The sequence below is a fragment of the Microbispora triticiradicis genome (genome assembly GCF_005864065.1).
GTDB classification, from domain to species: domain Bacteria; phylum Actinomycetota; class Actinomycetes; order Streptosporangiales; family Streptosporangiaceae; genus Microbispora; species Microbispora triticiradicis.
The window spans coordinates 1-113,615 of sequence record NZ_VANP01000013.1 but is presented as its reverse complement, the minus strand read 5'-3'; the positions used below and the strand labels follow the sequence as shown (position 1 = coordinate 113,615).

Annotated in this window: 100 protein-coding genes, 1 tRNA gene and 2 pseudogenes (1 of these 103 running past the window's edge); 44 read left to right on the top strand and 59 right to left on the bottom strand. The window is 71.0% G+C overall.

All coding sequences use genetic code 11. The features are described 5' to 3' along the window. A protein-coding gene (locus FED44_RS27855) for a GH1 family beta-glucosidase (protein WP_138462577.1) crosses the window boundary here: on the top strand, window positions 1–890 show its 3' portion. It extends 394 nt beyond the left edge of the window; only the last 890 of its 1,284 coding nucleotides appear in the window; the start codon falls outside the window, past its left edge; the stop codon is at window positions 888–890. 14 nt (window positions 891–904) lie between these two features. Here the strand turns inward: FED44_RS27855 and FED44_RS27850 are convergent, their stop codons facing one another. Beyond that, window positions 905–1,531, bottom strand: a complete 627-nt coding sequence (locus FED44_RS27850; protein WP_117410066.1) for an FMN-dependent NADH-azoreductase — start codon at window positions 1,529–1,531, stop codon at window positions 905–907. Window positions 1,532–1,617: 86 nt separating this feature from the next. Here FED44_RS27850 and FED44_RS38230 point away from each other — a divergent pair, with 86 nt between their 5' ends. Next, complete coding sequence (locus FED44_RS38230) at window positions 1,618–2,145, top strand: MarR family winged helix-turn-helix transcriptional regulator (protein ID WP_279633916.1); 528 nt, start codon at window positions 1,618–1,620, stop codon at window positions 2,143–2,145. 52 nt (window positions 2,146–2,197) lie between these two features. Here FED44_RS38230 and FED44_RS27840 read toward each other — a convergent pair whose 3' ends face one another. Then, window positions 2,198–3,232: an isopenicillin N synthase family dioxygenase gene (locus FED44_RS27840; protein ID WP_138462576.1), complete on the bottom strand. Its 1,035-nt coding sequence runs from the start codon at window positions 3,230–3,232 to the stop codon at window positions 2,198–2,200. A 153-nt stretch (window positions 3,233–3,385) separates the two neighbouring features. Between FED44_RS27840 and FED44_RS38565 the strand changes: the two genes are divergently transcribed. Beyond that, a complete protein-coding gene (locus tag FED44_RS38565) occupies window positions 3,386–4,813 on the top strand; it encodes a sensor histidine kinase (protein WP_138462575.1) in 1,428 nt (475 codons plus the stop codon). A 20-nt stretch (window positions 4,814–4,833) separates the two neighbouring features. Here FED44_RS38565 and FED44_RS27830 read toward each other — a convergent pair whose 3' ends face one another. Beyond that, on the bottom strand, window positions 4,834–5,703 hold the full coding sequence (locus FED44_RS27830; protein WP_138462574.1) for a DoxX family protein: 870 nt from the start codon (window positions 5,701–5,703) through the stop codon (window positions 4,834–4,836). Window positions 5,704–5,784: 81 nt separating this feature from the next. After that, a complete protein-coding gene (locus tag FED44_RS27825; RefSeq protein WP_138462573.1) occupies window positions 5,785–7,377 on the bottom strand; it encodes an MFS transporter in 1,593 nt (530 codons plus the stop codon). Between the two features lie 222 nt (window positions 7,378–7,599). Here FED44_RS27825 and FED44_RS27820 point away from each other — a divergent pair, with 222 nt between their 5' ends. Continuing rightward, the gene (locus tag FED44_RS27820; RefSeq protein ID WP_138462572.1) at window positions 7,600–9,948 is read left to right on the top strand and encodes an AAA family ATPase; all 2,349 of its coding nucleotides are present in this window, start codon (window positions 7,600–7,602) and stop codon (window positions 9,946–9,948) included. Window positions 9,949–10,069: 121 nt separating this feature from the next. Further along, a complete protein-coding gene (locus tag FED44_RS27815; RefSeq protein ID WP_138462571.1) occupies window positions 10,070–11,770 on the top strand; it encodes an ABC transporter family substrate-binding protein in 1,701 nt (566 codons plus the stop codon). Here the strand turns inward: FED44_RS27815 and FED44_RS27810 are convergent. From FED44_RS27810 to FED44_RS27790, 5 genes are all read right to left on the bottom strand, one after another. Then, on the bottom strand, window positions 11,758–12,696 hold the full coding sequence (locus FED44_RS27810; protein ID WP_138462570.1) for a 5-oxoprolinase subunit C family protein: 939 nt from the start codon (window positions 12,694–12,696) through the stop codon (window positions 11,758–11,760). The genes FED44_RS27815 and FED44_RS27810 overlap by 13 nt on opposite strands. Further along, window positions 12,693–13,316 carry a 5-oxoprolinase subunit B family protein gene (locus tag FED44_RS27805; protein ID WP_117410075.1) on the bottom strand — a complete coding sequence of 208 codons (624 nt, stop codon included), beginning with the start codon at window positions 13,314–13,316 and terminating at the stop codon, window positions 12,693–12,695. Before FED44_RS27805 ends, FED44_RS27810 begins: the two co-directional genes overlap by 4 nt. Then, window positions 13,313–14,071 carry a LamB/YcsF family protein gene (locus FED44_RS27800; protein WP_117410076.1) on the bottom strand — a complete coding sequence of 253 codons (759 nt, stop codon included), beginning with the start codon at window positions 14,069–14,071 and terminating at the stop codon, window positions 13,313–13,315. The genes FED44_RS27805 and FED44_RS27800 overlap by 4 nt, the downstream gene beginning before the upstream one ends. Before the next feature lie 95 nt (window positions 14,072–14,166). Next, entirely contained in the window at window positions 14,167–15,669 is a 1,503-nt protein-coding gene (locus FED44_RS27795; RefSeq protein WP_138462629.1) for a hypothetical protein, read from the bottom strand. A gap of 211 nt (window positions 15,670–15,880) precedes the next feature. Then, complete coding sequence (locus tag FED44_RS27790; RefSeq protein ID WP_182876530.1) at window positions 15,881–16,135, bottom strand: hypothetical protein; 255 nt, start codon at window positions 16,133–16,135, stop codon at window positions 15,881–15,883. 435 nt (window positions 16,136–16,570) lie between these two features. Here FED44_RS27790 and FED44_RS27785 point away from each other — a divergent pair, with 435 nt between their 5' ends. From FED44_RS27785 to FED44_RS27775, 3 genes are all read left to right on the top strand, one after another. Then, window positions 16,571–18,652, top strand: coding sequence for a SpoIIE family protein phosphatase (locus FED44_RS27785; RefSeq protein WP_117410077.1), 2,082 nt, complete (start codon window positions 16,571–16,573; stop codon window positions 18,650–18,652). Between the two features lie 218 nt (window positions 18,653–18,870). Then, window positions 18,871–20,568 (top strand): RNA polymerase sigma factor, encoded by a 1,698-nt coding sequence (locus FED44_RS27780; RefSeq protein ID WP_117410104.1) that lies wholly within the window; start codon window positions 18,871–18,873, stop codon window positions 20,566–20,568. Window positions 20,569–20,724: 156 nt separating this feature from the next. Continuing rightward, complete coding sequence (locus tag FED44_RS27775; RefSeq protein WP_244302312.1) at window positions 20,725–21,645, top strand: hypothetical protein; 921 nt, start codon at window positions 20,725–20,727, stop codon at window positions 21,643–21,645. 1 nt (window position 21,646) lies between these two features. Here FED44_RS27775 and FED44_RS27770 read toward each other — a convergent pair whose 3' ends face one another. Both FED44_RS27770 and aceE (FED44_RS27765) read right to left on the bottom strand, forming a co-directional pair. Then, window positions 21,647–22,396, bottom strand: a complete 750-nt coding sequence (locus tag FED44_RS27770; protein WP_138462569.1) for a YaaA family protein — start codon at window positions 22,394–22,396, stop codon at window positions 21,647–21,649. A 72-nt stretch (window positions 22,397–22,468) separates the two neighbouring features. Beyond that, complete coding sequence (gene aceE / locus FED44_RS27765) at window positions 22,469–24,925, bottom strand: pyruvate dehydrogenase (acetyl-transferring), homodimeric type (protein WP_138462568.1); 2,457 nt, start codon at window positions 24,923–24,925, stop codon at window positions 22,469–22,471. A 65-nt stretch (window positions 24,926–24,990) separates the two neighbouring features. Between aceE (FED44_RS27765) and FED44_RS27760 the strand changes: the two genes are divergently transcribed. Further along, window positions 24,991–25,617 carry a GntR family transcriptional regulator gene (locus FED44_RS27760; RefSeq protein WP_244302311.1) on the top strand — a complete coding sequence of 209 codons (627 nt, stop codon included), beginning with the start codon at window positions 24,991–24,993 and terminating at the stop codon, window positions 25,615–25,617. Here the strand turns inward: FED44_RS27760 and FED44_RS27755 are convergent. The 3 genes from FED44_RS27755 to FED44_RS27745 are packed head-to-tail and all read right to left on the bottom strand — an operon-like array spanning window position 25,614 to window position 28,829. Beyond that, window positions 25,614–26,534, bottom strand: coding sequence for a carbohydrate ABC transporter permease (locus FED44_RS27755; protein ID WP_187406053.1), 921 nt, complete (start codon window positions 26,532–26,534; stop codon window positions 25,614–25,616). The genes FED44_RS27760 and FED44_RS27755 overlap by 4 nt on opposite strands. Then, on the bottom strand, window positions 26,531–27,463 hold the full coding sequence (locus tag FED44_RS27750; RefSeq protein WP_138462566.1) for a carbohydrate ABC transporter permease: 933 nt from the start codon (window positions 27,461–27,463) through the stop codon (window positions 26,531–26,533). The genes FED44_RS27755 and FED44_RS27750 overlap by 4 nt, the downstream gene beginning before the upstream one ends. Window positions 27,464–27,467: 4 nt before the next feature. Continuing rightward, entirely contained in the window at window positions 27,468–28,829 is a 1,362-nt protein-coding gene (locus FED44_RS27745) for an extracellular solute-binding protein (protein ID WP_208759214.1), read from the bottom strand. Between the two features lie 180 nt (window positions 28,830–29,009). Here FED44_RS27745 and FED44_RS27740 point away from each other — a divergent pair, with 180 nt between their 5' ends. Next, on the top strand, window positions 29,010–29,768 hold the full coding sequence (locus FED44_RS27740; protein ID WP_138462565.1) for a GNAT family N-acetyltransferase: 759 nt from the start codon (window positions 29,010–29,012) through the stop codon (window positions 29,766–29,768). Between the two features lie 119 nt (window positions 29,769–29,887). Here FED44_RS27740 and FED44_RS37730 read toward each other — a convergent pair whose 3' ends face one another. Next, entirely contained in the window at window positions 29,888–30,118 is a 231-nt protein-coding gene (locus tag FED44_RS37730; RefSeq protein ID WP_117410085.1) for a DUF7455 domain-containing protein, read from the bottom strand. Between the two features lie 246 nt (window positions 30,119–30,364). Here FED44_RS37730 and FED44_RS27730 point away from each other — a divergent pair, with 246 nt between their 5' ends. Next, window positions 30,365–32,437 (top strand): DNA gyrase/topoisomerase IV subunit B, encoded by a 2,073-nt coding sequence (locus FED44_RS27730; protein WP_182876525.1) that lies wholly within the window; start codon window positions 30,365–30,367, stop codon window positions 32,435–32,437. A gap of 23 nt (window positions 32,438–32,460) precedes the next feature. On the opposite strand, the gene FED44_RS27725 is transcribed toward FED44_RS27730, so the two are convergent. From FED44_RS27725 to FED44_RS27705, 5 genes are all read right to left on the bottom strand, one after another. Continuing rightward, complete coding sequence (locus FED44_RS27725; RefSeq protein ID WP_117410087.1) at window positions 32,461–32,748, bottom strand: hypothetical protein; 288 nt, start codon at window positions 32,746–32,748, stop codon at window positions 32,461–32,463. A 131-nt stretch (window positions 32,749–32,879) separates the two neighbouring features. Then, window positions 32,880–33,374, bottom strand: a complete 495-nt coding sequence (locus FED44_RS27720; RefSeq protein WP_117410088.1) for a beta-class carbonic anhydrase — start codon at window positions 33,372–33,374, stop codon at window positions 32,880–32,882. A gap of 150 nt (window positions 33,375–33,524) precedes the next feature. Then, complete coding sequence (locus FED44_RS27715) at window positions 33,525–33,848, bottom strand: hypothetical protein (RefSeq protein ID WP_117410089.1); 324 nt, start codon at window positions 33,846–33,848, stop codon at window positions 33,525–33,527. 31 nt (window positions 33,849–33,879) lie between these two features. Beyond that, window positions 33,880–34,890 (bottom strand): SPFH domain-containing protein, encoded by a 1,011-nt coding sequence (locus FED44_RS27710; RefSeq protein ID WP_117410090.1) that lies wholly within the window; start codon window positions 34,888–34,890, stop codon window positions 33,880–33,882. Window positions 34,891–35,009: 119 nt separating this feature from the next. Next, entirely contained in the window at window positions 35,010–35,510 is a 501-nt protein-coding gene (locus FED44_RS27705) for a beta-class carbonic anhydrase (protein ID WP_117410091.1), read from the bottom strand. 135 nt (window positions 35,511–35,645) lie between these two features. On the opposite strand from FED44_RS27705, the gene FED44_RS27700 reads away from it, so the two are divergent. Further along, window positions 35,646–36,023 (top strand): VOC family protein, encoded by a 378-nt coding sequence (locus tag FED44_RS27700; protein WP_117410092.1) that lies wholly within the window; start codon window positions 35,646–35,648, stop codon window positions 36,021–36,023. A 4-nt stretch (window positions 36,024–36,027) separates the two neighbouring features. Here the strand turns inward: FED44_RS27700 and FED44_RS27695 are convergent, their stop codons facing one another. Both FED44_RS27695 and FED44_RS27690 read right to left on the bottom strand, forming a co-directional pair. Next, window positions 36,028–36,315 carry a DUF3817 domain-containing protein gene (locus tag FED44_RS27695; protein WP_117410093.1) on the bottom strand — a complete coding sequence of 96 codons (288 nt, stop codon included), beginning with the start codon at window positions 36,313–36,315 and terminating at the stop codon, window positions 36,028–36,030. A 2-nt stretch (window positions 36,316–36,317) separates the two neighbouring features. Continuing rightward, the gene (locus FED44_RS27690; RefSeq protein WP_138462564.1) at window positions 36,318–36,800 is read right to left on the bottom strand and encodes a hypothetical protein; all 483 of its coding nucleotides are present in this window, start codon (window positions 36,798–36,800) and stop codon (window positions 36,318–36,320) included. Window positions 36,801–37,053: 253 nt separating this feature from the next. Here FED44_RS27690 and FED44_RS27685 point away from each other — a divergent pair, with 253 nt between their 5' ends. Beyond that, on the top strand, window positions 37,054–38,010 hold the full coding sequence (locus tag FED44_RS27685; RefSeq protein WP_208759213.1) for a GlxA family transcriptional regulator: 957 nt from the start codon (window positions 37,054–37,056) through the stop codon (window positions 38,008–38,010). Window positions 38,011–38,108: 98 nt separating this feature from the next. Here FED44_RS27685 and FED44_RS27680 read toward each other — a convergent pair whose 3' ends face one another. After that, entirely contained in the window at window positions 38,109–40,637 is a 2,529-nt protein-coding gene (locus tag FED44_RS27680) for a DNA gyrase/topoisomerase IV subunit A (protein ID WP_138462562.1), read from the bottom strand. A 270-nt stretch (window positions 40,638–40,907) separates the two neighbouring features. After that, on the bottom strand, window positions 40,908–41,483 hold the full coding sequence (locus FED44_RS27675) for a GNAT family N-acetyltransferase (protein ID WP_138462561.1): 576 nt from the start codon (window positions 41,481–41,483) through the stop codon (window positions 40,908–40,910). 173 nt (window positions 41,484–41,656) lie between these two features. Here FED44_RS27675 and FED44_RS27670 point away from each other — a divergent pair, with 173 nt between their 5' ends. Together FED44_RS27670 and FED44_RS27665 are read left to right on the top strand one after the other, a co-directional pair. After that, window positions 41,657–42,133: an ester cyclase gene (locus tag FED44_RS27670; RefSeq protein WP_138462560.1), complete on the top strand. Its 477-nt coding sequence runs from the start codon at window positions 41,657–41,659 to the stop codon at window positions 42,131–42,133. A 64-nt stretch (window positions 42,134–42,197) separates the two neighbouring features. Continuing rightward, window positions 42,198–44,309 carry a RecQ family ATP-dependent DNA helicase gene (locus tag FED44_RS27665; RefSeq protein ID WP_138462559.1) on the top strand — a complete coding sequence of 704 codons (2,112 nt, stop codon included), beginning with the start codon at window positions 42,198–42,200 and terminating at the stop codon, window positions 44,307–44,309. Between the two features lie 136 nt (window positions 44,310–44,445). On the opposite strand, the gene FED44_RS27660 is transcribed toward FED44_RS27665, so the two are convergent. Further along, a complete protein-coding gene (locus tag FED44_RS27660) occupies window positions 44,446–45,339 on the bottom strand; it encodes a carbohydrate kinase family protein (protein ID WP_117410100.1) in 894 nt (297 codons plus the stop codon). 279 nt (window positions 45,340–45,618) lie between these two features. On the opposite strand from FED44_RS27660, the gene FED44_RS27655 reads away from it, so the two are divergent. The 3 genes from FED44_RS27655 (at window position 45,619) to FED44_RS27645 (ending at window position 50,437) form a co-directional block, all read left to right on the top strand. Further along, window positions 45,619–48,297 carry a bifunctional acetate--CoA ligase family protein/GNAT family N-acetyltransferase gene (locus tag FED44_RS27655; RefSeq protein WP_138462558.1) on the top strand — a complete coding sequence of 893 codons (2,679 nt, stop codon included), beginning with the start codon at window positions 45,619–45,621 and terminating at the stop codon, window positions 48,295–48,297. 191 nt (window positions 48,298–48,488) lie between these two features. Further along, window positions 48,489–49,067 carry a DUF5998 family protein gene (locus FED44_RS27650; protein WP_117410227.1) on the top strand — a complete coding sequence of 193 codons (579 nt, stop codon included), beginning with the start codon at window positions 48,489–48,491 and terminating at the stop codon, window positions 49,065–49,067. Window positions 49,068–49,180: 113 nt separating this feature from the next. Continuing rightward, window positions 49,181–50,437, top strand: coding sequence for an alkaline phosphatase family protein (locus FED44_RS27645; protein ID WP_316246874.1), 1,257 nt, complete (start codon window positions 49,181–49,183; stop codon window positions 50,435–50,437). 31 nt (window positions 50,438–50,468) lie between these two features. Here FED44_RS27645 and FED44_RS27640 read toward each other — a convergent pair whose 3' ends face one another. Then, window positions 50,469–51,149, bottom strand: coding sequence for a bactofilin family protein (locus FED44_RS27640; protein ID WP_138462557.1), 681 nt, complete (start codon window positions 51,147–51,149; stop codon window positions 50,469–50,471). A gap of 97 nt (window positions 51,150–51,246) precedes the next feature. Here FED44_RS27640 and FED44_RS27635 point away from each other — a divergent pair, with 97 nt between their 5' ends. After that, on the top strand, window positions 51,247–52,110 hold the full coding sequence (locus tag FED44_RS27635) for a sulfurtransferase (RefSeq protein WP_138462556.1): 864 nt from the start codon (window positions 51,247–51,249) through the stop codon (window positions 52,108–52,110). A 2-nt stretch (window positions 52,111–52,112) separates the two neighbouring features. Here the strand turns inward: FED44_RS27635 and FED44_RS27630 are convergent, their stop codons facing one another. The 4 genes from FED44_RS27630 to FED44_RS27615 all read right to left on the bottom strand — a co-directional run bounded on the left by FED44_RS27630 (window position 52,113) and on the right by FED44_RS27615 (window position 57,078). Next, window positions 52,113–54,794, bottom strand: coding sequence for a CHAT domain-containing protein (locus FED44_RS27630; protein WP_244302330.1), 2,682 nt, complete (start codon window positions 54,792–54,794; stop codon window positions 52,113–52,115). After that, window positions 54,794–55,411, bottom strand: coding sequence for a hypothetical protein (locus FED44_RS27625; protein ID WP_138462554.1), 618 nt, complete (start codon window positions 55,409–55,411; stop codon window positions 54,794–54,796). Before FED44_RS27625 ends, FED44_RS27630 begins: the two co-directional genes overlap by 1 nt. A 67-nt stretch (window positions 55,412–55,478) precedes the next feature. Then, entirely contained in the window at window positions 55,479–56,000 is a 522-nt protein-coding gene (locus FED44_RS27620) for an RNA polymerase sigma factor (RefSeq protein ID WP_117410429.1), read from the bottom strand. A gap of 46 nt (window positions 56,001–56,046) precedes the next feature. After that, on the bottom strand, window positions 56,047–57,078 hold the full coding sequence (locus tag FED44_RS27615) for a S8 family peptidase (protein WP_138462553.1): 1,032 nt from the start codon (window positions 57,076–57,078) through the stop codon (window positions 56,047–56,049). 226 nt (window positions 57,079–57,304) lie between these two features. On the opposite strand from FED44_RS27615, the gene FED44_RS27610 reads away from it, so the two are divergent. After that, the gene (locus FED44_RS27610) at window positions 57,305–57,781 is read left to right on the top strand and encodes a DUF3145 domain-containing protein (protein WP_030505681.1); all 477 of its coding nucleotides are present in this window, start codon (window positions 57,305–57,307) and stop codon (window positions 57,779–57,781) included. A 235-nt stretch (window positions 57,782–58,016) separates the two neighbouring features. Here FED44_RS27610 and FED44_RS27605 read toward each other — a convergent pair whose 3' ends face one another. The 9 genes from FED44_RS27605 to FED44_RS27565 form a co-directional block, all read right to left on the bottom strand. Then, the gene (locus FED44_RS27605; RefSeq protein ID WP_138462552.1) at window positions 58,017–59,453 is read right to left on the bottom strand and encodes an acyl-CoA carboxylase subunit beta; all 1,437 of its coding nucleotides are present in this window, start codon (window positions 59,451–59,453) and stop codon (window positions 58,017–58,019) included. Window positions 59,454–59,467: 14 nt separating this feature from the next. Beyond that, window positions 59,468–60,700 (bottom strand): beta-ketoacyl-ACP synthase II, encoded by a 1,233-nt coding sequence (gene fabF / locus FED44_RS27600; protein ID WP_117410426.1) that lies wholly within the window; start codon window positions 60,698–60,700, stop codon window positions 59,468–59,470. An 89-nt stretch (window positions 60,701–60,789) separates the two neighbouring features. Further along, window positions 60,790–61,029: an acyl carrier protein gene (locus FED44_RS27595; RefSeq protein WP_117410425.1), complete on the bottom strand. Its 240-nt coding sequence runs from the start codon at window positions 61,027–61,029 to the stop codon at window positions 60,790–60,792. 79 nt (window positions 61,030–61,108) lie between these two features. Beyond that, window positions 61,109–62,065, bottom strand: coding sequence for a beta-ketoacyl-ACP synthase III (locus FED44_RS27590; protein WP_117410424.1), 957 nt, complete (start codon window positions 62,063–62,065; stop codon window positions 61,109–61,111). Beyond that, window positions 62,062–62,958 carry an ACP S-malonyltransferase gene (locus FED44_RS27585; protein ID WP_138462551.1) on the bottom strand — a complete coding sequence of 299 codons (897 nt, stop codon included), beginning with the start codon at window positions 62,956–62,958 and terminating at the stop codon, window positions 62,062–62,064. Before FED44_RS27585 ends, FED44_RS27590 begins: the two co-directional genes overlap by 4 nt. Before the next feature lie 117 nt (window positions 62,959–63,075). Beyond that, the gene (locus FED44_RS27580) at window positions 63,076–64,224 is read right to left on the bottom strand and encodes a PucR family transcriptional regulator (RefSeq protein WP_117410432.1); all 1,149 of its coding nucleotides are present in this window, start codon (window positions 64,222–64,224) and stop codon (window positions 63,076–63,078) included. A gap of 167 nt (window positions 64,225–64,391) precedes the next feature. Next, a complete protein-coding gene (locus FED44_RS27575; protein ID WP_117410422.1) occupies window positions 64,392–64,835 on the bottom strand; it encodes a DUF350 domain-containing protein in 444 nt (147 codons plus the stop codon). A gap of 15 nt (window positions 64,836–64,850) precedes the next feature. Continuing rightward, window positions 64,851–66,014 carry a glutathionylspermidine synthase family protein gene (locus tag FED44_RS27570; RefSeq protein ID WP_138462550.1) on the bottom strand — a complete coding sequence of 388 codons (1,164 nt, stop codon included), beginning with the start codon at window positions 66,012–66,014 and terminating at the stop codon, window positions 64,851–64,853. A 3-nt stretch (window positions 66,015–66,017) separates the two neighbouring features. Continuing rightward, on the bottom strand, window positions 66,018–66,434 hold the full coding sequence (locus FED44_RS27565) for a hypothetical protein (protein WP_138462549.1): 417 nt from the start codon (window positions 66,432–66,434) through the stop codon (window positions 66,018–66,020). Between the two features lie 188 nt (window positions 66,435–66,622). Here FED44_RS27565 and FED44_RS27560 point away from each other — a divergent pair, with 188 nt between their 5' ends. The 4 genes from FED44_RS27560 to FED44_RS27545 all read left to right on the top strand — a co-directional run bounded on the left by FED44_RS27560 (window position 66,623) and on the right by FED44_RS27545 (window position 69,685). Further along, window positions 66,623–67,651, top strand: coding sequence for a PHP domain-containing protein (locus FED44_RS27560; RefSeq protein ID WP_208759212.1), 1,029 nt, complete (start codon window positions 66,623–66,625; stop codon window positions 67,649–67,651). 47 nt (window positions 67,652–67,698) lie between these two features. Next, window positions 67,699–68,157 carry a helix-turn-helix transcriptional regulator gene (locus FED44_RS27555; RefSeq protein ID WP_138462548.1) on the top strand — a complete coding sequence of 153 codons (459 nt, stop codon included), beginning with the start codon at window positions 67,699–67,701 and terminating at the stop codon, window positions 68,155–68,157. Between the two features lie 130 nt (window positions 68,158–68,287). Beyond that, window positions 68,288–69,001 carry a helix-turn-helix transcriptional regulator gene (locus tag FED44_RS27550; protein ID WP_117410430.1) on the top strand — a complete coding sequence of 238 codons (714 nt, stop codon included), beginning with the start codon at window positions 68,288–68,290 and terminating at the stop codon, window positions 68,999–69,001. Between the two features lie 288 nt (window positions 69,002–69,289). Beyond that, entirely contained in the window at window positions 69,290–69,685 is a 396-nt protein-coding gene (locus FED44_RS27545) for a VOC family protein (RefSeq protein WP_117410418.1), read from the top strand. A 426-nt stretch (window positions 69,686–70,111) separates the two neighbouring features. On the opposite strand, the gene FED44_RS27540 is transcribed toward FED44_RS27545, so the two are convergent. Next, window positions 70,112–71,986 (bottom strand): S1 family peptidase, encoded by a 1,875-nt coding sequence (locus FED44_RS27540; RefSeq protein ID WP_244302310.1) that lies wholly within the window; start codon window positions 71,984–71,986, stop codon window positions 70,112–70,114. A gap of 189 nt (window positions 71,987–72,175) precedes the next feature. Further along, a complete protein-coding gene (gene aceE / locus FED44_RS27535; RefSeq protein WP_138462547.1) occupies window positions 72,176–74,929 on the bottom strand; it encodes a pyruvate dehydrogenase (acetyl-transferring), homodimeric type in 2,754 nt (917 codons plus the stop codon). A gap of 532 nt (window positions 74,930–75,461) precedes the next feature. Here aceE (FED44_RS27535) and FED44_RS27530 point away from each other — a divergent pair. The 7 genes from FED44_RS27530 to FED44_RS27500 all read left to right on the top strand — a co-directional run bounded on the left by FED44_RS27530 (window position 75,462) and on the right by FED44_RS27500 (window position 78,655). Continuing rightward, window positions 75,462–75,656: a DUF1918 domain-containing protein gene (locus FED44_RS27530; RefSeq protein WP_111701638.1), complete on the top strand. Its 195-nt coding sequence runs from the start codon at window positions 75,462–75,464 to the stop codon at window positions 75,654–75,656. 9 nt (window positions 75,657–75,665) lie between these two features. Beyond that, a complete protein-coding gene (locus tag FED44_RS27525) occupies window positions 75,666–76,073 on the top strand; it encodes a secondary thiamine-phosphate synthase enzyme YjbQ (protein WP_138462546.1) in 408 nt (135 codons plus the stop codon). Window positions 76,074–76,214: 141 nt separating this feature from the next. Next, window positions 76,215–76,643 (top strand): DUF3052 domain-containing protein, encoded by a 429-nt coding sequence (locus tag FED44_RS27520; protein ID WP_111701676.1) that lies wholly within the window; start codon window positions 76,215–76,217, stop codon window positions 76,641–76,643. 72 nt (window positions 76,644–76,715) lie between these two features. Next, window positions 76,716–77,171 (top strand): peroxiredoxin, encoded by a 456-nt coding sequence (locus FED44_RS27515; RefSeq protein ID WP_111701640.1) that lies wholly within the window; start codon window positions 76,716–76,718, stop codon window positions 77,169–77,171. A gap of 75 nt (window positions 77,172–77,246) precedes the next feature. Then, window positions 77,247–77,600, top strand: a complete 354-nt coding sequence (locus FED44_RS27510; RefSeq protein ID WP_111701641.1) for a hypothetical protein — start codon at window positions 77,247–77,249, stop codon at window positions 77,598–77,600. Window positions 77,601–77,611: 11 nt separating this feature from the next. Then, entirely contained in the window at window positions 77,612–78,568 is a 957-nt protein-coding gene (locus FED44_RS27505; RefSeq protein WP_138462545.1) for an ROK family protein, read from the top strand. Window positions 78,569–78,583: 15 nt separating this feature from the next. Then, window positions 78,584–78,655, top strand: a tRNA-Val gene (locus tag FED44_RS27500). 83 nt (window positions 78,656–78,738) lie between these two features. On the opposite strand, the gene FED44_RS37725 is transcribed toward FED44_RS27500, so the two are convergent. The 3 genes from FED44_RS37725 to FED44_RS27490 are packed head-to-tail and all read right to left on the bottom strand — an operon-like array spanning window position 78,739 to window position 80,674. Then, window positions 78,739–79,344, bottom strand: coding sequence for a tyrosine-type recombinase/integrase (locus tag FED44_RS37725; RefSeq protein ID WP_244302309.1), 606 nt, complete (start codon window positions 79,342–79,344; stop codon window positions 78,739–78,741). Beyond that, the gene (locus FED44_RS37720; protein WP_244302308.1) at window positions 79,290–79,874 is read right to left on the bottom strand and encodes an N-terminal phage integrase SAM-like domain-containing protein; all 585 of its coding nucleotides are present in this window, start codon (window positions 79,872–79,874) and stop codon (window positions 79,290–79,292) included. The genes FED44_RS37725 and FED44_RS37720 overlap by 55 nt, the downstream gene beginning before the upstream one ends. After that, window positions 79,874–80,674 carry a replication initiator gene (locus FED44_RS27490; RefSeq protein WP_244302307.1) on the bottom strand — a complete coding sequence of 267 codons (801 nt, stop codon included), beginning with the start codon at window positions 80,672–80,674 and terminating at the stop codon, window positions 79,874–79,876. The genes FED44_RS37720 and FED44_RS27490 overlap by 1 nt, the downstream gene beginning before the upstream one ends. A 5-nt stretch (window positions 80,675–80,679) precedes the next feature. Between FED44_RS27490 and FED44_RS27485 the strand changes: the two genes are divergently transcribed. Then, entirely contained in the window at window positions 80,680–81,069 is a 390-nt protein-coding gene (locus FED44_RS27485) for a hypothetical protein (protein ID WP_138462544.1), read from the top strand. A 744-nt stretch (window positions 81,070–81,813) separates the two neighbouring features. Here the strand turns inward: FED44_RS27485 and FED44_RS27480 are convergent. From FED44_RS27480 to FED44_RS38630, 6 genes and pseudogenes are all read right to left on the bottom strand, one after another. Then, entirely contained in the window at window positions 81,814–82,989 is a 1,176-nt protein-coding gene (locus FED44_RS27480) for a tyrosine-type recombinase/integrase (protein ID WP_138462543.1), read from the bottom strand. A 389-nt stretch (window positions 82,990–83,378) separates the two neighbouring features. After that, window positions 83,379–84,959, bottom strand: a complete 1,581-nt coding sequence (locus FED44_RS27475) for an ATP-binding protein (RefSeq protein ID WP_208759211.1) — start codon at window positions 84,957–84,959, stop codon at window positions 83,379–83,381. 174 nt (window positions 84,960–85,133) lie between these two features. Next, on the bottom strand, window positions 85,134–87,215 hold the full coding sequence (locus tag FED44_RS27470) for a PQQ-dependent sugar dehydrogenase (protein WP_111701654.1): 2,082 nt from the start codon (window positions 87,213–87,215) through the stop codon (window positions 85,134–85,136). A 713-nt stretch (window positions 87,216–87,928) separates the two neighbouring features. Further along, on the bottom strand, window positions 87,929–88,504 hold the full coding sequence (locus FED44_RS36675; RefSeq protein WP_208759210.1) for a tyrosine-type recombinase/integrase: 576 nt from the start codon (window positions 88,502–88,504) through the stop codon (window positions 87,929–87,931). Beyond that, complete coding sequence (locus tag FED44_RS36670) at window positions 88,450–88,869, bottom strand: N-terminal phage integrase SAM-like domain-containing protein (protein ID WP_208759209.1); 420 nt, start codon at window positions 88,867–88,869, stop codon at window positions 88,450–88,452. Before FED44_RS36670 ends, FED44_RS36675 begins: the two co-directional genes overlap by 55 nt. A gap of 74 nt (window positions 88,870–88,943) precedes the next feature. Continuing rightward, window positions 88,944–89,027, bottom strand: a pseudogene (locus FED44_RS38630) (hypothetical protein); the annotation flags it as partial. A 41-nt stretch (window positions 89,028–89,068) separates the two neighbouring features. On the opposite strand from FED44_RS38630, the gene FED44_RS27460 reads away from it, so the two are divergent. The 3 genes from FED44_RS27460 to FED44_RS27450 are packed head-to-tail and all read left to right on the top strand — an operon-like array spanning window position 89,069 to window position 90,589. Further along, window positions 89,069–89,365 carry a helix-turn-helix domain-containing protein gene (locus FED44_RS27460; RefSeq protein WP_138462542.1) on the top strand — a complete coding sequence of 99 codons (297 nt, stop codon included), beginning with the start codon at window positions 89,069–89,071 and terminating at the stop codon, window positions 89,363–89,365. Between the two features lie 31 nt (window positions 89,366–89,396). Beyond that, window positions 89,397–90,437 carry an XRE family transcriptional regulator gene (locus tag FED44_RS27455; RefSeq protein WP_138462541.1) on the top strand — a complete coding sequence of 347 codons (1,041 nt, stop codon included), beginning with the start codon at window positions 89,397–89,399 and terminating at the stop codon, window positions 90,435–90,437. Continuing rightward, window positions 90,434–90,589 (top strand): hypothetical protein, encoded by a 156-nt coding sequence (locus FED44_RS27450; protein ID WP_208759208.1) that lies wholly within the window; start codon window positions 90,434–90,436, stop codon window positions 90,587–90,589. Before FED44_RS27455 ends, FED44_RS27450 begins: the two co-directional genes overlap by 4 nt. 501 nt (window positions 90,590–91,090) lie before the next feature. Here the strand turns inward: FED44_RS27450 and FED44_RS27445 are convergent. Both FED44_RS27445 and FED44_RS27440 read right to left on the bottom strand, forming a co-directional pair. Further along, window positions 91,091–91,591 carry a hypothetical protein gene (locus FED44_RS27445; protein WP_133306048.1) on the bottom strand — a complete coding sequence of 167 codons (501 nt, stop codon included), beginning with the start codon at window positions 91,589–91,591 and terminating at the stop codon, window positions 91,091–91,093. Between the two features lie 299 nt (window positions 91,592–91,890). Next, on the bottom strand, window positions 91,891–92,304 hold the full coding sequence (locus FED44_RS27440) for a tyrosine-type recombinase/integrase (RefSeq protein ID WP_244302306.1): 414 nt from the start codon (window positions 92,302–92,304) through the stop codon (window positions 91,891–91,893). A 135-nt stretch (window positions 92,305–92,439) separates the two neighbouring features. On the opposite strand from FED44_RS27440, the pseudogene FED44_RS27435 reads away from it, so the two are divergent. Together FED44_RS27435 and FED44_RS27430 are read left to right on the top strand one after the other, a co-directional pair. Continuing rightward, window positions 92,440–92,769, top strand: a pseudogene (locus tag FED44_RS27435) (transposase); the annotation flags it as partial. Between the two features lie 674 nt (window positions 92,770–93,443). Next, window positions 93,444–94,103: a DUF7737 domain-containing protein gene (locus FED44_RS27430; RefSeq protein WP_138462539.1), complete on the top strand. Its 660-nt coding sequence runs from the start codon at window positions 93,444–93,446 to the stop codon at window positions 94,101–94,103. Between the two features lie 261 nt (window positions 94,104–94,364). Here the strand turns inward: FED44_RS27430 and FED44_RS27425 are convergent, their stop codons facing one another. The 4 genes from FED44_RS27425 to FED44_RS27405 all read right to left on the bottom strand — a co-directional run bounded on the left by FED44_RS27425 (window position 94,365) and on the right by FED44_RS27405 (window position 102,495). Beyond that, window positions 94,365–95,096 (bottom strand): PxKF domain-containing protein, encoded by a 732-nt coding sequence (locus FED44_RS27425; RefSeq protein ID WP_138462538.1) that lies wholly within the window; start codon window positions 95,094–95,096, stop codon window positions 94,365–94,367. Beyond that, entirely contained in the window at window positions 95,093–99,004 is a 3,912-nt protein-coding gene (locus tag FED44_RS27420; RefSeq protein ID WP_138462537.1) for an RCC1 domain-containing protein, read from the bottom strand. The genes FED44_RS27425 and FED44_RS27420 overlap by 4 nt, the downstream gene beginning before the upstream one ends. A gap of 466 nt (window positions 99,005–99,470) precedes the next feature. Beyond that, window positions 99,471–100,310: an IS5 family transposase gene (locus tag FED44_RS27415; RefSeq protein WP_111701659.1), complete on the bottom strand. Its 840-nt coding sequence runs from the start codon at window positions 100,308–100,310 to the stop codon at window positions 99,471–99,473. 1,015 nt (window positions 100,311–101,325) lie between these two features. Further along, a complete protein-coding gene (locus tag FED44_RS27405) occupies window positions 101,326–102,495 on the bottom strand; it encodes a TolB-like translocation protein (protein WP_138462535.1) in 1,170 nt (389 codons plus the stop codon). A gap of 326 nt (window positions 102,496–102,821) precedes the next feature. Between FED44_RS27405 and FED44_RS27400 the strand changes: the two genes are divergently transcribed. From FED44_RS27400 to FED44_RS27390, 3 genes are all read left to right on the top strand, one after another. Next, entirely contained in the window at window positions 102,822–103,025 is a 204-nt protein-coding gene (locus FED44_RS27400) for a hypothetical protein (RefSeq protein ID WP_111701663.1), read from the top strand. Window positions 103,026–103,100: 75 nt separating this feature from the next. Then, window positions 103,101–103,283, top strand: a complete 183-nt coding sequence (locus tag FED44_RS27395) for a PIN domain-containing protein (RefSeq protein WP_133306051.1) — start codon at window positions 103,101–103,103, stop codon at window positions 103,281–103,283. Window positions 103,284–103,545: 262 nt separating this feature from the next. Next, entirely contained in the window at window positions 103,546–104,094 is a 549-nt protein-coding gene (locus FED44_RS27390) for a hypothetical protein (protein ID WP_138462534.1), read from the top strand. Between the two features lie 215 nt (window positions 104,095–104,309). On the opposite strand, the gene FED44_RS27385 is transcribed toward FED44_RS27390, so the two are convergent. Next, the gene (locus FED44_RS27385) at window positions 104,310–106,046 is read right to left on the bottom strand and encodes a WD40 repeat domain-containing protein (protein WP_138462533.1); all 1,737 of its coding nucleotides are present in this window, start codon (window positions 106,044–106,046) and stop codon (window positions 104,310–104,312) included. Window positions 106,047–106,547: 501 nt separating this feature from the next. Between FED44_RS27385 and FED44_RS27380 the strand changes: the two genes are divergently transcribed. Next, complete coding sequence (locus FED44_RS27380; RefSeq protein ID WP_138462532.1) at window positions 106,548–106,940, top strand: AQJ64_40280 family protein; 393 nt, start codon at window positions 106,548–106,550, stop codon at window positions 106,938–106,940. 45 nt (window positions 106,941–106,985) lie between these two features. Here FED44_RS27380 and FED44_RS27375 read toward each other — a convergent pair whose 3' ends face one another. Next, on the bottom strand, window positions 106,986–107,711 hold the full coding sequence (locus FED44_RS27375; protein WP_244302305.1) for a LysR family substrate-binding domain-containing protein: 726 nt from the start codon (window positions 107,709–107,711) through the stop codon (window positions 106,986–106,988). A 55-nt stretch (window positions 107,712–107,766) separates the two neighbouring features. On the opposite strand from FED44_RS27375, the gene FED44_RS27370 reads away from it, so the two are divergent. Further along, window positions 107,767–108,144, top strand: a complete 378-nt coding sequence (locus FED44_RS27370) for a DUF5997 family protein (RefSeq protein WP_111701668.1) — start codon at window positions 107,767–107,769, stop codon at window positions 108,142–108,144. Between the two features lie 53 nt (window positions 108,145–108,197). On the opposite strand, the gene rph is transcribed toward FED44_RS27370, so the two are convergent. Beyond that, entirely contained in the window at window positions 108,198–110,804 is a 2,607-nt protein-coding gene (gene rph, locus FED44_RS27365; protein WP_138462531.1) for a rifamycin-inactivating phosphotransferase, read from the bottom strand. 271 nt (window positions 110,805–111,075) lie between these two features. Between rph and FED44_RS27360 the strand changes: the two genes are divergently transcribed. Next, the gene (locus FED44_RS27360) at window positions 111,076–111,744 is read left to right on the top strand and encodes a HEAT repeat domain-containing protein (RefSeq protein ID WP_138462530.1); all 669 of its coding nucleotides are present in this window, start codon (window positions 111,076–111,078) and stop codon (window positions 111,742–111,744) included. A gap of 6 nt (window positions 111,745–111,750) precedes the next feature. After that, window positions 111,751–112,767, top strand: a complete 1,017-nt coding sequence (locus tag FED44_RS27355) for a HEAT repeat domain-containing protein (RefSeq protein WP_138462529.1) — start codon at window positions 111,751–111,753, stop codon at window positions 112,765–112,767. The last annotated feature ends 848 nt before the right edge of the window (window positions 112,768–113,615 follow it).

Genomic DNA, 113,615 nt, shown 5'->3' with positions numbered 1-113,615 from the left:
CCGACTACGCCGCGGCCGTCCACGCGCGTCTCGGCGACCGCGTCGCCACCTGGACGACGCTCAACGAGCCCTGGGTGTCGGCCTTCGTCGGGCACGGCTCGGGGCGGCACGCGCCCGGCGTGACCGACCCGGCCGCCGCGTTCACCGCGGCCCACAACCTGATGCTCGCGCACGGCCTGGGCACCCAGGCCCTGCGGGCGGGGGGCGCCGAGTCGGTCTCGCTGACGCTGAACCTCACCCCGATCCTCGGCGACCCCGAGCCCGCCCGCCTGATCGACGGCCTGGCGAACCGGCTGTTCCTCGATCCGGTGCTGCGCGGCGAGTACCCCGCCGACGTCCTCGCTCATCTGGAACGATTCACCAAGGTGAACCTGGACGACCTGCCGACGATCGCGCAGCCGATCGACGTGCTGGGCGTCAACTACTACACCGTCAACCGGGTCGTCGCCGACGCCTCGGCGGAGGGGCACCCCGAGTATCCGGGCAGCGAGGGCATCGCCTGGGAGGACCCGCACGGGCCGGTCACCGAGATGGACTGGGAAATCAACCCGTCCGGCCTGGAAGACCTGCTCGTACGGCTGTGCCGGGAGTATCCCGGCACCCCGCTGATGATCACCGAGAACGGGGCCGCGTTCCCCGACGGGGTGTCCGACCCCGGGCGGATCACCTATCTCGACACCCATTTCCGGGCCGCGCGGTCGGCCCTGGACCGAGGCGCCGACCTGCGCGGATACTTCGTGTGGTCGCTGCTGGACAACTTCGAGTGGGCCCGCGGCTACCACAAGAGGTTCGGCATCGTCCGCGTCGACTACGACACGCTGGAGCGCACCCCCCGCGACAGCGCCCGCTGGTACCGCGACGTCATCGCCCGCGGCGGCCTCCCGGACTGACGGGGCCCTCCTCCCTACGCCGCCGCCAGGGACCGGACCCGGGCGCCGGCCGCCGCGTGCGCGGCGGCGAGCGACTCGGCGGCCAGGCCGCGCAGGTCCGCCATGGCCGGCGTGGTGTCGGCGAGCGTGAGCTCGGCCGCGATCACGTGCAGATCGAGGCCGAGCACCTCGCCGAGTATCCGGCGCAGGTACGGCTCGGCGTAGTCCCAGCCCTCTCGCGGTGTGCCGGGGCGGTACCCGCCGCCCTTGCTGAGCACGAGCGTGGCGGGGCGTCCGGCGACCGGGGTCTCCGCGACGCCGACGGTGCGCCCGACGATCAGGACGTGGTCGAGCCACGCCTTGAAAGTCGACGGGACGCCGTAGTTGTACATGGGCACGGCGAACAGATAGGCGTCGGCCGCCAGCAGCTCGTCCACGAGGGCGTCCTGCAGCGCGGCGGCCGCGCGCTCCTCCGCGGTGTGCTGGTCCGCCGGGCTCCATCGCGAGGTGATGGCGGAGCCGGTCAGGTGCGGCAGCGGCTCGGCGCCCAGGTCGCGGTGGCTGACCGTTCCCGTCCAGCCGTCCCGGAACGTCGCGGCGATCTCACGCGAGACCGACCCCTTGGCGCGTGCGGACGCGTCGATGTGCAGCAGATGAGACATGGCAATCGCCTTCCGTTCAGATCGTCTGTAAGTCAGACTGTCTGCATGGAAGAGTATCTGTCAAGTCGCCGGATATCATGGGAGGCGTGAGTGAACTGGCATGTGAGCTGCCCGCGGGCCTGGAGATCGACTTCGGATGGCTGCTGGGACAGGCGCTGCATGCCCACATCACCGTGACCAAGCGCGCCGCCGAGGCGCTGCCGTCCGGGCACCGCGGCTACCAGGTGCTGTCGGCGGCGGTGCACGAGAGCGCGCGCAACCAGATCGAGATGGCCCGCCAGCTGGGGCTGGACCGGACCGTGATGGTCTACCTGGTCGACGACCTGGTGAAGGCCGGGCTCGTCGAGCGGCGTCCCGATCCGTGTGACCGGCGCAACCGCCTCATCGTGGCGACCGATCTCGGCCGTGCGCGCCTGGCGGACGTCTCCGAGGCGATGGAACGCGCCGAGGCGCACCTGCTGGCCCCGCTGGAGGAGCCGGAGCGGGAGACGCTCAGGCAGTTGCTGCGGCGCGTGGTGGCGGGGCACATCGCGCACGGCGGCGAACTGCCCAGCCTGTGCGAGGTCGCGGGGAACCTGCAGGACGCGCTCCAGCCGGAGCGCCGCGACCGGTAGCCGACCGGCCGGGGCCCCGGCCGGCTCGTGCCGGCCCGGGCCGTGCCGCGGGTCACACGGTTTCGCGCCCGGCTGACGGGCGCGGCAGCACCCGGCCGCCGAGGTGGGGGAAGACCTTCGCGACCTTGGCGGTCAGATAGTCGCCGTACGTCCCGGTGAAGGCGCGCAGGTCCAGGCCGTCCCAGCGGGGACGGCCACCGTCCCGGGCGGGCCGGGAGGGAAGCGGCGGCACCTCGCAGTCCCAGCCCGGGTCGAAGAAGAAGGGGAAGGACAGCCTGCCCCGCCCCGTGTGGTTGCGCACCCGGTGCGGAGTGGACCGGTAGAGGCCGCCGGTCAGCCGGTCGAGCATGTCGCCGATGTTGCAGACCAGCGTCCCGGGGATCGGCGGCGCCTCGATCCAGCCGCGGGCCGTGTGCACCTGCAGGCCGGGATTGTCGTCCTGCAGCAGCAGCGTCAGCAGGCCGTAGTCGGTGTGCTCGCCGACCCCCCATTCGTCCGGCCCCCACTCGCCCCGTCCGGACTCGGCCGGCGGCGGGTAGTGGAAGATCCGGAACAGGACCGTGGGCGTCGCGGTGTAGCCGGAGGCGAAGTAGTCCTCCTCCAGCCCCAGGCTCAGCGCCACGCCCCGCATGACGGCCTGTCCCACGCCGGTGAGCGCGTCGATGTACGCCCGTACGGCGGCGCGCAGTTCCGGCACCTCCTCGGGATAGAGATTGGGCCCGTGCAGCGGCCGGGGATCCTCATGGCCGAGATCGGCGCCGAAGTAGAGGCCCTCCTTGAGATCGGGGCGGCCTGAGGTGAGTTCGCCCCCCACCGGGAAGTATCCGCGCCAGGCCCGTCCGCCCCGGTCCATCGAGACCCGCATCTTGTGCTCGGGCGGCAGCAGGAAGAAACGCGCGGCCGCCTCCCGGAGCAGCGCGATCAGGTCGTCCGGCACCCCGTGACCGCTGACGTAGAAGAAGCCGCTGTCGAGACAGGCCGCCTCGATCCGGCGCGCGACGGCGGCGCGCTCCCGGCCGCCGTCAGAGGTGGAAGGGCCGGTGAAAGGGCTCACGTCGATGACCGGCAACGGTCCCGCACTGTTCATACCCCCAGGTTCCACCATTCGGCCCGCCGCCCGGAAGGCGGCTTTACGCGCTTGCCGTTCGCGTTGCGCAGGGAAGGATTTACGGCAATTAGGGGTGAATCTTCAAGTTTGTACTATTGCATCCTAATTAAGGTGTTTGGCGTAGATTTCGGGATGCGGCCATGGAAGGCCGTTCCCGGAGTAGGCGGTCGCGTGGGTTTTGGGGATCAATGGTCGATCAGGAGTCGTGTCGCGCTGTTCACCGGCACGGCTGTCGCCCTGTTGTGCGTGGCGTTCTCGGTCGTTCTGGTGTGGGCGCTGCACCAGGCGGCCGGCCGGCATCTCGTCAGTGAGGTGACGGCGGCGGGTGAGCGGGCGGCCTACCAGGTGGAACGCGCGCGGGATGGAGCCGTGCTGCCGCCCGAGTCCCCGGCCCTGAAAGGGTCCGTGCAGGTGGTGGGCCCGGGGGGCCAGGTGCGTGCCGCGACGCCCGACATGCGGGGCAAGCCGCCCATGGCGCGGTTCCGTCCGGAGGCGCCGCAGCTCAGGACCGTCCAGGAGGTCTGCGGGGGCGTGTTCGGCGCGGGCCGGTGCCGCGTCGTGGTCGCGCAGCGGGTCTACCACGACGGCCAGGACTGGACCGTCTACAGCGCCGCGCCGGTGCGGACCTTCGACGTCGCGCCCGGGCTGGTGGCCGGGCTGGCGGCGGGGTCCGCGCTCGTCACCGCCGCCGTCGCGTACGGCGCCCGGCGCAGCGTCAGGCGGGCGCTCACGCCGGTGAAGGCCATCAGCGCGGAGCTCGACGAGATCAACACGTCCGAGCTCGGCCGGCGGGTGCCGGTCCCGGCGGGCAGGGGAGAGATCTACGACCTCGCCCAGAGCGTCAACTATACGCTCGACCGGCTGGAGGAGACCTTCGAGCAGCAGCGCCGCTTCACCTCCGACGCCTCCCACGAGCTGCGCAGCCCGATCACCGCGATCCGCGCGCAGGTGGAGGACGCGCTGCTGGCTCCCGAGGAGACCGACGTACGGGAGATCGGTGAGGCCGTGCTGAGGAGCATCGACCGCCTTCAGGCGATCGCCGCCGACCTGCTGACGCTGACCCGCCTCGACGCCGGCGCGCCGTGCGAACGCGAGCCGCTGGACCTCGGCCGGCTCGTGGCCGACGAACTGGGCCACCGCCGGGCCGTGCACACGATGGTCCCGCGGCTGCCCCCCGGGGTGACCGTCCGGGGCGACCGCATCCGGCTGGGCCGCCTGATCACCAACCTGCTCGACAACGCCGACAGGCACGCCGCGTCCTCGGTGAGCCTGGAGGTGCGGCGGGACGAGTCGCCCGACGGCGACCCCCGTTTCCTGTCCGGCACCGCGGTGCTGGAGGTGCTCGACGACGGTACGGGGATCCCCGGCGACCAGCGCGAGCGGGTCTTCCAGCGGTTCACCCGCCTGGACACCGCCCGGAGCAGGGGCGCCGGAGGGGCCGGGCTGGGCCTGCCGATCGCCCGGCAGATCGCCGAGAGCCACGGGGGCACGCTGACGATCATCGACAGCCCGCAGGGCGCCCGCTTCCTGCTGCGCCTGCCGCTGTCACGGGAACCCTGACCGCCCTCGCGGCGACCCCCTCAGCGAGCGGGCGGCGCCTCGGCGCGGCTCTCCGTCGTCGTGTCGTCATCGCGCCGGGTACGGCGTGGACGGGGCGCGGCGGCCCGGCGGGTCGTCGTGGAAGCCTGCCCGCCCGTGGGCGTTCCGGGGGCATCGCCGGCGGGGTCCGTCCGGCCCTCCGGTGCGGCCGCGGAGGGAGCGGGACCGGCCGGTGTCTCCGGGGCCGCCGGGGTGTCCGTACCGGCGCGGGGGCCGGTTCGCGGGCCGGGCCGTGAACCGGAGGGCCGCGCCGCCGGGTCCGGCGTGCCCGCCCCCGCGTCCTGGTCCTCCCGGGACTCGCGGGGCTGCCGGGCCTCGCCGCGTGACTCACCGGCGTCGCGGGTGCCGCGGGTCTCCCGGTCCTCGCCGGGCCACTGCGGGCGCAGTGCGGCGATCACCGCGTCGGCCTCGGCGTCGGCGGCGAACTCGCCGGCCGCCTCCGCCTCGCGGCGCTTGATGACCACCATGTGGTCCACCGAGACACGGCCGCCGCCGGTGACGGCGAGCAGCACGGACGCGGCCCCGAGCGCCACGATCAGCTCGATGGCGCCGCCCGTGAGGGGTAGGCCGGTGTCACCGGCGGTGACCACGAACACGGCGAGGGCCTCGGCGAACAGCAGCAGCCCGACGGCCGGCACGGCGAGACCCGCGATCAGCAGCGTGCCGCCCACCAGTTCGACCAGCATGGTGACGGCCGCCCAGAGGTAGGGGACGGGCGCGTGGAGTTCGGTGAACTGCGCCTGGGTGGCGTTGAGGCCGGCTTCGAGCTTCTGCCAGCCGTTGGCGAAGAAGATCCCGCCGACGCCCATGCGGGCGGCCAGCGAGGCCAGGTCGTGCAAGGTTTTCTTCACGGCTTCTCATCCTGGGGGCTGGGGGGCGGCGGCTTGCCCGGATACTCTCCCCGGCCCGGTCGCCGTCATGCGCGGACCAGGTCAGGCGTCCGCGCGCTCGGGCGCCGGGGTCTCGGTGCCGGGATCGCCGGCCGGGTGACGGGGGAGCAGCAGGGCCACGGCCAGCGCGGTGAGCGCGAGCAGCGCCACGCTGACGACGACGGTGCTGTGCAGGGCGGTGACGAAGGCCGCGCGGGCGGCGGCCAGGAGCGCGTCCCCGGTGACGCCGCCGGCCTTCCCGGCCACGTGCGCGGCCGCGGCCAGCGACTCCCGCGCCTGCGTCATTAGGCCGGACGGGACTCCGGGGACGGTTCCGAGGGACGGGGCGTACACGATCGTGGTGATCGTCCCGAGTACGGCGATGCCGAGGCCGGCTCCGAGCTCGTAGGCGGTCTCCTCGATCGCGGCCGCGCCGCCGGCCCGCGACTCCGGCGCCGAGGCCATGATCGTGTCCGACGCCGCGAGCAGGGCGACCTCGACGCCGAAGCCGATCCCCGCGAAACACGCGATGAGCATCACGGGGTGCTGCTCGGTCCCCCAGGTCAGCACCGGGGCGAGGGACAGCGCGGTGAGCGCGAGGCCGCCGCCGACCGTCGCGCGCAGCCCGATCCGCCCCAGCACGTGCGCGGCGGCGAGGCCCCCGGCGACGGCCGCGACCATCAGCGGCAGCATCCGCACTGCGGCCTCCAGCGGGGACAGCCCCAGCACGAGCTGCAGATACTGCGCCAGCATCAGCTCCAGGCCGACCAGCGCGAAGACGGCCAGCACCACGCAGCCGACGCCGGTCGCGAAGCCGCGCTGCCCGAACAGCCCGATGTCGAGCAGGGGGAAGGCCAGCCGCCGCTGGCGCAGGACGAACCAGGCGAGCATCGCGGCGCCGGCCACGAGGACGACGAGCGCCGGACCCCGGCCCAGCGTGTGCCCCGATCCCGCCTCCTTGAGCCCGAACGCGACCGACAGGATGCCGAGGGTCGACAGCGCGGCGCTGAGCGCGTCCCACGGGTGGTCGGCCCGCCTCGGCGAGACGGGCAGGATCCGTACGGCGAACGGCAGGGCCACCAGCAGCAGCGGCACGTTGATCAGGAAGACCGCGCCCCACCACAGGTGCTCGACGAGCACCCCGCCGATCAGCGGCCCGACGGCCGCGCCCGCGGCGGCCACGGCGCTCCAGACGCCGAGCGCGACGGCCCGCTCCCGCCGGTCGGTGAACACCTGCCGGATGATCGACAGCGTCGCCGGCATGATCATCGCGCCGCCGACGCCGAGGAAGGCCCGCGCCACGATCAGCGCGAGCGGCGTCGCGGCGAACGCCGCCGCCAGCGAGGCAAGGCCGAACACCACGTAGCCGCCGAGCACGAACGGCCGCCTGCCGTACCGGTCGCCCAGCGTGCCGAACGTCACCAGCAGCGGCGCGACCACCAGCGAGTAGACGTCGATGATCCACAGGAGCTGGACGGACGACGGCTCCAGGGCGGCGGTGAGCGCGGGGACCGCGATGTGCAGCACGGTCGCGTCGACCGCGATCAGGAGCAGGCTGAAACACAGCAGCACGAGGACCGACCACCGGCTGACCCGGGGCTCGCGCAGGGCGCCCGCCGCGCGGACGGTGACGGACCCGACCGAAACCATGATCATAAACCGCTCAGTGCTCGCGGCCCCGCTGGAACATGCGTGGCAGCTTAAGCCATGGGAAGGGGATCTCTCAGCCCTTCCGGTGATGTCGGGAACACAGCGCCGGTTCCGTATCGTTCCAGGTGATCACAGGGACCGGCGGGTGCCTCGTCCACCGTGCCGCGCGAGGTCCACCCATTCCCTTCCCCCGTGCGGTATAACCGGGGTCGAAGCGGGGAGGCGTCGATGCGGGACTCCGACAGAGCACGGGCGGCGAGCCTCTTAAGTCGGACTGCGGCACGTGATCTGTTCGAACAGGTGCGTTTCCGCTATTTCCACCTTCCGCCGTTCGCGCGGCGCGTGCTGTTCGTGGTGCTGCTCGTCGCCGTCATGGGCCTGGCCGCCGCCCTCAACTGGTCGCTGATGCCCACCTTCATCGGCACCGTGACCGCGCTGGCCTTCGTCGCGCTGGCGCTCAGCTATCCCCGCGCCGCCGCGACCGTGCTGGTGCTCGCAGCGTGGGGCCTGCTGCTGCCGCTGTTCATGGTGGTGTACGGCGGGCAGTCGCCCGTGCCCGGCCTGCTGATGCTGCTCGGCGTGCTGGTCGCGATCTCGGCTCACCTGATCCGGTGGGTGCCGCCCTGGCTGACGACGCTCATGTCCCTGGCGGCCGCCGGGCTGGTCGCGCTGTCGCTGTCGCCGCTGTCCTCCTCCGCCGCCCTGTGGGGCGCGTACGGCGCGGCCGCCGCGGTGCTCCTCTACCGGCTGATCCTGGCCCGCAGGGTGCGCGCCGCCGCGGAGCGCGAGCCGATCGGCGGAGAGGCCCACGAGAGGCAGCAGGTCAGGGCGGGCGGTCACCGGCCGGCCGCGGCCGAGACCGGCGACCCGCCGCCGATCACCGTCGAGCAGGCTCTCGCCGAACTGGAGTCCATGATCGGCCTCGAACCGGTCAAGGAGCAGGTGCGGGCCATCGCCGCGTCCATCGAGGCGGCCAGGCTGCGCAGGGAGGCGGGCTACGCCAACGAGCGGCCCATGCGCCACTTCGTGTTCGTCGGCCCGCCGGGGACGGGCAAGACCAGCGTGGCCCGCACCCTCGCCAAGATCTTCTACGCCTTCGGCCTGCTGGAGACGCCCTTCGTGGTCGAGGCGCAGCGGGCCGACCTCGTGGGGGAGTATCTCGGCGCCACCGCCATCAAGACCAACGAGCTCATCGACCGGGCGCTCGGCGGGGTCCTGTTCGTCGACGAGGCGTACGGCCTGATCAACTCGGGCGACGGCCAGCCCGACCGGTTCGGCGCGGAGGCCGTGCAGACGCTGCTCAAGCGGGCCGAGGACGACCGTGACCGGCTCATCGTCATCCTCGCCGGATACGAGCGCGAGACGAACGACTTCCTGTCGTCCAACCCCGGGCTGTCCAGCCGGTTCGCCACCCGGGTCCGCTTCCCCAGCTACGACCCCGGCGAGCTGCTGGAGATCACCGAGGCGTTGCAGGAGCGCCGGGGCGACCGGCTCGCCCCCGAGGCCCGTCCCGTGCTGCGCCGCTTTTTCGAGGACGTCCACCGCCGGGGGCTCGTCGACGACCTCGGCAACGCCCGCTTCGCCCGCAGCCTCGCCGAGGCCGCCGCGCAGGCGCGCGACGTGCGGGTGGTGAGCGCGGGCGGGGCGCCGCGCGGCGAGGACCTGGTGACGATCACGGCCGGCGACGTGACCAAGGCGTTCGACGAGATCACCGCGCGCTTCCGCGGCTACCAGGCCACGCCGACGCTGGACGAGGCGCTCGCGGACCTCGACCGGATGGCCGGGCTGGAGCCGGTCAAGCGGCAGGTCCACGCGATCACGGCCCAGCTCAAGGTGGCCAGGATGCGGCAGGAGCAGGGCCTGCCGGTCCAGTCGCAGATGCGGCACTTCGTGTTCGCCGGCCCGCCCGGCACCGGCAAGACGACCGTCGCGAGGATCCTCGGCCGGATCTTCTCGGCGCTCGGCCTGCTCGCCAGGCCCGACGTCGTCGAGGCGTCCAGGGCCGACCTCGTCGGCCAGCACCTGGGCGCCACCGCGATCAAGACCAACGAGCTGGTCGACCGGGCGCTCGGCGGCGTGCTGTTCGTCGACGAGGCGTACGGCCTGGTCAACGCCGGCTATTCGGGGGGAGACGCCTTCGGAGCCGAGGCCGTGCAGACCCTGCTGAAGCGGGCCGAGGACGACCGCGACCGCCTGGTGATCATCCTGGCCGGTTACGAGCGCGAGATGGACGCCTTCCTCGCCACCAATCCCGGCCTGGCCTCGCGGTTCAACCAGCGGGTGGCGTTCCCCTCCTACTCGCCGTCCGAGCTGGCCGAGATCGCCAACCTGCAGGCCGCCGCGGCCGGCGACAGGTTCGACGCCTCCGCCGGGCGCGACCTGGCCGACGTCTTCGACTGGGTCTGCCGTGAAGGACTGATCGACGGGCTGGGCAACGGCCGCTTCGCCCGCTCGTTGTACGAGCGCGCGGCGCTGCGGCGCGACGTGCGCCTGGCCGCCCAGGGCACGGCGAACGCCGCCGAGCTGACCACGATAACCAGCGAGGACGTCCGCAGCGCGGTGGACGAGCTGTCCTGATCCGCGAGTCGCCCTGATCCGGAGGAGAGCCGCGTCGCGGCGATGCGTGTCCCGCTGACGGCGATCGTCACTTCCTGCTACTAATCTACTTCGTAGGGTAGCCGGAGGAGCGGAGAGACACGTGAGACCACGATGGCCGGTCGCCCTGGCCCTGCTCGCGGCCGTGTGGGCCGCGAGCGCGTGTGGTGCGCAGCGGGGGACCGGCGAACAGGACGGCGCGCTCGCCCCCTCCCCGGTCAAGGCGTACGACATCAACCCCCTGCCCCGGGACAAGGTCAAGGACGGCGGCACCCTGCGGTGGGGGCTCGTCGACTTCCCCGCCCAGTGGAACCGCAACCACGTCGACGGCGACGGCAACGCGGTCGAGGCCGTGACCGACGCGCTCATGCCGCGCACGTTCCGGTCCGACGAGCGGGGACGGCCGTCCCTCGACACCGACTACGTGACCAACGCCCGCATCACCGCCACCTCTCCCCGGCAGGTCGTCACCTACTCGATCAACCCCAAGGCGCGATGGTCGGACGGCAAGCCGATCACCTGGAACGACTTCGCCGCCCAGTGGAAGGCGATGAGCGGGCGCGACCACGACTACCGGGTCGACGCGGCCATCGCCTACGAGAACATCCAGAGCGTGGCCCGGGGGTCGAGCGACCGGGAGGTGGTGGTGACCCTCGCCCAGCCGTTCAACGAGTGGCAGTCGCTGTTCACGCCGCTGTACCCCAGCGTGACCAACGCGACGCCGGCCGCGTTCAACTCCGACTGGATCAACCGGATCCCGGTGACCGCCGGGCCGTTCCGGGTGGAGCGGCTCGACGCCAAGGGCAGGACGGTCACCCTCGCCCGCGACCCCGGCTGGTGGGGGAACCGGCCCAAGCTCGACCGCATTGAGTTCCGGACGGTGCGGCCCGACCAGATGGTGCGCGCGTTCACCAAGGGAGACGTCGACGTGTTCGAGGTGGGCCCGTCCCCCGACGACTACGCGCGGGTCAGGGAGGCGTGGGACGCGGTGGTCCGGCAGGCCGCCGGCACGCAGTACCGCCAGTTCACCATGAACGGCGAGAGCCCGGTCCTGTCCGACGTCCGGGTGCGCCAGGCCGTCGCCGCGGCGCTCGACCGCCGCGCCCTCATGCAGGCCGACCTCAAGGGCCTCGGCTGGCCGACGGTGACCCTGGACAACCACTTCCTCATGAACAGCCAGTACGGCTACCACGCCAACGCGGCGGAGACCGGCGGCTACGACCCGGCCCTGGCCGGCCGGCTGCTCGACCAGGCGGGCTGGAAGATGTCCGGCAAGGCACGGACGAAGAACGGCAAGCCGCTCACGCTGCGCTTCGTCGTCCCCGACGGGATCCCGCCGAGCCTCGCCGAGGCCCAGGCCGCCGGGCGGATGCTGCAGCGCGTCGGCGTGCGGACCGAGGTGCGCAAGGTGTCCTTCAACGACTTCTTCGGCAAGTACCTCATCCCCGGCGACTTCGACCTCACCGCCTTCGCCTACCCGAGCACGCCCTACCCGGTGTCCGGCGCCTTCGACGTCTACGCCGACGGCGAGCGCGGCAAGGGCGACGACGTCGAGTGGTACTCCAACCTGGGGCGCAGCGGCAGCAGGCAGATCGACCAGGCCATGTACCGCGCCGGCAGCGTGCTCGACCCCGCCAAGGTGCCCGGCCTGCTCAACGACGCCGACCGGCTGGTCTGGAAGGAGGTCAACGTGCTGCCGCTCTACCAGTGCCCGCAGGGCGTGGTGGTGCGCTCCGCGCTGGCCAACATCGGAGCCGGCGGCTTCTACGACCTCAGGTACGAGGACATCGGCTACGCCTCCTGACGGGCGCCGCCGGGACGGTCCGCCGTCTCCCGGTGGTGTGCCGTCTCCCGGTGGCGGGCGGCCCGCCGTACCAGCCGGAACCGCAGCAGGTCGCCCGGCCGCGCCTGGGCGACCAGCGGCACGTCGGCGGCGGCGACGACGCCGACGACGGGATAACCCCCGGTCGGCGGGTGATCCGCCAGGAACACGATCGGCTGCCCGCCCGGCGGCACCTGGACGGCGCCGAGCGGCATGCCCTCACTGGCCAGCTCACCGGACCTGGCCCGCTCCAGCGGGGCGCCGCGCAGCCGCGCCCCGACCCGGTTGCTGTCCGCCGTGACCTCGTACGCCGCCGCGCACAGGGCCGCGAGCGCCTCCGGGACGAACCAGTCGTCGCGCGGCCCCGGCAGCACCCGGACGACCGGGTGGCGGGGCAGCGGCGGCGGGGCGGCGAAGTCCGCGATGATCGCGGCGGCCACGGCCCCGGCGCCGACCGGCAGCGTCGCGCCCGCCCGCAGCGGAGGCGGCCCGATCCCCGACAGCGAGTCGGTCGAGCGGCTGCCCAGCACCCGCTCCACGCCGATCCCGTCGCGCACCGCCACGTAGGTCCGCAGGCCCCGGCGAGGCACGCCCAACCGCAGCACGCCGCCGGGCGGCACCCACACCGGCGCGTCCGTCCCGGCCGGCCGCCCGGCCGCCTCCACCGGGCACGGCGCCCCGGTGACCGCGACCCACGTCCCGGCGGTGAAGCGCAGCGCCGCCCCGCCGAGGGTCAGCTCGATGCCCGCCGCGGTCTCCGCGTTGCCGACCAGCCGGTTCGCCAGCCGCAGGCTCGGCCGGTCGGCCGCCCCCGACCTCGGCACCCCCAGATGGGCGTAGCCGGGCCGCCCCAGGTCCTGCACGGTCGCGTACGGCCCCGGCGCCAGGACCTCGACGACGGCGGTCACCGCCCCGCCTCCGGCCGGAACCGCACCCGCGTGCCGGGCGGCAGCATCGCCGGCGGCTCGGCAGCCGCGTCCCACACCCGCACGTCCGTACGCCCGAGCAGCCGCCAGCCGCCGGGAGAGGCCGCAGGGTAGACGGCGGAGTACGACCCGGCGATCGCCACCGAGCCGGGCGGCACGCTGGTGCGGGGCACCGCCAGCCGGGGCACGTGCAGCGCCGGATCCAGGCCGATCAGGTAGGCGAAGCCGGGGGCGAACCCGAGCCAGCCCACCGTGAACTCCGAGGCGGCGTGCCTGGCGGCCACCTCCTCGGCCGGCAGGCCGCTGAGCGCCGCGACCTCCGCCAGGTCCGCCCCGTCGTAGACCACCGGGATCTCCACGAGCCGCCCCGGCCCGCCCGCGCCCGCCGGGGCGAGCGCCGTACGCAGGAGCGAGGCGAGCAGCGCCTCCAGGCGCGGCAGATCGGCGGCGGGGGCCACGACGAGCACGGTCCGCGAGCCGGGCACGACGTCCTCCACCCCCGGCGGGGGATCGGCCCGCAGCAGCGCGTCCAGCCGGTGGGCCGCCTCCAGCGAGCCGGTCTCCACCAGCAGCGCGTGCTCGCCCGCCGCCCGGATGGTCATGCGAACGGCCCCACCACGACACCCGCGTCCAACAGGGCCTGCCGGACGGCCCTGGCGATCCGCACCGAGCCGGGAGTGTCCCCGTGCACGCAGACGGACCGGGCGCCGACCCGCACCTCGCCGCCCTCGATCGTCGTCACCACGCCCTCGACGGCCATCCGCACGGCACGGGCCGCGACCTCGTCCGGGTCGTGCAGCACCGCGCCCGGCCGCCGCCGCGGCACCAGCGTCCCCTCCGGCGTGTAGGCGCGGTCGGCGAAGCACTCGGCCACCGTGGGCACGCCGTGCCGGCCGGCCACCCGCGCCAGGGCCGACCCCGGCAGCGTGAGGATCGGCAGCGCCGAGGCGGCGGGGGTGAAGGCGGTGACGGCCGCCACCACGGCCTCCGCCTGCTCCTCGTCACGGCAGGCGCGGTTGTACAAGGCGCCGTGCGGCTTCACGTACGACACCCGCCCGCCCATCGACCTCGCCATCCCGTCGAGCGCGGCGAGCTGGTAGAGCACGTCGGAGCACAGCTCCTCCGGGTCCACCTCCATCTCCCGACGGCCGAAGCCCGCCAGGTCGCGATAGGAGACCTGGGCGCCGATCGCCACGCCGCGGTCCACCGCCGCCGCGCAGGTCCGGCGGATGATCAGCGGGTCGCCCGCATGGAAGCCGCACGCCACGTTCGCGCTCGTCACCAGGTCGAGCAGGGCCAGGTCGTCGCCCAGCCGCCAGATCCCGTAGCCCTCCCCGAGATCGGCGTTCAAATCCATCACTACCACTGTGTTTCCCGCTTCGCTCATCGGGGCGCTCACACCCGGCTCGCTCGGTGGTCTCCCTGTCGGCCATGTCCATCCTGCCGCAGGGGTCAGAGGGGAGGTTCGTCGGGGATGTCGGCGATGTCGTCGAGGGCGGCGGCGAGTTCGTCCGGGTGGTCGCCGATGCGCTCGGCGATCTCGATCAGGACGTGCAGCACGTCGTGCCGGTCGTGCCCGAGGTCGAGCAGGCGCTGGGCGGCCTCCCACAGCTGGGGCGGGTCGCCGACCCACAGGCGGCTCGCGATCTCCTCGTGCCAGGCCAGGTGCTCCTCCAGGTCGGCGCGGCCCAGCTCGCCGGTGTGGTCGATCTCCAGCAGGATCCGCCGGTCCGCCTCGTCCGCCGGGTTGAGCAGGTCGAGGTTGGTCGCGCCGCGCATGCCCTGGAGGAGGGGGAACGCGAAGGCCCGCCGGGCCAGCGCCGACAGGTCGCCGTCGGGCAGGAGCCGTTCCACGAGGGAGCGGTCCAGCCCGAAGGTGGCCGGGTCCCGGTAGGCCTCGGTGAACCGGCCCATGGCCTCCCAGACCGCGTCGAGCGTCGCCCGCACGCCCTGCTCCGGCAGCCCGATCCGGGGCCCCGCGAAGCGGACCCACGCCGACAGCACGTGCGGCATCGCGTCCTGCTCGGCCGGGGTGAGCAGGACCTTGCGCGGCAGCCAGTCCAGCAGGAACGTCTCGCACTTGGTGGGGCTGACCCGCGTCGGCCGGCCGAAGTCCTGGTCGCAGCCGTACTCGATGATGTGGTCGGCGCACCGCGAGGCGGCCGACGGGTCCGACAGGTTCTCCGCCGCGTCGGAGGCGAGGAACTCGGCGGCCAGCATCGCGCGGCGGTCGCGGCTGTAGGGGGCCTCGGTGTGCGCCGGGGCGGGCCGCAGGCGCCCGGGCGGCAGCGCCTTGATCCTGGCCCGCGCGAAGGCGTGGTAGGCGCTGTAGCTGTCGCTGACCAGCTTCGGTCCCTTGCGGTTGTGCGCGGCGGCCCTGGCGGCCTTCATCGCGAACTCCAGCAGCGCCCGCGCCTGCTGCGGCTCCAGTTCCTCGAACCGGAGCAGCTCGTTGCCGGACGCCTCCTGCCTGGCCTGGTCGAGCAGCTTGTCGACCTGGGAGGACACCCAGGCGTCCCGGGCCATGCCGCCCATGTTGTAGTCGACGACCACGACCAGCGCGTGCCTGTCCTCGCCGTTGTAGGCGAAGGTGCAGACCACGGTGTCCTGGTCGCCGTACACGTCCCTGGAGACGTAGCAGCCGGCTGGCTTGACCGCGCCGACGCGGTCCGCCCAGCGGGGCCGGGCGACGCCGGACTCCATCAGCGCGAGCGCCGCGCCCTCCGCCTTGGCCGCCTGCCGGGCGGTGCCGAGGTAGGCGACGGAGACGAGCAGGGACAGGGCCGCGGGCGTGCCCGCCTTGGCCGCGTAGTCGACCAGGCCCTCGCCGAGGATCTGCTCGACGTCGCCGCCGCGCAGCCGCCTGCCCCACCAGGCGCCGAGCATGTCGGAGACCATGAGCTCCGCGTCGAGCGGGCTGCGCACGGCCAGCAGCTCCCTGGCCGCCAGCAGCATCTCCGCGAACACGTCGTCCGGCGGCCGGGTCCCCCGGGGGTCACGTCGGCGCCGGTGACTCACGAGATCTCGCTCCGCTCGCTCACGGTCACCACCCTCTCGCATTCGCGCCGGGAAGGGCACCATGAACGCGGCCCGGTGACTTCCCCGTTATCTGCCGCTCCCGCCCCTGCCGTGCCGTACGGCCGCCGCCGGCGCGCCGTACGGCGCCTCAGCGCCGGGAAGGCGGCGCCGAGTTCACCAGTCCCAGGAGGCGCTCACGGGCCACCCTTCCGGCGATCTCCGGTGTGACCGCCACCCCCAGGTGCTCACCGCAGGCCCAGGCGTCGGCGACGCAGCGGGCGACGGTGGACAGGGGAACGGTCAGGAACTCCGCGGCGAGCCGGTTGACCACCGGTTCCACCAGCTCCCGGAGCCTCGGCTCCGGCGATGGGCCGCCATCGATTCGTGCTGCGAGTACGGGCATCGACTGCATTCCTCGCTGAATGGGGACCTGCCGCCCCCAATTCCACCTCTTTCCGCGGCTGTGTCAACCCTCCGTTCGTCATGCTCCCTGCCAGTTCGCCGCCCTGCTCGCCGTCCACCGGTGTCCAGGGGCGACGGCGGCCCGCGTCCGGGCACTCGCGGCCCACCTCTCCGAGCACTACGATGGCCCGGCCGACGCCGTGAGCCTGCGACCGGTCCCCGCGACCAAGCAGGAGGCGAAGCGGGCGGCCAAGAAGTAGGCCGGATCTTCCTGCGCGAGGTGCCGGTCTTTTGACAGGATGCGTTGACCGCATGGCTGGCGGGGCTTCCGTCCGCGCATGCCGATCGCCGATGATGTAGGGCAGATCGCGCTACCAAACACAGTTATGGAGATGTGCCTCGTGGGAGACGCTGGCACGCGACGGAGGTGCCGACCATGAGCGCCGAAACCTCCGTGCCCCGGCCCCGGGAGTCCGGTTTGGACATCTCAGACTCCGACCTCTTCAGAGGCCTGATGTCGGAGGCGCCTTTCGCCTTCGCGTTTTTCGACCCTTCAGGGCGGTTCGTCCGAGTCAACTCGACCTTCACCGAGCTGACCGGTCATCCTGTCGAGCTGCATCTCGACCGCCTCCCGGCCGAGCTGCTGCCGGCCGATCTGACCGCGCTGATCGAGTCGGCGCTGCGCCGGATCGCCGACGAGGGCCTGCCGGTCACCGACCAGCCGTACCCGACCAGGGCGGAGAACGGCGACGCGCGGCACTGGACCGTGTCGTTCTTCCCGCTCCGCGGTGACGACGGCGTCCTCGGGACCGCCCTGTTCGGGGTGGACCTGACCGAACGGCAGATGAACAAGGAAGTGCTGGAGCGCAGCGAGGAACGCTACCGCTCTCTCGTGGAGTCGCAGCAGCAGCTCGTCTGGATCACCTCGCCGAACGGCGGGGTGATCGAGGACGCGCCCCAGTGGCGGGCCGTCACCGGCCAGGGCCTGGAGGAGTACCTCGCGCACGGCTGGCTGGAGGCGGTGCACCCGGACGACCGCCCCGGCACCGACGAGGCGTGGCGCGAGGCGCTGCGCGGCCGGACGATGTTCGAGTGGAGCTACCGGGTGCGCACCCGGGCCAGCGGCTACCGGCACTTCGAGGTGCGGGCCGTCCCGATCATGCGGCTCGGCCGCGTGGTGGAGTGGGTCGGCGCGAACACCGACGTCACGCCGCAGCGCGAGGCCGAGGACATGCGGGGACGCCTGACCGACCAGCTCGGCGCGGCCGCTCTGCGCACGGCCCGGCTCCAGGGCGCGACGGCGCAGCTCGCCGAGGCGCTGACGGTCGAGCAGGTGGTGCAGGTGATCATCGACGTCGGGCGGACGGCGCTGGCCGCCGACCACTCGGCCGTGGCCCTGCTCGACGACAACAGGGCCACCCTGAAGGTGATCAACAGCGGTGGCACCCCCGACGCGCCGGGCGAGGACATCGACCTCGCCCACCCCAGCGTCATGACGATGGCGGTGAACAGCCGCAGGCCCGTCTTCGCCGAGTCCCTGGACAGCCTGCGCATCCAGCTGGTCGACGCCGGCGCCGACGAGACGCAGATCGCCAAGTTCCTGGAGCAGACCGAGGAACGGGCCTGGGTGGGCCTGCCGCTGCTCGCGGCCGGTCGTGCGCTCGGCGCGCTGCGGTTCTCGTTCAACCGGTCGCAGAAGATCTCGCAGGAGGACGGCGTCTTCCTGGAGGCGCTCGCCGGTCAGTGCGCGCTCGCGGTCGAGCGGGCCACGCTGTTCGAGCGTGAGCACCGGACCGCTGAAACGTTGCAGCGGAGCCTGCTGCCCGACCGGCTGCCCGTGGTGAGCGGCCTGAAACTGGCTCAGCGCTTCCGCTCCGGCTCCCGCCACGTGCAGGTCGGCGGTGACTGGTACGACGCGTTCGTCCTTCAGGACGGGCGGGTCGCGGCCGTCGTCGGCGACGTCATGGGCAAGGGCGTCAAGGCCGCCGCGGGAATGGGCCGGATCCGCAACGCCATGCGCGCCCTCGCCCTGACCAACCCGCCGCCCGCGGCGGTGCTCACCGGGCTGGACCGGGTCTTCGAGGCCACCGAGGAGGAAGAGCAGGTCACGACGCTGGCGTACATGGTCGTCGAGCCTGGAACCGGGGAGGGCACGCTGGCCCTGGCCGGTCACCCGCCACCGCTGCTGGTCTCGCCGCAGGGCGTCGGCCTGCTGCACGAGACCGAGCCGGGCACGCCGCTCGGCTGGGCCACCAGCCGCAAGCAGTACCGGTTCTGCGTCCCTCCGGGGCACACGGCCGTGCTGTACTCGGACGGGCTCGTGGAGAACCGCAAGCGCGGTCTGGACGCCGGGCTCAGGGAACTCTCAAGCGTCGTGGCCGAAGCGCCGCCGGAAGTCGTAGCCAGTCCACATATGCTGCTCGATTTCCTGGTGGAGCGCATGCTGTCCGGGTATGAACAGGATGACGACGTAACGGTACTCGCGGTCCACGTCCCACCGGCCACGAAGAGTGACTGAATGAAACAGTCATAACGGTTGCTTTCGGGTATCAGTGACCTCCGTCCGTACGCAGTAGTCTCTCGGTCGGCCTAGGGTGGAGGAGCAACCGGCGGGACGCGGCCGTATCACGGACCTTGGCGTGCCACAATGGCATGTCGCGGTTCGCGCGACCACACCACCGGAAAAGAAGAAGAACCTGGGTCCATTCTCGCCATGCGTTCGTTCGAGAGGTGTTCGTGTCGCCTGCAAGTTCGACTCGCTCGAAGCCGTCGGAGCTGAACGAGCCAGTGATTCAGCAGCTCCTCGAGCGTGGGCGCTCGCAGGGTTTCCTCGAGTCCGAGGATGTCCGCAAGGCCTTCGAGGAAGCGGACATCCCGATGTCGCAAGCCGCTGGATTCCTGCGAAGCCTCAGCAAGGAGGGCGTGACCGTCGTGGTGACGGCCGCCGACTCCGCGGCTCCCAAGCGTTCTCGAGGTCAAGCCAAGCGCCGCACCACCGCGCCCGTCAAGAAGACCACCAAGTCCGCGGCGGCCAAGGAGTCGCAGCCGGAGACCGTCACCGCCGTGGTGACCGACTCCGCGCCGGCCGCCAAGCCCGCCCCCGCCAAGCCGGCGGCGAAGAAGGCCGCCCCGGCCAAGCCCGCCGCGGCGGCGGCCAAGCCGGCCCCGGCCAAGCCCGCCCCGCCCAAGAAGGCCGCGCCCGCGGCCACCCCGGCGGCCCCCGCCGCCGGTCCCGAGGGCAAGGCGCCCAAGGCCGATTCCAAGCCCAAGTCCGCCGACGTCGCCGAGGACGAGGAGGACATCGACCTCGAAGGTGACGTCGACATCGAGGACTTCGAGCTGGACGTCGAGGACGTCGAGATCGAGTCCGAGGCGGAGACCGAGGAGACCGAGGCCGAGACCGAGGCCGAGACCGAGGGCGAGGAGCCCAAGGCCGAGGCGCTCGTGCAGTCCGAGGACGAGGTGCTGATCCTCACCGACGACGATGACGACGCGCCCGTCGCGCAGGTCGCGGCGGCCGGCGCCACCGCCGACCCGGTGAAGGACTACCTCAAGCAGATCGGCAAGGTGCCCCTGCTCAACGCCGAGCAGGAGGTCGAGCTCGCCAAGCGGATCGAGGCCGGCCTGTTCGCGGAGGAGCAGCTCGCCCAGGAGGCCGACAACCTCCCGGTCGACGTCCGCGCCGAGCTGGAGTGGATCGCCGAGGACGGCCACCGCGCCAAGAACCACCTGCTGGAGGCCAACCTCCGGCTGGTCGTGTCGCTGGCCAAGCGGTACACCGGGCGCGGCATGCTGTTCCTGGACCTGATCCAGGAGGGCAACCTGGGCCTGATCCGCGCGGTCGAGAAGTTCGACTACACCAAGGGCTACAAGTTCTCCACGTACGCCACGTGGTGGATCCGGCAGGCGATCACCAGGGCCATGGCCGACCAGGCGCGGACCATCCGCATCCCGGTCCACATGGTCGAGGTGATCAACAAGCTGGCCCGGGTCCAGCGGCAGATGCTGCAGGACCTCGGCCGCGAGCCCACGCCCGAGGAGCTGGCCCGCGAGCTCGACATGACCCCTGAGAAGGTCATCGAGGTGCAGAAGTACGGCCGCGAGCCGATCTCCCTGCACACGCCGCTGGGCGAGGAGGGCGACAGCGAGTTCGGCGACCTCATCGAGGACTCCGAGGCCATCGTCCCGGCCGACGCGGTCAGCTTCACGCTGCTGCAGGAGCAGCTGCACTCCGTTCTCGACACGCTGTCGGAGCGGGAGGCGGGCGTGGTGTCGATGCGGTTCGGTCTTACCGACGGGCAGCCGAAAACCCTCGACGAGATCGGGAAGGTCTACGGCGTGACCCGCGAGCGGATCCGCCAGATCGAGTCGAAGACGATGTCCAAGCTGCGCCACCCGTCCCGGTCCCAGGTGCTGCGCGACTACCTCGACTGAGACACGAGTCGATCGTCCTTCGGCCCCGCGGGGAAGGCCGGGGGACGATTAACTTTTCCGTAACATCGTGGTAGCACCACGGGCACGCTGTCGCTCCTAGGCTCGCGCCTCATGGGAGTGATCGAAGTGGATCGGGCGCGTGCTCGGGGGCCACGAATGATCCCGGACCGCCCGTGGGCGGACACCATCCTCGACGAGGCGGTCGAATCCGCCCGGCGGGGAGACATCGGACCGGCGATCGCCGCTCTCGCCACGAGCAGAGGCGACCCGGAGGTACGGTCACTTCGGGTGGAGGCGCTGTCACGCGCCCTCGTCGGCGCGAGCCGGTCCATCGAGGCGCCGCTCGCCTACGACCAGGGCAACCCCGACCTGTGGCTGTGGCTGGGGCGGACCCGGCTGGAGGAGGCCTGGGAACTGCGGCCCGACGTGCGGGCCAGAGCCGTGCAGGCGGACCGGCTGCACGCCTACCAGTCGGCGATGGAGGGCGCGAGACAGCCGCTGCTGGCCGCGGCGGCCCTCGCTCCCGGCGACCCGGTGCCGTGGGAGTGCCTGATGTGGCTGGCCGTCGGGCTGGACCGGCCGCGGACCGACAAGGACGCGGTCTGGCACGAGTGCTCCAGGCGGTGGCCGTCGCTCTACTCCGCGGCGGTGGCCCGCCTGATCACCCTGTCGCCGGGCTGGGGCGGCTCCGCCCAGGAGACGCTCGCCTTCGCCCGCTCGGCAGCCGCGCACGCCCCCGAGGGCAGCCCGCTCCCGGCTCTGGTGCCGCTGGCCCACTTCGAGATCATCGCCGCGGGCCGGACGCCGATGTCCCGGGGAGGATGGTTCCCCTTCGAGGCGCAGCGCGAGATCGTCTCGGCCGCCGGGCACTGGTCGGAGCGGCGGCTCGGCGGCGCGCATCCCCGGTCGATCGAGGCGCACAACGCCTTCGGCGCCGCCTTCTTCCTGGCGGACCTGCGCCGCCCGGCACGCGCGCACCTCAGCAGGACCGGCGGCCGCTTCAGCCGCCTGCCCTGGTCACATCTCGGCGACCCCGGTCAGCAGTACCGCCGGGCCTGCGCCCGGCTCAACCTCTGACTCACTCGTCCACGATCACGTCGAGGGTCCGCGGCCGGTTCCCTCCCGCGGGCGCGGCCAGCTCGACCCGGTGCCCCAGCCCCGCCAGCAGGTCGGCGAGGTCGCCGGCCGTACGCGGCCGGTCCGGGGTCTCCACCAGCGAGCGGGCGACCACGCCGCGCGTGGCCTTCGCCATGTGGCTGACGACCGTCCGCTTCCCGGCCGCCTCCCTGAGCACCCGTACGGCCACGCCGCGCTCGCCGGGCTGCCAGGCGGCGGCGTACGTCGCCGACCGCATGTCCACCACCAGGCCCTTCGTCGCGTCGAGCACCGCACTGATCGACGGCCGCCAGAACGCGGCCAGACCGCCCATCGGCGGCAGCCGTACGCCCATGGACAGCCGGTACGGCGGCACCCGGTCGGAGGGGCGCAGCAGGCCCCACAGGCCGGAGAAGACGACGATCCTCCGGTCGGCCCGCCGCCGCGCATCGGGGGAGAGGGTGCCGAGACCGAGGTTGTCGTACAGCACGCCCGTGTAGAGGTCGGCGACGGGCAGCGTGCGCGCCGCGGGCAGCCCCCGGTTGCGCTCGATCTCACCGGCCTGCCCGTCCGACAGGCCCAGCACGTCGCGCGCCTCGGGCGTGTGGCAGAGCGACACGAGGGCGTCGAGGACCTTCTCGCGCGGGCCGGCGAGTTCGGGGAAGCTCAGCCGGCGGACGCGGGAGGTCCCCCGCTCGGCCTTCCCCTCCGACGGAGGCAGCAGGATGAGCACGATTCCGCAGCTTACTGCGCCCCCACCGGAGAGGTTCCCGCTCGGGGCACTGTCTCGCAGGGATGGGTTCCCTCACTCGTGCCCGGTCTCCACCGCCTTGAGCACGGCCTCCGCGATCGAGCGCGGATCCACCCCGAAATGCCTGCGGACCGCCTCGCGGGTGCCCGACAGCCCGAACCCGTCGGTGCCGAGCGAGGTCCACGGCCGGTCGATCCAGGGGCTGATCTGGTCCGGCACCGCGCGCATCCAGTCGCTGACCGCGATCACCGGCCCCGAGGTCCCGGCCAGGGCCTGCCGGATGTAGGGCACGCCCGTCGTGGTCATGGCGTCGCGGCGAAGCTCGCTCCAGGAGGTGACGGACCACACGTCCACGCCCACGCCGTACTCCTCCCGGAGCAGGCGCTGTGCGTCCATCGCCCAGTGGACCGCGGTGCCGCTGGCCAGCAGGTGGGCGTCACCGCCGCCGGCGGCGTACCGGTAGATGCCCCGGAGGATGCCCTCCTCGACGCCCTCGGGCATCGCGGGCTGGGGCATCGGCTCGTTGTAGACGGTCAGGTAGTAGAAGACGTTCTCGCCGTCGGGGCCGTACATGCGCCGGAGCCCCTCACGCACGATCGTCCCCACCTCGTACGCGAAGGCGGGATCGTAGGCCAGGCACGCGGGGTTGGCGGAGGCGAGGAGCTGCGAGTGACCGTCGGCGTGCTGCAGGCCCTCCCCGGTCATCGTGGTCCGGCCGGCGGTCGCGCCGACGAGGAACCCGCGGCCGAGCTGGTCGGCCAGCGCCCACATCTGGTCGCCGGTGCGCTGCCAGCCGAACATCGAGTAGAAGATGTAGAAGGGGATCATGATCTCGCCGTGGGTGGCGTAGCTGGAGGCCGCGGCCGTGAACGACGCCATCGACCCGGCCTCGGTGATGCCTTCCAGCAGGATCTGCCCGTCGGCCGCCTCCTTGTACGACAGCAGCAGGTCCCGGTCGACGGACTCGTAGCGCTGGCCCAGAGGCGAGTAGATCTTGGCCGTGGGGAACAGCGACTCCATGCCGAACGTCCTGGCCTCGTCCGGCACGATCGGCACCCAGCGGCGTCCCGTCTCCGGCTCCTTCATCAGGTCCTTGACGAGGCGGACGAAGGCCATCGTCGTCGCCACCAGCTGCTTCGAGCCCTTCTCCAGGGCCCGGAACGCCGTCTCGCCCGGGGCCGGCAGCGGGGCGTGGGAGACCGTGCGGCGTGGGACGGGCCCGCCCAGGTCGCGGCGCCGCTCGGCGGCGTACCTCGCCTCCGGCGAGTCCGGCCCGGGATGCAGGTACGGCGGCAGGTCGCCGTCGAGGGCCTCGTCCGGCACCGGCAGGCCGAGCCGGTCGCGCAGGGCGCGGAACTCGTCCTGGGTCAGCTTCTTCATCTGGTGGTTGGCGTTGCGCGCCTCGATCCCCGTGCCGAGGGTCCAGCCCTTCACCGTCTGCACGAGGATCACCGTGGGCGCGCCCCGGTTGTCCAGGGCCCTGCGGTAGGCCGCGTACACCTTCCGAGGCTCGTGGCCCGCCCGCGACCCGCCGACGACGCGCCGCAGGTCCTCGTCCGAGCACGGCACGTCCAGTCCCTGGAACAGCCGCTCCCTGATGTAGGAGCCCGTCGAGGCGGCGAACGTCTGGAACTGCCCGTCCGGCACCTCGCCCAGCCGGGCCACCAGCTCGTCCGAGCCCAGCAGCCCGTCCCATTCCCGGCCCCACAGAGCCTTGACGACGTGCCAGCCCGCGCCCCTGAAGACGCTCTCCAGCTCCTGCACTATGCGCGTGTTGCCCCGCACCGGGCCGTCGAGCCGCTGGAGGTTGCAGTTGATCACGAACGTGAGGTTGTCGAGCCCCTCGCGGGCGGCCAGGGTGAGGGCGGCCGTGGACTCCGGCTCGTCCATCTCGCCGTCGCCCAGGAAGGCCCACACGTGGCTGCGCGAGGTGTCTTTGACGCCGCGGTTGTGCAGATAGCGGTTGAACCTGGCCTGGTAGATCGCGTTGAGCGGCCCGAGCCCCATGGAGACGGTGGGGAACTGCCAGAAGTCCGGCATGGACCGCGGATGCGGGTACGACGGCAGCCCGCCCTCGGGCTCGCGCCTGAACAGGTCGAGCTGGGACTCGCTCAGCCTGCCCTCCAGGAAGGCCCGGGCGTAGACGCCCGGGGAGGCGTGGCCCTGGAAGTAGACCTGGTCGTGGCCGGCGTGGAAGAAGTGGTTGAAGCCCACCTCGTACAGCCAGGCGGCCGAGGCGTAGGTCGCCAGGTGGCCGCCGAGCCCCAGCCGGCTTCCCCTGGTGATCATCGCTGCGGCGTTCCACCGGTCGTACGCGGCGATGCGTGCCTCCAGCTCCAGGTCACCCGGGTAGACGGGCTCCTCGGAGGTCGGCACGGTGTTGAGGTAGCGGGTGGTCGTGGCCAGCCGCCTCAGCAGGTAGTCGGCCCGTTCGGGACCGGCCACACGGCGCACCGCCTCAAGGGATTCGAGCCATTCGGCGGTCTCCTGGGGATTCAGGTCTGCGTCCATGAATCCATTAAAACACCCTATGATCGATCATAGGATGTATCCCCCCGCCGCCTATCATCGGTCTCGTGGAACCCGTCGTGCGGTCGCCGCTTCGCGACCAGATCCGGCAAGCCGTGCTCGACGGCCTGATCAACGGCCGATGGAAGCCCGGCGACCGCCTCGTCGAGCGGCGCATGGCCGCCGAGCTGAGCGTCAGCCAGGCGCCGGTGCGCGAGGCGTTGCGCGAACTGGAGGCCCTCAGGCTCATCGAGTCGGCGCCCAACAAGGGCGCGCGGGTCCGCAGGCTCACCCGGAGCGATCTGCGCGAGGTGTACCAGGTGCGGGCGGGCCTGGAGGAGACCGCCGTCCGGCTGGGCATGCCCCGCGTGGAGTCGCTGCGTACGCATCTGCGCCGCCTGCACGACGCGGCGGACGCCGGTTCCCTGCACGACCAGGTGCGGCACGGCGTCGCCTTCCACCGGGAGATCGTGAAAGCCTCGGGCAACGCGGTGCTGCTGTCGGTGTGGGAGTCGCTCGGCATCGAGGTGTGGACCCACCTGTCGATCCGCCTGTTCCGGATGCGCCCGCACGAGAACGCCGCCGACCACGAACCTCTCGTGGAGGCGTTCGAGCGGGGCGACCCCGAGGTGGGCGTCCTGCTCCGCGAGCACGTGCTCGGCTACGCCCCGCCCGAGCCCGGGGAGACGACCTAGCCTTTCTGGCCGGTCGTGGCGATGCCCTGCACGAAGTACCGCTGACCGGCGAAGAAGATGACGACCAGCGGCAGAGTGGTGATCACACTGGCGGCCAGGACGATCTCCCACTTGGGGTCGCCGCCCTGGTAGAACTGGTCGACCACGGCCTTGAGCCCGCGTGGCAGCGTGAACAGTGCCGGGTCCTGGAGGTAGATCAGCGGCTTCATCAGATCGAACCAGCTCGCCTTGAGCTCGAAGATGAACGCGATGATCAGGGCCGGACGGCCGAGGGGCAGCGCGATCCGCCGGAACAGGTCGAGGTAGGACGCGCCGTCCACCCTGGCCGCCTCGAACACGTAGCGCGGGATGCCGAGGAAGAACTGGCGCAGCAGGAAGATGTAGAACGCCGAGCCGAACAGGTTGCCCGCCCACAGTGGCACCTGCGTGCCGGTCAGGCCGAAGGTGTTCCAGATCAGGTACGTCGGCACGAGCGTGACGGCACCCGGGAGCATCATCGTGGCGAGCACGCTGCCGAACAGCACGCCCCTCCCGGGGAAGCGGAAGTAGGCGAAGCCGAAGGCGACGAACGCACTGGAGACCGTCACGGCGAGGGCCGCCGCGACTCCCACGAACACGGTGTTGAACAGCCAGGCCAGCATGGGCGCGGCGTCCCACACGTTCGCGTAGTTCTCCGGGGCGAAGGGGTTCGGCCAGGGGACGAACGGGTCGGAGAACGTGCGGTCGCGCGGCTTCAGCGATGCCACGACCAGCCACACGAACGGGTAGAGGAACACCGCCGCGGCGGCCGAGAGCATGACGAGGAAGAACGCCCCGCGGGTGCCGGCGGTGCCCGGGCGGTCGTCGCGGGCCGTCTCCCGTGCCCGTTCCGCTATCCCGGCGCGTCCCGCCCGCGTACGGCCCGCCGTCGTGGTCATCGCGTCCCTCCCGGGGGTTCGGCCTCGTAGTAGACGAGCCGGTTGCCGACCTTCACCTGCACGACCGTGATGACCGCGATGATCGCGAACAGCAGCCAGGCGAGCGCCGAGGCGTAGCCCATGTGCAGGAACTGGAACCCCTGCTGGAACAGGTAGACGACGTAGAACAGGGCCGCGTCGCCGTAGGAGTTCTGAGCGGTCTGGTTGCCGAAGAACATCGTGTAGACCTGGTCGAACATCTGCAGTGCCGCGATGGTGTTGATGATCACCACGAAGAACAGCGCGGAGCTGATCATCGGGAGGGTGACCGAGCGGAACCGCTGCCAGGGGCCCGCGCCGTCGATCATCGCGGCCTCGTACAGGTCGCGCGGCACGTTGCGCAGGGCGGCGAACAGGATGATCGTCGTCGAGCCGAGGTTCCACAGCGACATCAGCACGACGCCGGGCTTGACCCACGCGGGATCGGTCGTCCACTGCGGCCCGTCCACGCCGAACAGCCCGAGGAACTGGTTGACCAGTCCCGCCTGGCCGTTCAGCAGGAACAGGAACAGCACGCCCACCGCGACGTACGGCGTCATCGACGGCAGGTAGAAGGCGGTGCGGAAGAACCCGGCGGCCCGGCCGGTGACGCGGTTGAGCATCAGCGCGAGCGCGAGAGAGACCACCAGGGCCAGCGGCACGTGCAGGACGGTGTAGAAGGCCGTGTTGCCGATGGCCGTGGCGACCTTCGGGTCCTCCAGCATCTCGGCGTAGTTGCCGAGGCCGACGAAACGCGGGCTGGAGATCAGGTCGTAGTCGGTCAGGGACAGCACCAGACTGGCGACCATGGGTCCGGCCTGGAAGATCACCAGGCCGAGCAGCCACGGCAGCAGGAACACATAGGCCCAGCGCGCCTCCCGGCGCGCCAGTCCGGACAGCGGGCGTGCCATGCGCTCAGCCCGCCGCGGCCTGGAGGGCCTTGACGGCCTCCTGATGCGCCTGGGAGAGGGCGGCCTTCGCGTCCTGGCGGCCCTGCATCACCCGGGTCGCCGCGTCGATCCAGGCGGTGCGGAACTCCGCCGCGGCGGGTGACTGCGGGACGACGAACCCCTTTTCCTGCACGCCCAGGATCGTCTTGGTCGCGTCGTCGTACGGCTTGTGCCCGCTGGGCTTCACGATCTGCGAGAAGATCGCCTGGTCGGCCTTGGCGTTGGCGGTGAAGGTGCCCGGGTAGGGCCTGCCCTCCTGTGCCCGCTTCGCCGCCCGCGCCTTCGCCGCCGCGATCCAGGTGTCGGCCGAGGTCATCGTCTTGATCCACTGGCAGGCGACGTCCGGGTGCTTGGCCCCCTTGGGGACGGCCCAGCCGTTGCCGCCGACCATGGTGACCGGATTGCCCTGCCTGTCCTTGAACGGCAGTACGGTGATCTTCGCGTTGGGGGAGGTGCTCGCCAGGGAGGTGACCAGGAACTGCTCGGTGAGCATCATCCCGATCTGGTCCTCGGCGATCGGGTTCTTCTCGCCGAAGTAGTCGAAGGTGTCGGTGAACGCCTTGAGCCTGGTCCAGCCGCCCTGGTCCTTCAGCAGCCCCTGCGCGTAGCCGAGCGCCTCGGCGACCTTCGGGTCGTCCAGCCGGGAGGTCCTCCCGTCCGCCGACAGCAGGTCGGCGCCGTTGGCCTTGGCCCACAGGGGGAGGAACTCCGGAAGCTTCGGGTAGAAGCCGAAGCGCCGGATCTTGCCGCCGGAGACCTTGTTCATCCTCTTCGCCAGCGCGGCCAGGGCGTCCCAGTCGGAGGTGTCGATGCTCTTCGGGTCGGCCCCCGCCTCCTTGGCGGCCTTGTCGTTCACCAGCAGGATGATCGAGGTGTAGAACTCCGGCACGGCGTACCACTTGCCGTTCAGCTTCACCTGCTGCTGCGCGGCGGGATAGAAGTCGGACATCGGAATGCCCTCCTTGGCCACACAGTCGTCCAAGGGCTGGATCGCGCCCCTGGCGGCGTACGTGCCGATGAGCTGGCGGTCGAGGTAGACGACGTCCGGCGGGTTGCCGCTCGCCACCGCCGACAGGAACGCCTGCTCGTCGAACTGGCCCTGGTTGACGGTGAGCTTCACCTCGGGGTGCGCCTTCTTGAAGGCGTCGGCCCTGGTTGTGGCGATCTCGTCGGGGAAGCCGAAGCCCATGGTCGTCAGAGCGGCTCCGCCGCCAGGCGGCGCGCCGCTCCCGGAGCCCACGCCGCCGCACGCGGCCACGGCCAGCACCGCGGCCAGGGCGCCTGGCAGGACGACCATGCCGGTACGGCTCCTGCGTGAAGGGGACACTGCCGCTCCTTTGGGGGGCCGAAGGACAGAGGCCGGCTCCCTCTGCCCGCCAGGTCTGACCTAAACGCGAGCAGCGCAGGTCAGGGGTGCCCCTTCCGCTGATATCCGTTCCGTCGCCGGCGTCTCGCCGCGTCGCCCTGTATGGGTGGAGATCGGCTGGAGGCCGCTAGGCTGCGGCGGGTGAGTCGGGATTTGGCGCAGTTCGACCTGCTGGTGGACGAGGCGTGGCCGGCGCCGGGACGGGCCGCGGAGGGAAGCTGGGTCTACCGCCACGCCGGCGGGGTGACGAAGCGGGCCAACTCGGTGCTGCCGCTGGGGGAGCGGGCGGACCTGCCGGAGGCGGTGGACCGGGCCGAGCGCTTCTACGCGGGAGTCGGCCTGCCGTGCGTGTTCTCCGTGGGCATGGGCGCGACGCCGGGACTCGACGAGGAACTCGACCGCCGGGGATACCGGCTGGTGGACCCCACCCTGGTGATGACCGGGCCGCTGTCCGCCGATACGCCGGACGAGGGCGTGGTGGAGGTGGCGGGCGCGCCGTCCGAGCGGTGGCTGCGCACCTGGTGGAGCGTGGACGGCGGGCGGCACAACGCCGCCGGGGACGTCCCGGCGCGGGTGTGGGCCGAGCGGATCGTCACCGGGGTGCCCGCCGGCTACGTCCTCCTCGGCGGCCACCCGGACGGGGACGCAGACGGGAACGCGGTGGGCCGGGGCGTGCCGCAGGGCCGCTGGCTGGGGATCTACTGCATGGCGGTCCAGCCGCGCGCCAGGCGGCGCGGGCTGGGCGGAGCCGTGCTGCGCGCCCTCGCCGCCTGGGGACGGCGGCAAGGCGCGGACAGCGCCTACCTGGTGGTCACGGAGGCCAACGCCGCGGCCCGCGCGCTCTACGAGCGGGAGGGCTTCGGCGTGGCCGGCCGCTACCACTACCGCGTGCGGCCCTGACGGGCACCGCGGTCAGGTCAGGTACGGCATGGAGACGGACGGGGAATCTGGGAATCTATGGTGACGGCGCACCGAGCCGACGTCGTCGTCGTACTGCTCCGGCACGCCGTCTATGGGGGTCAGCGCTCGCCGTCAGGGGCGGTCGCGGGGGATGCGGAGAGTCGGGCCGACTCGTCCTGGATCTCAGCACCTTTGCCGCGCAGTACAGCCACGTGCTGACGCCCGTGGTGGGCGCAGAACAGCAGCTCCCCGCCCACGGGCAGGGTAGCGCGGATGTAGGCCTGAGCACCGCACCGGTCACACCGGTCCAGGGCCGTCAGCGGCTTGGCGGGGGCGAGAGCTCCAGTCACGTATCGCCTTTCGGGTCGCCCCACGGATGCGGGGTCGTTGGCGTCAGTCACTTGGGACAACATCTAACCGGATGCGGGCGTTCCCAATCATGGCGCGGCTACGCCCAGAGCAGAATGCCCCTGGAAGTGACGGGGATCACAGCCGAAGTGCCGGTCAACCCGCTGTGCCTGGCAAGCTTGTACGCGTACAAACAGAAGTGGCGTTAAGCTGCGTACGCGTGTTCGATTGATAAGTGGGAGTTGGGTGTGACTGCGGTTCGCGCGGAGACGGGGTACACCGCCCGTCATCTCTCTGTGCTCGAAGGCCTCGAGGCCGTCCGCAAGCGCCCGGGGATGTACATCGGCTCCACCGACACACGCGGCCTCATGCACTGCCTATGGGAGATCGTGGACAACGCGGTCGACGAGGCGCTGGGCGGCTTCTGCACCCGGATCGAGGTCGAACTGCACCGCGACGGGTCGATCGAGGTGCGCGACGACGGGCGCGGCATCCCCGTCGACGTCGAGCCCAAGACCGGCCTGGCCGGAGTCGAGCTGGTCTACACCAAGCTCCACGCGGGCGGCAAGTTCGGCGGCGGCTCCTACGGCGCCTCGGGCGGCCTGCACGGCGTGGGCGCCTCGGTGGTCAACGCGCTGTCCTCGCGCCTCGACGTCGAGGTCGACCGCGACGGCCGGATCCACCAGATCAGCTTCCGGCGGGGAGTGCCCGGCCTGTTCGACGGCGACGGCCCCACGGCGAAGTTCCGTAAGAAGTCCGGCCTGCGCGACGGCGGCGCCGCCCCCCGCGCGCTCACCGGCACCCGCGTGCGCTTCTGGGCCGACCGCCAGATCTTCCTGCCCGAGGCCGAGGTCTCGCTCGACGAGATCCACGTGCGGCTGCGCCAGACGGCGTTCCTGGTGCCGGGGCTCACCCTCGTCGTCCGGGACAGCCGGGGCGAGGAGCCGGCCGAGGAGACCTTCCGCTTCGACGGCGGCATCAGCGAGTTCACCGAGTTCCTCGCCCGGGACGAGGCGGTGTGCGAGGTGATGCGGCTGCAGGGCGTGGGCCACTTCCACGAGACCGTCCCCGTGCTCGACGACCAGGGCCACATGACGTCGACGGAGGTCGAGCGGGAGCTCACGGCCGACGTCGCGATCCGCTGGGGCAAGGGCTACGACACGACCGTCCGCTCCTTCGTGAACGTGATCGCCACGCCGAAGGGCGGCACCCACGTCGCCGGGTTCGAGCGGGCGCTGGTGCGCACGGTCAACGAGCAGCTCCGGGAGACCCGGCTGCTGAAGAACGGCGACGAGCCGGTCACCAAGGAGGACATCCTCGAAGGCCTGACCGCGGTCGTCACCGTGCGGGTGCCCGAGCCGCAGTTCGAGGGCCAGACCAAGGAGGTGCTCGGCACCTCGGCGGCCAGCCGGATCGTCGCCCACGTCGTCTCCCGTGAGCTCAAGGCGCTGTTCGCCAGCCCCAAGCGGGGGCAGAAGCAGCAGCTGCGCGCGGTCCTGGAGAAGGTCGTCGCGGCCGCCAAGGCCCGCATCGCGGCCCGGGAGCACCGGGACAACCAGCGGCGCAAGTCGGCCCTGGAGAACTCGGCGCTGCCCGCCAAGCTGGTCGACTGCCGCAGTGACGACGTGGACCGCAGCGAGCTGTTCATCGTGGAGGGCGACTCCGCGCTGGGCACCGCGAAGCTGGCCCGCGACTCGGAGTTCCAGGCGCTGCTGCCGATCCGCGGCAAGATCCTCAACGTGCAGAAGGCGTCGGTCGCCGACATGCTCAAGAACGCCGAGTGCGCCGCGATCATCCAGGTGGTGGGCGCGGGCTCCGGGCGTTCGTTCGACATCGCGTCGGCCCGGTACGGCAAGATCATCCTGATGGCCGACGCGGACGTGGACGGCGCGCACATCCGGTGCCTGCTGCTGACGCTCTTCCACCGGTACATGAAGCCGATGGTCGAGGCCGGGCGGGTGTTCGCCGCGGTGCCGCCGCTGCACCGCATCGAGGTCACCAACCCGGGGCGCGGCCAGGACAAGTACGTCTACACCTACAGCGACGCGGAGCTGCACAAGGTCCTGCGCGACCTGGAGCGGCGCGGCAAGCGCTGGAAGGACCCGGTGCAGCGCTACAAGGGCCTCGGCGAGATGGACGCCGACCAGCTCGCCGAGACGACGATGGACCCCCGCCACCGCGTCCTGCGCCGGGTGCGGATCGAGGACGTGGAGGAGGCCGAGCGCATCTTCAGCCTCCTCATGGGCAGCGACGTGGGCCCGCGGCGCGAGTTCATCATCGGCAGCGCCGCCGAGGTGGACCGCGACGCCATCGACGCCTGACCGACGCCCCGCCGGGCACCGACTCAGTTGCAGTCACGGCCGGCGATGTAGCCGTTCTCGGGGATGTAGTACACGAAGCGGCAGAAGTAGGGCCCGGAGGGGGTGGTGATACTCCCCGCGGTGCCGGTGCCCGACCCCGTGCAGTCGCGGCCGAGGACGTTGTAGGCGTCCGGGGTGATCGCGGGGAGCACGGCGGCCCACGCGCAGGTGTAGTCGGCGATGTCCAGGGCCGCGACCGGGGCGGCGGTGACGCCGGTCACCAGCACGGCGGCGGCGCAGATCGTGAGCGCGCGTCTGAGCGGAGCGTTCATGGGGGGCGTCCTTTACCGGGGGAGGAGGTGCGGACCCCTGCATCCCTACCCGGCCGGCTCCGGGCCGATCCGCCACGCGGTGTCCGGAAGTGGTCACTCCCCGGACGCGGCCATGACCGCCGGCGACCGCGTCAGGGCTTGACCTCGCGCAGGCGCCCGGTCTCGACCTCGTAGACGAATCCCCGCACCGAGTCCTTGTGCGGGATGAACGGGTCGGCCGTGATCCTGTTGATCGACTGGATGACGTCCGCGTCCAGGTCGGGGAACGCCTCGGCCGCCCAGTCGGGCTTGATCCCGACCTCCGCCTCGATGTCCCGCCGGAAGCCGTCGTCGGTGAAGGTCAGCATGCCGCAGTCGGTGTGGTGGATGAGGATGATCTCCCGGGTGCCGAGCAGGCGCTGGCTGATCGCCAGGCTGCGCCGCTCGTCGGCCGTCACCACGCCGCCGGCGTTGCGGATCACGTGCGCGTCGCCTTCGCTCAGCCCGAGCAGCCCGTACGGGTTGAGCCGGGCGTCCATGCAGGCGAGGACCGCCACGCCCCGGGCGGGCGGCAGCGGCAGGTGCCCCTTGTCGAACCCGGCGGCGTACCGCTCGGCGTTGGCGAGGAGTTCGTCGGTGACGCTCATCTGGGTGCCCTTCTCGATCGCTGTCGTCGTCGACCCCTACCTTTGCCTATGATTCCTACCAAGTCAATAGGTAATATGACGGAGGGTGAGGCTCCAGCGCCTCAAGGTGACGCGCGGGAGCCTCGGGCCGTCTAGCGGGAGGCGGGGGCCTCAGCCGGACTCGATCTCCAGGGTGCTGACGCGGTTGCGGGCCTCCAGCATGCCCTCCCGGTAGCGCTCGTCCCAGTCGGGATCATCGTCGGCGATGGCGCGGACCGTCTGCCTGGTCAGTTCCACCGGGCCGTTCCTGCCGGGCGCGACCTTGCGCACCACGATCAGGGTCCACCCGTTCTCCATGACCGTGTCGGCCTCCCAGCGGGGAGGGCCGCCCACGCTCCGCCGGGACGCCGGCCCCGACCGGCGTACGACCGCGAAGAGCAGGTAGAGGAGCACGGCGAGCACGATGAGCGTCACCGGAAGGGTCAGCAGGCGCATCGGATCACGACCCTGTCACTTGGTGGGCAGACTACTTGGTGGGCAGAGCGACGCCACCAGTATTGCCCGGCGCGTAGACCGTGATGCCCTGGGGCAGGGCCTTGAGCTTCTCGATCTCCGCGCAGGTGGGGCACTTGTTGTAGCCGTCCTGCCGGGCCTTGTTGGCGTCCGCCTCGGCGCGGGCCTGGGCGACCTTCGCCTGCGCCTCGGTGACCTTCGCGAACGCCGCCTGCGCCTGGTTCACCGCCTCCTGGACCTCCGTGGGCAGGGTCACCCGGGAGAGGTTGAAGTGGATGCCGGTGAGGTAGTCGGCGCCGAGCGTCGCCTTGAGGTCCTCGGCCAGGCTCGTGTTGACCGCGTTCTGGATCTTGGCGATGTTCGCGTTGTTGCCCTGCTGCGGTGTGCCCCCGCCCTGCTGGCTGCTGTTGTTCTGCACGAGGGCGCAGGAGGAGACGAGTTCGGCGCAGCGGAAGTTGTTGATCTGTGTGCGCAGGTCGTTGTCGATCACCGGCCGGATGATCTGGTCGAGGAACGCGGACCAGCCCTCGTCATCCTGCCAGGGGTAGTAGGTCCCGCCGTTGGTGCTGCGGAACTTCCGGGTGCCGAACTTGTCGTCGAACGACTTCAGCGTCTCGTGGTCGAGGTTGAGGCCGAAGTAGAGCGTGCCCTCGATGCCCATGTTGACGCCGTCGCCGCTCGGCACGTTCACCACGTCGACGCCGGACCTCTCGCCGTGGCCCTTGTCGGACGTGATCGTGTAGAACCGCTGCTGGGCGGGGTAGCGGTGCATCTGCGACCACCAGCCGATCCAGGCGACCCCCGAGCCGGGGTCGATGATCTGACGGACCTTGTTGTCGTCCAGCGGGCCGCCGTCGCGGACGACCGCCACCTCGCCGCCGCTGGTGCGCTCGAACCCCTGGAAGGCGCCGTACAGGGCCGGCACTCCGATCACGATGAGCGCGAGGATCAGGACGGCGGCGAGCCCGCGGTACGACCGACGGGAGGCGCCGCCGGACGGGGCGGAGGGGGTGCGGCTGGGCATATGGGCTCCTGGGGGTGGAGTGGCGGAGACGTCACATTCTCGTTCGTCGCCAGGAGAACGTCGTAACCGCCATCCCGGGTTCCGTTCTCGCGCCGGCCGCGCCCCCTCCGTCGGGCGGGTCAGATCTCGATGGGCTGGAGCCTCCCCGTGTGCACGTCGTACAGCGCGCCGCCGACGACGAGATCGGCGGGCAGGTACGGGCTGGACTTGATGCGGGTGATGTCGTGCCGCAGTGCCGCCGGCTGGTCGGGAACGGTCTGGAACTCCAGGCTGCGGGTGTCGACGCCGTGCTTGTCGGCGATGAGGTTGTGGACGTCCTCGTCGGTCGACTTGGACATCCGGCAGTCGGTGTGGGGCATCACCAGGACCCGGTCCACGCCGAGCAGGTAGACGGCGAGGACGAGGGTCCGCAGGACGTCGTCGGTCACCCGGGCGCCCGCGTTGCGCAGGATCTTCGCGTCGCCGGCCGTCAGGCCGAGCAGTCCGAGCGGATCGATGCGGGAGTCCATGCACGTGACGACGGCGAGGCCGCGTGCGGCCCGGCCCGTGAGGCCGGAGTGCGAGAACGTGCTCGCGTACTTCTCGTTGGCGGCCAGAAGATCATCGAAAGCACCGGTCATGTGACAGATGTTGCCCGATCCCCTTTTAGCGGTTGGCGCGGGGGTAGCAGATTCCCTCTCCATATCGGCTGGTCTTTGCTCACAACACCGGTATAAGGTTTTCGCTGGTGTTGAACGGAAGGAGAAACATCCCTCATGAGCGGTGTCGCGCGAATGCGCACGGTCGTGCTCGACTGTCCGGAGCCGAAGACCCTGGCCGCCTTCTACGCGGAGGTGCTGGGCTGGAAGGTGGCCTACGAGGAGGGGGAGGAATGGGTCACGCTCGCCGGTGACGACCAGGTCCGCGTCGCCTTCCAGCGCGTCCCGGACTACCGGCCCCCGCAGTGGCCCGGCTCCGAGCACCCCCAGCAGTTCCACCTGGATCTGACCGTGGACGACATGGCCGAGGCGGAGAAGCGCGTGCTCGCCCTCGGAGCGGTCAGGCACGAGCACCAGCCGGGCGAGGAGGAGAACTGGACGGTCTACCTCGACCCGGCCGGGCACCCGTTCTGCCTGATCCCCTCGTCGGACTGACGCCTCAGCCCGGAGCGCCGGAGGCGGCCTCCTCCCGCGGCGCACGCGCGAGGCGCCGCAGGACGAGCAGGCCGCCGACGGCCGGCAGCCAGGCCAGGACCCTGCCGGTCGGGTCGCAACCGGCGTCGCGGGCGGCGGCCACGATCACGAACAGGTACGCGCAGCCGTGCAGGGGGCCGACGAGCGAGGAGACGGGCGGCAGGTGCACGGTGGCCAGGTTGGCCAGGAGGACGGCCAGAGATCCCAGCTCGACGGCCGCGGCGGCTCGCAGGGCGGAACGAGGGCGCGACATGGTCAGACTCCCGTGGTCGAGCCGGGACGGACGATCATCAGAACCGTCACGGCCGCCCACAGCAGGTTGAAGACGCCGGTCAGCATGGCGAGCCTCGCCACCTGGCGGCCGATGCCCGCGGCCGTGGGATCCCCGGCGGTGAGCAGGGCGAGGACGGCGTCCTGACGCGGCAGGACCCACAGGGCGAGGATCGCGGCCGCCGCGCCGGTGAGCAGGATGGACGCGATCACCCACGCGTCACGCAGCACGCCGAGGCCGCTCGCGGTGGCGAACCCGAAAACCGGGACGGCCAGGCCCGCGAGGGCGTAGACGCGGCAGACGCGGTGCAGCACGCGGAGCGCGGCCAGGCCGTCGGCCTGCCCACCCCGCACCGATGCGTCCGTCACGCGCCGCGCGGCGGCGGGGAACATGCTCGCGGCCACGGCGACCGGGCCGATCGCGAGGATCGCGGCGAGGACGTGGACGGCCAGGAAGAACGCGGTCATCGTGCCCGGCCCTCAGCGGCGGACGGCGCGGGGACGTCCGGGGAATCGAACCCGTCGGACAGCACGAACTGGGCCGGCATCGGCATCGCTCCTTGTCGTCGGCGTGCGGTCACCAACCGTAGGAGCACGGGCGCCTCCGCCCCAGAGGCGAGAACGACAAAGACCAACGGATTCTCGCCAACCGCTGTCACCTGATCATGAACGGCCGATCGCTGACCACGTCGCTGGCGGGAATCCGGCTATGGTGGCGATCGTGCACACCGTGGCGATCCTGGCGCTGGACCGCGTCGTGCCGTTCGACCTGGCGACCCCCATCGAGGTGTTCGGGCGCACCCGTCTGCCGGACGGCCGGCGGCCCTACCGCGTGCGGGTGTGCGGGCCCGCCCGGGAAGTGGAGACAGAGGCGTTCGCCCTGCGCGTGCCGTACGGGCTGGACGCGCTGGCCGGGGCCGACACCGTGATCGTCCCCGGCTGCTCGGAGCGGGCCGGTCCGCCCCCGCCCGAGGCGCTGGACGCGCTGCGCGACGCGGCCGCCCGCGGCACCCGCCTCGCCTCGATCTGCGTGGGCGCGTTCACGCTCGCGGCGGCCGGGCTGCTGGACGGCCTGCGGGCGACCACCCACTGGGCCGCGGCGCCCGAACTCGCCCGGCGGTTCCCCCTGGTGGACGTGCGGCCGGACGTCCTGTACGTCGACAACGGGCTGGTGCTCACCTCCGCCGGCGCGGCGGCCGGACTCGACCTGTGCCTGCACATGATCCGGCGCGACCACGGGTCGGCCGTCGCCGCCGACGCCGCCCGCCTGTCGGTGATGCCGCTGGAGCGGGAGGGCGGTCAGGCCCAGTTCATCGTCCACGAGTATCCGCCGGTGCCCGGCGGTTCGCTGCTGGAGCCCGTGCTGGCGTGGATCGAGGACAACCTCGGCCGCGACCTCACCCTCCGGGAGATGGCGGTCCGCTGCGGGATGAGCGAGCGGACGTTCAGCAGACGCTTCCGGCAGCAGACCGGCACCACCCCGCTGCAGTGGCTGCTGCGAGCCCGGGTCCGGCGGGCGCAGTACCTGCTGGAGAACAGCGGCCACAGCATCGAGCGCATCGCCGCGCAGGCCGGGTTCGGGTCGCCCACCGCGTTCCGGGAGCGGTTCAAGCGGGTCGTGGGAACCACGCCGCAGGCGTACCGCTCCGCCTTCCACGGCGGCCCCGCCGTCACCTGAACGGCGGAGGCCCCGGCGGCGGCTCTTCGCCGCCCGCATCCGTGGAGCCGGCTCTTCGCCGGCTCGTGTTCCCGCGAGCGGCTCTTCGCCGCCCGTGCCTATGCGAGTGGCTCTTCGCCGCCCGTGTCGCCGGTCGTGGCCATACCGCCGTCGGTGGCGGCCTCCTCGCCGTCGCCGTCCGCGCCGAGCGCGCCGCCGATCGCCGCGATGGCGTGCACGAGCCGCACGCCCGAGCCGTCGCGGCGGCCGAGTTCGTCCGGCAGCGGCACCGGCTTGCCGGTTGAGGAAACCGCCTTGACCGGCATAGGACCGGCGTACGCGAGCAGCAGCACGTCCTCGCCCTTGAGGAAGCGCTGGGCACGGACCCCGCCGGTCGCCCGGCCCTTCGGGGGGAAGTCGGCATAGTCGGAGACCTTGCCCGCGCCCATCTGGGTGCCGGGCAGGGCGGTCGAGGAGCCGGCGATCGTCACGACGCGGGCCTCCAGGGCGGGATCGACGGCGCCGAAGAAGACCACCCGGGCGTCGCCCTCCAGGCGCACACCGGCCATGCCGCCGGCCGGACGGCCCTGGGGCCGTACGACGGAGGCGGGGAAGCGCAGCAGCTGCGCGTCCGAGGTGATGAAGACCAGGTCGTGATCGGCCGAGGTGAGCTCCACCGCGCCCACCACCACGTCGCCGTCCCGCAGCCCGATGACCTCGAACTCGTCGCGGTTGACCGGGTATTCGGGCACCACCCGCTTGACCACGCCCTGGCTGGTGCCGAGCGCGAGGCCCGGCCCGTCGGGGTCGAGCGAGCCGAGCCCGACGACCTTCTCGTCCGGTTCCAGGGAGACGTACTCCGACACCGGATGCCCCCCGGCCAGGGACGGCGGGTTCGCCGAGGGCGGCAGGGCGGGCAGGTCGAGCACCGAGACACGGATGACGCGGCCCTTGGAGGTGACCACGCCCACCTCGCCGCGCACGGTCGAGCGGACCACCGACACCAGCACGTCGTGCGCCGCCCGCTCGCCCTCGCCGGAGATCGGCGACGCGTCGGTCGTACGGGCGAGCAGGCCGGTGGACGACAGCATGACCAGGCAGGGGTCGTCGGGCACCTCCAGCGGCACGACGGCGGCCCTGGCGGCGTCCGACGACTCCAGCAGGACGGTGCGGCGCGGCGTGCCGTACGTCTTGGCGACCTCGGCCAGCTCGGCCGACACCACCCGGCGCAGCCGCTCCTCCGAGCCGAGGATCTCGTTCAGCTCGGCGATGTCGGCCTGGAGCTGCTCCTTCTCCCGGTCCAGCTCCAGCTTGTCGTAGCGGGTGAGGCGGCGCAGCGGGGTGTCGAGGATGTAGTTGGCCTGGATCTCGCTCAGCGCGAAGGTCTCCATGAGCCGGGCGCGGGCCTGCGCGGAGTCGTCCGACCCGCGGATCACCTGGATGACCTGGTCGATGTTGAGCAGCGCGACGATGAGGCCGTCGACCAGGTGGAGCCGCTCCTCGCGCCTGCGCAGCCGGTACGCCGAGCGCCTGCGCACCACGTCGAGCCGGTGGTCCACGTAGACCGAGAGCAGCTCGCGCAGGCCCAGTGTGCGGGGCTGTCCGTCGACCAGCGCGACGTTGTTGATGCCGAAGGTCTCCTCCATCGGCGTGAGCCGGTAGAGCTCCTCCAGCACGGCCTCGGGGTTGAAGCCGTTCTTGACCTCGATGACCAGGCGCAGGCCCTTGTGCCGGTCGGTCAGGTCCTTGAGATCGGAGATGCCGGTGAGCCTCTTGGAGGTCACCAGCTCCTTGATCTTCGTCACCACCCGCTCGGGGCCGACGTTGAACGGCAGTTCGGTGACGACGATGCCCTTGCGCCTCGGGGTGACCTGCTCGACCGCCGCCTTCGCCCGCATCTTGAACGTGCCGCGCCCGGTCTCGTACGCGTCCCTGACGCCGTTCAGGCCGATGATCATACCGCCGGTCGGCAGGTCGGGGCCGGGCACGAAGCGCATGAGCTCGTCGAGCGTCGCGGCCGGCTTCCTGATGAGATGCCGGGCCGCCGCGACGACCTCCCCGAGGTTGTGCGGGGCCATGTTGGTGGCCATGCCGACCGCGATGCCGGAGGCGCCGTTCACGAGCAGGTTGGGGAACGCCGACGGCACGACCGACGGCTCGGTCTCCTGCCCGTCGTAGTTGGGCTTGAAGTCGACCGTCTCCTCGTCGATCGACTGCACCATCAGCATCGCCGCAGGGGCGAGCCGCGCCTCCGTGTACCGCATCGCCGCGGGGGCGTCGTCGGGGGAGCCGAAGTTGCCGTGCCCGTCCACCAGGCCCAGCCGCATCGAGAACGGCTGCGCCAGCCGTACGAGCGCGTCGTAGATGGCGCCGTCGCCGTGCGGGTGGAGCTTGCCCATCACCTCGCCCACGACCCGGGAGGACTTGACGTGCCCGCGGTCGGGGCGCAGGCCCATCTCGCTCATCGAGTAGAGGATGCGCCGCTGGACGGGCTTGAGTCCGTCGCGCGCGTCGGGCAGCGCGCGCTGGTAGATCACCGAGTAGGCGTACTCAAGGAAGCTCGTCCGCATCTCGGCGGAGACGTCGATGTCGACGATCCGCTCCTCGAAGTCCTCGTCCGGCGGAGGTGTCGTCGTGCGTCGGGCCATGTGGATTCCTGCGTGTCGAGGAGCCGGGCCCCGGCCGTCGGGACCGGGGAGGGGCGAATGTCGGTCGTGAACATCGAACATTCTGCCGAGAGTTCGCCCTGTTCGCGACTCACCACCCTACTGCCGGGCCCGTGCCCTCCGTTCCGGCTTCGCCGGTGAGCCCGCGCTCGCGGCCGCCGTAGCGTGCCGGTTTCCCTGATCACGGCGGTGAGAAGGGCGCCCACGGGATCAGGGACTCGGTGTCGGAGAGGCGGTGTCAGGAACGCGGGATCAGGTGCGGGGGCCGGCGCCGGGCCAGGGGCCGGGCGTCTCGCCCTCGTCCTCGTCGCCCGGCTCGTTCAGCTTCTCGTCGTAGACGCGGAAGCCCCGGGCCCGGTAGTTGGCCAGCGCCGCCGGGCCGTCCAGCGAGCAGGTGTGCAGCCAGACCCGCCGCGTGGGCTCCAGGCCGGGCCACCGGCTCGCGATGTCCCAGGCGCGCGCCGCCGCCTCGCCGAGCAGCCATCCGCCGAGCCCCTGCCCCATCGCGTACGGCAGCAGCCCGAAGCTGGCGATCTCGACGGCGCCGCCGTCCCGCGCGACGAGTTCGGCGTATCCGGCGGGCGTGCCGCGCGTCCAGGCCACCCAGTTCTCGACTCCCGGCCGGTCGAGCCAGTCCTTCCACTGCTTCCAGGTCCACGGCAGCCGGTTGGTCCACTGCCAGTCGCCGCCGACCGCCGTGTAGAGGAACCGGCCGAACTCGGGGCTGGGCACCTCCGCCCGGACGATCTCGGCGGGGAGCGCGGGGGTCCGGCCGGGGCGCAGGTCGGAGGGGCTGGTCTGTTCGAGATACCAGGTGGTCACGTCCATAACAGACTCATCCAACCACGTCCGGCCACGCGGCCCGCCCCTGCGCCGGCCGGCACCGTCCCGCGGGGCCTCCGTCGGCGCCGAGGGTGAGGCGAATCTTCTTGTATGCACTGTTTGTCCGGTTATAACCGCTCTTTCGGTACTCTCCCCCAGGAGAGGGAGGTGCTCCCGCCATGCACGACGTCGTGGACCGGATGCTTGACGCGATGAACGCGCACGACCTGCACGCCGTGTTGCGGTGCTACGCGCCGGGCGCGGTGGTGGTCGGACCGGAGATGGAGGCGGGGGAGCCCGGAGAGATCGGCTCCTACATGATGCAGATGTGGAGGGGCTTCCCCGATCTGCGATTCACAGTCTGGGAGACGATCCGCTTCGCGGACGTGGTCGCGACAGAGATGACGGCGGTGGGGACGCACACCGGGCCCTACCTGGTCGCCGGGGGTGACCTCCTCGCCCCGACCGGCCGGGGCATCAACGTGCGCGTCTCCTGGTTCTGGCATCTGAAGGACGGCCGCATCCTGAGCCAGCGCTTCTACTACGACCAGCTCCAGATCTACTCGCAGCTCGGCCTGCTGTTGCCCCTGTCCTTCCGAGACGCCGACGCGGGAAGCGGCGCGTCCGGAGACCGCGGCCGGGGACACGACCTCTAGTTCCCCGCCCCGCCTCCCGCCGTCCCGGCGGAAACGGTCGGCGGGACCTGATACGAATGACGGGATGAGCGAGGAAGAGGAGTCCCTGCGGGAAGAGGCCGAGGCCCGGCTGCGGACGCTTGCCGGCGAGCACGCGCGGCTGCGCGACGACCAGTGGGCCGCCATCAAGGCCCTGGTCATGGACCGCAGGCGCGCGCTGGTCGTGCAGCGCACCGGCTGGGGCAAGTCGGCCGTCTACTTCATCGCGACCGCGCTGCTGCGCGAGCTGGGCGAGGGTCCCACGGTCATCGTCTCCCCGCTGCTCGCGCTGATGCGCAACCAGATCGCCGCCGCAGAGCGGGCCGGCATCCACGCGGAGACGATCAACTCGGCCAACCCCGAGGACTGGGAGAAGGTCTACGGCCAGGTCGCCGAGGGCATGGTCGACGTGCTGCTGGTCAGCCCCGAGAGGCTGAACAACCCCGACTTCCGCGACCAGGTGCTGCCCGAGCTGGCCGCGAGCGCCGGGCTCCTGGTGATCGACGAGGCCCACTGCATCTCCGACTGGGGGCACGACTTCCGGCCCGACTACCGCAGGCTCCGCACCCTGCTGGCCGAGCTGCCGCCGGGCATCCCCGTGCTCGCCACGACCGCCACCGCGAACGCCCGGGTCACCCGCGACGTCGCCGAGCAGCTCGCCGTCACCCAGGAGTGGGACGAGCTGCCCGGCGGCGAGGTGTTCGTCCTGCGCGGCCCGCTGGAGCGCGAGAGCCTCCACCTGAGCGTCGTACGGCTGGGCGGGGCAGGCCAGCGGCTCGCCTGGCTGGCCAAGACCCTCCACGAGCTGCCGGGCTCCGGCATCGTCTACACGCTGACCGTCGCCGCGGCCCAGGAGATCGCCGCGTACCTGCGCGAGCAGGGCCACCCGGTCACCGCGTACACCGGGCAGACCGAGGCGGCGGACCGGCTGGCGGCCGAGGCCGACCTGCTCGGCAACCGGGTCAAGGCGCTGGTGGCGACCTCGGCGCTGGGGATGGGCTTCGACAAGCCCGATCTCGGCTTCGTCGTCCACGTGGGCGCTCCGGCCTCACCCGTGGCGTACTACCAGCAGGTGGGCCGCGCCGGTCGCGGCGTCGAGCGGGCCGAGGTCATCCTGCTGCCCGGCCCGGAGGACAGGGAGATCTGGGCCTACTTCGCCTCGCTGGCCTTCCCCCCGGAGGGGGTGGTCAAGGCGACGCTGGAGGCGCTGTCGCAGGAGGGCGTGCTGTCCACCCCCGCCCTGGAGACGAGGGTCGACCTCAGCCGGAGCCGGCTGGAGATGATGCTCAAGGTGCTCGACGTCGACGGGGCCGTCCGCCGGGTCAAGGGCGGCTGGGAGGCCACCGGCGAGCCGTGGAGCTACGACACCGAGCGCTACGCCAGGGTGGCCGCCGAACGCCGGGCCGAGCAGGAGGCGATGCTCGGCTACATCACGACCACCGAGTGCCGGGAGCGGTACCTGCGCCGCCATCTCGACGACGAGACGGCCGCGCCGTGCGGCCGGTGTGACAACTGCACCGGCGCCCGCCGGTCCGCCGAGGTGCCGGAGGAGGCCGTGCAGGTCGCCCGGCAGCGGCTGGCCCGGCCCGGTGTGGAGATCGAGCCGCGCCGCCAGTGGCCCACCGGCCTGCCCGATCTGAAGGGGCGGATCAAGCCGGAGTTGTGCGCGGAGCCGGGCCGCGCGCTCGGCCGCCTCACCGACATCGGCTGGGGCACCCGGCTGCGGGAACTGTTCTCCGCGGGCGACGGGCCGGTCCCCGACGACGTGTTCGCCGCGGTCGTCGAGGTGCTGAAGTTGTGGGAGTGGGCGCGGCGCCCGGCCGGCGTGGTCGCGATGCCCTCGGGTTCGCGGCCGGTGCTGGTCGGGACGCTCGCCGAACGATTGGCCCAGGTGGGCCGCCTGGAGCACCTCGGCACGCTCGGCTACCGCGACGGATCACCGGCGGCCAGGCACAACAGCGCCCAGCGGGTGGCGGCCATCCGGGGGACGCTCGCGATGCCGCGTGAGCTCGCCGCGCGGATCGCCGCCCTGGACGGACCGGTGCTGGTGGTGGACGACCGCGTCGACACGGGCTGGACGATGGCGCTCGCCGCCGCCCAGATCCGCCACGCGGGAGCCCCCGCCGTGCTTCCCCTCGCCCTCGCCGTCACGAACTAGTTCCGGGACGGCCGTCGTCGGCCGGGGCGCGGCCGCCGGGGCGCGTCCAGGGGCAGCACAGGGCGAACCCGCGGCAAGCGCGTGGGTAGGCATGTGGGTAGGCACAGGGCGCGCGGGAGGGCGCGGCCCGTTCGGGCTAGAGGCGGGGGCGGGCGCCGAGGTTGGAGATGCACCGGGCCGCGAGGGCGTTGCCCGCGGCCAGGGCCTCCGCGGGCGGCTTGCCGTCCAGCCAGACCGGCAGGAATCCGGCGGCGAACGCGTCCCCGGCGCCGGTTCCGTCCACCACCCGGTCGACGACCTCGGCGGGCGCCCTGACCGGTTCGGGGCGGCTGTTGGAGTACCAGAGCGAGCCCTCGGCGTTGATCTTGATCACGACCTGGGGGAACCAGGCGGTCAGCACCTTCGCCGCCGAGGCGGGGTCGTCCCTGCCGGTGAGCACCTTGGCCTGGTCGGCGTTGGCGAACAGCAGCTTCGCGCCGTCGGTCCACTCCAGGAACGGCTCGGCGCCGGTGCGCTCCAGCGGGGCGGAGGAGGCGCAGTCGATCGAGATCGACATGCCCGCCCGGCGGGCCATGTCGAGAGCGGCGAGGCCGGCGTCGCGCGATCCCTCGTTGATCAGCGTGTAACCGGACACGTGCAGGTGGCCGCCGGCGGAGAAGAGGTCGCGCGGCAGGTCCTCGGGAGACAGCGCGGCGTTGGCACCGGGGTCGGAGAGCATGGTCCGCTCGCCCTTGTGCGTGACGAGGACGACGCAGGTGCCGGTCGGCCGTTCGGGATCCATGACGAGGCGGGCGTCCACGCCGTACCCCATGAGCTCCATGTCCCGGTTGCGGCCGGTGATGTCGGCGCCGCGGCGGCCGATGAAGGCCACCTCGGAGCCCTCCACGGCCAGCCAGGAGGCGATGTTGGCGCCGGATCCGCCGCCGTGCATGGTCACGACGGCCGGGGTGTCGCTCGCCCTCGCGAGAGGGAACTTCGCGCGCGCGACCGCGTCCGTCATGAGATCGCCCACCACGACGACCCGCGTCATGCTGTCACCACCTTGCCAACTGGCTAATGGAGGCGAGCCAGGCCCAAGGAGGGGCGGCGTCCGCTCCGTGCTGTAGAGGCTGACGCCCAGAAACCTAACAGCTTCCAGGGGCGCCGTGGGTGGAGAGCGGACAGACGGGAACAGTCGATGCACAAGCGTTGTCCAACTCGTCCCTCCTCGGTTCGTAGATCCCTTATAAGCGCTCTCGCGAGACTATCTCCATAAGTAAGTAGAAATCCCCCAATTACCACCAAGCCGGGCACGGATAATCTCGGTTGCGTGCACCCTCAGTACCCCGCCCACTGGGAGGCGGACGTCGTGCTGTCCGACGGCGGCACCGCCCATGTCCGCCCGATCAGGCCGGACGACGCCGGCATGCTGCGCTCCTTCTACTCACGCCTGTCCGCGGAGTCCATCTACTTCCGGTACTTCGGCCCGCGCCCCCGGCTGACCGACAAGGACGTCGCGTTCTTCACGAATGTCGACTACGACAACCGGGTCGCCCTGATCGCCACGATCGGCACGGAGATGGTGGCGGTCGTGCGGTATGACCGCGTGCAGCCGCGCGACCACGCCGAGGTGGCCTTCCTGGTGGAGGACGCCCACCAGGGCAGGGGCGTGGCCTCGGTGCTGATGGAGCACCTGCGGGCCGCCGCCCGCGAGCGCGGGATCAAGACGTTCATCGCCGACGTGCTGCCCGGCAACCACCGGATGATGGGCCTGTTCCGCCAGGCGGGATACACGGCGCAGAGCCAGTTCGAGGACGGCGTCGTACGGATGACGCTCGACCTGTCGAGCACCGAGACGGCCCTGGAGGTGCGGCTCGCCCGCGAGCACCGCGCCGAGGCGCGCTCGATCGCCCGCCTGCTCACGCCGGAGTCGGTCGCGGTGATCGGCGCGAGCCGCGAACCCGGCGGCATCGGCCAGGCGGTGCTGCGCAACCTGCTCGCCGCCGACTTCACCGGGCCCGTCTACCCCGTCCACCGGCAGGTGCGGGCCGTGGCCGGCGTACCGGCGCACCGCAGCGTGTCGGCGATCGACGGCGAGGTGGACCTCGCCGTGCTGGCGGTGCCCGCCGAGGGCGTGCTCGAACTGGTCGAGGAGTGCGCGCGGAAGGGCGTGAAGGGGCTGGTCGTCGTCTCCTCCGGGTTCGGCGAGACCGGCCCGGAGGGCCTGGCCCGCCAGGAGGAGCTCGTCCGCATCGCCCGCGCGTACGGCATGCGGGTGGTGGGGCCCAACTGCCTGGGCATCGCCAACACCGACCCCGCCGTACGGCTCAACGCGACGCTCGCGGCGACCCTGCCGGGCCGGGGGAGGGTCGGCTTCTTCAGCCAGTCGGGCGCGCTCGGCACCGCGCTGCTGCAGCGGGTGGCGCAGCGCGGCATGGGCATCTCGACGTTCGTCTCGGCCGGCAACCGGGCCGACGTGTCCGGCAACGACCTCCTGCAGTACTGGGAGGAGGACCCGGCGACCGACGTGATCCTCCTCTACCTGGAGTCCATCGGGAACCCGCGCAAGTTCACCCGGCTGGCCCGGCGGATCTCCCGGTCCAAGCCGATCGTGGTGGTCAGGTCCCGAGGAGTGCCGGGAGGTCACGCCGCGCCGGTGCTCGCCATGCCCGACACCGCGCTGAGCTCGCTGTTCGCGCAGGCCGGGGTCATCCGGGTGGACGACCTCGTCCAGCTCTTCGACGTCGCCCAGCTGCTGGCGCACCAGCCGCTGCCCGCCGGGCCGCGGGTGGGCGTCGTCGGCAACTCCGACGCGCTCACACTGCTGGCCGAGGAGGCGTGCGCGGGCGCGGGCCTGGAGCCCCGCCCGCCGGTGAACCTCGGCGCCCGGGCCGGCGCCGCGGAGTTCGCCGAGGCGCTGAGGAGCGTGCTGCCCGAGGTGGACGCCGCCGTCGCGATCTACATGCCGCCGATCCCGGGCGACTGCCGGGAGGTCGCCGGAGCGTTGCTCGACGCCGCCCGGGAGTCCGGCAAACCGGTGCTCGCCACCTTCCAGGGCCGGTTGGGCATGCCGGACGAGCTGCGCGTCCCGGGCGCTCCCGGCGGCGAGTCCCCCGGGCGGGGGTCGATCCCGTCGTACCAGGCCCCGGAGGAGGCGGTCCGCGCGCTGGCGCACGTGGTGCGGTACGCCCGCTGGCGCCGGGAGCCCCTGGGCCTGGTGCCGCAGGTGGACGGGATCGACCCGGCCGCGGCGCGGAGGATCGTCGTCGCCGCGCTGGCCGGGGACGGCACCGGGCACACGGCCGGAGACGCCGCAGTGGATTGGGCCGGGGACGCCGGGGCCGAGCGGGAGATCGACGCGACCGCGCTGCTGGCCTGTTACGGCGTCGAGGTGTGGCCGGCGCACGTGGCGGCCGACGCGGAGGAGGCCGTCGCCCTCGCCGAGCGCGTCGGCCCGCCCGTGGTGGTCAGGTCGGCCGACCCGGAGCACGTCCGCCGCGCGGGCACGGTCCGCGTCGGCCTCACCGACGCCGCCGGGGTCCGGCAGGCGTACGCCGGTCTGGCCGCGCTGCTCGGGCCCGGCACACCGCTCGCGGTGCAGCGCATGGCGCCGCAGCCCTCGGTGCCGACCGTCGTCGGGGTGACGCAGGACCGGTACTTCGGCGCGGTCGTCACGTTCGGCCTCGGCGAGGTCACCGCCCGGCTGCTCGGCGACCAGGCGCACCGCCTCGCCCCCCTCTCCGCCGAGGACGCGGCGGCGCTGGTGCGGTCGGTGCGCGCCGCGCCGCTGCTGTTCGGCGAGTACGGCTACCAGCCGGTGGCGGTGGAGGCGCTGGAGGATCTGCTGGTGCGGGTGGGGCTGCTCGCCGACGCTCTGCCGGAGGTCGTGCGGATGGACCTCGACCCGGTTCTGGCGGGCGCGAACGGCGCGGTGGTGCTGGGCGCCCGCGCCGTCCTGCGGCCCGTCACCACGCTGCGCCCCGACGCCGGCCCCCGCCGCCTGCGCTGACCCGGCGGGCGTTCAGGGGTACGGCGGGCCGCCGACGTGCGCGCCGGGCGCTCCCGTACGCGGCGGGTGCGGGGGCGCGGAGCCCGGAGGGCGTGAGGCGCGGGGCCCGGAGGGCGCGCGGCGCGGCGCGGGCGGAAAACCCGTCCCGCCGGGGTGTGAAACAGGTGTCCCTTACAGGGCAGGATGGACCCATGAGGGAAACCCGAGTCTCCGCCGCGGGCTTGCGCGAGGCCATAGATCGCAGCGGCTACTACCCGGATCTGGTGGCCGACGCCGTCGACTCCGCACTCGGCAGCGAGCAGGTGACGGCGTACGTCGTGCATCACGAGGCGACGTTCGACCCGGCGATGGAGGTGCGCAGGCACGTCACGGTGCTGGTCCTGTCGCCCACCCGGCTGCTGGTCTGCCACACCGACGAGCACCCGCCCGCCGAGGGCATGCCCGCCTCGCACGCCTCCACCACCACGGAGGCGGTGCGGCTCAGCCGCATCCAGTCGGTCGCCGTGACCAGAGTCGTGCCCGACCCCGCGTCGTACGCGCCGGGCACCTCCCCCACGGAGGTCACGCTGACGATCGGATGGGGGGCGATCTCCCACGTCGACCTCGAACCGGCGACCTGCGGCGACGAGAACTGCGAGGCCGACCACGGCTACACCGGCGCGATCACCGCCGACGACCTGTCGCTGCGGGTCAGCGAGGCCGCCGACGGGCCGGAGGCCGTCACCCATGTGCTGGCCTTCGCGAAGGCGCTGTCCGAGGCCACCGTCTGAGGCCACCGTCTGGTGAGAGCACCGTCTGGAGAGCACCGACTGAGGAGCGTCCCGTCAGGGAGGCGGCGGGCGTTCCCTGACACCGTCCCCTCTTCGTCCCGCCGGGAGGCAACGTGATCGACCCCCAGCTCCCAGCGGCGTCTCGCGGGACGTCCGCGGCGGCGTCCGGCGGGGCGTCCCCGGCGGCCCGGACGGCCCCCGCGTCTCCGGCCGCCCCTGCCGCTCCCGAGGCTCTCGGGGCCGCGGCCGGGGGGCCGCCGGCCGTGCCGTACGTGCCCGCGTACGGCACGGCCTCGCTCGCCGACCTGCCGGGGTCGATGCTCGCCGCTCTCGGCCTGTCCGCGGACAACACGCTGGCGCTGGAGCCGGCCGCGCGGGTGTGCCTGTTCCTCGTGGACGGGCTCGGGGCCGAGATGCTGGCCGCCCACCCCGGCACGGCGCCGTTCCTCTCGGCCCACCTGCGCGGCACGCTCACGGCGGGCTTCCCGTCCTCCACCCCGACGAGCCTGGCCACGCTCGGCACCGGCGCGCCCCCCGGGGAGCACGGCATGGTGGGGGTCCAGATGGCGGTGCCGGGGGAGGGCAGGCTGTTCAACTGCCTGCGCTGGACCGCGCCCGGCCTGCCCGTCGACCCCGACGTCTGGCAGCCCGCCGAGACGGTCTACCAGCGCATGGCCGCGGCGGGGGTGGAGCCCGTCTACGTCGCGCCCGCCTCCTTCGACGGCACCGGGCTCACCCGCGCGGTCTACCGGGGCATGCGTCACCGGGCGGCGGAGACCGCCGACGAGCGCGTGGACGCGGTGCGGCACGCGCTGCGGGAGACCTCCTATGTCACCGTGTACTACGGCGACGTCGACCGGGCGGGCCACTTCGGCGGCTGGGGCAGCGGCACGTGGCTCGAACAGCTCGCCGTCGTCGACCGCATGGCCGAGCGCATCGCGGAGTCCCTGCCGCCGGGCGCCGTCCTGTACGTCACGGCCGACCACGGCATGATCAACGCCACTGACAAGGTCGACGTGGACCACCGCCCCGACCTGCGGGAGGGCGTGCTCATGCTCGGCGGCGAGGCCCGTGCCCGCCACGTCTACACGAGGCCGGGCGCGGCGGCGGGGGTCCTGGAGACCTGGCGCGAGGCGCTGCGCGGGCGGGCCTGGGTGGTGACCCGCGAGGAGGCCGCCGACACCGGCTGGTTCGGCCACCGCGTCCGCCGCGAGTGGCTCGGCCGCATCGGCGACGTGCTGGCCGTGCCGTACGGCGAGTGCGTGATCGTGGCGTCGGCCGCCGAGCCGGTGGAGTCGTCACTGACGGGCTACCACGGATCACTGACCCCGGCCGAGCAGAACGTCCCGCTCCTGGAGATCCGCCGCTGACCGGTCAGCGATCGGTGAACCGCGCCGGGGGTCAGCGGGTCGTGGTGAGGGGGAGGCCGGCCAGCAGGCGGTCACGCAGGGCGTCGCCGCGGACGCCGATCTCGGGGAGGTCGTCGGGGCCGGGGGCGCCGGTGACCAGCAGTTCGGGCACGAGGAGGCGGCTGAGCGGGGCCTCGGGCGCCGGGTCGGCCAGACCGCCGATGGGGGCGGTGGAAAGGTCGAGGTAGGCAGGGGCGAGGGTCCTGCCGTGGAGGGTGCCGGCGACCAGGTCGGGGCAGAACTCGTTCCAGAAGATCGAGACGGTGGCGCGCAGGTCCCCGTGGATCATCACCAGCTTCTCGGTCATGTCGCCGACGAAGGTCTCGGCCGTCACGTGGCCGTGCACGACCAGTTTCGCGTCACCGGCCAGGTAGACGTTCCTCGCCCGCAGGTTCCCGAGGACGATCAGCGCGGCGGCCCCGTCGTCCACGTCGGTGATGTTCCCGTCGACGACCAGGTCGCCGTCCACGACGTACCCGGTGGCCGCTTCGGGCGTGTGCTCCCGCCACGGCGTCCGCTCGTGCTCGTCGAGGGGGAGTTCGCCGGTCACCGCGGCGGGACCCGGCACCAGGATGTACTCCTCCTCGTACAGGTTCTCGTACGTTCCCTTCGGCAGCCCGCGCCGCTCGAACAGGTCCACCGCGTCGTCCCAGGCGAGGTAACTCGATCGCATTCGCGCGACCATAGCAGTGAACGGTGTCCGGCCCGGCCGGGCGGCGGCGACGGCTTGGCACAATGGCTGTGGCACCGTACCGGCCAGGAGGGGTCTCATGAGCGAGCGAGTCGGGGAGCATCGTGATGGGAAGCACCGTGATGGAGAGCACAGCCCGCTGATCACTCCCGAGGAACTCGCCGCGCTCGCCGGCGTCACGATCCTCGACGTCCGCTGGCGGCTCGGCGGGCCGCCCGGCATCGAGTCGTACCGCGAGGGCCACGTGCCCGGCGCGGTCTTCTGCGACCTGAACGCCGATCTCGCCGCCCCGCCCGGCCCGGCCGGGCGGCATCCGCTGCCCGCTCCGGAGGACTTCGGCGCGGCCATGCGCCGCCTCGGGGTGTCGGGCGCGCGCCCGGTGGTCGTGTACGACGACGCCGACTCGACGTCGGCCGCGCGGGCGTGGTGGACCCTGCGGTACTTCGGCCACGGCGACGTCCGCGTGCTGGACGGCGGCCTGCGGGCCTGGACCCGGGCCGGGCTCCCGGTGTCCAAGGAGGAGGGGCCGGTGCCGCCGGGAGACTTCGCCGCCCGGCCCGGCGGGATGCCGGTGCTCGACGCCGGGCAGGCGGCCGCGCTCGCCGCCGACGGCGTGCTGCTGGACGCGCGGGCGGCCGAGCGGTACCGGGGAGAGGTGGAGCCCGTCGACCCGGTCGCCGGTCACATCCCCGGCGCGGTCAGCGCCCCCACCTCCGAGAACGTCGAGCCCGGCGGGCGCTTCCACAGCGGGTCGTTCCTCCGGGAGCGGTTCAACACGCTGGGGGCCGTCGAGGGTGTGCCGGTCGGGGCGTACTGCGGGTCGGGGGTGACGGCCGCGCACGAGGTGCTGGCGCTGGAGATCGCCGGGCTGCCCGCCGCCCTGTACGCCGGCTCGTGGTCCAACTGGGTGGCCGACCCCGGCAGGCCCGTCGCGACCGGCTGACCTCATCCCGGTGCGAGGCGGCCGTCACCGAAGCAGACGAAGCCCGGTACGGCCGACTTCGCGGACGCCGCGGCCAGCGCCTCGGCGGGGGAGCGGCCCTCGGCCAGCAGCCGGTGGAAGAGCGTCATGACCGCCGGGGCCTCGTCGTCGCGGACCGGCACGACGCCCGCGACCACGCACGCCGCGCCCCGATCGAGGAAGGTCCCGGCGAGTCCCAGGGCCGCGCCGTCCACCGGCGCGTGCGCCATCCCCGCGTCGCAGGCCGACAGGACGACAAGCCGGGGCATCCGGCGCGCGGTCAGCAGGTCGTACGCCATGAGCGGCCCGTCGTCCAGCGTGATGTGCGACAGCATGGGCCCGCGCGGGCTGAAGAGCCCGTGGGCGGCGACATGGAGCACGTCGGCCCGCTCCAGCGCGCGCAGCACCTCGGCCCTGGTGGCGCCGACCCGCCGCGCGCTTGGGTGCGCGGCGACGACCATCGCGGCCTCGGCGGCGGCGTGGTCGAGCCCAGGGCCCGCCACCGACAGCACCAGCGGATCGCCGCCGGGCGGACCGGGAGCCGGGGTGAACCATCGGGCGGCGTCCGCCGCGACCGACACCGGCCGTCCGCGCAATGAGGGGAGCATCGGCCAGGGCAGCGTGCCCAGCGCCCCGGTGGGCACGATCGTCACCGGCCCGGCCGCACCCCATCCCGGAGAGCTGCGTCCCGGAGAGCCGGGGGAGGCGAGCGTGCCGGGACCGCTCAGGAGCCGCCGGTCGAGAGCGGACAGTTCGAGGGCCACCGCCTCGTCGTCGGCGCCCGCCGGGTGACCGGCGTCTCGGAGGACACGGCGGCGCAGGCCGTACCGGACGCGCGTGGTCGCCTCCACCGCGGCCTGATAGGAACCCAGGGCGCGCAGCGCGCATCCGCCGGCGTCTGCGGTGACGGCGAACAACTCGTCGCCACGCCGCACCAGCTCCACGAGCAGCCCGGCCCCCGCGCGTCCCGGCGACGGGAACGGCGGCGGGAACGGCGGCGCGCCGCGCACGACCGCCCGCCAACGCTCGGACCACTCCAGGACGGTCCAGGCGTCGCCCGTCCGGCGGGCCCGGTCGATGGCGATCCGCAGGCCGAACGCGGCGAGGTCCTCGGCGGGCCGGGCGGCGTGGGCCCGCAGCTCCGCGTCCCGCACAGGCGCGCGGATGTCCTCCGCGGCCGCACCGCCCGCCGGCCGGCCGGTCCCCGCCTGCGGAGCCGCGTCGCCGCCGCTCCCGGCGTCCGCGCCGCTCCCGGGACGGGCGGCTTCGATGCCTCGGGCGGCGGCGGCCAGGGCCCGGGCGAGGTCCCCGTCCAGGTGGTGCCGCAGGGCCACGGCGTGCCATCGGACGAGCGGGCGGGTCGCGGTGGCGGCGGTGATCCGCAACTGCTCGCGGGCGCGGCCGAGCGCGCCCAGCCGTACGGCCGAGGCGGCGGCGGTGAGCCGCAACGCCGAGGACGCCGCACGCCACCCGCACGCCGCCAGCGCGTCCGCGCAGGACACCAGCTCGGCGATCAGGCCGTCGCCTGGCGCCTCCTTGGAGCCCGGCTCTTCCTGGGTGCCGAGCCCGTCCTGTGGCCGGCCGGTCGTTTCGGCCAGGCGGGCCCGCAGGACGACCTCCGTGGCCAGGGGCAGCCAGGCGGTTCTGCCCTGCGCGGCGAGCTCCGCGTGCGCTGTGCGCGCGGTCGCGCCGGCGAGCCGGGCGTCCCCGGAGAGGAGGGCGGTCTGGGCGAGCAGCAGCCGCGCTCCGGGGATCGCCGCGTGCGCCTGGGCGGCCACCAGTTCGGGCACGGCCTGTTCGAGCAGCGTGCGCGCCTCGCCGGGCAGCCGGGCGGCCACCAGCGCCTCGGCGAAGTCGGTCCGCATCGCGGCGAGCCGCTCGGGGAAGCCGAACAACGTCTCCTCCGCCGCGCGGTACCGCGTGAAGGCGGCGGCGATGTCGCCCCGGCGGGCCGCCACGAACGGCAGGTTGCCCTCCGCCAGCATCACGAGATGGTCGAGGCCCGCGTGCCTGGCGATGCGGGCGCATCGGGCCAGGTCGGCCTCGGCCGTACCGTACCGCTCCAGATAGACGTGGGCGAGGCCGCGGTTCAGCAGCGCGCCCGCCTGGAAGAACGGATCTTCGTCCAGCCGGCTGATCGCCCGGTCGCAGTGCCGTGCGGCCTCCGCGTGCCGCCCGAGCAGCATCAGCGCGACCGACCGCTGCACGTCCAGCCTGGCCAGGTCGGTTCCCGTGAGATCCCGCTCGGCGAGATCGGCCAGGCGCAGCCCGCCTTCGGGATCGCCGAGCTGGGCCCGGACCGTGACGAGCGACATCCGCGCCTGCGCCACCCGCAGCGGATGCCCCCGCGCCGCGCCGGCCGCCTCCCGCAGCCGCTCCTCGGCCAGTTCAAGGTCGCCCAGTTCGCGGGCCGCCAGCGCCGACGCGCGCAGCGCCACCGAGGCCGCCTCGCCGTACGGCCCGGCAGGCTCGGCCCGCGGGGCCAGCTCCAGTACGGCCCTCGCCTCCGACAGGGCCAGCCGGGGATCGGTGCCCGAGAGCCGTACGGCCGCCTCGGCCCGGCCGACCAGCCGGTCCTGGCCCTGGTCCTGGTCCCGCTTCTGGGAGGGGCTCGTGCTGTGGCACGGTCCCGCGGGTTCCGGCCGGTGGGCGTGCTGCCGTGACATCACGGGCGTACGCGGAGCCAGCGGGTGAAGACGGGTGCCTGGCCGGGCCGATGGCAGACCACGCTGACCCATCCGGGCGGCAGGCCGGTGACCGCGAAGTGGCCCGTCTCGGAGAGGACGCGGACCTTGCCGACCTGGGGCGTGCGCACCTCGATCCTGGCGTCCGGCCCGGGGGCGGGGGACACCTGCCCGGCCACCTCCATCCGCCCGCCCACGATGGTCGTCTCCAGGTCGATGACCAGGCCCGCCGCGGTGAACCTGCGGACGTGCGTCCCGTCCCGGCCGTCCGCGGTGACCGGCCGCCACGACGCGCCGCCCGCTCCGGCCGCGCCCGGCTCACCGGCCGCGGCATCCGTGCCGGACGCGGTGCCGGGTGCGGTGCCAGGTGCGGTGCCAGGTGCGGTGCCGGGCGTCGTGCCGGGCGTCGTGCCGGGCGTGGTGCCGGACGCCGGGGAGGAGCGCGCTCCGCCCGGCGCGGCCAGGTCCACCGGCCCGGCGGGCACCCCTCCGGGCACGCGCAGGCGGAACACCGCCCGGGCCGCGGCCGAGACCCCCTCGGGCACGGGGTCGGCGCCCGCGCCCATCCGCAGGGCCGCGATCAGGTACTCCTCCCTCATCGGCGCTCCTTATGTCTCGTCGTTCCGCTTCCACGTGGCCGCCCTGAGGGGCGGGCCCGGTTCCCGCTCAATCCGGTTCCTCCATCAGCGCGCGCAGGCGGGACATGCATCGGGCCCGGGTGGGCCCGATGCTGCCGACCGGCAGGTCGAGCCGGACCGCTATCTGGGCGTACCTCGCCTCGGGATGCAGCACGTAGAGGCGGATGAGCGAGCGGCAGGGCTCCCCGAGCAGGTCGAGCCGCCGCCACGCCTGCCTGCCCAGGTCGGCGTCGACCACGGCCGCCGTCGGGTCGGGCTGCGCCGGGTCCGGCACGTCCAGGTCGGAGACCACCTCGCCACGGGCCCTGCGGCTGAGCCTGGCGGCCTCGTGCCGGGTGGTGGTGACGAGCCAGGCGCCGACCCTGGCGGGGTCGCGGATGGCGCCCGCGTTCTCCACGAGCCGGAGCCAGGCGCACTGCACCGCGTCGGCGGCGTCGGCGGCGCTGAGCCCGAACGCCCGCGCGACGGCCCACATCCTGCCGTCGAACCGGGCGACCAGGTCCTCCCAGCCGGCCTGGTCGATGGTGGCGAACGAGTCGTCTGTCGGCATGTGGTCACTCTTCGCGCTCGGGGGAATGCGCATGGTGACAGGAACCCTATCGATCCCCGGTCGTCACGACCACCCCGAGATCCCCGGTCCGCCGGCCGTCCCGCAGCAGGCGTCGTACGGCCTGATCGGGCGGAACCTCCCGGCAGAGGCGGGCGACCACGCCGGAGACCACCGCGGCGGCGAAGGACGTGCCGCTCCATGAGGCGTAGCCGTGGAAGTCGCGGTGTTCCAGGAAGCTGCTGACGAGCCCGACGCCGGGCGCCCACACGTCCACCCAGGGCCCGTACGCCGAGAAGGGCGCGCGGGCGTCCCCGTCGAGCGCGCCGACCGCGAGGACGCCCGGCAGGGCGGCGGGCCAGAAGGGGCGGGCGGAGGCCGTGTTGCCTGCGCAGGCCACGACGGCGGGGAAGACGGCGAGCGCCTCGGCCAGTCCCAGCGGCGGACCGTCGTCGAAGGTGTGCCCTCCGAAGGAGAGGTTGAGCACGTCGGCCGGCCCGCCGCGCAGCAGGGAGAGGGCGCCGAGCAGCGCCGCCTCGTCGCCGATGCCGTCGCTGTCGAGGAGGCGTAGGGCGCGCAGGCGCGCGCCGGGAGCCTGCCGCAGGATGAGCCCGGCCACGAACGTGCCGTGCCCGGCCTGCCGGTCGAGCACGCCGTCGCCGTCGGCGTCGGGCGTCTCGGCGATGTCGTCGCGGTACCACCGCGCCAGCCAGGGATGCGGGGCGAGGCCGGTGTCGAGCACCGCGACGGTGACCTCGCAGGGCTCCCCCGGCTCGTACGGCGGTGGCGGCGCGGGGGAGGGGGGCCCGCCGGGCCCGCCGAAGAACAACGGCTGGCCCGACAGGACGTGGTTGGGGGAGGCGGCGTGCCCGCGGTCGCGAAGGGTGGCCGTCAGGTCGACCACGTCCGCGCCCGGCGCGAGCCGTACGCGGTGGACGCGGCCCGCCTCGGAGATCGGCCCGGGGAGCGGTTCGGCGGCGAGCGCCCACCGGGCCACGGCGGCGGGGGCGGAGGTCAGCAGTTCGCCGGGACGGATGAGGGCCGGACGCCCGGGGACGGGCTCGATGAGCCGGGTGCGCATGCGCGGGGCCTTTCCACGACCTTGCCTGGTTGATCGCGGAAGGTGTCATGCCCAATGCAAAGAGTTGCCAAGCACCATTCGGTATGACCCCCCTCTGGTGCCAGGCTGCGACGGACGGTAGTCTCTCCTACAGTCATCCAACCGTGATCATCTCAAACCGTGAGGCCGTTGGGGAAGGCGCACCTCATGCGAATTGGGAGGTCCGGTGGCTGCTGCTCGTGGCGTCCTGTACGTCCACTCGGCTCAGCCTGCGCTGTGCCCGCATATTGAGTGGGCCGTCGCAGGCGTTCTTGGCGTGCCCGTCGACCTGACGTGGACCGCCCAGCCCGCCGCGCCCGGGACCCTGCGGGCCCAGGCGGAGTGGGAGGGCCGTCCCGGCACCGCCGCGGCGATCACGTCATCGCTCATGGGCTGGCAGCGCATCCGCTTCGAGATCACCGAAGACGCCTCGCCGGGCGTCGACGGCTCCCGGCACGCCTACACGCCGACGCTGGGGGCCTTCACGGCCGTCGTCGGCGCGAACGGCGACATCCTGGTCCCCGAGGACCGGCTACGCAACGTCATGCTGATGGCGGCGCAGGGCCGGGTGGTCCTGGAGGACGAACTCGACCGCCTGCTCGGCAAGCAGTGGGACGAGGAGCTCGAGTCGTTCCGCTACGCGGGTGAGGGAGCCCCGGTCCGCTGGCTGCACGCCGCCGTCTGACCCTTCCGCCCGGTGCCACGCCGGTGCCACGTCGATGCCACGGGCGGCCCGGGCGGCCCGGGCGGCCCGGGCGGCCGGGCACCGCCCGCCTCGCGGAGCGGGCCCTGCTCACGATCGGATCACCCGGTGGCCGGGGCCGCGTCGCGTGGCGGTTCGCTCATGGAATCGGCGGCCGGGCGCGGAGACGCGGAAGCGCCGGTCCCCGTGACCGGGGGCCGGCGCTTCCGGAAAGCGATCAGAGCGGGATGTTGCCGTGCGCGCCGCGGGCCGGGGTGGCCTGGGCGAGCACCCGGGCGATCGCGCCGCGGGTCTTGGCCGGCTCGATGACCTCGTCGACCACACCGAGGTCGATGGCGCGCTGAAGGCCGCCCGCGGCCTTCTCGTGCTCCTCGGCCAGCCGGGCCTCCAGCGCGGCCCGCTCCTCCTCCGGCACGGCGGCGATCTCGCGCCGCTTGATGATCCGCACCGCCGCGACCGCGCCCATGACCGCCACCTCCATGGTCGGCCAGGCGAACACGCGGGTCGCGCCGAGCGAGCGGGAGTTCATCGCGATGTACGCCCCGCCGTACGCCTTACGGGTGATCAGCGTGACGCGGGGCACGGACGCCTCGGCGAAGGCGTGCAGCAGCTTCGCGCCGCGCCGGACGACGCCGTCGTGCTCCTGGCCGACGCCGGGGAGGTAGCCCGGCACGTCCACCAGCACGACCAGAGGCACCCCGAAGGCATCACACATCCGGACGAACCGGGCGGCCTTCTCCGCCGAGGCGGAGTCGAGGCAGCCGCCGAGCCGCATGGGGTTGTTGGCGATGACGCCGACGGTGCGGCCGCCGAGGCGGCCCAGGGTGGTCACGATGTTCGGCGCCCACTTGGGCTGAAGCTCCACGCCGGGGTCGTCGAGCAGGCCCTTGACCAGGGGATGCACGTCGTACGCGCGGCGGGGGTTCTCGGGGAGCACGTCGCCGAGGTCGACCTCGTCCACCTCGCGCATCCGGCCCTGGTGGCCGAGGAGACCGGCGAGCTGGCGGGCCTTCAGCAGGGCCTCGGGCTCGTCCTTCGTCACGACGTGGACGACGCCGCTGCGCTTGCTGTGCGGCTCCGGGCCGCCCAGGGCGGCCATGTCGATCTGCTCGCCGGTGACGCTGCGCACGACGTCGGGGCCGGTGACGAAGATGCGGCCGTTGTCGGCCAGGATCACGATGTCGGTCAGGGCCGGGCCGTACGCGGCGCCGCCGGCCGCGGGGCCGACGACGACGGAGATCTGGGGGACGACACCGGAGGCCTTGGTCATGGCGGCGAACACCCGGCCCACGGCGTGCAGCGACTCCACGCCCTCGGCGAGGCGGGCGCCGCCGCAGTGCCAGACGCCGATGACCGGCACCCGCTCGCGGACGGCCACGTCGTAGGCGTGGACGATGTGCTCGCAGCCCTCCGCGCCCATCGCGCCGCCCTGGATGCGGGCGTCGCTGCAGAACGCCACGACCGGCACGCCGTCCACCCGGCCGGTCACGGCCAGCACGCCGCTCCTGTCCTCGGGGGTGATCGGCCGGATCGAGCCCTCGTCCAGCAGGTGCCCGAGTCGCACCAGGGGGTCGCGGGAGTCGACGGCCGCCGCTTCGGCGGTCTCGGCCGCTGTCCCCCTGCCGGCCGCCGTCCCGCTGTCGAGCACAGTCATTCGAGACTCCCTTGTCAAACGGTCGTGAAGGCCACGGCGACGTTGTGTCCGCCGAACCCGAAGGAGTTGTTCACGGCCGCGATCTGCCCCCCAGGCAGGTCGCGCGGCTTGTCGCACACGATCTCGACGTCGACGCCGTCGTCCAGGTCCTCCAGGTTGATCGTGGGGGGGACGACCCGCTCGGACAGCGTTTTGATCGTGAAGACCGACTCGATGCCGCCGGCGCCGCCGAGCAGGTGCCCGGTCATCGACTTGGTCGAGGTGACGAGGACGTGCGAGCCGAACGACTTCTCGACCGCCTGGGCCTCGATCACGTCGCCCGCGGGGGTGGAGGTGGCGTGCGCGTTGACGTGCAGGATGTCGCGTCCGGTCAGCCCCGCGTCGGTCATGGCCTGGGTCATCGCCATGACGACCCCCCGGCCCTCGGGCTCCGGCTGGGTGATGTGGTGGGAGTCGGCGGACATGCCGAGGCCCGCCACCTCGGCGTAGATCCGGGCGCCGCGGGCCACCGCGTGCTCGTACGACTCCAGCACGATCAGGCCCGCGCCCTCGCCGAGGACGAAGCCGTCACGGCCGCGGTCCCAGGGGCGGGAGGCCCGCTCGGGCTCGTCGTTACGGGTCGACATGGCCCGGGCCGCCGCGAAGGCCGCCACGTTCAGCGGGTGGATCGCCGCCTCCGTGCCGCCCGCCATGACGACGTCCGCCCGGCCGGCGCGGATCATCTCCAGCGCGTACCCGATGGCCTCGGCGCCGGAGGCGCAGGCGGAGACGGTGGCGTGCACGCCGGCCCTGGCGCCCAGTTCGAGGCCCACCCAGGCCGCCGGGCCGTTGGGCATCAGCATGGGCACGGTGAACGGCGACAGCCGCTGCCAGCCCCGCTCCTTGAAGGTGTCGTAGGCCGACAGCGTCGTGCCGATGCCGCCGATGCCGCTGGAGACGCAGACCCCGAGCCGCTCGGCGGGAACCTCGGGGGCACCCGCGTCCTGCCATGCCTGGCGGGCGGCGATCAGCGCGAACTGCTCGCTGCGGTCGAGCCTGCGGGCCTCCGGCCGCGGCAGGACCTCGGCCGGATCGACGGCCGCCACGCCGGCGAACTTCACCGGCACGGAGTCGACCCAGTCCTCGGTGAGCGGGCGGATGCCCGACCGCCCCTCGAGGAGCGCCGACCAGGTCGATGCGACGTCTCCACCGAGGGGCGTCGTCGCGCCGAGCCCGGTGACCACGACACGTACCCGGTCCTTACTCACTTCGTCTGCACTCCTCTTGCTTTTCGGGGCGTGAAGGGACCAGACGCGCCCGGCCGCTCCCGGTGCGGGAGCGGGGCACGTCCGGCGGTTCAGCTCTGGATGAAGTTGATGACGTCCTTGACGGTCTTCAGGTGCTTGAGCTGGTCGTCGGGGATCTCGACGCCGAACTCGTCCTGGGCCGCGACGGCGATCTCGACCATGGAGAGCGAGTCGATGTCGAGGTCGTCCACGAAGCTCTTCTCCGGCGTGACCTCCGCGGCCGGGATGCCGGTGATCTCGTTCACGATCTTGCCGAGGCCCGCGAGGATCTCCTGCTCGGTCAGTGCCATGTCGCGACTTCTCCTTGTTGTGTTTTCCTGGTTCGTCTGGGTCGCCCCAGATCCGTACGGCGGGCCGTACGGGGGTCTCTCAGGGGATCTCGATCACCTGAGAGGCGTAGGTGAGGCCGGCGCCGAAGCCCAGCAGCAGGGCCAGCCCGCCCGACGCGACCTCGCCGCGCTCGATCATGCGGGAGAGCGCGAGCGGGATGGATGCGGCCGAGGTGTTGCCGGCGAGCACGATGTCCTTGGCGACGACGGCCTTGTCGGCGCCGATCTTACGGGCGATGGCCTCGACGATCCGCAGGTTCGCCTGGTGGGGGACGAAGGCGGCCAGGTCGGCGGGGTCCACACCGGCACGCTCGCAGGCGAGCCTGGCCACCGGGTGAAGGCTGGTCGTGGCCCAGCGGAACACCGCCTGGCCCTCCTGGTGGAGGAAGGAACTCCGGTCCTTGATCATGATCGCGTCGGCCTTGTCGCCGGCGCTGCCCCAGGCCACCGGGCCGATGCCCGGCCGGTCGGAGGGGCCCACGACGGCGGCGCCCGCGCCGTCCGCGAAGATCACGGCGGTCGACCGGTCGTCGCCGTCGACCCACTGGCTGAGCTTCTCGCTGCCCACCACCAGCACGTTGGTCGCCGAGCCCGTCCGTACGGCGTCCGACGCGGCGGCCAGGGCGTAGCAGAACCCGGCGCAGGCGGCGTTCAGGTCGTAGGCGCCGGGAGCGGTGACGCCCAGCCGGTGGGCGACGCGGCCGGCGGTGTTGGGGATGGGCGCCTCGGGTGTGCAGGTCGCCACGATCACCAGGTCGATGTCGTCGCTCGACAGGCCGCTGGCGGCCAGCGCCTTGCCGCCCGCCTGGACCGCGAGGTCGATCTCCGACTCCTCCGGCCCGGCGATGCGGCGTTCCCTGATCCCGACGCGGCTCTGGATCCACTCGTCGCTGGTGTCGATCCGCGCGGCGAGGTCGTCGTTGGTGACGACCCGCGCGGGCTGGTAGCCGCCGAACGCGAGGATCCGCGCGGCGGGGGCGCCCTGGCCGAGCCTCATCCGAGCACCTCCTTGGCCGTGTCGAGGTCGGCGGGGGTCTTGAGCGCGACCGTCCTGACGCCGGGCATGGCGCGCTTGGCCAGGCCCGTCAGCGTGCCGCCGGGCAGCAGTTCGATCATGGTGGTGACCCCCCGCTCGGCCATCGTCGCCATGCAGGCGTCCCACCGGACCGGGTTGGCGACCTGGGTCACCAGCCGCTGCAGGAACTCGCCCCCGGCGTCGACCGCCGCGCCGTCCGCGTTGGACAGCAGCGTGATCGACGGCTCGGCGGGGGTGACGGTCGCGGCCTCGGCGCGCAGGTGGTCCACGGCGGGGGCCATGTGGACGGTGTGGAAGGCTCCGGCGACCGCCAGGGAGCGCACCCGCGCCCTGGCCGGCGGGTCGGCCGCGAACGCCTCCAGGCGCTCCAGCGTGCCGCCCGCGACGATCTGGCCCGCGCCGTTGATGTTCGCGGGGGTGAGGCCGTGCCTGTCGAGCGCGGCCAGCACCTCGTCCTCGGCCCCGCCGAGCACCGCGCTCATGCCGGTCGCGGTGACGGAGGCGGCCTTGGCCATCGCCAGCCCGCGCTCCCGCACCAGGGAGAGGGCCTGCTCGGCGGTCAGCACCCCGGCGATCGCGGCGGCGGCGAACTCGCCCACGCTGTGCCCGGCGACCAGGTCCGGCCGTACGCCCAGCGTCTCGAAGGACGCCAGGGCCGCCGCCACCAGCAGGGGCTGGGCGACCGCGGTGTCGCGGATCTCGTCGGCCCCGGCGGCCGTCCCGTACGACGCGAGATCGAGGCCCACGATGTCGGACCACGCGGAGATCCGGTCCCGGAACGCGGGGATCTCAAGCCACGGACTGAGGAATCCTGGGGTTTGGGCGCCTTGGCCCGGAGCGACGATGACGAGCACGTACTCAACCCTGCCCTGTAGAGGTTCACCACACTGATGGAGATCCGAACGAACTTTGTGGAGGTCGCGTTGTGGGGTACCTACAGTTTCGGTGTCGGGAAGGTTAAGACACGCGGCTCAGGTTACGGACAGGCGACCGAGTATGAGACCAACTTGGAGGGTGAATGCGGACCTGCCCTCCGTCGGCTGGTATCCGGTCAGCTCCGTGATCTTCCGTAGACGGTACCGCACCGTGTTGGGATGGACGAACAGCAGGCGCGCGGTCGCCTCCAGCGAGGTGCCCTGCTCCAGGTAGGTCGCGAGGGTGTCGAGCAGCGGGGTCCCGGCCAGCGGCTTGTAGACGTTCTCCACGAGCTGGGCGCGGGCGTCCTCGTCGCCGTCCAGGGCGCGCTCGGCCAGCAGGTCCTCGGCCAGCACGGGCCGGGGCGCGTCGGGCCAGCCGGCCGCGGCGCGCAGCCCGGCGATGGCGGCGCGGGCCGACCGGGCCGCCGCATGCAGGTCGGGCACCTCCGGCCCGATCACGACCGGGCCGGCCCCGAAGCGCGACACGACGCCGCGCGCCGCGTCCTTGACGCCGTCCGCCCCGCCCACGATCACGATGAGCCGGTCGCCCTGCACGCCGGCCAGCAGTTCGTGGCCGATGCGGCGGCCCTTGTCGCGCAGCCCGTCGATGACGCTCTGCGGGTCCTCGTCCGGGGCGAACCCCGCGAAGACGACGACCGGCGCGGAGGTCCAGCCGAGCGCGGCGGCCCACGAGTGCAGGCCGTCGTCGACCTGGCCGCGCACCAGCGCGTCCACGATCAGCGCCTCCAGCCGCGCGTCCCACGAGCCGCGCGCCTCCGCCTCCCTGGCGTACACCTGGGCGGCGGCGAAGGCGACGTCGCGCGTGTAGCGCAGCATCGCGTGCCGCAGCAGCTCCGCGCCGCCGGGCGCGGCCAGCTCCTCCACCTGCGCCTCGACGACCTCGACGACGATGCGGACGAGGTCGACCGTCTGCTGGAGCGAGACGCTGCGCTTCAGCTCGCGCGGCGCGGTGCCGAAGAACTCGATGCTCGGCGTCGGCCTGCCCTCGCCCGCGTGGCCGAACCACTCCACGAACGCCGCGATGCCGGCCTGCGCCACCAGCCCGACCCACGACCTGTCCTCCGCCGACAGCGCCCGGTACCAGGCGAGCCGCTCCTCCATCCGGGCCATCGCGGCGGTCCCCAGGCTGCCCATGGCACGGTCGAGCCGCCGCGCCGTGTCCTCCCGGATCCTGTCGCTCATCGGCACCTCGTCCCCGGCCCCCCGGGTGACTCCGTCGCTCTGCCCGTCCGTACGCACCTGTCCGCCGTTTCGCGCGCCCCGTTCGCTCACGTCCCCTAGCGTGCCAGGTCGCCGCGCGGAACGCGCTCCCGGTCCCGTACGGCGCGTTGCGGCGGCCGGCGGGGACCTCAGATGACGGCGACCGCCGTGATGAGGCCGATGAAGAAGTGCGTCACCCCGAGGAGCACGGCGGCGGGCCGCAACGCCTCGTCGCGGACCAGCTCACGCACCGAGATCCCCGCGACCTTGTCGAAGGCGACCATGCCGAGCGTCTGCACGGCGATGCCGACGAGCCCGAACACGAGCGTCGCGAGCAGGCCCTCGCGCAGTTCGCCGCCGGACGACCAGATGGACGCCGCCACGATGAGCGCCACGCCGGCCACGCTGGAGGTGGCGAGCACGGTCGCGTTGGGGTTGCGGTCGGTGCGGATCACCGTGCTGAGCCTGCCGGGGATCGCCAGGTCCACGACGTAGAACCCGGCGACGAGCAGCAGCACGCCCAGGACGGCGTACGAGACGATCGCCAGGGCGCCGTGGCCGAGCACGCCGGCGAGCGAGGTGGTGGTGTTCACGGGGGGCCTTCGCTTTCAGCCGTGGATGCGGTGGGGGACGAAAGAGGACGTGTCGTCGGTGACGAGGCCGGAGGTCTCCCGGATGCCTAGCCCGGCCGCCTCGTCGTCGATCACCCAGGCTCCGAGCACCGGACGCCAGCCGTCGAAGACCGGCAGCGGCCGGAACTCCTGGTAGACGAAGCCCTCGGCGCCGTAGTCGCCGTGGGTCTCCAGCTCGACGCCGGGCGCGGAGATGCGCATGGAGGCGCCTTCGCGGCCGAGCAGCGGCTTGCGCGCGTAGCCCGGCCCGGAGGCCAGCTCACGGGGACCGTCGAGATAGGCGGGAAGCAGGTTGGGGTGGCCGGGGTACAGCTCCCAGAGGATCGCCAGCAGGGCCTTGTTGGACAGCAGCATCTTCCACAGCGGCTCGATCCAGGTCATGGAGACCTGCTGCGCCAGGGCCTGCGGGGCGAACGGCTCGGCGACGAGCCACTCCCAGGGATACAGCTTGCACAGCGTGCGGATGACCCGGTGCTCCATGTCGACGAACCGGTGGTTGAGCGCGTCCCAGCCGATGTCCTCCATCGCGACCGCGGCGGTGGTCAGGCCGGCCTGCTCCGCGGTCTCCTGGAGATAGCCGACGGTCATCGCCTCCTCGCCCGTCTCGTCGGCGCTGGTCCACCCGAAGTGGACCGGGCCGGTCTGGAGCGTGAGGGACTTCCAGCGGTCCACGAGGCGCTCGTGGATCGAGTTCCACTGGTCGTCGCCGGGATGGACGTCCTTCAGCCAGAACCACTGCACGACGGAGGTCTCGACCAGGCTCGTCGGGGTGTCGGCGTTGTACTCCAGCAGCTTGGCCGGGCCGGTGCCGTCGTAGCGCAGATCGAAGCGGCCGAACAGGTGCGGGTCGCGCCGCCGCCACGACTCGGCGACGGCCGCACGGCAGTGCGGGGGGATGCCGAGATCGGCGTACCGGTCGTGGGTCACGACGTGGTCGGCCGCGGCCAGGCACATCCGGTGCAGCTCCTCGACCTGGTCCTCCAGGCGGAGCACCTCGTCCAGCGTGAAGACGTAGTGGACGCCTTCGTCCCAGTAGGGCCGGCTGAGGCCCTCGGGATGGGCGGACCGGTGGAACGCCAGGCCCTGCGACTCGATGATCGCCGCCCAGTCCTCCCTGGGCGCCGAGGTCCGCCTGCGCACCCCTCAGCCACCGCCGCCGCTGTGGAACCCGAACCCGCCCCGCTGGACCACCCGTCCCGTACGGCTGGTGATCTTCGCGTCGGCGGGCCGCACCGTCGTGCCGTTGTGGACCCGGGCGCCCGTGCGGCTGCCGCCGTAGTACCAGCGGTACGCGCCGTGCGAGCCGCCGTAGTGCCGATGGTCGTCGTCGCAGTAGTCGTCGTCGACGACCATGTAGGAGCCGTCCGGGTTGCGCGTCGAGGTGTCGACGCAGTCCGCGCCGACCTCCTCGTAGTCGTCCTGGGCCGCGCAGAAGCCGACGAGCAGCACCGACAGCACGCCCAGCGTGCCGAGCTTGACCGCCGTGGACGACTTGCCGCCGCCCTCGGGCGGCGGCGGAGGCTTGCGCCCCGCCTGGCGCGCCTGCCACTGCGCGCCCATCGCCAGGGGATGCGGCGGCGGCAAGGAACCGCCGGGGGGCGGTGTTCCGCGTGGGGGGCTGTCCCGGGGCTCTGGCAATCCGGCTCCTGCTGTCGAGATCGGCACACACTATCGTCTCGTTGGACGAACGGGACAGTCTGGTCCGAGGTTCCGGATCGGGGCAGGCGGCGCCGGGTAGCGTGCCCGGTGTGGACCCAGTCGAGGCGCTCAAGCGCATCGCCTTCCTGCTGGAGCGGGCCGGCGAGCCGACCTACCGCGTGCGCGCCTTCCGCGGCGCCGCCGCCGCGATCGAGGACCTGCCCCGGGAGGAGCTGGTACGGCTCGCGCGCACCGGCGGCCTGACGGACCTGAAGGGCGTCGGCAAGGTCACGTCCCTCGCCGTCGCCGAGGCGCTGGACGGCGCCGTGCCGACGTACCTGCGGCGGCTGGAGGACACCGCAGGCACCGACCTGGACGAGGCCGCCCGGGCCCTGCGGTCCGCGCTGCGCGGCGACCTCCACAGCCACTCGGACTGGTCCGACGGAGGATCGCCCATCGAGGAGATGGCCGCCGCCGCCCGCGAGCTCGGCCACGAGTACCTGGCGCTGACCGACCACTCGCCCCGGCTGACGGTGGCGCACGGCCTGTCCGCCGACCGGCTGCGGCGGCAGCTCGACGTGGTCGCCGAACTCAACGAGCGGTACGCGGGGGACGGAGGCCCGCCGTTCCGCGTCCTCACCGGCATCGAGGTGGACATCAACACCGACGGCTCGCTCGACCAGGAGCCCGAGCTGCTCGGACGGCTCGACGTCGTGGTGGCCAGCGTCCACTCGCTGCTGCGGATGGACGCCGGCGCCATGACGCGGCGGATGGTCACGGCGGTGGCCGACCCGAACGTGGACGTCCTCGGGCACTGCACGGGCAGGGTGGTGAAGGGCCGCGGACGGCCCGAGTCGAGCTTCGACGCCGAGATCGTCTTCGAGGCGTGCCGGAGGTTCGGGGTGGCAGTGGAGATCAACTCGCGGCCCGACCGGCTCGACCCGCCCAAGCGCCTGCTGCGCCTCGCGTACGAGATCGGCTGCGACTTCGCGATCGACTCCGACGCGCACGCCCCGGGCCAGCTCGACTGGCAGCGGTTCGGCTGCGAGCGGGCGGCCCTGTGCGGCATCCCGGCGGAACGCATCCGCAACACCCGGCCGTGGGGCACTTGGGGTGATAGGGCTGTGGCCTCTGGGTGAGGGGTGTTGTACCGGTCTGTCCGGACTGATCGACGTAGCGTCGAATCATGAAACGCCGCGACGCGCTGGTGAAGGAGCTGGAGGCCGGCGGCTGCCTGCCGGCCCGCGAGCTCGCCACGCGCCTCGGGGTCAGTAAGAGCACGGTCGTGCGCGACGTGGCCAGACTCCGGGAGGCCGGCGTCCCCATCCGGCTCGACCAGGGCGGGTACGCGCTCGCGGGGCCGGACACGGTGAAACGGGCGATCGACCGGGCGCTGCGCGGGCGGCACGTGCTGCGCCTGGAGTACGCCGACGGCAAGGGCGTGGCGACCGTCAGGGACGTCGAGCCCAGCGTCTGCCTCGGCGGCAGGGGCGGGCACTGGTATCTGGTGGCCTGGTGCCGGCTACGTGAGGACGTGCGGGTCTTCCGGCTCGACCGGATCTCCTGGGCGGAGGTCGCCGAGGAGCGCTTCCCCGAGCCGGGCCGCGACCTCCTGGCCGAACTCGCCGAAGCCGCCGGCGGGTGACCGGGGCACCGGCCGGCACCTGATCGTCAGGGCGGGGAGCAGGCCCGATGGGGGTCGAAGCAGAGCCGGGGACGGCCGGAGTCGAACGGGTCAGCGAGAAATGTCGGTGGGGTGGCCTACCTTCGGGGGCGTGAACCGTACCGACCGGCTCTACGCGATCGTCGAGGACCTGCGGGCGATCTCCCCGCGCTGCCGGTCCGCGCGTGAGCTCGCCCAGCGTTTCGAGGTGAGCTCGCGGACCATCGAGCGGGACATCTCCGCGCTGCAGCAGGCCGGCGTGCCCATCTACGCCGAGGTCGGGCGCAGGGGAGGATACGCACTGGACAGGAGCATGTCCCTGCCCCCGCTCAACTTCACCCCCGCAGAGGCCGTCGCGGTGGCGATCGCCCTCAGCCGCACCGAACAGCAGCCCTTCGCCGACGAGGCGCGCAGCGCGCTGCGCAAGCTCGTCGCCGCCATGCCCGGTCCGGAGGGGGAGCGCGCCCGTCAGCTGGCGGCCCGCGTCCAGATCCTGACCGACGAGAAGCCGGAGTCGCGGTACACCGGGTCCATCGGTCGGGTCATCGAGGAGGCCCTGCTCAAGGGCCTCGTCCTGCGCATCCGGTACGCCGACGCCCAGAGCGTGCTCACTACCAGGGACGTCGAGCCCGGAGCGTTCGTCGGCGGGCGGAGCGGGTGGTGGTATCTGGTGGCGTGGTGCCGCCTGCGCGACGCCGTCCGCGTCTTCCGGCTCGACCGGATCGCGGACGCCGCCCTCACCGAGGAGCCGGTGCCCGGACGGCCTCTGGAGGCCTTCGACGCCGACATACCGCACATGATCGCGCGAACTCCGGCACTGGACTGAGGGAATTCGAAAAAATGTTCGTGAGGAAGTGGAAACACCGACAGGGGGGTGTCGCGAGGCGCTGGGAGTCTCTACTCATGCGAGCGGCGCACGGGTCCCGGCCCGGTCCGGCCCGATCTGTCCGCCCGCCCGCATCGCTCAACCCGCCGCCCGGCCTGCTCGCACGGAAACACGTGTGCTCGCACGGAAGCACGTGCGCTCGCATGGAAACAGCGCGCAGCAGCACCGGGAGGAGGCGCTGAGCGGCTCCACAGGACTTCGCAGGACTTCACAGGAAGAGAACGGACGATGACGACTCCCGCCGAGCCCGCAGTCAACACGGTCGCCTGGTTCGAGATCGCGAGCGACGACCCCGAGGGCGTCCAGCGGTTCTACGGCGACCTGTTCGGCTGGCGCTTCCGGACCGACGAGAACTCCGCCGCGATGGGCATGGACTACCGGCTCATCAGCTACGCGGGTGACGACGAGGTGCAGGGCGGAGTGTTCGCCACCCGCGGCGACATCCCCGGCCACGCCGTCTTCACCGTGCTGGTGCGGGACGTCGTGGAGACCTGCCGACAGGTGGAGGCCCTCGGCGGAAAGGTGCTCAGCGAGGTCGTGGGCAACGACGGCGGACCCGACTTCGCCTACCTCCACGACACGTCGGGCAACCTCTTCGGCGTCTTCGCCCCCGCCGCCTCCTGACCACCCTCATGTCCACACTCCCGGAGACGGGCGGCCCGGCGCCCGTGCATTGCCGCGGGATTCGCACCTCCCGGCAGGCGATGCCTGGCCGGTGGCCGACAGTGGCGGGTGAGCGAGTGCCGAATCAGTGAGCTTCGCGACGGCCGGTGAGACCGGCCGGAGCGTACCGAGGCCGTCCGGACGCCCGCCGGGACTTCGTCCCGTGCTTCCCCTGCGGCGCCTTTCCCCCCGGGTCCTTCCCCTCCGGGCCGTCAAGGGCGCACGGACGGCCCTTCCCCGCCCTGGCCGCGTACGCCCCTTCCGGGCGGGCCGGGCGGGCACGCCGGCCGTCCGCACGGGGTGCCCGTGCGGACGGCCGGCGGAGGCTTCACCTCGCGTGCCCGGCGGAGCTGAGGGCGTGGGGAAGACGCCCTCCTGCCCGGCGCGTCACGCGTCCGGCTGACGGTGCTGCAACTGGCGGCGCAGCTCGGCGATCTCCCGCTCCAGGTCGGCGACCTGGGGAGCGTCGCTGCCCGCGGGGGCCTGCGCCGGGCCGGCCTGAGGCGGCTGCGGGCGGGCCGGCTGCTGCGCGTACGGCGAGGGAGCGGGGCGCACGTACTGCGTCGCGCCGTCGGGCCGCCGGGGCTCCGCACCCTCGCCCGGCCGCTGGGGGTCGTACCCTCCGGGACGCGGGGGCTCGTAGCCGCCGCCGGGGCGCTGGGCGTCGCCGCCGGCCGGCGGCAGGCTCTGCGGCTGCCAGCCCTGGGGGAGCACCTGGCCGTTCACCGGCTGCTGTCCGTAGCCGCCGCCCACCTGCGCCGGGTAGGAGGCGCCGTTCGGGCCGGGGAAGGGGCCCCCGCCGTACGAGGGCGTGGGCGCCTGGCCCTGCGGGGAGGCGGACGCCTTCCCGCGCCTGCGCAGCACGAGCAGCAGCAGGAGGCCGCCGCCGACCACGACCAGGGCGCCGGCTCCGATCGCGAGCCACACCCACATCGGCTGCGGGGTCTCGTCCTTGCCCGACGAGATCGCCTGCTGGGAGTCGGTGATGTACTTCGCGACGTACGGGTGCGCCGGGAACAACGCCTGGACCTCGCGGAACTTCGGCAGCGCGTCCTTGTAGTGCCGCAGGAAGAAGTCGTCGAGCGCCTCGTTGTACTTCGTCGTGGTCATCGACGCGGAGGGCCTGATGTTCTTCTCGTTGAGCTTCTCCTTGATGACCGAGACCGGGAGCACGAAGCTCTCGTTCTCCGACGCCTCGCCGTTCTCGCTGACGGTGCCGGCGATCAGCATGCCGACGACCTTGCCCGCACGGCTGAAGACCGGGCCGCCGGAGTTGCCGTGGTAGGAGGGCGCCTGCGTCTGGATGTACGGCACCCCCTCCTGCGTGGTGCGCTTGGCGTTGTACGGCCCCTCGGTCAGCGCGGGGTCGAGCTTCGACTCGACGCTGAACCACGGGGTGTTGGTCACCAGGCCGGGGAAGCCGCTGATGTAGAGCGTGTTGCCGGTCTGCACGTCCGCGTCGTCGCCGAGCGGGACCGTCGGCAGGTTCTGCTGGCCGTTGACCTTGAGCAGGGCGAAGTCCTTGCCCGGGTAGCTCTCGCCCACCGACACCAGCTCGGCCGGGACCTCCTTGGCCGTCTTGTCGACGCCGCCGCCGGGGAGACTCTGCAGCACCGACAGACTCTTCTGCAGGCCGCGGATCTGCAGGTGGTTGGTGTTGAAGGTGACGTAGACCTGCTGGGCGAGCTCGAGAAGCTCCTTGTCGGCCTCGATGCCCTGCAGGCCGTTGATGATCTCCTTGGCGTCCTGCTTGTTGAACTTCTGCAGCGCCTGCTGGGCGAAGGTCTGCGACAGCTCGTCGTCGCTCATCTCGACGCAGTGCGCGCCGGTGACCATGTAGCCGTCGGGGGTCACCCACCAGCCCGTGCACATGCCGCCGACCTGCGCCTTGGCGGTGCGTTCCGGGGTGACGGGCTGGAGGTACCGGTCGACGTCGGCCGCCATGCGCTGGAACAGGAACTTGGCGATGCTGCGTTCGTCGGAGGGGATCTTGCCGGAGATCACCGCCTGGGTGGCCTCGTCGACCAGCTGCTGGAACGGTCCCTGCTTGACCTGGCTGGTCGGGACGACGACCTCGCCCGAGTAGGTGAGGCTGGTGAGCTGGACGGCCGGGTGCGTGCGCGCGGCCAGTTTGGTGCCCACGGGCACCTCGTCTGCGGTGTCCGCCGAAGCGGGAGCGGCGGTGACGACCACGGCGACGGCCGCCAGCGCGGCCATCCCTCCGGTCAGTCTGCCGAGATATTTTCTGAACGTTCCATCCACGGCAGCAATCGTGGAGGTTTGGTCTTGTTTCTTGCTTGGAGGTGGCTTGGGACTGCTTGGAACCCCTCCCGGAAGCCAACCGCAAGCCTGCCACACAGCGGCCGGTCGTCGCGTACGCGCCGGTGACACGCCGACGGCCCCCGCCGGGGGCGGAGGCCGTCGATCGTCGTTGTCGCGTCAGCCGTCGCGTCAGACGCCCATGGACTGGGTGTCGTTGGTCTCCGGCGTCTGCTGGGCCGTCACCTCGGTCACCCCGTTCTTGAGGTGATACCGGGCGATGGCCTCCTGCAGCGTCTCGGCCTTCACCTCGCCCCGCCGGACGAGCTGGGTCAGCACCGCCAGCGTGATCGAGGCCGCGTCCACGTGGAAGTGGCGGCGCAGCGCCGAACGCGTGTCGGACAGGCCGAACCCGTCGGTCCCGAGCGAGGACCAGTCGCCGGGCACCCACTGGGAGATCTGGTCGGGGACGGCGCGCATGTAGTCGCTGACCCCCACGAACGGCCCCGGCACGCCGGACAGCTTGGTGGTGACGTACGGCACCCGCTGCTCGGCGTCGGGGTTGAGCAGGTTGTGCTCCTCGACGGCGAGGGCGTCCCTGCGCAGCTCGCTCCAGGAGGTGGCCGACCAGATGGCGGCCGACACCCCCCAGTCCTCCGCCAGCATCCGCTGGGCCTCCAGCGCCCACGGGGCGGCGACGCCGGACACGAGGATGTTCGCCTTCGGCCCCTCGCCGGCGGCGGGAGCGAAGAGGTACAGGCCCTTGAGGATGCCCTCCACGTCGACGTTCTCCGGCTCGGCCGGCTGCGGGTAGGGCTCGTTGTAGACGGTCAGGTAGTAGAAGACGTCCTCGGGCCGCTCCCCGTACATCCTCCGCAGGCCGTCCTTGACGATGTGCGCGATCTCGAACGCCCACGCCGGGTCGTACGACACGGCGGCGGGGTTCGTCGAGGCGATCAGCGGGGTGTGGCCGTCCTCGTGCTGCAGGCCCTCGCCGTTCAGCGTGGTGCGGCCGGCCGTGGCGCCGAGCAGGAAGCCCCGGCCCATCTGGTCGCCGAGCTGCCACATCTGGTCGGCGGTCCGCTGGAACCCGAACATCGAGTAGAAGATGTAGACCGGGATCATGTGCTCGCCGTGCGTGGCGTAGGAGCTGCCGGCCGCGATGACCGAGCCCATCGAGCCGGCCTCGCTGATCCCCTCGTGCAGGATCTGGCCCTCGGTCGACTCCTTGTACGACAGCAGCAGCTCGCGGTCGACCGCCTCGTACGTCTGCCCGTGCGGCGAGTAGATCTTGGCGGTCGGGAACATCGCGTCCACGCCGAAGGTGCGGGCCTCGTCCGGGATGACCGGCACGAACCGCGCGCCGATCTCCTTGTCGCGCATGAGGTCCTTGAGCAGGCGGACGAACGCCATCGTGGTGGCGACGTTCTGCTTGCCCGAGCCCTTGCGCAGGCCCGCGTACACCGGGTCGCCGGGGAGCTTGAGCGGCTTGGCGCGGACCACCCGCTTGGGCAGGTAGCCGCCGAGCGCCGCCCGGCGCTCCTTCATGTACGCGATCTCCTCGTTGTTCTCCCCGGGGTGGAAGTACGGCGGGATGTCGGCGTCGAGGTCCTTGTCCGGGATGGGCAGGTAGAGCCGGTCGCGGAACTCCTTGAGCTCGGCCTTGCTCATCTTCTTCATCTGGTGCGTCGCGTTGCGCGCCTCGAAGTCCTTGCCGAGCGTCCAGCCCTTGATCGTCTGGGCCAGGATGACGGTCGGCTGGCCGACGTGCTCGCGGGCCGCCTTGAACGCGGCGTACACCTTGCGGTAGTCGTGCCCGCCGCGCGACAGCTTGCGGATGTCGTCGTCCGACATGTGCTCGACCATCTTGCGCAGGCGCGGGTCGCCGCCGAAGAAGTTGTCGCGGATGTAGCCACCCGACTCGACCGAGTAGGTCTGGAACTGGCCGTCGGGGGTGGTGTTCATCTGGTTGACCAGCACGCCGTCGACGTCGGCCGCCAGCAGCGGGTCCCAGTCGCGGCCCCAGACGACCTTGATGACGTTCCAGCCGGCGCCGCGGAAGTACGACTCCAGCTCCTGGATGATCTTGCCGTTGCCGCGTACCGGGCCGTCGAGCCGCTGCAGGTTGCAGTTGATGACGAAGGTGAGGTTGTCGAGCTCCTCACGGGCGGCCACGCCGATCGCGCCGAGCGACTCGGGCTCGTCCATCTCGCCGTCGCCGAGGAAGCACCAGACGTGGCTGCGGCTGGTGTCCTTGATCTTGCGGCTGAGCAGGTAGCGGTTGAACCGCGCCTGGTAGATCGCGCCGATCGGGCCGAGGCCCATCGAGACCGTGGGGAACTCCCAGAAGTCCGGCATGAGCCGCGGGTGCGGGTAGGAGGGCAGGCCCTTGATCCCGTGCGACAGCTCCTGGCGGAACGCGTCGAGCTGGGCCGCGTCGAGGCGGCCCTCCAGGAACGCGCGGGCGTAGATGCCCGGGGCCGCGTGGCCCTGGATGAAGATCTGGTCGCCCGACTCCCCGTGGTCCTTGCCGCGGAAGAAGTGGTTGAAGCCCACCTCGTACAGGGACGCGGCGGAGGCGTAGGTGGCGATGTGGCCGCCGACGTTGGTCCGCGCGTTCGCCCGGGTCACCATGACCGCCGCGTTCCAGCGGATGTAGGCCCGGATGCGGCGCTCGACGTACTCGTCTCCCGGGAACCAGGGCTCGCGCTCGGGGGGAATGGTGTTGATGTAGTCCGTGCTGCGCAGGCCGGGTACGCCGACCTGGTGTTCCCGGGCGCGCTCGAGCAGCCGGAGCATCAGGTAGCGGGCGCGGGTGCGGCCCTCGGTCTTGATGACGTTGTCGAGCGATTCGAGCCATTCGTTGGTCTCGCTCGGATCGACATCAGGCAACTGGCTGGGTAGGCCGTCACTGATGATCGAAAAACGCTGGCGTCCGGAAGCCACTGGGTCTCGCCTTCCGAGAATGGACTTGGTCTCGTCGGATCTGTTACGTCGGTGTTGCCTGCAGCGATGCGCTCAGCGCTTGGTCGCGGCGTTGCGGTCGTCTTCCATCCTGTCTCGTCCCACCGGAAAGCGCATCTCTACTTCCCGGTAACCGAGTCGTCCCCGCTGGCAGCGGGTGCGGCTTGGCCTAGACCACCGATGGTAGGACGATTTTCGCAGACTGCACATTCCTTGTTGCCCCGGGGTTTCCCCCTGAGCGTACGGGTGGCGTTCCCCCTGGTCACCCCAGGCGCCGTCCGCTGCCCCCTACCCCCTCCGGCGCCGCTTCACCCGGCCCGGCCGGTACGGGCCCGGCGAGGGGTGGATGGGCGCCGTCCCAGGCGTTCGCCCCGGTCATGGGGAAGGCCCCGGCCGGTCTGTGGGTTTACGTAACGTTTTGGTATGAGTTGTCCCACCCTCTGTGGAGGGCAGGGTTTCTCCCCTTTCCAGGCGGCGATAGCCGTACCAGGCTCTGGAGAGAGGGAGGAGCGAGATGCAGGCAGCGGTAGGGGACCGGCTCGTGGTGCACAGCGCCGTCGTCGGCGAGCACGAGAAGCACGGCGAGATCATCGAGGTCCGCGGTCCCGAGGGCGGCCCGCCGTTCCTGGTGCGGTTCGAGGACGGGCACGAGGCGCTCGTCTTCCCCGGGCCGGACGCCGTCGTCGTCGCAGCTCAGCGTGGATCGTAATATCACGGTGTGAAATCGACGGTGATCGAGGTGCGGACGGGCGCGCGGGAGCGCGTACACGACATCACACAGGAGTGCGCCGGCTTCGTCCGCGACTGCGGGGGAGACGGGCTGCTGCACGTCTTCGTCCCGCACGCGACCGCGGGCGTGGCGCTGCTGGAGCTCGGCTCCGGCAGCGACGAGGATCTGCTGGCCGTGCTCGGCGACCTGCTCCCAGCGGACGACCGGTGGCGGCATGCCCACGGCTCCCGGGGGCATGGAAGGTCGCATGTCATGCCCGCACTCATTCCGCCGTACGCCACGGTTCCCGTCCTGGGGGGCCGTCTCGCGCTGGGGACCTGGCAGTCGGTCGCCCTGGTCGACCTCAACGTCGACAACCCCGACAGGCGGGTCCGTTTGTCGTTTTTGACCGATTAAGAGATAACGGTGCGGGTCACCCGTCGTGGCGACCGTTGACGACGACCGGTCGCAGCGTGTGGACTGTGCCGAAGCATGGCTCTCAATGAGCCGCGACAACCGCAGACATGGGCGGGGTCACCCCAAGCAGGAGGGATGAACGTGAGCGCGACCGCGGGTCAGGCGCAAGGCGAGCGCGGCCTGGCCGAAAGACTCGGCCTCAGAGCCGGTCAGGTGGTGCAGGAGGTCGGCTGGGACGAGGACTGCGACGAGGCGCTGCGCCAGTCCATCGAGGACCTGACCGGCAACGAGCTGGTGGACGAGGACTACGAGGACGTCGTCGACGTCGTGCTGCTGTGGTGGCGCGACGGGGACGGAGATCTCTTCGACGCCCTGAGCGACGCGATGACGGCACTCGCCGACGGCGGCCAGATCTGGCTGCTCACCCCGAAGGCGGGGCGCGACGGCCACGTGGAGCCCAGTGACATCGGTGAGGACGCGGCGACCGCCGGGCTTTCCCAGACGAGCAGCGTGAGCGCCGCGAGGGACTGGTCGGGCACGAGGCTCGTCGCCCCGAAGGCCCGCCGCTGAGCGTCGCCCTGCCGTACGGCCCGGGGATGCCGTACGGCAGGCTGATGGGCGGACACCTGGGAGGGACTGCTCATGACGGTTGAGGTCGGGCAGCGGGCTCCGGACTTCGCGCTGAAGGACCAGCACGGCGTCCCCGTACGGCTCTCCGACCTGCGGGGCAGGCGAGTGGTGCTCGTCTTCTACCCCCTGTCGTTCAGCCCCGTCTGCCACGGCGAGCTCGCGGCGATCCGCGACGGATTCGCCGGCTCACTGCCCGCGGACGTCCAGGTGCTGGCGGTCTCGGTCGACTCGATGTTCACCCAGCGCGCCTGGGCCGACCAGGAAAATTTCACGTTTCCTCTGTTGTCGGATTTCTGGCCCCATGGTGAGGTCGCACGGGCGTACGGTGTCCTCGATGAGGACAGGGGGCTCGCCCTCAGGGGCACGTTCGTCATCGACGCCGAGGGCGTCGTGCGCTGGAAGGTCGTCAACCCGATCGGCTCCGCACGCGACCTCGACGAGTATCGCAAGGCGCTCGCGGCAGTCTGATCGTTTCATCGCCTGACTCCGGGCATTGACATATACGGTTCCGTCCCCCCCCCACTCGCCCCATTGGAGGCCACGATGCCCTGCTACAGGTGCGGGGCCCGGCAGATCGACCCCGTACGCGGCGCCAGCCCCTGGAAGCGTGCCGTACGCCGTGAGGCGCAGGTCCTCGTCTGCCCGGACTGCCAGCGTGTGCACGACCTCGACCTCGACACGTGCGCCTCGTGCGGCTCGATCGCGTTGATCTGCCGCCTGGGAGAGATCGAGTGCCGCTCCTGCGGAGAGATACGGCTCGCCCGCGCGGGTGAGCCCCTCGTCGCCGCCGGCTCCTCCGGCCCGCCGGGAGCCACCGGGTCTCCGGGCCCGTCCGGTCTGTCCGGCCTGGCGGCGGAGGTGGAGGCCGCGCTCAGCCGCGTGCTCGGACGCCCGTGACGCATCCGCCCGTGACGTACGTGGTCGCGCTCGACGTGGGCGGCACCTCGATGAAGGGCGGGCTGGTCACCCGGACCGGCGAGGTCACCGTCCTCGCCGGTCGTCCCACGGGCCGGGAGAACGGCCCGGAGGCGGTGGTCGAGGCGGTGCGCGCCTACGTCGGCGAGATCGCCGGACTCGGGCGGTCGCGGTACGCGGGTCCTCCCGCCGGGGTCGGTCTCGCCGTCCCCGGCATCGTCACCTCCGCCACCGCGGTCTACTCGGCCAACATCGGCTGGCGGGACGTGCCGGCCGAGGCGTTCGTGCCCTCCGGCGTACCCGTGCGGCTCGGCCACGACGTCCGTACGGGAGGGCTGGCCGAGAGCGTGTTCGGCGCGGGGCGCGGCGTCGCCGACTTCCTGTTCCTGCCCATCGGCACCGGCATCGCCGGAGCGGTGGTGCTGCGCGGCGAGCCGTACGGCGGGGCGCGCGGCTGGGGCGGCGAGATCGGGCACGCGCCCGTCTGGCCCGCGGGGGAGAAGTGCGCCTGCGGGCAGATCGGCTGCCTGGAGACCTACGCCTCCGCCTCGGCCCTGGCCCGCCGCTTCACGGCCCGTTCCGGCCGTACGGCGACCGCCAAGGAGGTGGTGGAACTTGCGGTCGCGGGGGACGCGGCGGCCGCCGGGGTGTTCGGCGAGGCGATCGAGGCCCTGGCCATCGCCCTCGCGTCGTACGTGCTGCTGCTCGACCCCGCGCTGATCGTCCTCGGCGGCGGCCTCTCGGAGGCCGGCGCGGCGCTGCTCGACCCGCTGCGGGAACGGCTGGCGGGACGACTGACCTTCCAGGAGCCTCCGCCCCTGCGTCCGGCCGCCCTCGGGACCCGGGCGGGCATGCTCGGCGCGGCCCTGCTTGGCTGGCAGGCGGCGGGGGAGCACGACGTGGGCGCGGACTGGCCTATCGATGTGCTCAGAGGCGGGTCCGTGTCGTAAGGTGTAGACCGGTCCGGGCGGTTAGCTCAGCGGTAGAGCACTCGCCTTACAAGCGAGGGGTCACTGGTTCGAACCCAGTACCGCCCACCTGCGAAAAGAGCCCCGTCTCCCATCAGGGAAAACGGGGCTCGTGCCATTAATGTGCCATTAGCGAACGCAATCGATCTTGTTCAGTGACCACTCGCCTCGGCCGGTAGGACCTGTGTGATCTTGCCGTTCATGACGTCGGCGATCTTGTGGTCTGCTTCCGCCGTGCGGTGCTGGTAGATCATCGCGGCGCGCACGCTGTCATGGCCCATCCGTGCCATCAGGTCGCGGAGGGAAGCGCCAGCACTGGCCGCGATCGTGTTCCCGGTGTGGCGAAGATCGTGAAAGTGGAGCCCAGGGACGCCGAGCTTGCGTGTCGTCTCACTCCACTTGACGGCCCGCCGGAAGTTGCTGCGCCGCAGGATGCCGCCGTTGGCCCCGGTGAAGACGAGCGCGGTCGGTTCCGACTCGGTGAACTGGTCGAGGTGCTGACGTAGCGCCGGAATGATCGCCTCCGGGATCGCCACCGTCCGCAGACCGGCACGGGACTTGGGCGGCCCGACGAGGAGTTCGCCCGTGTCCAACTCGACGTGCTGTTGCCGAACGCTGACGGTCCCGGCGTACAGGTCCAGGTCCATCCGCCGCAGCGCCGCGACCTCGCCCCACCGCAGACTCGCGAAGGTGGCGATCAGGATCAACGCGCGCAGCCGTACCGGCACCAGGTCGGCGAGCTGGAAGACCTGAGCCACCGTGAGGACCGGCCGCTCTTCCGACTTCTCCCTCCGGCACCGCGAATGCGGCAGGGGTTGCGCGGGATGAGCTGGTCGTCCGTCGCGGTCATGAGCACGGCCCGCAGGAACCGGTACGCCTTTGCGATCTCCGTCGCACCGACGCCGTTGCTCGCCAGAGTCGCCCGCCATTCGCGGACCATCTCCGTATTGATCCTTCCGAGGGCGACATTGCCGAAATACGGAGCGACGTGCCGCCGGAGAAGCCCGCTGTAGATCTCGACTGTCCGTGGCCGCAGCTCCGTCCGCTCGCTGATCCACTTGGCCGCGTAGTCGCCGAGCTTTACTTTAGATCGCTGAGGGTCCGTCCAGTCTCCGGTGACCATCTTCGCTTCGAGCAGGGACAACGCCCGTTCGGCATCGCGCTCCCGCTCGTATGTCGTCTCTCCGCTGCGCAGCTTCCCGTCCGGCCCCGGATAGCGGATCTGGAAGCGTCCGGACGGCAGCTTGCGGATGCTCCCGAAGCGGCGGTGGCCTGCCTTATTCGCCATCAGGCCGCCCTCGCTTCCGTTGCCGAAAGATTCGGCCCATCTCCGAGCGCCTGGAGTTGGTTCATGTGGTTGCGCCAGCGCTGCCGTTCGTGGACGGAGCGGAGCAGACGCACGCCGATCGGGGCCAGCTCGGGATCACCGGGCTTGACGGGTCGCCAGAGGTAGCGGTGGGGGTCGACCGGTTCGTCTTCCACGCCGAGGGCCTCCAGGACCCAGGTGCGGCGGTCCTGCTTGTGCTCCGTCAGGGTCTTGTTCGACCACTTCCGCGAGACCAGGACGCGCCGCCCCGCGTAGCCGAGGTGGTCGGGCTTGTGCGCCTTGCCCTTGCACCGGCCCGGAGCCATCCCGGGCTTGGCGCCCTTGGGCTGCACCCCGTAACGCAGCCAGTTCGGGCAGGTCGGCGAGCACGGCTCGAACCGCAGCGCCTCAAGCAGCCGTTCGGCGTGCGCCTTTCGGCGTGGGTCGTCGGTGCCGAGGGCGTCGCCGAGGCTCTTGGTGAGGTACTTCGAGAGGTACCCGATGAGCTGGTCAGCGTCCGGGGTCCCGGCAAGCACACTCTGTATGTCGAGCTGGTCGCCGAAGCAGAGCACGTGCAGGGGTTCGGCGTCCTCGTCCTGGTCGAGAGCGTCGAGGGCCTGTTCCCAGGTCGGCAGGACCTCGCCGGTTTCGGGGTCAAGCGCGGCGCTGCGCGCCGCCTCGCGGCCCATCGCCTGCTCGGCGGCCGGGCATGCGGCCTGGGGGCCGGTCCCGGCCTCCGGCGGCTCGGGCCACACCACCGAAGTAGCGGCCGATATCCTCATGCGCTGTGCGGCCATGGCGATCTGTAGACGGGCAGTTCCTCTATCTACCTGCCGGCCAAGATGTCTGGGACCAGCTACGGTCCCGGCTACAGCTCGGCCAACAACTCACCGGAACGGTCGTCTGGGTCCCTAATCCCCGTGCGACAGGCATCGGTGTCGACGTCGACCTTCCCATCGGCGGCTTCGTCGATGTCTTCCAACTCCCCCACGACACCACCCGCTGGCCCGTCGTCGGAACCCAGATGGCCTTCTACGTCTGGTGGATGGACGACCGTCCCCAGATCCGCCTGCTACCAGCCGACCCGCATTATCGGCGCGAAGACTTCGACGAATGGGTCCTCCACGAGGACACTCTGGCCGCTGCCGCGTATCGGGCCCACCACGGCACCGGCTGAAACCCGCCAGAGCGGACCCGACCAAAGGAGGCAAGTCCTATCGCCTCCGGCGGGGGCCTCGGCTCCGGGATGATCGCGACGAGCACGAGCCGGGTCCGTAGTGGCTGAGGTGGGCCTGATCGTCCCGCCCGCCCCGACCCAGGCAGAGCCCAGCAGCCCGACTCCTCCAGTTCAAGCCCGTCCGTGACCGTTGGCATCTGATGATCGAGGAACGGCGGCCGGTTGAGGTACACGCGAGGACGGGCTTGATCTTCCGTCGCCGGCCTGCTGCCGCTTCGCGGTGGGTCGAGGCAGACGGGAAGATCAGGCAGGGGAGAATGTGCGGGTGTCCGCTGACGACCTAGACGAGCCGGAGATCTGGTTTTGGACCGAGCTTGAGATCACATACGACCCAGAACGCGATGACGGTACTCCCTACTCAGGGTTCAAGGTCGGTCAGTTGGGGCCCGTGGTAGTTCACGCTGTACGGCGCGGAGCCTCCAAACCGGATTGTGATCAAGCCCCTCGTCGCCTGCTTCCTTACGGGTTTCCGTGGTCGGTATCTGTCCCGGTTGCATTCCGTCGGTGTCCGGAATGCCTAGACAGCTACCCGCTGAGCTCTTGATGCGTCACGGGCCAGCACCTCAGCCGGTTCATCGTGCCATTGGCGTGCCATTAGACGGCGGAAAGGTGGCCGACAAGCCATGATCAGGAGAGGTCGCAAGCTGCGACAAGAGGCGTGATCGTCGTGCCATTAGCGTGCCATTAGGGCAGCTTGGAGACGGTCGGCGGGGAGCGGTGTCCCAGATCGGCTCGCAGGTCAGCGCACCGCCGGGACCGATCTTGGCTCCTTACAAGCGAGGGGTCACTGGTTCGAACCCAGTACCGCCCACCAGCGAAAACGGCCCGTCCCCAAGATCGGAGACGGGGCCCGCTTGCCAAACTGCTTGACCAAGGCTCCCGCTCGGCAAGCGGGAAGATGGCGGCCATCGCGGTTGCGCCCTCCTGGATCACGGGTCTGATCTGGTGACGGTAGACGGTCTCCGTGACCACCGTGTTGGAGTGCCCCACCAGGCGCGAGATGTCCTCGAGCGCGATGTCGTGGTCGGAGAGCAGCGACACGAAGCTGTGCCGCAGCTCCCTGGGCGCCCACTCCTTCCCCGTCAGGCCGGCGCTGTCGAGCACCTTCCGGAAGTCGCGGCGCATGTTGTGCGCCGACACGGGCGAGCCGCTCTCCGTCGCCCGGTCACCGAGGCGGGTCTCGTCGTAAGCCGCCACGTGGCTCCATTTGATTGCCCTCACCTCCTCGGTACGCGCTCCCGAGAGGAGAGAGACGACGAAGTACGCGCGTGTTCGAGGCCGTGCATTTTCTGCCGCCTTGAGTACGGATTCCGCCTGGGAAAGAGTAAGGGCCTTGGACGGTCGGCCTTCACGGCCTTCCGGCACCTCGCACAGTTCGACGACGTTGCGCTTCACCTTGTCCCGGCGCATGGCGTTCTTGACAGAGCGGTTCAGGATGTTGTGGATCAGCTTCAGCGAGCGGGTCCCGAGTTCATCCTTCTTGCTCTGCAACCATCGGTCGATGTCCTCTACCGAAAGTTCGCGGAGCTTACGAGCGCCCAAGCAAGGGATGACGTGGGTCCGGACGTAGGTGCGGTACATGGCGACCGTCGAGGCATCACGCCCCTGAAGCCCGTTGTCCATCCAGTAGTTCACCGCGTCTGCCACCGTGTAGTTGGTGGGAGCGATGGCAAGACCGTCTTCGTAGTCGCGAAGTATCTCCTTGAGCTTGTCTTTGGCAGCCGTCTTTGTTTTACCGCTGCCGGTTTTGACGATGCGCTTTCCGGCAGGTGTGTAGCCGACGGTTACGGACGCAATCCAGCGGTTGCGTCGAGCGTCCCAGTGAAGGCCGCCGTCGCCATGGCTTCTTCGTTTGGTCATTTGGGGTTCCTCCGGATTGTTGGTGAGGTGCGGTCCCCGTCGCTGCTTGGTCGGTGAGGCCGGGGCCGCGCTTTGGATGGTGGGTCAGGGCAGACGTACTTCGGCGTGAATGGGGGTTGCCGTGCGCTGCGCGTCATGCGGGGTCGCTTTCGCACATCGGGTGGTGGGTCTGGCCGGCGGTGAGGATGGTCATGTCCTGGCCGCAGCCGGCGCAGGTGCCGATGAGCCGCTTGATGACGTCGAGTCGGGCGGCGCATCAGAGAGAGGGCGCATTTCAGCGTCCATAGCGTCCCCAGCGTCCATGTCGCTGTGTCTGGCCTGGTCATGGATGGGGCTGGGGGTGGACGCTGGCGGCGGGCCAGCGTCCACCTCAGCGTTCACAGCGTCCATCAGCGGGCCGGGGGTGGACGCTGTGGGCGCTGGGATGGACGCTGCGTGGACGCTGGGCGAGGTCGTAGCGTCCATGCCGTTTCTGCTGGTGAGATCGCCTGCGGGCGGTTGGACGCTGTGGACGCTGGGATGCGCCTACTCTCTGATGCCGTCAGCTTGTAGAGGCGCTGCCGCTGGGGGGCCGGGCCGCGCTGGGTGTCGTCGACGTTGATGCCGATGGTGCGCAGGGCGGGGGCGAGCCGCTTGAGTTGGCCGCCGGCGCGGGTGCTGTCCTTGGGCCACTTCTTCGGCAGCTTGTCGGGCGTGGCGACCCGGTCCAGCAGTTCCTGGGCGGTGAGGATGAGGCCTTCGGGTCCGGCCTTGTTGACGAGGTCGACGACGGCCTGGGCGAAGGGTTCGCCGTCGAGGACGTCGGCGACGGCGTTGCGGGCGCTGGCGCGGTAGGACTCCAGGGTGTGCCAGTCCTTGACGCGGGCGAAGTCCACCATGCGGGGCCGTTCGGTCAACGTCACATCGGGCAGGGCCTTCAAGACCGCGGCGAGCACGTCGAACAGGGAGGCGAGGATGGCGGCGTGGGCGTCGGCGAACGCGGCGTCCAGCTCGGCCTCTTCGCGGCGCTTGCTGTCGGGGATCAGCGACAGCTCGATGGTGAGCAGCCGTTCGGCCAGGTCACCGGCCAGGGCTCCGGCGTCGATGGTGGTCATGGCCAGGACTCGGCGGAACTCCAGGACCACGACGTCGTCATCGGAGTAGAGCGCGCGGTCGATCATGCCGTCGCCGGTCACCGCACGGCACAGGGCGTCTGACAGCCAGTCGGCGATGACCGAGACGTTGTCCAGGCACAGGCCCCAGGAGTTGAACGCCTGCACGCCCCAGGACTTCAGATCACGGGGTGCGGTGCGTTTGGGGGCGCCGGAGGGGTCGATGATGCCGATGACCATCTGGGCGGCCTTGGACTTGCCGGTGCCCTGTTCACCGCGGAAGGTCAGGATCGGGTGCGGCAGGTCGGGCAGGAACGCCGCGACCAGCCATCCCACCAGCAGCCGGAAGCCTTCTTCGCTGGTGTTGAGCAGGCCGCGCAGACGGGCCAGGCCGTCCCCGTCCCGTAGGGGGTCTGGGAGCGGCTTCATGGCGCCGGAGCGGCGGAACAGCACCGGGGAGCGGGGGACGCGGTCCCAGCCGTGCGGGCCGATGACGACGCACCGGCCGTCGGAGGTGCCCAGGTCCACGACGATGCCGCCCTCATGCCGGGCGACCCGCAGGTGCGGCACGCGAGGGTCGGCGCTTGCGGCGATGCCTTCCAGCACCGTCATCGCATCGGCCAGGGCGGACTGGGAGGGGACGTTGCCGGTGTTGTCGTCGGTGAAGATCCGGGCGAGCTGGGAGCGAAGGCCGGCCTTTCCGCGCAGGGGCAGGGCGAGGTTGGGGCCGTTCTTGGCCGCGGCGTAGGGGCGGCCGTCTTCGCTCATGAACAGCTCGAACCGCTCACGCGCGATCTTCACCAGAACCGAGGCCTGCGAGGGCCCCTTGTCGCTCTTGCTGACTCCGGCACCGTTGACGATGTCCTCGGCTTGGCTCACCGGCGTCCCCTGCCGGCGGTGGTGCGGGCGCTGCCCGGGGTGGCGTGGGCTTCGCCGTCGCCCAGGCCGATGCGGCGGGCGGCCTCGGCGAGGGCGGCCCGGGCCGCGCCCGGACGGCCGGACGGCCGGTGGGCCGCGTGTCCGCGAAGACCACCGGCCGCGCCGTCGTGCCGGCTAGGAGCCGAGCGTGACGTGGAAGATCTTCTCGTTTCCGTTGTTCGGGATGCCGTCCTTGTCGCCCTGGGTGCTGGTGGTCAGCCACAGGCCGCCATCGGGAGCGGGCTCCACAGTGCGCAGCCGGCCGTAGGTGCCGTTGAAGAACACCTGCGCGCTGGGCAGGCTGCTCCCGCTGATCGGCACGCGGTACAGCCGGGTGCCGCGCTCGCAGGCGATGTAGATCACGTCGTTCACAATGGCGATGCCGGAGCAGGAGCCCTCCGCCACGGGGTAGGTGCGCTTGGGCGCGATGTACCCGGCGGTGCCGCAGGTGCCCGTCGTCCCCTCACACGCCGGCCAGCCGTAGTTGCCGCCCTTGGTGATCAGGTTGGTCTCGTCCATGATGGAGTTGCCGAACTCCTGCTCCCACAGCCGGCCCTGCGAGTCGAACGCCAGCCCCTGCGGGTTGCGGTGCCCGTAGCTCCACACGTAGGTGCCGAACGGGTTGTCCGACGGCACGGTGCCATCCGGGTTGAGCCGCAGGACCTTGCCGTTGAGGCCGTTCAGGTTCTGCGCGTTGTCGCCGTTCTGGGCGTCGCCGGTGCTGGCGTACAGCTTGCCGTCCGGGCCGAACCGCAGGCGGCCGCCGTTGTGGTACTTGTTGCGCAGGATCCCGGTGAGCAGGATCTGCTCAGAACTGAGGGTGAGCTGGTCGTTCTCCAGCTTGATGCGGACGATCCGGTTGTCGGTCGACGTCGTGTGCATCATGTACAGCCAGTGGTCGCTGGCGAAGGTGGGGGCGATGGCCAGCCCCATGAGGCCGCCCTCGCCGTCGGTGTCGTCGACGTTCGGCACCGTGCCGATGTTGGTCTTCGCCCCGGTGGCCGGGTCGAGGTGGATGATGTCGTGGACGTCCCTGCGGCTGTAGAGGATCGTGCCGTCGGGCAGCGTGAGCAGACCCCACGGGAGGTCGGTCTCGGTCGCGATCTGCGTCACCCCGCACACCGAGTCGGCGCACCCCCCGCCGGTGGTCACGGTCGCGGTGTTGCTGCGCGACGAGACGTTGGACTGCGCGTCGCGGGCCACCACGTAGTACTGGTAGCTCGTGTTCGCCGACAGCCCGCTGTCGATGAAGGTGGTGGCCGGCGGGTTGCCGGTGACCGTGCCCACCAGCGTGCCGCCGCGGTAGACGAGGTAGGCGCGGACCCCGACGTTGTCGGTGGCCGCGGTCCACTGCAACGTCACCGTGGTGCCGGACGCGGAGCCGGTGAGCTGGCTCGGGGCGGTGGGCGCTTGAGTGTCGGACTGGCACTGCGGTGGCGTGATCGTGACCGTCGCGCTCGCCTGGGAGACGTTGCCCGCCGCGTCGCGCGCGTTGACGTACAGACCCCACGTCGAACCGGGGACCACGGTGAGGGTGGTGGACAGGGTGGTCCCGCTCACCGACTTCATCAGCTGGCCGTCGTGGTAGACGTCGTAGAACGCCACTCCGACGTTGTCGGTGGAGGCGCTCCACGCGAACGTGACCGAGTCGCACACCAGGCCGCTCACCCGCGGGTTGCCCGGCACCGTCGGAGGCTGGGTGTCGGCGCTTCCGGTGGACGTCGTCCACTTCTGGTTGCTCTGCCCGTTACACGTCCACAACTGCACCGGGGTGTTGTTGGCGGTCCGGGCTCCGCTCACGTCCAGGCACATGCCGGACTGCACGCCGACGATGCTGCCGTCGGAGTTGATCCGCCACTTCTGGCTGGCCGCCCCGGTGCAGGTGGAGATCTGCAGCGTGGCCGGCGGCGTGGTGTCCTGGCCGACCACGTCCAGGCACCTCGGGGAGCTGTACACCCGGAGCTCTCCCGCCGTGGTGGAGGTCCACGTCTGGCTCGCCTGCCCGTTGCAGTCGTAGATGGTGACGCGGGCACCTGGCGTCGTGGAGTTGCCGGCCACGGTCAGGCAGCGGCCGGACGCCACGCCGACCACGGTCGAGGTGGCCGCCGACGCGGGCGTCGAGCTCGCCACGATCATGGCGGCCACCGAGGCGAGCGCGGCCACGAAGGCGGCCAGAGCGCGCGGCCACGGCCGTCCGCGGGTGGTTAAGGCGAACATTCGTATCAGTCCTTACCGGGGTCGTTCGAGGGGGGGTTGCCAGGGAAGGGGTCTGGCGCGGCGCCGGCGGGACCGCGGTGCGCGGTCACCACCGAGAAGCCAGCCGGCGCATTGCGGCGACGGCGCGGCCCGGGCTCGGGGTACGGCGCCGCCGACCGCACCCCGTGAGGTCCGTTCGCTGCCAGATCAGCAAAATGCGACAGAGTCCATCAAGAATGAACAGCACCTCTTTGACAATGTTGTCAGAAATATTGTCACGACTCCCGACGAATGTGGCATATCGGATTGCCCGCTCACCGAAGCCGTCCGATGGCGGGCGGCACACCAGGTCCGGCGACGGGGGCGCCTCACGCGGGTGACCGCGCCTTGACGTGGGGCTCGGCCGCGGGTGGTGCCTCTGCCTCACATGGGACGCACCTGAAGATCATCGACCGCGAGATGAAACATTCACCGCCCGCCCGCTCCCCGAACCCCTCTGCCCGAACCAGACCAGACCGCGAGATCGCGCCGGACATGATCCACGCGCTGCGGTCGGCGAAGGGAGCGGGTGCACGAGGGCGGGAACACGCAGTCACACCGGACCGGCTACTGAGTACAGCCTCTAACCTCGGGCTTTCGTGCTGAATTTCGCCGAGGTTGATCGTTTACATGAGAAAAGTGCCTTTGAACTGGGAGGGCATTAACGTGCCATTAGCGAACGCAATCGATCTTGTTCAGTGACCACTCGCCTCGGCCGGCAGGACCTGTGTGATCTTGCCGATCATGACGTCGGCGATCTTGTGGTCTGCTTCCGCCATGCGGTGCTGGTAGATCATCGCGGTGCGCACGCTGTCATGGCCCATGCGTGCCATCAGGTCGCGGAGGGCGGTGTGGCGAAGATCGTGAACGTGGAGACCGGGGACGCCGAGCTTCCGCGTGATCTCGCTCCACTTCACGGCTCGCCGGAAGTTGCTGCGCCGCAGGATGCCGCCGTTCGCTCCGGTGAAGACGAGCGCGGTCGGTTCGGACTCGGTGAACTGGTCGAGGTGCTGGCGCAGCGCCGGAATGATCGCCTCCGGGATCGCCACCGTCCGCAGACCGGCACGGGACTTGGGCGGTCCGACGAGGAGTTCACCCGTGTCCAGCTCGACGTGCTGTTGCCGAACGCTGACGGTCCCGGCGTTCAGGTCCAGGTCCATCCGCCGCAGCGCCGCGACCTCGCCCCACCGCAGGCTTGCGAAGGTGGCGATCAGGATCAACGCGCGCAGCCGTACCGGCACCAGGTCGGCGAGCTGGAAGACCTGGGCCACCGTGAGGACCGGCCGCTCTTCCGACTTCTCCCTCCGGCACCGCGAATGCGGCAGGGGTTGCGCGGGATGAGCTGGTCGTCCGTCGCGGTCATGTGCACGGCCCGCAGGAACCGGTACGCCTTTGCGATCTCCGTCTCACCGACGCCGTTGCTCGCCAGAGTCGCGCGCCATTCGCGGACCATCTCCGTATTGATCTTCCCGAGGGCGACATTGCCGAAATACGGAGCGACGTGCCGCTGGAGAAGCCCGCTGTAGATCTCGACCGTCCGGGGCCGCAGCTCCGTCCGCTCACTGATCCACTTGGCCGCGTAGTCGCCGAGCTTGACCTTGGACCGCTGAGGATCCGTCCAGTCCCCGGTGACCATCTTCGCTTCGAGCAGCGACAGCGCACGCTCGGCATCGCGCTCCCGCTCGTACGTCGTCTCTCCGCTGCGCAGTCCGGCCCTGGATAGCGGATCTGAAAGCGCCCGGACGGCAGCTTGCGGATGCTCCCGAAGCGGCGGTGACCTGCCTTGTTCGCCATCAGGCCGCCCTCGCTTCCGTTGCCGAAAGATTCGCCCCGACATGCTCGCCGCGCTCAAGGCCCGCGACATCGGCGCGGTCTTCCGTCTTGTCCGCCAGTACGGCGGCTTGAGCCAGACCGCGATCGGCAGCCTGACCGGCTACAGCCAGGGCAAAGTCAGCGCCATCATGAGCGGAAGCCAGCAGGTCACCGCCCTGGAGGTGTTCGAGCGCATCGCCGACGGCCTGCACATGCCCGACCAGGCGTGCATGGCTCTCGCCCTCGCCCCCCCGCGACCCGGTCGCCGCACCCATCCCACGGCAGGATCACCGCCCAGCAGGCCCGCCGCCTACCGTTGATCTCGTCCGACACGGAGAGGACGAGACCGAAGTGCGACGTCGTGACTTCGTCGGCCTCGCAGGGGCCGCCCTGTTCAGTGCCGTAGTAGCCCAACCCCTCACCCGCGACGAGGAAGCCGCAGGCGCCGACGACCTCGCCGCAGCCCTCACCGAATACCCGGTCGCCGGCCCCCAGCTCCCGGAGCTGCCGCAACTTGCCGCCGCCGTCGCCCGAGCGAAGCGGACCTACCAGGCGTGCCGATACTCCAAGGTCGCGGCGATGCTTCCCACGCTGATCCGCTCCCTGCGCCTCGCCTGCGCCACGCTCGACGGAGACGCCCGGCTCAAAGCGCACGCCCTGTCCGCCGAGGCGCACCACGTGGCCGCCTCCATCCTGCTCAAGCAGGAGGACAAGGGCCTCGCCTGGCTCGCCGCCGACCGCAGCGTCCACGCCGCCCAGGCCAGCGAGAGCCCGCTCATGATGGGCTCAAGCGCCCGCATCATCACCCACGCCCTGATGGACGGCGGCCACCACCGAGCAGCCACCGGCATGGCGAGCAGCGCCGCGCAACGCCTGAACTCCGCCCTGTCCCAGCCGTCCCCGAACGACCTGTCGGTCTACGGCACACTCCTCCTACGCGGAGCCGTCGCCGCCGCCCAGCACAGCAACCGGCACACCACCGCCGAACTCCTGGACGAGGCCGAGGACGCAGGCCGGCGACTCGGCTACGACGGCAACCACATGTGGACCGCGTTCGGCCCGAACAACGTCCTGTGCCACCGGGTGAACATCGCCCTCTCCTTTGGCGATGCCGGAAGCGCGATCGAGAACGCCCGCAGGATCGACATCAACGCCCTGCCCATCAACGAGCGCAAGGCGACCGTCCTTTTGGACACCTCCCGCGCGTTCCTCGCATGGGGCAAGCACGACCGCGCCCTCTACATCCTGCGTGCCGCCGGAGACATCGCCCCTGAGGAAATCACCACACGCCCCGCCACTCATAGGCTGGTCCGCGACATCCTCGCCACCGCGTCCATCAGCATCCGCCGGGAAGCGCGGGAGTACGCCGAATCCCTGGGAGTCACCGCGTGACCGACACCGGCAAGGTCCTGTACGTCATCGTCTGCGCCGCAGGACCCGCCGGCGACATCGGCAAGCTCGTCACGATGGCCCAAGACGACGGGTGGACTGTGCAGATCGTCGCGACTCCAAACGCGCTCGACTTCATCACGTCCCCGCCCTGACAGTCGGTGCCCTGTAGTCCCAGGGCTCCTATGGGATTGGACACACGATGTCGGCGGTAGCAGTGAGTGTTCGTGGAACCGTGATCCGGATGACACGCGGACACATCGCGCTCATCGGTTGGACTTCATACTCTCCCGAAGCAATCTTGACGGCGTAGTTCCCGTCAGCATCTGCGGAAATCTGTGTCACTAGCCTGCCCCTGATGGAGAACGTCAGGTTGACCTTGGCCAGCGGGGTTCTGATGCCAGGCGGTGGACCCCCGGCTACGTAGGCCGTACCGGACATCCTGGTATCCGGCTGAGAGCTCCCAGTCGAGCCATAGCCGCTGCAAGCTGCAGAGGTAAGTAACAGACCAACCATCAAAAACGTGCTGGTCTTCTTCATCTCACCTGACCATGTATCGAGATCGCATTCGGAGGTCCGGGACTTCGTACTTCACTCCTGGGCGCGGACAGCAAGGTGACCAAACACGGGATAAGCCGCTGATCAGCGCGTCTGGGCTAGCTGATGCGATCAACGGGAACCGGCATTCCTCCCATGGCCTCCAGCACCGCACGCATCCCAAGGGGACGGCTGAGTCGTACGGTTACCTGTCTGCGGTATCCCTCGGCCGTGCAGGCGCGTCCCCGCTCGTGCGGGTGCTCGTTCACCACGATCAGGGCCGCATGCGCCGACTCGACGGCGCGCACGCTGTAGTCCGAGCCGCAAGGCCCAGTGGTCTTTCCCCCGATGAACTCAGCGGTGAGTGTCTGTCCGTCCCTAAGGACGGTCACCTTCTCGACGGACGGAGCGCCAAGGACAGGGCCGTATCCGTCCCGCCGAAGAGGTGTCGGAGTTGCACCCGCCCCGTCCCTCGCGAACGCCTGCTCATAACCCTCAAGAGCCTGCCGTATGTGTCTATCGAGCTGCCGGTCGTCCTCGGTCGTGATCCACCACAGCAGCCCCATCAAGGCCAGAACGACGACAGCCGCGATACTCAGGACCCAGCGCGTACGCGTCATGATCATTAGACGCTGCTCATATTGCGCTGGTTCACGCGCATCGCCGATACGCCTCCGGCGGGGGGCCTCCGCTCCGGGATGATCAACTGCGCAGAGCTGAGGCCGTAGGTGGCTGAGATGGAAGCCTGACAGTCTGTGGGGGAGCAGTGTCCCAGGTCGGCCCGCTGGTCAGCGTACTGCCGGGGGCGATCTTGGCTCCTTACAAGCGAGGGGTCACTGGTTCGAACCCAGTACCGCCCACCAGCGAAAACGGCCCGTCCCCAAGATCGGAGACGGGGCATGCTTGTCAAACTGCTTGACTAAGGCTCCCGCTCGGCAAGCGGGAAGATGGCGTCCATCGCGGTCGCACCCTCCTGGATCACGGGTCTGATCTGGTGACGGTAGACGGTCTCCGTGACCACCGTGCTGGAGTGCCCCACCAGGCGCGAGATGTCTTCGAGCGCGATGTCGTGGTCGGAGAGCAGCGACACGAAGCTGTGCCGCAGCTCCCTGGGCGCCCACTCCTTCCCCGTCAGGCCGGCGCTGTCGAGCACCTTCCGGAAGTCGCGGCGCATGTTGTGCGCCGACACGGGCGAGCCGCTCTCGGTCGAGAACACCAGCTCGAGCTCGTCGTCCTGAGCCGACTTCAGTGCCTTCAACGCCTCAACGCAGCGCTTGGGCAGGGCCAGGCTGCGGCGGGACTTCGGAGTCTTGGTGTCGCCCTTCTTTCTCACGGAACGCCAGACGTAGAGGGCGAACTCGCTGTGATCCCATCCCCCGCCTCGGTGACGTCCCCTCTGGTGGTGTAACTCCAAGCTGTTGATGCAAGCCCCGGACATGGGGCGAGCCATCGTGTGACGGTCAGCGAGTTCCCCGCCGTGGAGCAGATGCTCCTGGAGGCCGCCGACGACATCACCGCATTCGCCGACTTCCCCGCCCAGCACTGGAAGAAGATCTGGTCGACCAACCCCCTGGAACGGCTGAACCGGGAGATCAAACGACGCTCCGACGTCGTCGGGGTCTTTCCCAACCCCACCGCCCTGGGCCGCCTGGCCGGCGCCGTCCTGGCCGAACACCACGACGAATGGCAAGTCAGCGACCGCCGCTACCTATCCGAGGGCTCCATGACCCAACTCACCGCCCCGCCCGCAGACGATCCAGCCGAACCCCTGGCGCACACCGCCCTGGCCGCGTCATAGTCACACCAACCCACAACTCGCCGACCCCACATGATCAGCTGCGAGTTACACCACTCGGCGGGACATCACCTCGCGCAACAGGTTTGATCGAGAGCACCCCTTGAGGCGCGAACGCGGTCTTCGAATAATGACTCTATGTGTGAAGAGCGTTGCGAGCGTTGCGATCTCCCTGTAGGCCTGGGCTGTTCATGCTCAGGAGCAGAAGCGAAGACCTATGCACCCTTCGAGATCCTGATCTCACCTACGCGATACGCACACCTGCCGGAAGGCTGCAATCACACAGCCAGTCGAGAGATCATGGAGAGAGACTGGGGGCGCATTCGTCAACCTCGTCCCGGTCTATGGACCAGCATCAGTCCAGAGAACCCAGCATGGGCTCAGAGCGGTAACCTGGGCAGATTCGCTGAACGACGGTGCGAACACTGCAATAATGCGTTTCCGGGTGCCAATTGATAAGAGAACGCCACATACCGGTTCGTTGAAAGAACCTGATATCGCAACTCGGCGACGCCTAGCGGAGGCCAGGTAAAGATTCGCGGAGATGCCAGCCCTTAAGTCGTCCGCGTAGCGCACGGCCCCTACAAGTCAAACCCTTTCAAGCCTTTTTCCGACTTGTTTTTTCTTTCCGCTATCTTTCACTCCCTTTCGGCCTTCCGCCTTACTAATGCCGTCAGTTGGTCGGCGGCTACGACGCGGAGGCCAAGAAGGAGTTGGCCGAGGGTGCCTGGAGGGTCCGATTCCGCTACGAGACCGCGGCCGTCGATGCCGGCCATGAGGTGATTCTGGCCGCCACCGACCAGGTGCGCTTCGACCGGCGGGAGGGGCGTGCCTTCCGCCAGGTCGACCTGGCCGAGGTGCCGCCGCTGGTGTTCAGCGAGGCGATGCGGGATGTGGACCTGTTCGTGGCGGTCACCTCGATCGCCACCGACCCGGAATGGGCGGACCGCGGCGAGGACCCGCACCATGCCTATTGGAGAGAGACGTCCTTCGGCGTACTGCCGCCGTCTGCCCAGGTGCGCCGCGACGCGCTGGCGCGGCTGCTTCCCCGTACGGCTGTCGCCTACCGCTGCACCCTCACCGACCGTTTCCTGGTGGTCCGGGGTGACCTGGGCACCTACAAGATCCATTTGGGCGGTGCCAACATCCTCATGGATCCGGGCGACGTCTACCTGTGCATCGTCTCCGCGCGCAAACGCGACGCCAGGTTGTTCCTGCCCTTCGAAGAGAACGGCCAACTGTCCCTCATCCTCAGCAAGGCGTTCCTTCTCGCCAACGACAGCACGATCACCGACGAGGCGATCCTCCGGCAGATTCAGCGAAAGCGCCCTGCTTGATCAAGATGGCCGCACCGATCGGAGCGGGCACCATGCGACAGAGGTGAGCCCTCGGAGCCGCCGTGCACGCGGAAAGCTACGGCCGGGTCCTCCAGCCGAGGCTCCTGCTGGGACGGGAGCGGAGGGTCCGGCGACGGCGTCGAGATCCCTTCGGCTGTGCCAGCTCGGGTCTGCACCCTTGGGGAAGTACTGGAGCCGACACGGAGAGGGTCCCGCCGTGACGCTGACGCGACGGCGGGACCCTCCGTTGATCCGGCTGTGTCAGCGGAACCGGAACAGCGCCCAATGTTGGGTGCCGTCGGCCAAAGTGACGTTCAGCCGCCTGCACTGGCCGGACCAGGCCTTGTCGGTCTTCCAGACGTACGTGTACTGATCCTTCGCCGCGTCGTACGACAGCGGCGATCCACCCGCCGTGACCGCCTGTTCGACCGAGTCCGTCTGACCCAGAGAGCAGGAAATCTGCCCTGACGCCGGAGAGCCCGCCGCGAAGACGTCCATCCCGCGGTAACCGCCGAGGCCGAACTTCACCGGGATCGCCTGGCCGGCCTGGACGGCGTTGACCATAGGCGGGTTGTCCACCGGTGGCAGGAATCCACGGAAGGGCCATGGCGCCGACGCGACCTTGACTGTACGGGAGGTGGAGACCGACCCGCCGTCGCCGTCGCTCACCGTCACTGTGGCGGTGAACGTGCCCGGACCGTAGGTGTGGGGCAGGAAGCACGGCGACAGGGCTCCGTCAAGCATGCCGGGCGCCGTCCCGTCCCCCCACCTGACGGTGCAGGTGTGCTGGTCGGCGGTGCCCGGGTCGGAGAACTCGATCCGCGCACCGGACCCGTCCACGGCCACCGTGCCGAGCACCGGGGCGGCGTTGCCGACGGTCAGGATGGTGGTGTCCGACGCCGAGGCGCCCTGGGCGTCCACCGCGGTCAGCGTCGCGGTGAAAACGCCGTCGTCGGAGCAGGTGACCGATGCCTGCGGGCCGTCCCCCGTCACGTCGCACGGACCGTCGACCGTCCACGACGACGTGACTCGTCGTCCGGGCCGGCGGCCGGCTCGACGAGCGACCACGGCACGGACACGCTCTCACCCGCCGGCGGCGCCGGGTTCACGGTCACCGTGAAGTCGCCGGACGTGCCCTCGGCGATCGTGGGCGCGGAGGCCGACACGACCAGCATCTCGTCGTCCCGGATCGTCATCGTGGCGGGATGCCCCGCGCTGCCGTTGGCGACCTCGCCGACCGAGACGGTGAACGTCTCGTCCGTTTCCGGGATCGCGTCGCCGTTCACCGCGAGGTGAACCACGTGCTCAATCTCGCCCGGGGCGAACCGGATCGTCGCGTCCGAGGGCACATAGTCGTAGTTCGCCTTGGCCGAGCCGTCCGCGGTGGCGTACGCGGCCACGACCTCCTTGCCGCTTGGCTTCGACAGACGGAACGTCACCGGTGTGTCGGTGAGGCTGGTTCCCCCCTCGGTCACCGTCGCCGACTCGACTGAGACGACAGGCCCCTCGTCGTTGTCGGCGATGGTGCCCGTCGCCTGGGCGCGCGCGATCGTCAGCCCGAGCCGGGCCCCGGTCAGCGCGAGCGTCACCGTCTCGTCGTCCTCGTCGAGCGCGTCGTCGGCCACGTCGACCGGAATCGACGCCTGCGTCCGACCGGCCGGCACGACCACCGTTCCGGTGCCCAGCGCCACGTCGTCCTCACCCGCGCTGCCGGCCCGCAGCGACCAGGTCAGCGCGACCTCGTCGCCCAGGGCGTGGTCCAGCGTCACGGTGAACGCTCCGTCGCCCGCCTCGCTCAGCGCGGCGTCTTCGACGGCCGCGTGCACCCACGACGCCGGCAGCTCCAGGTCCGGGTCGGACGCCGGCCGGGTCAGCGCCAGCGCGTTCCACTTCGAGGCCGACACCTGCAGGAACACCCGGCCGGGCAGGTTGACGACCGTCGGCGCGCCGACCGGGGCGCTGCCACCGGTGCCGGTGGCGCCGAACAGGTTCCCGCCCCAGGCCAGCATCGAGCCGTCGGCGCGGATCGCGAAGGTGTTCATCGAGTCGTCGTGGTCGACCGCGACGACCGGCGCGCCCGCGGGGAGCGTCACCCGGGTCGGCACAGTCGTGCTCTGGCCGCCGGCGAAGCCGAGCGCGTCCAGCTCGTGGTTGGTGTTCTGGCCCCACATGAACACCGAGCCGTCCTCCTTCAGCGCGACCGCCGAGTCACCCGAGGAGGACACGTCGACCACCGTGCTGCCGGCGCCCAGGTTGGTCACGGGGCTGGGCAGGTACGGCGACGTCGGCGTGTTGAGCGCCCACGGCCGGCCCAGCGCCGGATCGGTGTCGCCGCAGGAGAGCAGGGTGCCGTCCTTCTTGAGGAAGAACACGGCGCCCGCGGCGGCGGTGATCTGGCGGATCCCGCTCAGCCCCGGGACCGCCGTCGCGTATGGCTTGTTCTGCGAGGAGGTGCCGAGGCACCTCTGTACACCCCAGGACGTGACGGTGCCGTCGTCCATCAGCGCGTAGAAGGCCTGCTCAGCAGCCTCGACGTCGCGGACGCCGCGCAACGGCGTGTCCGGCCCGGTGAGCACCAGCCCCGGGACGTTGCGCGAGGTGACGGTCGAGCCGTCGCCGAGCTGCCCGTTCCCGTTGAAGCCCCAGGCCGCCACCGTACCGTCGGTTCGCACCGCCGCGACCTGGTCGCCGTGGGCGGAGATCCGGGTGACACCGGCCAGCGTGCCGGCCCCGCCGATGCCGAGCGGCGACACGGGGACCGCCCGCTGGGACACGGTCGAGCCGTCTCCTAGCTGACCGTGGTCGTTCATGCCCCAGGCGCGTACCGTGCCGTCGCCAAGCACGGCGAAGCTGACGCGGTACGCTGACTCGACCCGGACGGCGGTGCCGGGCACGACCGTCTGCTGCGGGGCGTCGAACTCGCCGCCCAGCGTCCCGGTGCCGACCTGGCCCAGCGTGTTGTGACCCCAGCCGTACGGCTTCCCGGTGAGGCCGCCCGGGGGCGCGTCCGGCGAGCCGCTGTCGCAGTCGTCGTCGACGCCGTTGCCGATGAACTCGATCTGCCCGGGATGCACCGCCGCGTCTGTCTCGTCGCAGTCCGTGGTGGCCGTCCAGCCGTCACCGTCGGCGTCCTTGCGGAAGACCAGCACCGACCAGCCGTCGGTGACGGCATGCCCGTCGGCATCCGTGGCCGTGGCCACGACCTCGTGGCTTCCCGGCGTGTCCGGGGCCGTCCACGACAACGAGTCGGTCCCATCTGCCGGCTTGCCGTCCACGGTCCAGGTCACCTCGGGCGCGCCGCCGTCGTCGCTCACCGTGACGGAGAACTGGGCCGTCTTGCCGGTCTCGACCCTGATCTGGGCGCTCTCCGGCGCACGCCGGGCGATCTTCGGGTCGTCGCCCTTGCGCGTCACCGTCACGCCGCTCCAGGAGTACGCGACCCGCCCGGCGCCATCCGTCACCTTCAGGCCGACGACTGGCGAGCCCGGCTCATCGAAGACCACCGACGGGGTCTGCCCGGTCGCGTCGTCGAAGTCGCGGTCGCCGTCCAGGTCCCAGGCGTACGACGAGAGCGTCACCCCCTGCGCGGCGGTCGACGCGGAGCCGTCCAGGGTGACCGCCTGCCCCTCGGTCGCCGTGTACGGGCCGCCCGCGTCCGCGACCGGATGCGTGTCCGGCACCCCCGTGTCGCCCGCCAGCGCGTCGACGATCGCCTGCCAGCCGCTGAGGCCCTCCTGCACCGCCGCGGCCGTCTTGACGTGCGCGGCGATCTGCGCGGTCAGCGCGTCCCGCACGGTCTGGGCTGTGTAGGGGCGGGCGGCCGCACGTATCCGGTTCTCGAAATCGGTGATCTGCGCGCCGGTCAGCCCGCTCTCCCGCAGCACGTGCCTCTCGTCCGGGGTGAGGCCCCGCTGCTTGACCCGGCTCTCGAAATCCGCGGCGAAGGCGAACGCCTTATCGGCGTCCTCGCCGTACAGCGACTTGATCTCGTTCAGCTGGGCCGAGGTCCGCGCCAGCTGCCCGGCCAGCGCCTGGTGCAGGTCGCGAACCTCACGCGCGTGGACCAGGGCCCACTCCCCGTCACCCGCCTGCTGCGCGCCCTTGTACGCCTCGACCGCGCGCAACAAGGCCTGCAGCAGCGACGCCTCACCCGCAATGGCATCAGCCGAGACGTCGTCGTCGACCTTCTCGGGAATCACCGGCCGATCGAAATCAGGATTCGGCGGGTCGGCATAGATGCCGATGTAATGGATCGCCCGGCTGAACTGCAGATTGGCGAACTTTCGATGGATAGGGGTGGAGAAGTCTTTCTTCTCCAGCGCACACGCGACGGGGTTGCCGAGAGCGCAACCCCCCTGAAGCGCCGCGTCAAGCATGTCCCCTGCCGCGCGAGCGTCCAGCCAACGCTCCCTGTACGTCTGGTACTCGTCCAACGCCGCGCTTTTCAGAGTCGCCAGCGCGGCGTCGGGCGCAGGGGTCCGCGCGAGGGCCAGTACCTCGATCTGGCCGCTGTACCAGCTGTCGTCCGCCGCGTCGAAGTACCCGTCCTGGCAGGTGTCGACGACAACGGCGTATTTTCCTGGAGGGAGATTTCCAGCGGGCGAGGTGATGCCGATCACCTCGCCCATGACAAGGGATTCGTCCTGCACCACCGCATTGGGCGTACCGACGACGTCGTCGAGGTGCTGCCCCTCGGAGGGCGGTGCGTCCGGCACCAGGTAGATGTCACTGACCGGGTAGACGAAGTCATTCAGCCCGCCATCGCAGTCGTCCTTGTACGTCAGCACCGTCGACGCGATTTCGATCCTGCTGTTGGGGCCGTACACGCCGTTCCCATTGAGGAGAATCCCGTCTGCCCTGGCTGGTGGTGCCGAGACCACCACGCCTGTCGCGACGGTCATCGCCATCGCCAATACGGACGTTACCGCCCGTCTCCACCGGTTCACCCGAACCTCACCGACTCCCGTTTCCATCCGGCATCCGTTCGACCTGTCAACGGGAGAGTGACGGAGGAGCCCTGGTAGCCACTTGGGAGGCGCTTAAAGGCGGCTTTAGGGGAATACGGACGCGGACTATGCGTTCTGCCAACGTCTGCGAGCCTGCTCCACAGAGCTGGAAGGTGAGCGCCGGACCAAGGCGCAGGAGCTTGCCGATGCCGAGGCGAGTCCGCCCGCTCGTGACCACCAACCGGACCCGCGGCACAAGATCCCCAAGCTCCAGACGAGGCTCGCTGAGCTGCCCGAAGAGCTCCAGTGCGGGTCGCGGCGATGGCAGAAGAACTTCCCGGATATCCTCTGCGCGGAGAGTGCACTCGCTGTCGCGCATCGCGACACGTGAGGGGTGGCCTCAGAACGTGTTTGAGAAGGGCTACTTCGCTGGGTGAGCGAGGATGATGCGCTGCTGACGAGTTGCGGCGCTTCCCCGCGCGAGGCGGCGGGCCATACCGCTGATCGCGGCCCATCGGATCATGGCCTCGGCCGTGGTCGGCTGGCGCTCATAGTCTCGGGCCAGGCGGCGGTGGCTGGTCAGCCAGGCCAGCGACCGTTCGACGACCCACCGCCGCTCGATCACCGCGAACCCGATCTGCCCAGGAGCCTTGCGGACGATGTGCAGCACGGTCCGTAGGATGCGCTGGGTCCAGTCCACCAGCATCCCGGCGAAGCCGGCGTCGGCGAACACGTACCTGACCGGCGTGACCAGGTACATGCTGAGCAGGGTGGTCTTGGCTCCGTCACGGTCTTGGACGGAGGCGGCCATCACGCAGACGACCAGCAGCAATCCGAGGGTGTCGGTGACGATGAACCGCTTGCGCCCGTTGACCTTCTTTCCCGCGTCGTAGCCGCGGGACTCGCGGCCGACGGTGTCGGCGCCCTTGACGCTCTGGGAGTCGATGATGCCCGCCATTGGTTCCTCGGCTCGCCCCTGCGCCGCCCGAACCCGGCGCCGCAGCGCGGTGAGCATCTGCTCGGTGACTTTGGCTTCTTCCCAGCGGACGAAGTACCAGTACACGGTCTGCCAGGGCGGGAAGTCGACCGGCAGTTGCCGCCAGGCGCAGCCCGTCCGGACCACGTACAAGATGGCATCCACGATGTCCCGGCGCGGGTGCTTCTCCGGTCTCCCTCCCGTGTTCGGTGCGGGGAGCAACGGCTCGACCAGCGCCCATTGGGCGTCGGTCAGGTCAGAGGGGTAGCGGCGATCGCGGGGCACCCCGTCGTGATCGCGATCTGACGGTGGTCACGGCGGCGAGATGCGCAGACCGTTATCGACCCTTCTCAAACACGCTCTTAGGCGCGAACGCCGGCGCCAGCGCATGCTTGCTCGTCCATCCCGTCTACCGTCGACCCCACCACGGGGTGGCAGCGTCCCGGTGGCGGAGGTGCAAGCCCGGCTTGACGTGTCCCTCCGCTTGTGCTCCCAGATGTCAACGGTCACAGCCGGGCTTGTGGCGGCGGCGGTCTGCTGGGCTTGCTTGGGGTCGATGGCTGGCGGGATGGCTCCCGCATCAGTCACCCCGCAACCCACACGTGCGTTCGAAGCCATCCCGGAGCCGGAGCGCCCCCTCGCCGGAGGCGCCAGCACGCGCGGCGCGGCACATGGCGGCTGTTTTAGCTCAGCCCACCCCCTGTGATCAGACCTGTACTGTCGCGCGGCGGCCCGCCTCGACTCGTCCGTGCCAGCCGTCAGGCGTGGTCTTAGCCGGCCGCCCCGAGCGCCAGCGGGAGGCGGCGGGACGTGACGGCGGCGCGTGCGGCCCGGCTTCGGGCAGCCTTGAAGACGTACGGAAAGTTCACCCAGCCCAGCGGGCCCGTCATGATCACGTGCTTCGCGTGCCGACGCGATGCGGCGAGGCTCACTCAACCCTGTTATGGACCTGCTGTGGACCAGAGGACCAGCCGGACGGGAACTTGACGCATTGTTCCAGTTCAGAGAGATGCGATGCCTTTTCCGGAGCTGCGACAGAGGTGCGAGGGTGCATACGGTCTCCTCTACTCCGATGGGTTCGCCCACGCCCTATGACCGGTGCTGAGTTGCGGTGTGCGGCTTTCTCTGCGAGAGGACTTGTGTGATCTTGCCGTTCATGACGTCGGCGATCTCGTGGTCCGCCTCCGCCGTGTGGTGCTGATAGATCATCGCGGCGCGCACGCTGTAATGGCCCAGGTCGCGAAGAGCCGCTTGGCGACCGAGTCGACCGCCGCCCGCTCGATAACTCTCGGATGGGTCATCACCAGGCCGCGTTCGGGGAGTCGCCCTCGCCGGAGTGCTCATCGGTCTTGATCGGCATCGGCGTGGTCGAACCATTGGCAAGATCGATTCGAAAGCCCCGCCATCGGTGCACATAGAGCAGGTATTGGCCGGTTCCATCAAGACTGAAACGGAGGGTGAGTGACGCGTCGGCCGGCAACGTCACCCGCGCGAGAACCCGCGGTTCCTCCCCGCCCTCAATCGGGATGCGCATGATGGCATGACCGGCCGAGCAGATCAGAGCCCTGCCATCGGGGGTATAAGCCACGGACTCCAGGAATGGCAGGTCGTTACTCGATTTGACGAGGCGGGTGGCGGCCAGCAGATCGGATCCCTTCAAGCCGAGGTCGAGGACGCCGATGCCCCAGCCACCGACCACCAGTGCGATCCGCTGACCGTCCGGGGCCCAGGCCAGGCCGGTCACCACGGACGCTCGCGTGCTCCAGTCGCGGCGCTGCCCGGTGGCGAGATCGACAACAGAGATCTTCGCTCCACCCGGGATGGGGGCGGCGTAGGCCAGTCTGGTGGCGTCGGGGCTCAGGGCGAGGATGTGTCCGGCGCCCAGTGCGTCACTCTCGAGTCCGGGGACGGGTATCGGGTCGCTCGGCGACCCGTCCTCGGCGAGGTGGACGCGGAAGAACCGGAGGGTAGAGTCCGGCCCGGTCCATCCGGACAGTACGAAGGTGCGGTTGTCGGGTGCCGCGGTTAGCACTTGCCAGGAGGAGCGCACTCCTGCCGGCAGCGGGATGGCGGCCAGGAACTCTCCGGTTGTGGCGTCGTGCACGGCGGGCCGTACCGGAGTGAAGACTGCCGTCTTGGACTTATTCGGAAAGCGTGCGAGTGGAGCCCTCGCGGTGACAAAGAATCGCGGTGGGCCGGTGACCGGCAGGGGCGAAGAGGTCGCCATCGGCGATGCCAAGGAGGTCGCCATCGGCAGCGGCGGTGAAACGGCTGCGGAATCTGACGACTGCGCGACTGTGGCGAGGAGAGATGGCGACGCTGGCGGTGAGGACATCGCGCGAGCCGTAGAGGACGCCCGGCCCTTGAGCGAGACCCGCTCGTAGGCGTGATCCCCGCCGTCGTCGCCGCAGGCGCCCACCAGCGCCAGCACGAGTAAACCTGCCGTGGTGACACCTGCGCGTGGCAACATATGTAGATCATCCTGTGGTGTCGGATACGTCGTCAAGGTCCAGGAATCGCATGCAGAGTAGGTATGGTATTGCGATCTGAGCGTCCGGTTTTGTGTAGCCCGTGAATTGCCTGACGTTTCTGTCTACGAGCGATGGCAAGCAGTCTCAGAGATTGCAAGAGAGGGCCATACCAGCAACCTGGGGCTCCTGTCACGGCACTTCACCTCTCATGCGGCTGCCCGGCCGAGCGAGCTCAGTCGCTCTGACGGTCCTCACCGACCTCATTTGGGCCGGGCTACGCCTAATACTTCTGCCTTCGTCTTGCCTGACACCTAGGACTGGAGGCATGAGCGCCATGCGCGAGGAACTGCACTATCTCGTTGACCAGTTGCCGGAGTCAGAGCTACACCCTGCTCTGGAGTTGATCCGCGGTCGTCTGGACGAGCCCGCCCCGGCGGAGCGTGACCTTCCGTTCTTCGCGTCGTTCGAGGCTGAGCCGGACCTCGCCGAACGGCACGAGGAGATCCTGCGTTCGGAGATGGGCCGCTGACGTGCTCCTGTGCGACCGTCGTTCGGTGGCAATGGGTTCCACGTGGCCGAGCTGGAGGACGAGAACCTTCCTCGTATGGCGGAACTAGTCGAGAGGTACGTCGACCTTCCTCTCGGACTGCTGGACGCCGCCGTCATCGCGATCGCCGAATGCCTGGGGCTGAGGGAGGTCGCGACAGTCGACCACCGGCACTTCCGAATCGTGCGCCCGCGCCACGTCGAGGCCCTCACACTGCGCGCTCGTCACCCGCGAGGCTAGAGACCGAGTCACTTGGGATCGCTGGGAGGTCTTACTCCGCAGTTCATAGACGCCGGGGAGGCGTGGTGGCCGTTTCTCAGGAGAGGTGCCCGGCCAGCCACTACCCTGCCTACCAAGCGCGAACAGACTCCGCGCTTGCACAGGCGCTCCCGCAGTCTGCCTTGACCACCTGACACCAGAGTAATCTCCTGGTCTCCCTGCAGTTGATCAATAGGCCCTGGGGCGCCAGGGAAACTGCTGCAACCCCCCGGTAGGAGAAGTCATGCCGACGAGCGAGCCCATCACAGCGTTCGACGAGTTCCTTGAAAATCTCGATTTCGCGCGTGGGCTCGTGAAGGCGGGGCGGGCGCTTGCTGCCATGCGTGCCGGCGTGGTGGACGTTGAGGACATGTACCGAGCGGCGTGGTCGCAGTCTGTGGCTGGATTGGACCATTGGATAACACGGGAGATCACAGAGAGGGCCGTAGTTCTGGCGCTCAACCCGGAGCTGCCGCGGCCTCCACGTTTCTCAAAACTGGAAATTCCGGTCGATGCCTTCGAACGCGTGTGCCAAGGCAACGGGGAGGTGGGTGAGGTGCTACGGCGCTGCTGGGGCGAGAGGTTCGCGCGCTCCACCCATCAGAGACCTGCCCAAATTAAGGAGGGCCTTTCGCACGTTGTCGAGGGCGACCTCTGGCGAAAGGTCGCTGAAGGGGGCATAACGGCGTTCATGGCGCGCTCGCGATCTCATGAGCCACGCCAGCATGGCATTGGCACCACCATCCCCGAATGCGCCGACGAAGTGCGCAACCGGTTGTGCAAAGGCCGATGAGGCGGACTGCCACTCGCCTTCGACAAGGCGTCCGCAGCCACCGACGTGGTCGAACGCTGATTCAAATTGGACCTGATTGGGTTTGAACCCTGCGCCGGTGGCCGACGAGATGGGCGCGACGGCGGTCTTGGCGTCGCGCTTCCGCCAGGCCGAGCGCCAGATGTTGAACGGGTCGGCGGCAGCGCGGATGATTCAGATGCCTCCTGGTCGCATGCCTACCGACCGAGATCCCACATCAAGACCTTCTCGGCTTTTCCCCCGGCAAGCACGACGGTGTGCCCGTTCACGTAGCCGAGCGCCATGACGACCAACCGGTTGTGAGCCTTGAGCGGATCGCCGATCTGCCGTCCGTCGAGCAGGTTCCACACACGGATTTCGCCGCCCAGGGCGGCAGTCACCGCGATCGGGATGTCGCCGAGCCGTCCAGTCAGGATTTGGAGGACGCGTGTGCCATGCCCCCGGAGAGTGGGTGTCAGTCTGCGACCGGTCCGCAGATCCCAGAAATAGAGGCGACCGCTGCGTCTGGTTAGGACACCGGTCGTACAGCGTACGCGGGCCACCGCGATCGGGGATTCACTGGAGCTGACCCCGCTCACCTCGCCGAGGAGGCGGCCGCTCTGGAAGTCCAGAATGCGGGTCGTTCCCTTCAGGCTGACGAGGAGAACCGGCCTGCCGTCGATTTCGGCCAGAGTCGTGAGCTGTAGTGGAGTAGTGGCACCGATCTTCACCGGAGCTCCGATTCCCGCACCCGTGGCCAGGTCCTTGATCCATGCTCTGGCTCCATCCCTGCCGAACAGCACGGTGCGATCACCGACCTGGGTGACCCACGGCGCTGTCCTTTCGTCCCTGGCGCGGAGAGCCTCCTCCAGGCTGGAGGCGACGAGATCCCGGAATCGTCCGCCTCCCGCTCGGTCCGCGACGACAGTACGGTCACGCAGGCGATCGGCCGGGATGTCTTCGAGGGAGCCGTAGGTGTCTGGCGGTGGAGCGGCGACCCTCCGCCCCGTGGCGAGATCCCATTGAATCGTCTGGCCGTCCCAGCCCTGGGTGATCGCCACCGGCCGGCCGGCCGACTCGCTGACCGCGATCGCCAGAATGGAGTCGGTGTGACCGGGCGGAACGGTCGCTGCAAGCTGCCGGGCGGTGCCGAGGTCCCAGAGCCGGACGGTGTTGTCACCGCCTCCGGTAATCGCGATCGGCCGGCCGGCCAGTTCTCCCACGGCCAGTGAGACCTCGATGAAGGCCGGCCGCGAAAATCCGTAGGATTCGCCGCCCAGAGCACTGGGTGCCGGTGGATTGCCGGGCAGGAGCCCGATCTGCTTGCGCGAGACGGGGTCCCATATGGAGATGCTGCCCTCGGGCCGGTTGACGGTCAGAAGAACGGTCTTCCCGTTCACCCTCGCCTTTCGCACGGTGCTGAAATCACCGTCGATTCCCACGAGTCGTCTACCGCTGGCCAGGTCCACGAAACGGAGGGGATCCGGTCCCGGTTCGTTCTCGTCACCGCCGTTGTCGTTGACCACGGCGGTGAGCCTGCCGTGCAGAGTGACGAGTTCGAGCGCGTGAACTCCGTTGTCCTCTCCCAGCAGGATCCGCGGCCCGATCTCCCGCCCGGTCCCCGCGTCGACCACGTGGAGCTCGTCACCTGCGGTGACCTTCACGGTGCGACCGTTCAGGCGGCCGATCGCGGCACCTTTGGCGTCCCCGCTGGTCACTGTGAGCGGTTGCCCCTGGAACCGTCGTACGGTGATTGTCTTTTCTGAACGGCCCACCTTGACGAACAGCGTCAGCGGGTGTTCCGGAAACGAACTCGTAGTGATCGCCCTGATCGGTCCACCGACCTTGACCGGCTCTCCGATCGGGGCGAGGGTCGGAAGGTCCCAGACCCGCAGACTGCCTTCGTCCCCGGCGCTGACCGCGACGGGACGCGACCCCAGCAGGCCGATGGCCACCCCCGTCACATTGGTGTGCCCGTCACCCCCGAGGGCCGCCGGAGGCCCGAACGAGCGAGGAACAGGCGTTCTGGCCGTCTCCTCGCACGGTTTCGACGCGTACGGCCATTTCGGCGGTCCAGCCGCTGACGCATGGAGTGCGGGTCCGGCCAGCAGCAGGCAGAGGACCAGCAACAAAGGCCTGCGAACCGTACTCAACCTCAGCAGCTCCCCATGAACGGATGGTTCGACAAATCACGGTAGGGCTTTCCCCCAGCGAACATCGAGTGAGTAGGAGCTGAGGATCAGGGATCCACGCTCGGGGTTTCCACGGTTGGACGCCTCCGGTGAGGGCCTCAGTTCCGGGTGATCGCGACGAGCACGAGCCTCCCGGCGGGTGGCGGAGCGCGGGTATCGATCGCGTTGGGGAGGTTCAGGGCCGCACGTTCGGCTCGCCGGGAGCGGAGGGGACAAGGGCGGGAGTGCCAGGATGGCCGTACCTGACAGAAGATCGGAGCCGGGATGGGCATTCGCGCGGAGGTGGAGTGGGTGGACTCGCGGGAGAGGCTGCCGGGGGACGGCGTGCCCGTGGCCGCCGCGATCACGGGCCGTTTCGCGTCCGATGATGCGGACGAGCGCGATCCGGACGCCGGGCAGGAGTTCTGGTTGGTGAGGCCGATGTACTTCACCACCCGTCACTTCGCCGAGGACGGGCGTGAATACCGCGACTGCTTCGTCGACTCTGATGGTGTCGTCCGCCTGCCCTACGGCCGGGATCGTGACGAAACGCTGGAATTTGACGATCCGATCACCCACTGGGCGGAGCTGCCCACTCTGCCGGGCACGAACGTGCATTACCTCCTGGGCGAGGAGGCGGAGGCCGCTCGCGCGAACGCCTTGCGTGAGGGGACATGACGGCGTGACCCACGCCTCGCGCGAACGGCGAAAGCGCGGGCGAGCTCACCGAGGCCGGTGGCCCTTCCTTTTACGGCCGGCCGGCACGGAACGGCGGCTGGAGCCGTTCTGTACGGGTTTCTGTGCCTGCCGTGCCGGTTTCGCTGCTTGGGAGTCGGGGGTACGACCCCGCGAGCTGTTCACCGTCCGGCCGCGGACGATGCCTATGAAATCTTCCACCAGGTCGGTGGTCGCGTCGGTGGGCCAGGCCAGCGCGACCTGGGACTGCGGCGCGTCCGGCACGGGCCGGTACGTGAGGTCCCTGCGGTGGTGGAGGCGCGCCAGCGACTGCGGAACCAGGAGGAGCCCGGTCCCGGCCGCCACCAGCTCGACCGCGTCCGCCGTCGTGGCCGGACGGGTGAACGCGGGCAGCCCGGGCCGGTCCGTCCACTCGATGGTGTCGTCCAGAGGATGGAGCACCTCGTCGTCGGCCAGGTCGGCGGTGGCCACCTCGTCGACGGCGGCCACCGCGTGGTCCTTGGGCACCACGACCACCGTGGTCTCCACGTAGAGAGGGATCACGCTGAGCCCGGCCCGGTCGACCGGCAGTCTGACGAAGCCGGCGTCGGCGCCGCCGTCCCGCAGGAGGTCCACCACCTCGGCGGCGGGAACCGCGACCAGGTCAACCGGCACATGGGGCATCCTCTCGGTCCAGATGTTGACCCATTTCGCGGGTGTCACCCCGGGCACGTACGCCAGCCGGAACACCCTGCCGGTCTCCCCATCGTTCACTTCCTCAGGGTATCGATGTCAGGGGAACCCGTTCCGACTGACTACGCTTGGCGCCATGACCTCGTCCAGACCGAAGACCATCCAGACGATGAAGCCCGCGACGGCGGCCAAGAAGCTGGGTGTTCTCCTCTCGGCCACTCCCGCCGAGTTCCAGGCGGGTGTCGTCTCCAGGGACGAGCTGAACGAGTTGCAGTCGACGCCACCCGCCTGGCTCACCGAACTGCGCCGCAACGGCCCGCACCCCAAGCAGGTCATCGCCGCGAAGCTCAGGGTCTCCATTTCCGGCCTGATCAGAGGCGGGATCACCGGACCGCTGACCACCGCTGAGATCGAGGCGCTGAAAGCGGAGAACCCACCGTGGCTGGAGCGCGAGCGGGCCATCCAGGCCGAGACCCGCAAGGAAGCGCTCCGCCTCAAGCAACGCGACGGCTGAGACCCTGCTCGTCTCTACCCCGAGACGAGCCCCTGGCATCTCGACGTGATGGTTCAGTCGAGGATCTGGACGTACCCGTCGGTTCCGTGGACGCGGATCCGCTGGCCGTCGCGGATCAACCGGGTGGCCTGCTCCACTCCCACGACGGCCGGCAGGCCGTACTCTCGCGCGATCACCGCCCCGTGCGTCATGAGGCCGCCCACCTCCGTCACCAGTCCGGCGACGGAGACGAACAGGGGGGTCCAGCTGGGGTCGGTGTAGGTGGTGACCAGGATGTCGCCCGCTTCGAGGTCGGCCCGCGCCATGTCCGTGATGACGCGGGCACGGCCTTCGACGGTCCCGGCCGAGACCGGGAGGCCCACCAGCGCGCCGGGCGGGGCGTCGTCGCGCAGGTACCGGCCGGTGACGACCTCGCCGTCCGACGTGAGGACCCGGGGCGGCGTGAGCGCCTCGTAGGACCGGAACGCCTCCCGTCTTTCCTGGATGAGTTCGGCGTTCACGGCGTCGGTGCGCACGACCTCACGCAGCTCCTCGAACCGGAGGAAGAAGATGTCGTCCTTCTCCCGCAGGACGCCGGCCTGGATAAGGCGATCGGCCTCCCGCAGCAACGCCTGCTTGTAGACGAAGTAGCGGCTGACCATGCCGTACTTGGGGTATTCCCGGTATCCGGCGAAGGTGCGGACGCGGTCGATCATCCGCTTGGTCTCGTCGGCCTTCTGCTCCCCGCCGGGCAGGGCGCGCAACCGCGTCAGCAGCTCCTCTTCCTTCCGTAGGGACTCCTGGAGTCCTTGTTCGAAGCGCCGCTTGCCGGCGCCCGGCTCGAAGTTCCTGACGTTGCCGAGGATGCTGGGCACGAGCGTGGCGGGTTGCTCGCTCCAGCGCGTCCTGGTGATGTCGATCTCACCCGTGCAGCGCATGCCGTACTCGTCGAGGTAGCCCCGGATGGCGTCACGTGCTTCCCGTCCGCCGGGCAGCCCGGCCAGCTCGTCCAGGAAGCCGTCTCCGTCCCGGCCCTCGTCCGCGACGCGGTGCAGGAACGCCACGACCTCCGCGTGCGGCCGGACCGCGTCCGCGACGTCGAGGAGCGCCAGCCCCATCTCCGACGTGACGTTGTGGGGGACGGACTGCGTGAGCACGTCGGCCGCGTTCTTCTCGCCCAGCCATGCCTCGAGCTGGTCGTTGAGCCACCAGGCCGCCTCCATCCCCGCCATGATCACCTGGAAGCTCCGCCGGTCGAACAGAAGGCGCCTCAGCTCTTCGATGTCGGTGAGGATGAAGTCGAGCAGCGCCGGGCCGGAGAGGCCCTGGATCTCGCGCCGCAGGGTGGCGACGGACGTCTGGTTGTTCCGGATCAGCTCGGTGACGATGGCCGGATCGGTCTCGATTGGAGCGGGCGCGTCACCGGCCGGTGCGGGGCCGGCGTCCTCGTCGGGAAGCAGGCGGAGGAAGTCGCCGCGGTCGACGACGGTCTGCAGCGCGTCCCGGATCAGCGGGTCGGACCTTCCCAGCGTCCCGATGAGGTTCGCGCGGCCCGCGGACGTCGCCAGGACGGGGGCGACGTCGACGAACAACCGTCCGCCCGCCTCGTGCATCGGCCGGGGGGTCGTCAGCTGCCACAGGGACAGTCCCAGCGGCTTCATCGCGTCGGTCATCATCTGCTGGTGACCGACGGAGACGTAGAGGTGGTTGTCCTGGTCGTCGGTCGCGGGGACGGGGAACAGGGTGGTGATCGGCCGGCTCTGGACGATGTGGAACTCGTCGCCGGCCAGGCACCACTCGATGTCCTGGGGCCGGCCGAAGTACGCCTCGATCCGCCGGCCCAGCCGCACCAGGCGTACGACCTGCGCGTCCGTCAGAGCGGGCTGCGTCTGCCGCTGCGGCTCGACCGGTGCGTCCTGGGTGCCGCCTCCCGGCGACGCCCGGACGATCCGCGGCTTGGTGGCGATCGTTCTGGTGACGATCTGGTCGTCGCGCACCGCGTAGACGTCGCCGGAGACCAGGCCGGAGACGAGCGCCTCGCCGAGGCCCCAACCGGCTTCCACGGTGGCGATCTTCCGGTTCGAGGTCACGGGGTCGGCGGTGAACAGGATCCCGGCCGCGTCCGGGAACACCATCCGCTGTACGACCACGGCCATCCGTACCTTCCGGTGGTCGAAGCCGTTACGGCGCCGGTAGGTCACCGCCCGCTCGGTGAACAGCGAGGCCCAGCACCGCCGGACGTGCCGGAGGATCTCCGCCAGGCCCACGATGTTCAGGTACGAGTCCTGCTGGCCGGCGAAGGACGCGGTCGGCAGGTCCTCGGCCGTCGCGCTGGACCGTACCGCGTAGGAGTCCTGCTCGCCGAGCCGGGCGAGCGATTCGCCGATCGCCGCCACGAGATCGTCGGGCATCGCGACGTCTTCGACGACGCGGCGGACGTCCGCGCTCAGGGCGCGGATCGCCGCGCGGTCGTCCGGTTGTACGCGGGACAGCAGATCAAGCTGGGCGTCGATCGACGGCACCTCGGCCACGACCCGCTGGAAGGCATCCGTCGTGACGCAGAAGCCGTCCGGCACGCGGACGCCGTCGATTCGCGAGAGCTCCCCAAGGTGCACCCCCTTTCCGCCGACGTCCCCGACATTCGCCGAGTCGATTTGCTCGAAACCCATCACGTAGCGCATTTCCGCTGCTCCATCGCTCGTCGGATCGGTTCGCAACGGGCAGTATGAAGCAATTTTTTGCGCCTCATGAGGTCCGCGGATCTGATATACAGTGAAACTGGAGGGGAGTGGTGGTGCGCATCTAAAGCGCGGTCCGCCCCAGCCTCCCCCGGCACCCGCACCCGAACCGCCGGTGCTGACCGGTCCGGGCGCGTCGGACATCTCATGCGGTGACCTCACTTGACCTTGACACAGTGGCAGGGCCTTCACTGTGGCCGAGGAGGTGGTCCCGATGACCATGCCCGAAGAGGACACGAACACCATGCGAGCTCTCCAGGGGCTGGAGAACGGCAGCTCGTCGGTGCGGCTGCAGGCGGTGCTCGCGGCCGGCACGACCCCGGACCCGAGGTTCGTCGACAGGCTCGTCGAACGGTGCGCGATCGAGCCCGATTTCTACGTGCGTGACATGCTTACCTGGGCACTCACCCGCCACTCGTCATCGATCACGGTTCCGAAGCTCGTCGACGAACTCCGCTCGGAGCGCGCGCAGGCACGAAGCCAGGCGTTGCACACGCTGTCCAAGATCGGGGATCGGCGGGCGTGGCCGGCGATCACACGAGGCCTGCTGACCGACGGCGACGACGAGGTGGCGCGGAGCGCCTGGCGAGCGGCGGTCGTACTCGTGCCCGAAGGCGAGGAGTCCGAATTGGCGGGAGTGCTGGCGACACAGCTCGGACGCGGCGAGCGTGAGACGCGCTTGAGCCTCAGCCGGGCGCTGGTCGCGCTCGGTGAGGTGGTCATGCCGATTCTGCGCGTCGCGACCACGGATCCCGACCCTCGCGTGCGTCAGCACGCGATCGCCACGGAACGGCTGCTGCGCGACCCCGACGCGGGATTCGAGTTCGCGATCGAGGAGGCGAAGCGCGTCGCGGTCCTCGGCGCGCCCGGCCAGGAGGGATGACAGGCGGTGCTGATCGGGGATGTGGCTCGACGGTCCGGGGTAAGCGCACGGATGCTCAGGCATTACGAGTCGCTCGGCCTGGTGCGGCCGACGGGCCGCACCGAGGCCGGCTATCGGGAGTACTCCGCCGAGGACATCCGACGCATCTTCCATGTCGAAAGCCTGCGGTCGTTGGGGCTGTCGCTGCGTGAGGTAGGGCGTGCGCTGGACGATCCCGGCTTCACGCCCTCGGAGCTCGTCGACGACCTCATCCGCCAGTCGCGAGAACGTATCGCGGCCGAGACGGAACTGCTCACGCGGCTGCGCCGGATCGGTGCCGCGGAACCCTCCGGCTGGGAGGACGTCCTGCGAATCGTGGCGCTCCTCCAGGCTCTGGGGTCGGACAGCGCCGGAAAGCGCCAGCGCGCGGCCCTGTCCTCGGCCGACGAGGTTGCGGTGCCGGTGGAAGCCCTGGCCGAGGCCGTGTTGAGCGAGGCGGACCCGAACGTCGCCGGAGCCCTTCGATGGGCTCTGGCGCGATCGGGCGACGGCGCGCTGGGACTGCTCGCGGAGGGCCTCGGCTCACCGGTGGCCGAGGTGCGGCGACGTGCCGTCCAGTCCATCGCCGAGATTCCGGACGGTGCGGCGACCACATTGCTGCGGAACGCCCTCACGAGCCCCGACGCAGTGGTCCGCGGGTGCGCGGCTCTGGCGCTCGGGGCACGTGGAGTGGCCGACGCGGTCCCGGCACTCACCGACATGGTCGTCGAGGGGACGAACGACGTCGACGCGGCCGATGCGCTGAGCGCGCTGGCGGCTGATCCCGCGCTGGCGGATCGGATCGCCACCGGGCTCGCCGACCGCATCGCCCACGGCACCCAGGACGCGCCCGTACGTCTACGGCTGGCGCAGGCGCTCGCGGACATCCCGGGACCCACGACGTCACGCGTCCTCGCGGACCTGTCCCGTGACGACGACCGTGCCGTCGCGCTCACCGCGGCATACATTCTCAAGCTGCGCAACGAGACGGGCGATGACTGCTAGTGCCTCCGGCGAGGGCCTCGATTCCGGGATCGCGACGAGCACGAGCCGGGTCCGTGGCGGCTGACGCAGGCCTATCGGCAGCTTCGACGGTTGGAACCGGATCGGGGAATCACCTCAGGTTCGGCCCGCCACATCATGGCAGGGCTCGCCCGCGTACATCGAGGGCGTCTTGACCGAGGATCAGGACCTCCGCGCTCAGGGTCTCCGCGGCATTTCGTAATCCGTGAGGGCCGTCGAAGGCATCGGCCTGCAGTCGGAAGCGGCTCACATCGTCGAATCTGAAAGAGCGCAGCCGCCAAGGTTGATTCGGAGGGCTCTGTTCAGTCAACGGGTGGGCTACAACCACGACGGCGGAGAAGCGTCGCGGTGTCCCATGACTCAGATGCGCGGCCGTGTACGTGGCGAACCGGAGCTCACCTGATGGGGCCGGTCGGCAGCCGGTGCTGTGCCGAGATGCGGGAGCGTCGGCCCTGGCGTGGTGATTCCTTCTATCCATGCGTTGGTGCTGTCCGGGAACGCGGTGACCGCGTCGCTGCCGCCGGCGGGCGCTGTGGGGTCGGATGGGATCACGACCGCGACGGTACGCCGCCGAATCCTGTCCGCCTTTCAGCAGCCGCTGATGGGTTTACCTGGGGCATCGCGAACACGGGACTACGGGAAGCCCGTGGTCCGGAAAGTCCGGAAACTCTCGCTGCCCAGGTCTTCCTCGGCGAGGGCCTGGCGCTCGCGCATGCACGTAGACCTGTTTCGGGAAAGTCCAGAAACTCTTCTCACACGCGCGCATAGACCTGTCCGGGAAGTTCAGGAACTCCCGTCATCTGGGACGACTCCCCGCTCTGCCAGGTCGT

What these genes read in the sequence shown, in the direction of transcription:
- FED44_RS38565 (WP_138462575.1), top strand. Translation starts at nt 3,386, where the DNA reads ATGCGGCCATGGAAGGCCGTTCCCGGAGTAGGCGGTCGCGTGGGTTTT.
- FED44_RS27850 (WP_117410066.1), bottom strand. Translation starts at nt 1,531, where the DNA reads ATGTCTCATCTGCTGCACATCGACGCGTCCGCACGCGCCAAGGGGTCG.
- FED44_RS27590 (WP_117410424.1), bottom strand. Translation starts at nt 62,065, where the DNA reads ATGAGGCTCGGCCAGGGCGCCCCCGCCGCGCGGATCCTCGCGTTCGGC.
- FED44_RS27360 (WP_138462530.1), top strand. Translation starts at nt 111,076, where the DNA reads ATGACCATGCCCGAAGAGGACACGAACACCATGCGAGCTCTCCAGGGG.
- FED44_RS27420 (WP_138462537.1), bottom strand. Translation starts at nt 99,004, where the DNA reads ATGACCGTCGCGACAGGCGTGGTGGTCTCGGCACCACCAGCCAGGGCA.
- FED44_RS27400 (WP_111701663.1), top strand. Translation starts at nt 102,822, where the DNA reads ATGAGCGCCATGCGCGAGGAACTGCACTATCTCGTTGACCAGTTGCCG.
- FED44_RS27705 (WP_117410091.1), bottom strand. Translation starts at nt 35,510, where the DNA reads ATGACCGGTGCTTTCGATGATCTTCTGGCCGCCAACGAGAAGTACGCG.
- FED44_RS27390 (WP_138462534.1), top strand. Translation starts at nt 103,546, where the DNA reads ATGCCGACGAGCGAGCCCATCACAGCGTTCGACGAGTTCCTTGAAAAT.
- FED44_RS27405 (WP_138462535.1), bottom strand. Translation starts at nt 102,495, where the DNA reads ATGTTGCCACGCGCAGGTGTCACCACGGCAGGTTTACTCGTGCTGGCG.
- FED44_RS27710 (WP_117410090.1), bottom strand. Translation starts at nt 34,890, where the DNA reads ATGCCCAGCCGCACCCCCTCCGCCCCGTCCGGCGGCGCCTCCCGTCGG.
- FED44_RS27670 (WP_138462560.1), top strand. Translation starts at nt 41,657, where the DNA reads ATGCACGACGTCGTGGACCGGATGCTTGACGCGATGAACGCGCACGAC.
- FED44_RS27795 (WP_138462629.1), bottom strand. Translation starts at nt 15,669, where the DNA reads ATGCTGCTGGCGGCCAGGGAGCTGCTGGCCGTGCGCAGCCCGCTCGAC.
- FED44_RS27660 (WP_117410100.1), bottom strand. Translation starts at nt 45,339, where the DNA reads ATGACGCGGGTCGTCGTGGTGGGCGATCTCATGACGGACGCGGTCGCG.
- FED44_RS27695 (WP_117410093.1), bottom strand. Translation starts at nt 36,315, where the DNA reads ATGTCGCGCCCTCGTTCCGCCCTGCGAGCCGCCGCGGCCGTCGAGCTG.
- FED44_RS37720 (WP_244302308.1), bottom strand. Translation starts at nt 79,874, where the DNA reads ATGGCGAATAAGGCAGGCCACCGCCGCTTCGGGAGCATCCGCAAGCTG.
- FED44_RS27665 (WP_138462559.1), top strand. Translation starts at nt 42,198, where the DNA reads ATGAGCGAGGAAGAGGAGTCCCTGCGGGAAGAGGCCGAGGCCCGGCTG.
- FED44_RS27480 (WP_138462543.1), bottom strand. Translation starts at nt 82,989, where the DNA reads ATGACCAAACGAAGAAGCCATGGCGACGGCGGCCTTCACTGGGACGCT.
- FED44_RS27490 (WP_244302307.1), bottom strand. Translation starts at nt 80,674, where the DNA reads ATGAGGATATCGGCCGCTACTTCGGTGGTGTGGCCCGAGCCGCCGGAG.
- FED44_RS36670 (WP_208759209.1), bottom strand. Translation starts at nt 88,869, where the DNA reads ATGGTCACCGGGGACTGGACGGATCCTCAGCGGTCCAAGGTCAAGCTC.
- FED44_RS27840 (WP_138462576.1), bottom strand. Translation starts at nt 3,232, where the DNA reads ATGAACAGTGCGGGACCGTTGCCGGTCATCGACGTGAGCCCTTTCACC.
- FED44_RS27675 (WP_138462561.1), bottom strand. Translation starts at nt 41,483, where the DNA reads ATGGACGTGACCACCTGGTATCTCGAACAGACCAGCCCCTCCGACCTG.
- FED44_RS27530 (WP_111701638.1), top strand. Translation starts at nt 75,462, where the DNA reads ATGCAGGCAGCGGTAGGGGACCGGCTCGTGGTGCACAGCGCCGTCGTC.
- FED44_RS27380 (WP_138462532.1), top strand. Translation starts at nt 106,548, where the DNA reads ATGGGCATTCGCGCGGAGGTGGAGTGGGTGGACTCGCGGGAGAGGCTG.
- FED44_RS27790 (WP_182876530.1), bottom strand. Translation starts at nt 16,135, where the DNA reads ATGCCCGTACTCGCAGCACGAATCGATGGCGGCCCATCGCCGGAGCCG.
- FED44_RS27720 (WP_117410088.1), bottom strand. Translation starts at nt 33,374, where the DNA reads ATGAGCGTCACCGACGAACTCCTCGCCAACGCCGAGCGGTACGCCGCC.
- FED44_RS27775 (WP_244302312.1), top strand. Translation starts at nt 20,725, where the DNA reads ATGATCCCGGACCGCCCGTGGGCGGACACCATCCTCGACGAGGCGGTC.
- FED44_RS27680 (WP_138462562.1), bottom strand. Translation starts at nt 40,637, where the DNA reads ATGGCCCGACGCACGACGACACCTCCGCCGGACGAGGACTTCGAGGAG.
- FED44_RS27370 (WP_111701668.1), top strand. Translation starts at nt 107,767, where the DNA reads ATGACCTCGTCCAGACCGAAGACCATCCAGACGATGAAGCCCGCGACG.
- FED44_RS27725 (WP_117410087.1), bottom strand. Translation starts at nt 32,748, where the DNA reads ATGAACGCTCCGCTCAGACGCGCGCTCACGATCTGCGCCGCCGCCGTG.
- FED44_RS27785 (WP_117410077.1), top strand. Translation starts at nt 16,571, where the DNA reads ATGAGCGCCGAAACCTCCGTGCCCCGGCCCCGGGAGTCCGGTTTGGAC.
- FED44_RS27750 (WP_138462566.1), bottom strand. Translation starts at nt 27,463, where the DNA reads ATGGCACGCCCGCTGTCCGGACTGGCGCGCCGGGAGGCGCGCTGGGCC.
- FED44_RS27445 (WP_133306048.1), bottom strand. Translation starts at nt 91,591, where the DNA reads ATGACGCGTACGCGCTGGGTCCTGAGTATCGCGGCTGTCGTCGTTCTG.
- FED44_RS27545 (WP_117410418.1), top strand. Translation starts at nt 69,290, where the DNA reads ATGACGACTCCCGCCGAGCCCGCAGTCAACACGGTCGCCTGGTTCGAG.
- FED44_RS27630 (WP_244302330.1), bottom strand. Translation starts at nt 54,794, where the DNA reads ATGTCACGGCAGCACGCCCACCGGCCGGAACCCGCGGGACCGTGCCAC.
- FED44_RS27395 (WP_133306051.1), top strand. Translation starts at nt 103,101, where the DNA reads ATGGCGGAACTAGTCGAGAGGTACGTCGACCTTCCTCTCGGACTGCTG.
- FED44_RS27755 (WP_187406053.1), bottom strand. Translation starts at nt 26,534, where the DNA reads ATGACCACGACGGCGGGCCGTACGCGGGCGGGACGCGCCGGGATAGCG.
- FED44_RS27825 (WP_138462573.1), bottom strand. Translation starts at nt 7,377, where the DNA reads ATGATCATGGTTTCGGTCGGGTCCGTCACCGTCCGCGCGGCGGGCGCC.
- FED44_RS27820 (WP_138462572.1), top strand. Translation starts at nt 7,600, where the DNA reads ATGCGGGACTCCGACAGAGCACGGGCGGCGAGCCTCTTAAGTCGGACT.
- FED44_RS27805 (WP_117410075.1), bottom strand. Translation starts at nt 13,316, where the DNA reads ATGACCATCCGGGCGGCGGGCGAGCACGCGCTGCTGGTGGAGACCGGC.
- FED44_RS27620 (WP_117410429.1), bottom strand. Translation starts at nt 56,000, where the DNA reads ATGCCGACAGACGACTCGTTCGCCACCATCGACCAGGCCGGCTGGGAG.
- FED44_RS27595 (WP_117410425.1), bottom strand. Translation starts at nt 61,029, where the DNA reads ATGGCACTGACCGAGCAGGAGATCCTCGCGGGCCTCGGCAAGATCGTG.
- FED44_RS27700 (WP_117410092.1), top strand. Translation starts at nt 35,646, where the DNA reads ATGAGCGGTGTCGCGCGAATGCGCACGGTCGTGCTCGACTGTCCGGAG.
- FED44_RS27565 (WP_138462549.1), bottom strand. Translation starts at nt 66,434, where the DNA reads ATGGGCGCGCAGTGGCAGGCGCGCCAGGCGGGGCGCAAGCCTCCGCCG.
- rph (WP_138462531.1), bottom strand. Translation starts at nt 110,804, where the DNA reads ATGCGCTACGTGATGGGTTTCGAGCAAATCGACTCGGCGAATGTCGGG.
- aceE (WP_138462568.1), bottom strand. Translation starts at nt 24,925, where the DNA reads ATGGACGCAGACCTGAATCCCCAGGAGACCGCCGAATGGCTCGAATCC.
- FED44_RS27605 (WP_138462552.1), bottom strand. Translation starts at nt 59,453, where the DNA reads ATGACTGTGCTCGACAGCGGGACGGCGGCCGGCAGGGGGACAGCGGCC.
- FED44_RS27640 (WP_138462557.1), bottom strand. Translation starts at nt 51,149, where the DNA reads ATGCGATCGAGTTACCTCGCCTGGGACGACGCGGTGGACCTGTTCGAG.
- FED44_RS27690 (WP_138462564.1), bottom strand. Translation starts at nt 36,800, where the DNA reads ATGACCGCGTTCTTCCTGGCCGTCCACGTCCTCGCCGCGATCCTCGCG.
- FED44_RS27635 (WP_138462556.1), top strand. Translation starts at nt 51,247, where the DNA reads ATGAGCGAGCGAGTCGGGGAGCATCGTGATGGGAAGCACCGTGATGGA.
- FED44_RS27650 (WP_117410227.1), top strand. Translation starts at nt 48,489, where the DNA reads ATGAGGGAAACCCGAGTCTCCGCCGCGGGCTTGCGCGAGGCCATAGAT.
- FED44_RS27800 (WP_117410076.1), bottom strand. Translation starts at nt 14,071, where the DNA reads ATGGATTTGAACGCCGATCTCGGGGAGGGCTACGGGATCTGGCGGCTG.
- FED44_RS27460 (WP_138462542.1), top strand. Translation starts at nt 89,069, where the DNA reads ATGCTCGCCGCGCTCAAGGCCCGCGACATCGGCGCGGTCTTCCGTCTT.
- FED44_RS27515 (WP_111701640.1), top strand. Translation starts at nt 76,716, where the DNA reads ATGACGGTTGAGGTCGGGCAGCGGGCTCCGGACTTCGCGCTGAAGGAC.
- FED44_RS27555 (WP_138462548.1), top strand. Translation starts at nt 67,699, where the DNA reads ATGAAACGCCGCGACGCGCTGGTGAAGGAGCTGGAGGCCGGCGGCTGC.
- FED44_RS27580 (WP_117410432.1), bottom strand. Translation starts at nt 64,224, where the DNA reads ATGAGCGACAGGATCCGGGAGGACACGGCGCGGCGGCTCGACCGTGCC.
- FED44_RS27625 (WP_138462554.1), bottom strand. Translation starts at nt 55,411, where the DNA reads ATGAGGGAGGAGTACCTGATCGCGGCCCTGCGGATGGGCGCGGGCGCC.
- FED44_RS27470 (WP_111701654.1), bottom strand. Translation starts at nt 87,215, where the DNA reads ATGTTCGCCTTAACCACCCGCGGACGGCCGTGGCCGCGCGCTCTGGCC.
- FED44_RS27510 (WP_111701641.1), top strand. Translation starts at nt 77,247, where the DNA reads ATGCCCTGCTACAGGTGCGGGGCCCGGCAGATCGACCCCGTACGCGGC.
- FED44_RS27715 (WP_117410089.1), bottom strand. Translation starts at nt 33,848, where the DNA reads ATGCGCCTGCTGACCCTTCCGGTGACGCTCATCGTGCTCGCCGTGCTC.
- FED44_RS27615 (WP_138462553.1), bottom strand. Translation starts at nt 57,078, where the DNA reads ATGCGCACCCGGCTCATCGAGCCCGTCCCCGGGCGTCCGGCCCTCATC.